Raw genomic sequence first — 113196 nt, forward strand, 5'->3', positions numbered from 1 at the left:
GAACGGATGTGCCACCCAGTGCCGAACCACCGAGTTCCCCAGCCCCTGCCCCCGACCGACACGCCGGTCCCGACAGCCGCCGCGCCGACCAAGCAGGACGGGCGCAAGCGCCGCTGGCACGAGCACAAGATCGCCCGGCGCGAGGAACTGGTCGACGGCACGATCAAGGCGATCCGGTCCCGCGGGCGCGACGTCGGGATGGACGAGATCGCCGCCGAGATCGGCGTGTCCAAGACGGTTCTCTACCGGTACTTCACCGACAAGAACGACCTGACCACGGCGACGATGCTCCGGTACGTGGAGACGATCCTCGCTCCGCGCATCTACGCGGCGGTGGCGGAGGATCTCGACGAGTACGACCTGACCCGGGTCGCGATCGCCACGTACGTCGAGACCGTCGCCTCGGATCCCGAGGTGTACCTGTACGTGATGACCAACAGCGCCGCGGCCGGGCGCGATGTCGTGGCGAACTCGGAGCGGATGATCGCCGAACTCGTCGCGACGGTGATCGGCGAGCGGCTCCGGAATCTGGAGATGGACTCGGGCGGTTCCGTGCCGTGGGCGTACGCGATCGTGGGCGCGATCCAGCTCGCCACCCACTGGTGGATCTCCAACAAGTCGATGTCGGCGGAGGACCTGACCGACTACCTCACCATGATGACCTGGGGCGGGATCTCCGGGATCGCCGCCGTCGGCGGCTCGCCGGCCCGGTTCAAGAGCCGGCCGCACCCGCTGCTCCCGGAGGCCGGCACGCCGTGACCAGATTTATGTAACTGGCGTTTACATGTAAAGTCGCGGGCATGTCCGACCCACACGACGACGAACCCGACGGCTACCGCGGCCCCGCCGAGGTCACCGTCGGCGAGCAGCACGCCACCACGGAGGTGCAGCTGGCCGGAGCGTTCGACCCCATCAGCGGCCGCTACCGCTGGCGCGGCCGGATCCGCGGCCTCGCGGCAGCCCTGCCGCCGGGCACCGACCTCTCCCCCGGCACCGACCTCCACCTGACCGTGCCCGGGCCCGGCGGCCCCGCGCCGGCGACCGTCCGGATCAGCGAGACGGACCTGTGGGGCAGCCACATGGTCGACGGCGTCTCGGCCCCGCCCTATCCCACCCGCCCCGACGACACCGAGCTCGAACCCGGCTGATCCGGTCGCCGGATGTGGCACCCTCGGCATCATGACCGTCAAGAGCACCGACCCGTGGCAGACGCCGGCCGTCGAGGTGCTGCGCGCCCACGCCGGGACCAGGGTCGCCGAGATCGACACCAACGGCACCCCGGGCTTCTCCGGCGACAAGGCCACCGGCGAACTGCTCATCGAGGAACGCGGCGCGGTGCTCTCGCGGCTACAGGAGATGCTCTTCGCCAACGGGCGCTCGGGCGACCGCCGGTCGATCCTGCTGATCCTGCAGGGCATGGACACGGCCGGCAAGGGCGGCATGGTCCGCAACGTGATCGGCCACGTGGATCCGCAGGGCGTCGACCACACCTCGTTCGGCGTGCCCACCCCCGACGAGAGGCGCCACCACTACCTGTGGCGCATCAACAAGGCACTGCCGCGGGCCGGGCAGCTCGGCGTGTTCGACCGCTCACACTACGAAGACGTCCTCATCGTACGGGTCCACAACCTCGTACCGGAGAGCGTGTGGAGCGCCCGGTACGACGAGATCAACCAGTTCGAGCGTGAGCTCGTCGACAACGGGACCACGCTGATCAAGGTCGCGATGTTCGTCTCGCTCGAGGAGCAGAAGCGGCGCCTGGCAGAACGGCTCGAGCGGCGGGACAAGCACTGGAAGTACAACCCGGGCGACGTCTCCGAACGCAAGCTGTGGCCGGCCTACCAGGAGGCGTACCAGGCGATGCTCGACAGAACGTCGACGGATCACGCCCCCTGGTACGTCGTGCCCTGCGACCGCAAGTGGTACAGCCGCATCGCCGTCATGGAACTGCTCATCGACGCGTTCGAAGGCCTCGACCTGGACTGGCCGCTCGCCGGGTTCGACGTGGAACTCGAGAAGCGGCGCCTGGCCGAGGCGTGAGGCGGCGGCGGGACCGGACCGTCAGAACAGGTGCGGCGTCTCGCGATGCAGACGGTGGTCGTGATGGACGGTCGTGCCGATCATCGCGATCGCCGACGCGACCGCGACGACGCATACTATGCCGGCGACAAGCGCCCACCCGCCGTTGCCGGAACCCGCGGCGTAGAGGAAGGCCGCAAGACTCACGATCGAGAGCAACGCGAGCATGTACCCGGTCCATGCGACGAACAGATTGAGCTTCATGACCGCTCTCCTTCCTCAGAGCGCCGTTGTCCCTGGTGGAGCCGACAGTACCCCCACAGTGACACAGGTCACAAGTGGGCTGCCGTCGTCGCCGCGGAGGTTTGACGGGCGCCGTACGGGGCATGTCACAACCGTGCAGCCCGCAGCGGTGCCGAACGAGGAGTGGAACAGGCAGGTCCGGCACGAGACCCCCGTGCAGCGGCTGGACCGGAACTGGTCGAGCCTGCTGCAGGAGCTGCGCGTAGTGCAGACCGGCGTCCAGCTCCTCACAGGCTTCCTGCTCACCCTGCCGTTCCAGAGCCGGTTCGACGCACTCACCGACTTCCAGCGCGGCGTCTACCTCGTCACCGTGCTCGCGTCGATCGCGGCCACCATCCTCCTCGTCGCTCCCGTGGGCATGCACCGCCTGCTCTTCCGGCAGCGCCGGCTCCCCGAGCTGGTGAACACCGCGCACCGCTTCGCCATGGCGGGCCTGCTCCTGCTGGGCGTCGCGATGACCGGCGTCGTCGTGCTCGTCGTCGGACTGGTGGTCAATACCGCCGCCGGCATCGCCGCGGGCGTCGTCACGGTCGTGCTGTTCCTGACCCTGTGGGTCGCCTACCCCTGGCGCTACCGGCGGCGGTGACCGGGCTCAGCCGGGCAGCGTCTCGCCACCGATCGGTGCGAGCACCTCACCGCTGTAGTACGACGACATCGTCTCGGAGGCGAAGAAGACGTACGAGGGCGCGATCTCGTCGGGCTGCGCGGCCCGGCCGAACGGGGCCTGCTGCCCGAACGTCGCGACCTTCTCCGCATCCATGGTGGCGGGGATCAGCGGCGTCCATACCGGCCCCGGCGCCACGCAGTTGATGCGGATTCCCCGATCCTGGAAGGACTGCGCCAGCGAGTACGTCAGCGCGAGCACCGCGCCCTTCGTCGCCGAATAGTCGATCAGCGACTTGTTGCCCCGCAGACCGTTGATGGACGCGGTGTTGATCACCGCGGAGCCGCGGGGCAGGTGAGCGAGCGCCGCCTTCGTCACGTGGAAGTAGCTGTCGATGTTCACCGCGAACGTCCGCCGCCACTGGGCGTCGTCGAGCTCGGTGAGGTCGTCCACCGGCTCCTGGTACGCGACGTTGTTCACCAGCAGATCCAGGCCGCCGAGCGCCGCGGCCGCGTCGGCGACCACCGCGCGACAGTGCTCCGCGGCGGCGAGATCGCCCGGGAGCAGATGGCATGCACGGCCTGCACGCCGCACCAGTTCCGCGGTGTGCTCGGCGTCGTCGTGCTCCTCCAGGTAGGCGATCGCGACGTCGGCTCCCTCCTTCGCGAAGGCCACCGCCACCGCGCGCCCGATGCCGGAGTCGCCGCCGGTGATCAGGGCCTTGCGTCCGGCGAGCAGGTCACGGCCCCGGTAGTCCCGCATCTCGTCGCGGGGCCGCTCGGCCATGTCGGCCGTCGCACCGGGATAGTCGATCGTGTGGGGCGGGCGCTCGACGTCCTCGCCCCCGGGCGCCGTGTTCTCGTTGTCGCTGTTGTCACCGTTCATGCCCGGGCGGATACCCGCGCGAACCCGTCCCACACCCGCGCGCCGCAGGGCGTTTCGCACGAATCGGGTGCGGGTATCCGCGCACATGCCTGCGAATTCGCCGACCGTCGTGATGCAGTCCTCCGCCCTTCCGCGGGCCCGGGGCCCTGTCTCCCGAGAGGTGATCGAGCGGCTCGCGCGTCCGGCCGATACCGCGATCTGGCCGATCGAGGTGGCCGGGATCGACCCCTACGGCGAGGACGCCCAGCTGGCCCTGACGGTGCTGTACGAACTGTCCTACCGCGGGTTCGACGGAGTCGACGCGGGCTGGGAATGGGCGCCGGGCCCGCTGACCGTCCGGGCCGGCCTCGAGGGGTTGTTCCTGGACCGGCTGCACGCCGACGTGCCCTCGGGCAACGATCCCCAGCGGGTGCTCGACGACCTGTGCCGCGAACCCGAGGACGCGTGGGGCGTGTCCCACCACATCTGCGAACGCGGCACCTGGGAGCAGGTGAGCGAGTTCTTCGTGCACCGGTCCGTCTACCACCTCAAGGAGGCCGACCCGCACTCGTTCGCCATCCCCCGGCTCACGGGCCGGGCGAAAGCGGCGCTCGTCGCGGTGGAGTTCGACGAGTTCGGCGGCGGCCGGGCCGACCGCATGCACTCGACCCTCTACTTCGACCTGCTCGCCGCGGCCGGACTCGACCCGGGATACCTGGCGTATCTGGACCGGGTGCCGGCGGAGACGCTCGCGACGGTGAACTTCATGTCCCTGTGCGGGCTGCACCGCGCACACACCCCGAAGCTCGTGGGGTTGTTCGCCTCCGCGGAGATCACCTCCTCCCCGATGGCGCGCCGCATGGCACGCGGCCTCGAACGCCTCGGCGCGCCGAGCGCCTGCATCCACTTCTACACCGAGCACATCGAGGCGGACGCGGTGCACGAGCAGGTGCTGCGCTACGACGTGGTGGGCGATCTGGTGGAACGGGATCCGCGCTGCGCGGGCGACATCGCGTTCGGCGCGGAGGCGATGGAATACCTCGAGGGCCGGCTCGCCGCCTACGTGCTCGAGCGGTGGAACGACGACGAGTCGTCCCTGCTCGGCGCCGGAGCCGTCTGAGCGTCCCTCCGGCCGATCGCCGCCCGGCATCCGAGTCCTCGGGTGCCGGGCGGCCGCCGTTCAGTCCTGCCGGTCGGGCTCCTCCTCCTCGATCAGGTGGACGGCCGCTTCCTCGGCGGAGGCCGCGCCCCCGTCGATCCCTACGTCCGTGCCGAACAGCTCGGAATCCACGTCCTCCGCGGTGCCCTCGTCCGGCGCGACGAGGCGTCCCGCGCGCGCCCGGCCCGCCTCGGCGACGGAGCTGCGGAACTCGTTCTCCCCCTCGTCGTCCTCGCGTTCGGGCTCCTCCTCGCGGAGCCGTTCGTCCAAGGTCTCGTGGCGTTCGAGGCCGACGGGCCGTTCCATCGGTGAGAATCCCTCGTCGAGGACGTCGTCGACACCGCGGTCGATCAGGGAATCCTCCGGCTGCAACTGGTCCTCGTCGTCGACGCTGTACTCGCCGGGGACGCTGTCCCCGGGGTTCTCCGAAGTAGGCATGCACCCGACAATGCCACCGGCGCCGTCCGCGCGCCACGGATCGACGCGAAGTGCACATCCTTCCCACCACGAGCGGTTCGCGAGGTTTCGGCACATCCGATGCGGGTATCCCCTGTGCACGGCCCGGATCCGACCGGCAACGGGCACCGACAGCGAGGTGACACTCATGATCATTCTGGGTTTGATTCTGCTCGTGGTGGGTTTCCTCACCAACATCTCTATCCTGTGGACGCTCGGGATCATTCTCCTGGTGGTAGGCGCAATCCTGGCGATCCTCGGAGCGACGGGCCGGGCTGTCGGCGGCCGGAAGTACTGGTATTGACGCATGACGCGTGACGACGCGTAAACGCGTTGCGGGGCGGGCGGTTCCTCTCGGGAACCGCCCGCCCCGCGTTGTCCACCGGCGTCGTGCGCACCCGGCACGACCGGCACCCCGCCGGAACCGGCGGGTCTCAGCGTGGATCGCGCCGGGACCGGCGGTGACTGGTGTCGCACAGCGGGTACCGCTCGCTGCGCCGGCACCGGCAGATCGCGACGACGAACCGGTCCGATTCCACCTCGTCGCCGTCCTCGGTCACGATGCGCACCGGGCCCTCGACCAGGACGGGACCGCCGCGGACCAGGCGGACGACCCTGGGCTCCGCCCCCGCGGGACCCTCCACCCGCAGTCCCGGGCACAGGCCGGGCACAGCGACGCCCCCGGAAGACGTGTCCCGGGGGCTGCCGTCCGTGGCTACTTCACGGGCAGTGTGTTCGATCGGCACGGATCACCACCACTTCCTCGGTGTCGACGCCCGCGGGCAGTTCGTAACGCGCCCGCAGATACCCGGCGCGGCTGCGCATCACGGGCCCGAACGGGATCCGGCGACGCGCCACGACGGAGGCCTTGAGACCGCCGTCGCGCAACCGGACGAGCGTCTCGTCCACCCCGGAGAACTCCGAATGCACGACGAGAGCGAAACCGCCGGGAGACAACAGGTTCGGCAGGCTCCGGCACAGGGGGTCCAGCACCGCCCGCCCGTCGGCACCGGCATCCCAGCGGGCGTCACCGTCCCCGGCTGCGTGCGGTACGTAGGGCGGATTGGACAGCACCACGTCGAACGGTCCGTGCCGGTCGGCTTCGTCCAGTCCGCCGCGCAGGACCCGGATGGGAAGCTGCCGCGACCGCGCGTTTATACGCGCCGCGAGGACCGCCCGGGGAGCGATGTCCAGTGCCGTCACGGACCCGGCACCGGACATGGCCGCCGACACGGCGATGAACCCTGTGCCGGTGCAGAAGTCGAGCACCTTGGCGCCGGGGGGTGCCGCCGCACGATCGAGTGCGCCGGCGAGCAGATGCGAATCCTCCTGCGGGCGGTACACACCGGGCAGTCGCCACACCCTCCTGGGCGCCGGCACGTTACCGGACCCCGGCTGCGACGGCACGACCCCCGTGGGTGGACCGGGCGAGGGACACGTTGGACTCCGGGCGAGACGTCGTTGTCATACGTGGGAGTACCCCTCCAAGCGGCCGCCCGAAACGTGGTGCGGGCGGAAGGCGGTGACGGCGGTGCGCCGCGATGCGGGAGCCGCGGCGCCGTCCGGACGGTTGCGGAACAACGAGGGCCCGGCACGGTCGGGCTCCCGGCGCGCGCCGGCCGGCGCCGCCCCGGTCGGAGCCAGCGAACCGAGCATGAACGACAGTCCCGCCGCCACGGCGAGTCCGGCCCCGATGCCCGTGACGGCGGAAGCGGAGAGCACACCCACGCCGACGGCGGCGATCACGCAGATGCCCGCGGCGATTGCGGCGACTCCGCCTTCCACCTCGCGCAGCGCCCGCGGCACGAGGGAAGGGTTGTACACCTGCCGGATCGGTGTTCCCACTGGCGTTCCCATGACTTCTGATACCCCGTCGGCGAATCGCTCAACCCCGAAACGTGTGAATCTCCGCGTTCGGCAAGGGCACCGGGAATTCAGCTGCGCATCAGCACGTCCGAGATCGCCCCGTTCAGCCGCCGCCGAACCCTGCCGCCCACGCCGTGGTCGCGCAGGGCCGCCCGGGCCGCGTTCCACCCGCACATCCCGTGGACGCCACCGCCGGGATGGGTGGACGAGCCGGCCAGGTACACACCCTCGACCGGCGTGCGGGGACCACCGAAGCCGGGCAACGGCCGGAACACGAGCTGCTGATGGATCTGGGCGGTGCCGCCGTTGACCGCCCCCCCGACGAGGTTCGCGTTGGCGGCCTCGAGGTCGCGCGGGCGTTGCACGCTGCGGTGCACGACCGAGCTCAGCACCCCCGGCGCGTGCGCCTCGAGTTCGGCGTCGACGCGCCGGGCGAGTTCCTCCGCGGAGGCGTCGTCGGCGACACCGCGCGGCAGATGCGTGTACGCCCAGGCGCTTTCCGTTCCCTCCGGCGAGCGGGCGGGATCTGTGGTGGTCATCTGGCCGAAGATGATGAAGGGATGCTCCGGGACGCGGCCGGTCGCGAGGTCGGCCGACCAGTGCACGAGACCGTCGGCGTCGGCGCCGAGGTGGACGGTCCCGGCCGTCGCGAGCGCCGGCGAGCGCCACGGAATCGGCCGGTCGAACGCGTAGTTCACCTTCACCACGGGCGTGTCCCACTCGAAGCGCCGCAGGTCGTCGCGGACCGCGGCGGGCACGGCGTCCGCGGGCAGGAGCGAACCGAACAGTGCCGGCGCGGACACGTCGGCCAGTACCGCGCGCCGTACCCGGAACCGTTCCCCCTGCTCGGTGCGGACCTCGGTCGCCACACCGCCGCCGACCTCGATGCCGGTGACCTTCCGGCCGCACAGGATCCGGGCCCCGCTGCGTTCGCCGCGCCGCGCCAGGGCCGCCGCGAGCTCCCCGGCGCCGCCCTCGGGCACCGGATAGCCGACGTCCTGGGCGAGCATGGTCAGGACGTATCCCATGATTCCGCTGCCCGCCGAGTCCACGGGGGTGTCGGCGTGCATGGCGTTGCCCAGCAGCAGCAGCCGCGCGTGCTCACCGCCGAACAGTTCCTGGGCCATCCGGCGGGCGGGCAGCGCCAGCATCCGCATGAAGCGCAGTGCGTCCGCGGTGCCGAGCCGGCGGATCAGCCCCGCCGGGCCGCGCACCGGTGGGAACGGCTCGAAAAGGGTGCTCAGGAAGGGCTCACGGATGCCCTTCCACTGCTCGGCCAGGCGGATCCAGGTGGTCCCGTCGCCGGGGTGGCGCCGTTCGAGTTCCGCCGCGGTCTCGGTGACGTCCGGGTAGACCACCGCGGCGTCCTCGTCGTCCGGCCCGGCGGCGTGCCCGTACACCCGCGGCGCCCGCCGCAGCCGCAGCCCGTGCGACGCGAGGTCGAGCGCGCGGAACGCCGGGGACGCCGCCGCGAGGGGGTAGAAGGCGCTGAACAGGTCCATACGGAAGCCCGGATGCAGTTCCGCCGTGCGGACGGCGCCGCCGATCTCGTGCTGCTCCTCGAGCACCAGGACGTCCCAGCCGGCGTCGGCGAGCACGGCCGCCGCGGTCAGGCCGTTCTGGCCGGCGCCGACGACGACGGCGTCGACGGTCTCGGTGCTCACTCTCCGACGCCCTTCGGCTCCGTGGCGTGTTCGGCCATGAGCATGAGCCGGCGCAGGCACTCGACGTTGCGCGGCAGCACCAGCCGGGCCTGGATCGCACCGGGTACGAACTGAGCCGGGCCGGCGGCGGCCTTCTCGGCCATCTCGATCCGGCACCCCCCGGGCCGCTCGTGCAGGCGCATGGTGATCTCGGCCTGCCCGGCCGGCCACGCCCGCGCACGCAGCTTCAGCTCCCTGCCGGGGATCGATTCCACCACCTCGGTATGGTCGTTCAGCAGGGCGGGCCACACCCCCACCGAGTGGTGGATGCGGCTGCCCACCGCCGGCCACGCGTCGTCCACGGCCCGGATGCGGGAGGCGCCCACCACCCAGCCCGCGTACGACCAGCCGTCGGCGAGGACATCCCACACCTGTTGCGGCGTCGCCGTGGTGTCGCGCTGCGCTGTTTCGCTCATCCCGATACCCTCTCTCGTCGCTCCGCCGCGAGTGGTCACGGCGGCACGCGGCGCCCGACGGTCCCGCGGCCGAGGAGGACGCTCATCGTCTCGAGCGGCCCGCGACTGCGCAGGACCGGGCTGTCGGTGCCGGCCTCGGCCTGCATACCCGCGATGGCCTCGCGCCACACCTGGGGGCCCGGAACGGTCGGTGCCCAGTCCAGGTCTCGGCGGGCCCGGTCGCAGTCGAGCATCGGGGTGTTGTAGGCCAGGTCGATCCATCCGCCGGCGATCGGTTGCAGGTGGACCTGCCAGGTCGCCTCGACGACGGCCCGCAGCACCTGCCGCGGTACGGGGATCGCACGGGCCCCGAACGCCCCGGCGATGTCGCCCGCACGCAGCGGTTCGGGGGTCGCGAGGTTGAACACGCCCGGCACCCGCCGCTCCAGGGCGGCATCGAGCGCGGCGGCCACGTCGTCGGCGTGCACGGCGGGGATCGCAGTTCCGGGGTCCACGGGCAGCAACGGCAGGTGACGGAGCACGACGTCGGGCACGTATCCCGGCACCGCGTAGCGGCGCAGCGCGCTGCCGCCCGCGTACTGGCCGATGAAGCCCGGCCGGAAACGGGTGACGATCGGCGCCGCGGCCGCGCCCGCGATCCGCTCGTCGAGCAGCCGCTCCGCCGCGACCTTGTCGACGCTGTACGCGCACGATTCGATGCCGGTCGCGGGCCACGACTCGTCGACCGCCCGGCCGTAGGCCCCGGCCGCGTACACCGCGGCGGAGGACATGTGCACCAGGTGTCCGACGCCGGCGGCGAGGGTCGCCCCGATCACGGCGGCGGTGCCGTCCACTCCGGTCCGGCGCAGATAGTCCCGCCGGTGCGAGGGCTGGAAACCCCAGGCCAGGTGCACGACGGCGTCGGCCCCTTCGAGGAGGGGGCGCAGCCCGGTCTCGGCGCCGGGTGCGGCGAGGTCGACGCTGTGCCAGGTCACGCCGTCGTAGGGATCGGTGGGCGGTGGCACGCGCCGGGCGACGGCCACGATCTCCGGCGGCTCCGATCGCCGGGCGAGGCGCCGCAGCAGGGCGGTGCCGACGTTGCCGCTGGCGCCGGTGATCACGATGCGCTGTCTCATGATCGCAGGAGATACCCCGCCGATCTGCGTCGTACACCCGTCTGGCAGGTTTCACCCGGTCGGGGCGGGGTATGCCCGTGGGCATGACGGACTCGCAGATGGAGATCCTGTATTCCGGGACGGAGTCGGCGGCGTGGCTGGACGGTCCCGCCGAGGTGCTGCGGAAGCAGGTCGGGCGGCTGGCGGACAGCCCGATCGGGGCCGTGCTGCACGGCGCTCCCGTGGGCCACCCGCTGCACCCGGCGCTGGTGGCCGTCCCCATCGGGGCGTGGACCGCGGCCGGCGTCTTCGACGCCCTGCGACAACCCGAGACCGCGCGGCGGCTGATCGGGCTCGGTCTGCTGGCGACGCCGCCGACGGTTCTGGCCGGCTGGGTCGACTGGGTGCACACCGACACCGTGCAGCGCCGGGTGGGGTTGATCCACGCGGCCGTCAACGGCGCCGGAGCAGCCCTCATGGCCCTGTCCTACCGCCAGCGCCGCCGCAGTTCCGGTCCCGGCGCGGTGACGCGTAGCGCCGCCGGCGCGGTGACGCGTAGCGCCGCCGGCGCGGTGACGCTGAGCGCCGCCGGCACCGTACTGATCGGGCTGGGCGGCCTGCTGGGCGGGCACCTCGCGTACTCGCTCGGCGCCAATGTGCGCCCGCCCGAGGTGCCGAACGCCCCCGTCTACGATCCCGTCCTCGCCGACTCCCCCGGCGATACGGCCTGAGCGAGGCCGCACCGCAACGCGAACCGCGCGTCCGCCACCGCGGGCGCCGTCTCCTCCCCATTTCGAAGGACATGCATGAACCCCGCTCCCCGAGACGGCAACGACGACAGCGCGCCCTCCGCCTTCGTCTTCGCACCCACTCCCCTGCTCACCGTCACCATCGAGTCGTCGCCGTCGGATGTCCCGGAACTGCACGTCCACGCCGGCGGGCAGGGCTTCTGGATCGCCCGCATGGCGGTCACACTCGGCCTGAAGGTGCGGCTGTGCGGCACCTTCGGCGGCGAGACCGGCCCCGTCGTCAGCGATCTCATCGCACGGGAAGGCGTATCGGTGCGATCGGTGTTCACCGCCGGCCAGAACGGCTCGTACGTGCACGACCGCCGCGGGGGTGAGCGTGAGGAGATCGTGGAGGTTCCGCCGCCGACGCTCAACCGGCACGAGGCCGACGACCTGTTCGGCGCGGCGCTGGCCGAGGGCCTCGAGGCGGACGTGGCGCTGCTCGGTGGCCCGCATTCCGACCGGGCGGTGCCGCACGACGTCTACACCCGGCTGGCGGCCGACCTGACCGCCCTGGGTGTTCCCGTCGTCGCCGACCTGTCCGGCCCCACCATGACCGCGGCGCTCGAGGGCGGTCTCGCCGTGCTCAAGGTCAGTCACGAGGATCTCCTCGAGGACGGCAGGGCGAAGTCCGACGACATCGACGACCTCACCGCGGCCATGAAGGAACTCGTCTCGCAGGGCGCCCGCAACGTGGTGCTGTCTCGCGCCGGCGACCCCGCCCTCGCCCTCGTCGACGGCGAGCTGTGGGAAGTCGTCGCGCCGCCGCTGAACATCGCCGACCACCGCGGCGCCGGCGACTCCATGACCGCCGGGATGGGCGCCGCGCTGGCCGCCGGAGCCACGATGGTCGAAGCCCTGCAGCTCGGTGCCGCGGCGGGCGCCGTCAACGTCACGCGGCACGGGTTGGCCACGGGGCAGCGAGAACTCGTCGACAAGGTCGCCGAGAGCGTCGAGGTCCGGCCGTTCGCGAAGGGGAAGAGCGGGAGGTAGGAACGTGAGAGCGCTGATCGTCAACGACGACGGGGTGGACAGCCACGGCATCTCGGTGCTCGCCCGGGTGGCGGTGGACGCCGGTCTCGACGTGGTGGTGGCCGCCCCCCATGCCGAGCGCAGCGGCGCCAGCGCGTCGCTCAGCGCACTCGAGGAGGACGGCCGGCTCGTCGTCGCGCCGCGGGCGTTCCCGGACCTGCCGGACACGACGGTGCTCGCCGTCGAGGCGTCGCCGGCCTTGATCGCCTTCGTCTCGATGTACGGGGCGTTCGGCCCCAAACCCGACATCGTCCTGTCGGGAATCAACCACGGCCCCAACACCGGCCACGCGATCCTGCACTCCGGCACGGTCGGCGCGGCGCTCACCGGAGCCAACCACGGCAGCCTGGCCCTGGCGGTCTCGCTGTCCGGTTCGGTCCACGAGCACTGGGAGGGTGCCGAGGTCGTCGCCCGGCACGCCCTGCAGTGGGTGCTGACGCAGGGCACGCCCGGCACGGTGCTCAACGTCAACGTGCCCGACATCCCGCTGAGCGAACTGCGCGGCCTGCGCACGGCACCGCTCGCGGCGTTCGGCGCCGTGCAGGCCGACATCGGCGAAACCGACCAGGACCCGGACGACGGGGAGCGCCAGTACGTCACCGTGACCTTCAGCGACATCCGGGCCGACGAGGCCGAGGACACCGACGCGGGCCTGCTCGCCCAGGGCTGGGCGACCGCGACGGCGTTGCGCTCCCCATTCGAGGCCGCCGACGTCGACACCGCGGATCTGCCGCGTACCGCGGCCGACCTGGTGTGACGCCGGCGGCACCGGTCAGGGCTCGAGCTGGATCTTGATCGCGCCCTCCTGCTTGCGCTGGAAGATCTCGTACGCGTGCGGGGCGTCCGACAGCGGCAACCGGTGCGTGGCGAAGGTGTCCACTCCGAGCGGATCGTCGTCGGTGAGCAGCGGCATGATCTGCGGCACCCAGTGGTTGACGTTCGCCTGACCCATCCGCAGCCGGATCTGCTTGTCGAACAGGGTCATCATCGGCATCGGGTCGGTCATGCCGCCGTACACGCCGCTGAGCGAGAGGGTGCCGCCCCGGCGCACCACGTCGATCGCGGTGTAGAGGGCGTGCAGCCGGTCGATACCGACGTGGGTCATCAGCGGCGCGGACAACGCGGACGGCAGCAGCCCCGTCGCGGTCTGCAGGGCGGTGGCGACGGGTGACCCGTGCGCTTCCATGCCGACCGCGTCGATCACCGAGTCGGTGCCGCGGCCGCCGGTGCGGTCGCGGATCATCTCGCCCAGCGAGTTCCCGGCCTCCTTCAGGTCGATGGTCTCGATGCCGCGGGTGGCGGCGCGCGCGAGCCGCTCGGGCACCATGTCGACACCGATCACCCGGTGGCCGCGGTGCACGGCGATCCGTCCGGCCATCTCGCCGATGGGCCCGAGGCCGAGCACCGTCACCGAACCCCCGTCGGGCACATGCGCGTACTCCACGGCCTGCCAGGCGGTGGGCAGCACGTCGGACAGGTAGACGAACCGCGAGTCCGGCGGCCCCTCCGGAACCGAAATGTGGGTCGAATCCGCATGCGGCACACGCAGATACTGCGCCTGGCCACCGGGCACGCTCCCGTACAGCTTCGAATACCCGAACAGCGCCGCGCCGGTGCCCTGCTCGGTGACCTGGGTGGTCTCGCACTGGGAGAACAGGCCGTCCCCGCACATGAAACAACTGCCGCACGAGATCTGGAACGGAATGACCACGCGGTCGCCGGGTTTGATCGAGGTGACCTCGGAACCGACCTCCTCCACGATCCCCATGGGCTCGTGGCCGAGGATCTCCCCCGGCGACATGAACGGTCCGAGCACTTCGTACAGGTGCAGATCCGAACCGCAGATGTTGGTGGTGGTGACGCGGATGATCGCATCGGTGGGCTGCTCGATCCTCGGGTCGGGGACCGTATCGACACTCACCTTCCGCTTGCCCTGCCATGTCACTGCTTTCATCGCCGATCCTCCCGCCCGGTGGTCCGGGCACCTCTCGTCGTGGACTGCGCGGCGCACTGCCGGACCGGCACCATGACGCACTGCCGGACCGGCACCATGACGCACTGCCGGCTCTGCACGGCCTACCCCGCACGACGGGGCGCAAACCTCGACCGGCCCGGCGCAGGACCGGTGACCAGCGCGGGTTTCCCGGGCGCGGCACGGGGCATCCCTCACAGGTGACCTCACTGTGGCTCTCCCGCCCCGACACCGCCCGCACCGACGACACGCCGTGGCCCGAGGGCCCGGCCCGCTTCGACACCGTGGTGGTCGGCGCCGGCCTCACCGGCATGGCCACCGCCCTCCTGCTCGCGCGCGCCGGCCACCGCGTGGCCGTCCTCGAGGCCCGCACGGTCGGCGCCGTCACCACCGGCAACACCACCGGCAAGATCAGCCTGCTGCAGGGCAGCACCCTCTCCAGCATCGCCCGAGGCCATTCCCGCGACGTCCTGCGAAACTACGTGGCCGGCAACCTCGAGGCGCAACGGTGGGTGGTGCAGCTGTGCCGGGAGCGGGGCCTGCCGATCGAATCCGCGGCCGCCTTCACCTACAGCGCCGGCGAGGAGGGCGTGGCCACGGTGCGCGCCGAGCACGAGGCCTGCCGCGCGGCCGGTCTCGACGCCCGCATGACGACGGAGACGGAACTGCCGTACCCCGTGGCCGCGGCGGTGACGCTGCCGGATCAGGCGCAGATCGATCCGATGCCGTTGCTGCACGAACTGGCCCGCGAACTGCGGGAGCGCGACGGCGCCCTGTTCACCGGCTGCCGGGTCCGGAAGGTCCGCTCGGACCGGAACGGATGCGTCGCGGTCACCGATCACGGCGAGGTGCGGGCCGGGCACATCGTGCTGGCGACGGGGACGCCGATCCTCGACCGCGGCGGGTTCTTCGCCCGGCTCGAGCCCCAGCGGTCGTACGCGGCCGCGTTCGAGGTACCGGGCGACATTCCGAGCGGGATGTATCTGTCGGTGGATTCGCCGACGCGCTCGCTGCGCACGGCCTACGGGGGGCGGTACTTCCTCGTCGGCGGCAACGGCCACACCGTCGGGCGGGCACACGACCATCGGGGCGCCGCGGACGATCTCGTGGCGTGGACGGGCCGTCACTTCCCGGGTGCGAAGACCGTGGCGCGCTGGTCGGCGCAGGACTATGCGACGCTCGATCACCTGCCGTACGTGGGCCCGCTGCTTCCCGGCAACGATCGGCTGCTCGTGGGCACCGGCTACGGCAAGTGGGGCATGACGAACGCGGTGGCGGCGGCGCGGTTGCTGTCGGCCCGCATTCTCGGCGAGACGGCTCCGGAATGGGAGTCGGCGTTCCAGGCCTGGAGTCCCACACAGCTTTTCGATCTTCCGGCAGCAACCCGGCTCAATGCCGCGGTCGCGGTGGAGATGACGCGCGGATGGGTGCGGCCCGAGTTGTCCGGCGACGGCGCGTCCCCGCCGGAGGGCCGCGGCACGGTACGCCGGGAGAAGCTCCGCCCGGTCGGGGTGTGCACCGTCGACGGCACCACGCACCGGGTGTCCGCAGTGTGTCCCCACCTCGGTGGCGTGCTGCGATGGAACGACGCGGAAGCCTCCTGGGACTGCCCGCTGCACGGCTCCCGCTTCGCCGCGGACGGGCGCCTGCTCGAAGGCCCCGCCACCCGGGATCTGGCACCGGAGTGACGTTTCCCGATTGCCGGCCTCGGGTACGCGATCGAGGAACCTTCCCACGACGAAAGGACGACTTCGCGATGAGCGCTTCAGGGAACGGCCGGCTGGCGGGACGCACGGTCGCCGTCCTCGCCACGAACGGCGTCGAGGAGGTCGAGCTGGTGGAGCCGCGCCGGGCAGTCGAGGAGGCGGGCGGCACGGTGCGCCTGCTGTCGCTCGAACCCGGCGAGATCCAGGCCATGAAGTCCGACGTGCACGCGGCCGGCCGGCACCCGGTCGACCAGGTGGTGTCGGAAGCGTCGGTGTCGGACTTCGACGCGCTGATCCTGCCCGGCGGTACCACGAACCCCGATCATCTGCGCCAGGATCCCGCCGCCGTGGCGTTCGTGCGGGACTTCGTCGAGTCGGGCCGGCCCGTCGGGGTGATCTGTCACGGCCCCTGGACACTGGTCGAGGCCGACGTGGTCCGGGGTCGGACGCTGACGTCCTACCCCAGCGTCCGCACGGACATCCGCAACGCGGCCGGGAACGTGGTCGACGAGGAAGTGGTCGTCGACGGGAACCTGGTGTCGAGCCGCAATCCGAGGGATCTGCCCGCCTTCTGCGCCACCCTCGTCGAAGTGTTCGCGAACGCCGAGCAACACGCCGGCTAGATCACCTCACCTCACGCGATCCCGCAGCGGTAGGGCCCGTCACCGGAGGCATAATCGTTGCATGAGGGAACCGATCGTGGACGCCGGCGACACGCCGGTGGACGACGCCTTCGAACGGGTCTTCGCGAGCGGGAAGCCGCAGCGGGTCGGGAGTTTCCGCTACCTGATCGACGACGACAGGTGGGAATGGTCGGACGAAGTGGCGCGGATGCACGGGTACGCCCCGGGGACCGTACGGCCGACCACCGACCTGCTGCTCAAGCACAAGCATCCCGAGGACAAGGCCCACGTCGCGGCCATGCTGGGCGCCCTGCAGCGCAACGGCGAGCCGTTCAGCAGCCGGCACCGCATCATCGACACGCACGGCACGGTCCGGCCCGTCGTCGTGATCGGCGACCGCCTGCTCGACGAGCGAGGGCGGGTGATCGGCACGGCCGGGTTCTACCTGGACCTGTCCGACGCGTACGACGACGAGGTCCGGCACAGCGTCGACGAGGCGGTCTCGGCGCTCGCGCACCACCGTGCGGTCATCGAACAGGCCAAGGGCATGCTCATGGCGGTCTACGGGATTCCGGCGGACCGCGCCTTCGAGATCCTCGCCTGGCGGTCCCAGGAGTCGAATGTCAAGCTCCGCACGCTCGCCGAGCAACTCGTCCGGGACGTCACCACCGGACTCGACGCACCGGCAACGCTTCGCACCGCCTTCGACCATCTGCTCATGACCGCGCACGAGCGGATCCCGTCGCCGCGGCAGCCCGCGGGTCCGGTCACGGACTCGGCTGGGGAAGCTCGCACTCCACCTTCGGATTGACTCCGGCGTAGTTGAGGGGCCCCGCGATCACCGTCACCGCGACGGTGGCGAAGTCGGCGCAGCTCTGCTCGGCTTCCGTGAAGTACCCCCGCTGCCCGGCGGCGATCGCACCGATCACCAGCCACACCAGCACAACGAACGTCAGGATACGCATCGCTCCTCCTCCGGGGCGAAGACCCGGGAGCCGAACGGCCCCCGGGTCGTGGACGAACGACGGCGCGACCGCCTGCGCGGCCGGTCACCGATTCACTGCTGATGCGGATTCACTGCTGATGCGAGCGCTGGCGCGCCTCGTCGACCTCGGCGTCGGCGCGTGCCTTCTCCGCCTCGGCTTCCTTCTTCGCGGCCTCGCGCTGGCTGTCGGCCTTGTCCTGCTGGGCCCGTCCCTCGCGGGTGAGTTCGTCGCTGCCGACGACGGCGCCGGTCGCCTCCTTGGCCTTTCCCTTGACGTCTTCGACGACGCCCTTGACGCCTTCGCTCGGACCGCTCGTGTTCTCTGCCATGCGACTCTCCCTCAGTCGGCGTTCCTCACTTGCGAACCATGGGTACCCCGCCGGCACCCCGGCAAATCGTGCAGGACTGCGCCACCTACATCAGAATCCCCACGATCACCACGAGAAAGAGGACGACGATCAGCACGATCGCACCGATCGTCAGAATCCCCGTGGGCGGGAATCGGTTCCGCGTCCGCGGCTCGGGGCCGGCAGACCGGAGACGGAGCCCGAGCCGGTGTCGGGCCCGGTGCCACACCCCCGCCGGGCTCGACGTCGCGCAGATCTGGCGCGCTGGTACCTGATCGTCGCCGGCCCGGCGGATCCGGCCGGCGACGACGGTGTGCGCCGTTTGACGTAACCGAGGGTGGGGCACCCGATCCGGAGGACAGATATCGGAGAGGAGGACCGTGATGACCACGTGCGACACCTGTGGCAACGACTACGACAAGACCTTCACCGTCACCCGCGGCGACGTCTCGGGCACGTTCGACAGTTTCGAGTGTGCCGCACAGGCGATGGCCCCGCAGTGCGCCCACTGCGGTTGCCGCATTCTCGGGCACGGGGTCGAGGCCGACGGCACCATGTATTGCTGCGCGCACTGCGCCCGGCAATCGGGTCAGGCAGCGCTCACCGACCGCGCCGACCGGGCGTAGGGAGGTGCTGTGACGCAGGATGTGGAGAAGCGATGGCGGGACCCGCGCGCCGCCCGCGCAGCGGTGCGGTACGCGGCCGTGATCGTCGCCGCCGCCCTGCTGCTGATGGCGGCGGTCGTGATCTGGGCCGCCGCGAGCGGTGACCGATGCGCCGACGAGGAATTCCTCGTGTGCACCGACCCTGCGCGGCTCGTCCTGGCCGTCGGCCCCACGGCGATCCTGCTCCTCGGGGCCGTCGGTGCATTCGTGCAGACCTACCGGGTGTGGCGCTCGGGCGGGACGTGGCCGATCTGGCACGGCACGGGCTGGGGGCTGATGGTTCTGACCCTGGTGTACGGGTCGATCTCGTCCGGCGTCCTCGTCGGGGGCTGAACCGCTCAGACGACGACCGGACGGGATTTCGAGGGCGACCCGCCCGGGGGTTTCGGGGCGACCCGCCCGGGGGTTTCGGGGCGACCCGCCCGGGCTATCCCTGCGTCCCGGGGCGCGGTGCCCCGCGCACCCCGATGGAGGAACGATGATCCGATCCAGCCCGTATCCCAGGGTGCAGCGCACCCGGATCCAGGGTTACGCCTTCGCGATCGGCATCGTGTTCCTCCTCATCGGGGTGCTCGGATTCGTGCCCGGACTGACCAGCGGGTACGGCTCGATGGCCCTCGCGGGGCAGGAGTCGAATGCGCATCTGCTGGGCCTGTTCCGGGTCTCGATCGCCCACAACGTGCTGCACCTCGCCTACGGGGCGGCGGGGATCCTCGCCGCCCGGGGGATCCGCGCGTCGCGGATCTACCTGATCGCGGGCGGCGCCGGGTACCTCGCGTTGTCGGCCTTCGGCATGGTCCTCGGCCACGACAGCCACGCCAACGTGGTGCCGGTCAACGCGGCCGACAACTGGCTGCACCTGGTGCTGGGTGTGCTGCTGCTCGTCCTGGCGGTCGATCCCCGCGGCAACCGCCCGCCGAAGCTGCCGAAGCCGGTGTGACCCGCGCCCCGACGGGGGGTTCGCTTCGGGAGAGCCGGGTCAGGCCGGAACCCGCAGGGCGTGGATCGCACTCTCGAGCGAGGCGTGCGCGTGGACGGGGTCGCCGAGCACCCGCAACAGCCGGTGTACCGGCCGTCCGCCCACGAGGGCCCACCGGGAACTTCGGCGCCGGGCCAAGGTGTCGAGCTCGTCGAACACGGTCAGGCCCGCCGACCCGAAGAACTCCACGTCGGAAAGATCGAGCACCAGGCGCGACGACGGGTGCATCTGGCCGCCGGCGTAGCTGCGCAACGCCGAGGCGTTGCGCATGTCGAGCTCGCCCGCCACGGCGACCCGGACGAGGCCGGAACTGATTCTCTCCGTGGAGAAATCGGCCCCGGCGGACGTATGGAAGGAGACCGGTGAGCGATCCGATCGGGTGACCCACAGCGACGTGACTTTGCGCTGAGAAACGACAGACATGAGCTTCCCATCGTGGAAAGAGGATGGAAGCGTCGACAGAGCGGGGACCGCACCGACACCGGTCACCGCGGATGTGCGGCGCCTCCGAGTCAGGCTGTGTGCTCAACCTCACCCATACCCTACGGCAGCCCCTGCGGCACCGCAAAGGGCGGATCGACCTGACGCGGCGCCGCCCCGGCGGCGCGCGTTTCCGCATGATTGAGAACCCCGCGCCGCGGGTAGTCTCGCCAGGAACACCCGCTCGCCCGGGCCCCCACCTGCCGCAACGGAGAAACGACACACATGGCGAACACGGCATCGATCGACTCGGCCCTCGAACGCACCCACCCCGTAGTGGAGTTGCGGGTACGGGCGGAACCAGGCCAGCTCCCCGTCCTGCGCGCGGTCGCTGCCGCCATCGCTCTGCAGCAGGGCTTCGACCTCGACGCGGTGGCCGACGTCAAGCTCGCGATCGACGAGGCGGGCACCCGGCTGATCACCCGGGCCCCGCAGGGCGCAACGTTGTCGTGCCGGTTCCAGGCCATGCCGCCGGCACTGCGGATCAGCGCGTCCGCTCCGACGGTGGACGGCGGACTGACGGCGGACTCGCGGACCTTCGGCTGGCATGTGCTCAACGCACTCGCCGACTCGGTCGAGGTGAACGTGGACGAATCCGACGAGGGCTCCGTCACCACGATCGACGTGTCCCTGACCGACAGCAGCGCTGTTCTGTGACGGGGACCGGCGCCCAACGGCGCAGCGGCCGAGCCGCCGACGAATACGCCGACGTCATCCCCCTCTTCGAGGAAATGGTGACGTTCGACGAGGACGATCCCGCGCGCGGAGTCTTGCGGGACAGCCTGGTCGAACGATGCCTGCCCCTCGCGGAACACATCGCCCGCCGGTTCGACGGCCGCGGCGAGGCATTCGACGACCTCCTGCAGGTCGCCCGCCTCGGCCTGGTCAACGCCGTGGACCGTTTCGACCCCGAGCGGGGCTCGGACTTCGTGTCCTTCGCGGTTCCGACCATCATGGGCGAGGTGCGCCGGCACTTCCGCGACGCCGGTTGGGCGGTGCGGGTGCCGCGCCGGATGAAGGAGATGCATCTGGCGCTGAGCAAGGCGACCGGGGAACTGTCACAGCGCCTGGGCCGCGCCCCCACGGCTGCCGAACTCGCCGCCGAGCTGGGCCTCGATCCGGAGGAGGTGGCGGAGGGCCTCGTCGCCGGCAACGCGTACCAGGCGGTCTCTGTCGACCGTCCGGCCCCGGCCGGGGACGACGGCGTCACCCTGGCGGACACTCTCGGCGACTACGACGCCGCGCTCGCGCACGTGGAGAACCACGAGGCACTGCGCCCGTTGCTGGCTGCGCTGCCGGAACGTGAGCGCACGGTCGTGCTGCTGCGGTTCTTCGGGAACATGACCCAGACCCAGATCGCCGAACGTGTCGGCGTGTCCCAGATGCACGTGTCCCGGCTGCTGACGAAAACCCTCGCCCAGCTGCGCGAACAACTGGGCGAGGGTTTCTAGGACCCGCAGGCCCCGGGCGTCGTCATTCCTTCCCGGGCCAGGTGCCGGTGACGCGGCGGAAGCCCACCGCGCTCGCGCGGTTCGCCGCCGCGCTCACCGCACCGAAGATCGCTCCCTGCACGGCGGCGGAGACCAGCACCTCCCGCCACCCGAAGCGGCTGTCCATGGCCTCCGGCGGATCGTCCTGGCCGGCGCCGAGCGCCCACACCTTCCGGAACACCATGCCGGCGGCAACGCCCGCCAGGGAACTCACCACGAGGCTCACGGGCCGGTACAACGCCTTCTTCACATTTCCTCCACGTCTCGAGATACGTGGCGGGAGTACCCGGCCGCCGCGGTCTCACACCTGCCCGCCCGGCTCAGATGGTGGCGGCGTCGATCACGAACCGATAGCGCACGTCGCTCGCGACGACGCGGTCGTACGCCTCGTTGATCCGGTCGGCCGAGACGACCTCGATCTCCGCGCCGATGCCGTGCTCGGCGCAGAAGTCGAGCATCTCCTGCGTCTGCGGGATGCCGCCGACCATGGAACCGGCGAGGCTGCGCCGGTTCTGCGCGAGCGAGAACGCCCGGACCGTGAGAGGGTGTTCGGGCAGGCCCAGCTCGACGAGGGTGCCGTTGCGGGCGAGCAGCGACAGGTAGGCATCCAGGTCGAGGTTCACCGAAACGGTGTTGACGATCAGGTCGAACGTGCCCCGCAGATCCTTGAAGGTCTGCGGATCGGTCGTTACGCGGTAGTCGACGGCACCGAAGCGCAGCCCGTCCTCCCGCTTGGCCGGCGAGTGCCCCAGCACGGTCACCTCGGCACCCATCGCCGCGGCGATCTTCACGCCGACGTGGCCGAGCCCGCCCATCCCGATCACGGCGACCTTCCTGCCCGGTCCGGCGCCCCAGTGCCGGAGCGGGGAGAACAGGGTGATGCCCGCGCAGAGCAGCGGCGCCGCGGCGTCGAGCGCAAGACCGTCGGGGATCTTCAGGACGAAGTGCTCGGTGACGACGATGTGGGTGGAGTAGCCGCCCTGGGTCACCTCGCCGTCGCGGCCGACGGCGTTGTAGGTGCCGGTGACCCGGCTGGTGCAGTACTGCTCGTCGCCGCTGGTGCAGGCCTCACACGCGAGGCACGAGTCGACGAAGCAGCCGACGCCGACGCGATCGCCGACGGCATGCCTGGTCACCTCGGCGCCGACGGCGCTCACCACCCCGACGATCTCGTGCCCGGGAACGACGGGGTAGCGGGTGCCGCCCCACTCGTTGCGGGCGGTGTGGATGTCGGAATGGCAGATCCCGGCGTACCTGATCTCGATGAGCACGTCGAGCGGACCGAGCTCACGCCGCTCGATGGTGGTCTTGACGAGGGGAATGTCCGCCGCGGTGGCGGCGTACGCGGCAACGGTAGTCATGCAGACATGCCTACCGGCCGGCGACACGACGCGCACCCGCGGGGGCTGTCCGCGGGTGCGCGTCGACGGGCGCGGCCTGCCGGTCTACTGCCCGGCCGCGCGTCGCCGCAGACGACGTGCGGCGGCGACGAGGTTGCGCAGCGACGGCTCGAGCTGCCAGTAGTGCCGGGTCTTGAGCCCGCCGTCCGGATTCGCCCACAAGCGGTCGAGTTCGACGGATTCCGCTGCGGTGCTGAGCAGTTCGTCGAGTTCGTCGATGTCGGGGATGCGCGCCGATCGGCTCTCGTAGACGCCGGGGCCGACACCGTGCGTGAGGGCCTTGTCCTTGATGGCCTCGAGCACCCAGCGGATCGAGCGGGTCGCGACGATCGCCGTGACGTCCGCGTCGAGCCGTTCGATCGCGTCGACCACCGACGCCTGACCGGAGTAGGTCAGGTGCGTGTGGATCTGCGTCTCGGGCTTGGCGCCCCCGGTCGCGAGCCGGAACGCGTCGACCGCCCAGTCCAGGTACTCGGCCCGGCCGTCCTGCCGCAACGGCAGCAGTTCCCGGATGGCGGGCTCGTCGACCTGGATGATGGCGATGCCCGCCCGCTCGAGGTCGGCGATCTCGTCGCGGATGGCGAGCGCCAACTGGTCGGCCGTCTCGTGCAGGGGCTGGTCCTGACGCACATACGACCGCGCCAGCATCGTGACCGGGCCCGTGAGCATGCCCTTGACCGGCTTGTCGGTCAGCGACTGCGCGAACGCGATCCACTCCACCGTCATCGGCTTCGGCCGCACGATGTCGCCGTAGAGGATCGGCGGGCGCGTGCACCGCGACCCGTACGCCTGCACCCAGCCGAAGTGCGTCGTGGCGAAGCCCTCGAGCAGCTCGGCGAAGTACTGGATCATGTCGTTGCGCTCGTGCTCACCGTGGACGAGCACGTCGAGGCCGATGTCCTCCTGCAGCCGGACGGTGGACTCGATCTCCTCCTGGATGCGCTTGACGTAGTCGTCCCACGACATGCGGCCCTCGCCCAGCTCGTAGCGGGCCTTGCGGATCTCGTCCGTCTGCGGGAACGACCCCAGCGTGGTCGCCGGCACCGGCGGCAGCTTCAGCCGCTCCTGCTGCGCGGCGCGCCGCTCCTCGTACGGGACGCGGCGCCGGTGCTCGGGCCGCAGGGCGTTGACGCGGGCGCGGATCGCGTGCTTCTGCTTGAAGTGCACCGACGTCGGCGGCTTGCGCCACCGCTCCTCCGCGCCGGTGGTCAGCGCCTTGGCGAGCGAGACCACCTCGCCCACCTTCTGCTTGGCGAAGGCCAGCCGGTCCGCCACGTCGCCGGGGATGTCGTACTCGGCGAGCACGTCGTAGGGCACGTGCAGCAGCGAGCACGACGTGGAGACCACCAGGTCGGGCGTCACGGCCGCGAGGCTGCTCAGGTACTCGAGCGTGCGGTGCCGGTCGGCCTTCCACACGTTGCGGCCGTCGACGACCCCCGCGTAGATGCGCTTGCGCTTGAGGCCCGGCACCGCGGCCAGCTCCTCCGCGCTCATCCGGCCGTTGACCAGGTCGAGACCGATGGCCTCGACCTTGGTGGCGGCCAGGATGGGCAACGCCTCGCCGAGGTGACCGTAGGGGCCGGTGACGAGGAGGCGCGGACGCAGCGGCGCGTGGGAGAGCGTGTCGTAGGCGCGCGCGAAGGCCGCGAGCTCCTCCGGGGTGCGGTCCTCGGTGAAGGAGGGCTCGTCGAGCTGCACGCACCAGGCGCCGGCGCGCGCGAGCTCCGCGAACAGCTTCTCGTACTCGGGCAGCAGCCGGTCGAGCAGCTCGAGGGTGGAGAACCCGTCCTGCTCCGACGTCTGCGAGACCTTGGACAGCAGCAGCAGCGACACCGGACCGAGTACGACCGGGCGCAGGTCGATACCGCGGGCCTTGGCGCGCTCGAACTCGTCGAGCACCGCCGCCGAGTTCAGCGCGAAGGTGGTGTTCTCGTCGAGCTCGGGCTGCCGGTAGTGGTAGTTGCTGCCGAACCAGCGGACCAGCTCGAGCGGCGGGAAGTCCTCGCGGCCCCGGCACAGCGTGAAGTAGAAGTCGAGCGGGTCGAGCTCGCCGACGAGCGGGCGGAACCGCTCGGGGATCGCACCGAACAGCAGCGCGTTGTCGAGCACGTGATCGTAGTAGGAGAACGTGTTACCGGGCACCTGGGTGAGCCCGGTGGCGGCGAGCTCGCTCCAGGTGGACTCCTGGATCTCGCGGGCCACCGCGACGAGCTCGTCGCGGGTCCCGGTGCCGTGCCAGTAGGCCTCGAGGGCACGCTTGAGTTCACGACGGGGTCCGATGCGCGGATACCCGAGGATGCTCGAGCCGTATCCGTCTGCAGTGCTGGCCATTCGGGGTCGACCTTTCCCTCGATGCACCTCGCGCCCGTGTCCCGACAGTCAGCGCGACGGCTGTGCTGTCGGCACACGGGCGCCGAGGTGCGGTGTGGTGCTACCTACCTAGCTGACTTTCTTGGCGGCACGACCGTTGTCGGCATATTCGTAGAAGCCGGCGCCCGACTTCTTGCCGACGAGGCCGGCCTCGACCATACGCAGCAGGAGCGGCGGAGCCGAGTACAGCGGCTCCTTGAACTCCCCGTACATCGAGTCGGCGATCGACTTGACCGTGTCCAGGCCCACCAGATCGGTGAGCGCGAGCGGACCCATCGGGTGGGCACACCCGAGGACCATCGCCTTGTCGATGTCCTCCTTGGTGGCAAAGCCGGACTCGACCATCCGGATAGCCGACAGCAGGTAGGGCACGAGAAGCGCGTTGGCGATGAAGCCGGCCCGGTCGGAGGACCGGACGACCTGCTTGCCGAGCACCTCGGAGGCGAAGGCCTCCGCGCGCTGGGAGACCGCGGGGCCGGTCTTGAGCGTGGTGACCAGCTCGACCAGCGGCAGCACCGGAACCGGATTGAAGAAGTGCATGCCGATGACCCGCTCGGGCCGGGTGGTGGCGATGCCCAGCTTCATGATCGGGATCGACGAGGTGTTGGACGCCAGCACCGCGTTCGGATCCGTGACGATCTTGTCGAGTTCCGCGAAGATCTCGGCCTTGACCTTCTCGTCCTCGACGACCGCCTCCACGACGAGCTGGCGATCGGCGAAGTCGCCGAGGTCGGAGGTGAAGCGCAGCCGCCAGGCGGCCTGCTCACGCTCCCGTTCGGTGATCTTGCCGCTGCTGACACCGCGGTCGAGGGACCGGAGGATGCGGGCACGCCCGGCAGCCGCGAGTTCGCGGGTCTGCTCGTACACAAGTACGTCGACATGAGCGCGTGCGCACACCTCGGCGATACCTGCGCCCATGATCCCGGCGCCGATCACGCCGACGCGCTGAATCTTTTCGCTGGTCACGTCAGCTCCTACTCGTCATGTGGGGGGGTCGTGAAAGGGGTTCTGACAGGGGGTGGATACGGCGGCGGCGGGACCTGGTCGTCCGAGATCCCGCCGCGCACCTACATCCGGTTGCCGGTTCCTAGTGGAACTGGCCCTCCTCGGTGGAGCCCTTGAGGGCTGCCGTGGAGGTGTTCGGGTCGACGGTGGTGGCGATGGCGTCGAAGTAGCCGGCGCCGACCTCACGCTGGTGCTTGACGGCGGTGAAGCCACGCTCCGCGGCAGCCTTGAACTCGCGCTCCTGCAGGTCGACGAATGCGGTCATCCCCTGGCGGGCGTAGCCGTGGGCCAGGTCGAACATGCCGTAGTTGAGCGAGTGGAAGCCGGCGAGGGTGATGAACTGGAACTTGAAGCCCATCGCGCCGAGCTCCTTCTGGAACTTCGCGATGGTCGCGTCGTCCAGGTGCGCCTTCCAGTTGAAGGACGGCGAGCAGTTGTAGGCGAGCAGCTGGTCCGGGAACTCGCTGCGGACGGCCTCGGCGAACTTCTTGGCGACCTCGAGGTCCGGCACGCCGGTCTCCATCCAGATCAGATCGGAGTACGGCGCGTAGGCCTTGGCACGCGCGATGCAGGGCTCGATGCCGTTCTTGACGCCGTAGAAGCCCTCGGCGGTACGGGTGCCGTCGAGGAACTCACGGTCACGCTCGTCGACGTCGGAGGTCAGCAGCGTCGCCGCCTCGGCGTCGGTGCGGGCGATGACGACCGTCGGGACGTCGGCGACGTCGGCCGCGAGGCGAGCCGAGGTCAGGGTGCGGATGTGCTGCTGGGTCGGGATGAGCACCTTGCCACCGAGGTGACCGCACTTCTTCTCCGACGCGAGCTGGTCCTCCCAGTGCGAGCCGGCGACACCGGCCGCGATCATGGCCTTCTGCAGCTCGTAGACGTTGAGCGCGCCACCGAAGCCGGCCTCACCGTCGGCGACGATCGGGGCGAGCCAGTTGTCGACCGAGGTGTCGCCCTCGATCTTGGCGATCTCGTCGGCGCGCAGCAGCGCGTTGTTGATGCGGCGGACGACCTGCGGCACCGAGTTCGCCGGGTACAGCGACTGGTCCGGGTAGGTGTGGCCGGACAGGTTCGCGTCACCGGCGACCTGCCAGCCGGACAGGTAGATGGCCTTGAGGCCGGCGCGGACCTGCTGCACGGCCTGGTTGCCGGTGAGGGCGCCCAGCGAGTTGATGTAGTCCTCGTTGTTCACGAGGTCCCACAGAATCTCCGAGCCGCGGCGGGCGAGGGTGGCTTCCTCGACGACGGTGCCCTGCAGCTTGACGACCTGCTCGGCCGTGTAGTTGCGGGTGATCCCCTTCCAGCGCGGGTTGGTGTCCCAATCCTTCTGGATTTCCTCAGCGGTCCTCGGGGTGCCGGTGGTCGACATCTAAGCTCCACTCTCTAGATCGGATCCGCGCCGGACGCTCTGCAGTACGTGCGTACTACTTCACATCCTTCGCGAACCTTTCGGATGTACCACTCGACAATGACACACCCGGAAAGTGCCGTCTACCTGTTGCTAGTGCCAATCTTCGCTAGTTTTTCCCCAGGCTTTGCAAAGGTTGTAAACCTTTGGCGCGTCCAACGAACCCGACCCGGACCCCGATAGCTACCCGCCGGTAGCAATCACCTCGGCATTGTCCCGCGGCGGGCGCGCCGCCCGGCAGCCGACGCCACTGCCCCGCACCCGCGGCCCACCAGCGACGGAGCCGCGGATCACCACGAAGATTGTGACGAGTTTCACACCCGGAGGTCCGGCAAATCGGGAAGTCGCCCCGGTCGAATCGGGGGTCGGCCAGGATCGCTCGACTACCATGTGCGCGTTGACCAGTCGGGGCCGGTCACGCCGCTCGGGCGTGCCCACTCCCCACTCGCACACGAGTCGAGGAGGGCGCCATCCTTTCCGCCACGTCGAAGCCGGTGATCGAGGCCACCCTCCCGGTCGTCGGCGCCCACATCGGCCAGATCTCCGAACTGTTCTACGAAAAGCTCTTCGCGGCCGCGCCGTCGCTGCGGACCGACCTGTTCAACCGCACCAACCAGGAGAACCGGGAGCAGCAGAAGGCGCTCGCGAGCTCGGTCGCCGCCTTCGCGACGCTGCTCGTCACCGAGGACGCCGCCGACATCGACGCGATCATGGCCCGGATCGCCGCCAAGCACGCCTCGCTCGGCGTCCAGGCCCCCCACTACGACGTGGTCCGGCACCAGCTGTTCGCCGCGATCGGCGAGGTGCTCGGCGACGCGGTCACCCCCGACGTCGCCGCGGCCTGGCGCGAGGTCTACACGCTGATGGCCAACTCGCTCATCGAGCAGGAGTCGGCACTCTACGACAAGGCCGGTGTCCGGCCCGGCCAGATCTGGCGCGTCGTCGTGGTCACCGACGTCCAGTTCGACGGCGCGGAGGTCGCGACCCTGACCCTGCGCTCCCTCGACGGCAGCCCGCTTCCGGATTTCCTTCCCGGACAGTACATCTCCGTCGCGACCACCCTGGGAGACGGCACCCGGCAGATCCGCCAGTACACCCTCGTGCGCAGCCACGTCCCGGGGGAGTGGGCCGTCACCGTCAAGCGGGTCCCGGGCGGGATCGTCTCCCAGCTCCTCGTCGGCGGCGTCGGCATCGGCACCGAACTCGTCGTCTCGCATCCGTTCGGCAGCCTCGTCGTCGAGGACGCCGACGCTCCCCTGGTGCTGATCTCCGCCGGCATCGGCGTCACCCCGACGCTCGCGGCGCTGCAGCACCTGGCGGCGCACCGCTCCGAGCGCGAGGTCCTGGTCGTGCACGTCGACCGGTCCAGCTACGACCATGCGCGGCGCGCCGAGACGCAGGCCCTGGTCGACCGTCTGCCGCGGGCCCGCATGCTGACCCGCTACTCCGAGTTCGAAGAGCTCCGCGAGGACGGCCACACCCCGCTCGACGGCGTCGAGCTGCCGAAGGATCCGCAGGTGTACGTGTGCGGCCCCGTCCCGTTCATGCGGTCGATCCGGCAGACGTTGCTCGGAGCGGGAGTCTCGCCCGACGCCGTCCACTACGAGGCCTTCGCGCCGGGGTCCTGGCTGGGACTCGAGTAGAGCGCTAACGTTGCGAACCTGTCGTTGCGAAGCTGTGTAGACGCTCGTACGCTGGGCTGATGCCAAAGACGTTCGTCGGCGCCCGCCTGCGCCAGCTGCGCACCGAGCGGGGACTCAGCCAAGCGGCGCTGGCCAAGACCCTGGAGATCTCGGCCAGCTACCTCAACCAGATCGAGCACGATGTGCGGCCGCTCACCGTACCGGTCCTGCTGCGCATCAGCGAGGTCTTCGGTGTCGACACCACGTTCTTCTCGTCCCAGGACGACACCCGGCTCATCGCCGAGATGCGGGAGGTGGCCCTCGATCAGGAGATGGGCATCGACGCCGACGCCCAGGAGATCGCCGCGATGGTGTCGGCGCACCCCGGGCTGGCGCGGGCCATGGTCAACATGCACCGGCGGTTCCGCAACACCACCGCCCAGCTCGCCGCCGCCACCGAGGACCGCTACAGCGACGGCAGCGGCAGCGGCACCATCACCATGCCGCACGAAGAGGTCCGCGACTACTTCTACCAGCGGCAGAACTACCTGCACGACCTCGACACCGCCGCCGAGGAACTCGCCACCCGGATCCGCTTCCACCGCGGCGACATCTCCGGCGGCATCATCAAGCGCATGGAGACGGTGCACGACGTACAGCTCGTCCGTCGCGTCGACCTCGGCGAGAACGTCCTGCACCGGTTCGACCCCGCCACGCGCGTCCTCGAGATCTCCGCGCGGCTGTCGGGCGGCCAGCAGGTCTTCAAGCTCGCCACCGAGCTCGCCTACCTCGAGTGCGGGGAGCTGATCGAGAAGCTGGTCGCCGAGGGCGCGTTCACCAGCGAGGCCTCCCTCGCCCTGGCCCGCCACGGCCTCGCCAACTACTTCGCCGCGGCGATCATGCTGCCCTACGCGCAGTTCCACGAGATGGCCGAGGACTTCCGATACGACGTCGAGCGGCTCTCCGCCTTCTACGCCGTCAGCTACGAGACCATCGCCCACCGGATGTCGACCCTGCAGCGGCCGAAGCTGCGCGGCGTGCCGTTCTCGTTCGTGCGCGTCGACCGGGCGGGCAACATGTCCAAGCGCCAGTCCGCCACCGGCTTCCACTTCTCCACCAGCGGCGGTACCTGTCCCCTGTGGAACGTGTACGAGACCTTCGCGTACCCGGGCAAGATCATGACCCAGCTCGCGCAGATGCCCGACGGGCGTCGCTACCTGTGGGTCGCCCGCACGGTCGAGCGCCGCGCCGCCCGCTACGGCCAGCCGTCGAAGACGTTCGCGATCGGCCTCGGCTGCGAGCTGCGCCACGCGCACCGCCTCGTCTACGCCGACGGCCTCGACCTCGACGACAGCAACCCCGGTACCCCCATCGGCTCCGGCTGCCGTGTGTGCGAGCGGCTGAACTGCCCCCAGCGCGCGTTCCCGCCCCTCGGGAAGGAGCTCGTCATCAACGAGCACCAGAGCTCGGTGTCCCCCTACCTCATCAAGTGACACCCGCGCGACGGCCGGACAGCCGCGCGCCCGACCCCGCTGATTGCCAGGATGGTCGTGAGACGGCGCGGCAGTGCGTCATCGATTTTCTCCACAACCGGACGATCGCTCCCCAGATCCGGTCCGGAGCGCGGAGTTCACGTCGAAGGGCCCCTCCGTCGGGGCACCGTGTTCGCCATGACCGACCACACCCGATCATGCGGCGCGACGCTGTCCGCTCCGGGCTCACCGAGGACGAGATCCGCCGAGCACTGCGCACCGGCGCCCTCGAGCGTCTCGACGCAGGCGTCCACCTGCCCAGGGAGATCGCAGCCGACCTCGACGACGCCGGCCGGCGCCTGGTGCGCGTACGCGCGGCCGCCGCCAAGCTCGGCCCCGCGGCCGTGATGAGCCACACCTCCGCCGCCGTCGTGCACGGGTTCGCTCTGTGGCGTCCGGACCTCACGCTGGTCCACGTCAGTCGGAATCGACCCTCCGGCGGCCGTCGCACCTCCCAACTACACGGGCACGCAACATCTTTCGCACCAAGCGATGTGGAGATCGTGGACGGGATACGGGTGACCTCGGCGGCGCGGACGATCGTCGACACGGCACGCCGCCTGGATGCCGACCGTGCAGTGGTGCTGAGCGACTCTGCACTGAGGCTGCGGCCTGCGGCCCACGCCGCACTCCCGGCCGCCTTGACAGCAGCCGACACGCGAACCGGAATTGCGGCGGCTCGACGAATGTGCGCATTCCTGGACGGACGAGGCGAGAGCCCGGGCGAGTCGATCAGCCGCCTCCGCATTCGGGCGGCAGGTCTGCCCGGCCCGGTCCTGCAATTCGAGATATGGACAGCCGGTGGCGCATTCGTCGCGCGCACCGACTTCTTCCGGGAGGAGTTCGGCGTCGTCGGCGAGTTCGACGGCATGGGCAAGTGCCGGTCTGCGGACCCCGGCGCAAGCGCCGAGACGGTGCGTCGCGAGAAGCTTCGTGAAGACGCGATCCGGGCACAGGGATACGAAGTGGTGCGCTGGACGTGGTCGGAACTCTTCCACTTCGACGACGTTCGTGCGCGAATCGACGCCGCAGCTCGTCGTCGCTGGCGGTAGGTCGTCCGGAAACCCGCACGGCGGCAGGACAGCCGCGCGATGAAAGGAGCGCGCCGCTGTCCTGCGGAGGCGCGGATACATCCGGACCTCGGCGTGTGCGCGTTCGGAAATCGAGCCGTAACACGGGTCACGAACTCGTCACCGCAGGACATTCCCATGCAACACCGGCCGCCTACTCTTCGGTCCACGGATACAGCGCTGTATACGCAGCCCGGATACACCGGGCCCCGTCCGGCTCCCACCTTCGAAGAAGGGCACCTCCATGCCAGTTGCCACGTCCAAGTTCGCCAAGCGCGCCGTCGCCGCGCCGGCCGCGCTGGCCGCCGTCGGCCTCGTGCTCAGCGCCTGCGGCAGCAAGGCCACCGACAGTACCGACGCTGCCGGGTCCGCCTCGTGCGTCGACACCTCCGGCGACACGATCAAGGTCGGTTCGCTGAACTCGCTGTCCGGCACCATGGCAATCTCCGAGGTCACGGTGCGTGACTCGATCGCACTGGCCGTCGAGGAGATCAATGCGAACGGCGGCGTTCTCGGCAAGCAGATCCGGATCGTGGCCGAGGACGGCGCGTCGGAGCCGACGGTGTTCGCCGAGAAGGCCGAGAAGCTGATCAGCTCCGACTGTGTGGCCGCGGTGTTCGGTGGGTGGACGTCGTCGAGCCGCAAGGCGATGCTGCCGGTGTTCGAGGACAACAACGCGCTGCTGTACTACCCCGTGCAGTACGAGGGCCTCGAGTCGTCGCCGAACATCTTCTACACCGGCGCGACCACCAACCAGCAGATCGTGCCGGCGCTGGACTACCTGAAGGAGAAGGGCGTCAAGTCCCTCTACCTCGTCGGCAGCGACTACGTCTTCCCGCAGACCGCGAACCGCATCATCCGCGCGTACGCCGAGGCCAACGGCATCGAGATCAAGGGTGAGGACTACACCCCGCTCGGGTCCACCGACTTCTCCACGATCGTCAACAAGGTCCGCACCGCCGACGCGGACGCGGTGTTCAACACCCTCAACGGCGACTCGAACGTCGCCTTCTTCCGCGAGTACTCCAACGTCGGCCTCACCGCCGCCGACATGCCGGTGATCTCGGTGTCGATCGCCGAGGAGGAAGTGGTCGGAATCGGCGCGCAGAACATCACCGGCCAGCTCACCGCCTGGAACTACTACCAGACCGTGGACGGCCCCGAGAACACGGCGTTCGTCGACGCGTACAAGGCGAAGTACGGTGCGAACAAACCCACCTCCGACCCGATGGAGGCCGCGTACGCGTCGGTGTACCTGTGGAAGAACACCGTCGAGAAGGCGGACTCGTTCGCCGTCGCCGACGTGCAGGCCGCGGCCGACGGCGTCTCGTTCGACGCACCGGAGGGCACCGTCACGATCGACGGGGACAACCACCACATCACCAAGACGGCTCGCATCGGCGAGATCCGGGGCGACGGACTGATCTACACGGTGTGGGAGTCGAACGGGGCGATCGAGCCGGACCCGTACCTCGAGAGCTACGACTGGGCCGCCGGCCTGTCCGGCAGCTGACCACCGTGACCGGGAAGCCGACGAGAAGGGAGGCGACATGGATGTCGTTGTAGGACAGTTGTTCACGGGCCTGAGCATCGGTTCGATCCTGCTGCTGGCGGCGCTGGGCCTGTCGCTGACGTTCGGGCAGATGGGCGTGATCAACATGGCCCACGGCGAGTTCATCATGGCCGGCTCCTACACCGCGTACGTGGTGCAGCAGGTGGTCTCGGCCGCCGGGGTGTCCCTGCTGGTGTCGCTGCTCGTCGGTTTCCTGGTCGGCGGCGTGATGGGGGTGCTGCTCGAGGTCACCCTCATCCGCCGCATGTACCACCGCCCGCTCGACACCCTGCTGGTGACCTTCGGCGTGGGCCTGCTGCTGCAACAGGCCGCCCGCGACATCTTCGGCGCACCCGCCGTCAACGTGGTTGCGCCGCAGTGGCTCTCCGGTGGCGTGGAGATCCTCGGGGCGGTGGTGCCCAGGACCCGGCTGTTCATCCTCGCGCTGGCCGTGGTGTGTGTGGTGATCCTGATCGCGGCGATGAAGTTCACCCCGATGGGCCGGCGCATCCGGGCCGTCGTGCAGAACCGCGATCTCGCCGAGACCGTGGGCATCTCGTCGCGGCGCACCGACATCACCACCTTCTTCCTCGGCTCCGGCCTGGCCGGCCTGGCCGGAGTGGCGCTGACCCTGATCGGCTCCACGAGTCCCACCATCGGCCAGTCCTACCTGATCGACGCGTTCCTGGTGGTCGTCATCGGCGGCCTCGGACGGATCGAGGGCGCCGTCATCGCGGCCGTCGCGCTCGGCCTGCTCAACTCGTTCATCGAATACTCCACCACCGCATCGATCGCGAAGGTGATCGTCTTCGTGCTCATCGTGATCTTCCTGCAGGTCCGGCCGCAGGGCCTGTTCGCGGTCAAGACAAGGAGCCTGGTCTGATGCCTGCCCCGACACGTCTGCCGGCGCTCACCCGACCCGGACCGGCCCGCACGTGGGCCGGGTTCGCCCTCGCCGCACTCGTTCTGTTCGCCCTCGCCCCCGCCGTGCTGTCGGACTTCCGCCTGAACCTGCTCGCGAAGTTCCTGTGCTTCGCGATCGTCGCCGTCGGCATCGGTCTCGCGTGGGGCCGCGGCGGCATGCTCACCCTCGGCCAGGGCGTCTTCTTCGGCCTCGGCGCCTACCTCATGGCGATGCACCTGAAGATCGCCGACGCCGGGCTGCGCGGCGACACCGTCCCGGACTTCATGCAGATCGCCGGCATCCGCGAATTGCCCGGCTACTGGGCGCCGTTCGCCTCTCCGCTGGTGACGATCGTCGCGATCCTGGTGCTGCCCGCCCTGGTGGCGGTGCTGCTCGGGCTCGGCGTGTTCAAACGCCGCGTCAAGGGCGCCTACTTCGCGATCCTGTCCCAGGCCCTGACCGCCGCCTTCGCGATCCTGCTGATCGGCCAGCAGTCGATCGGAGGATCGAACGGGCTCAACCGCTTCCGCAGCTTCTTCGGCCTGTCCCTCGCCGACCCGGCCAACAAGCGGATGCTGTTCTTCGTCGCCGCGGGCGTCCTGCTATCCGTCGTCGCGCTCACCCGGCAGCTGATGTTCTCCCGCTACGGGGAGCTGCTCGTGGCCGTGCGCGACCAGGAGGAGCGGGTCCGCTTCCTCGGCTACGACCCCGCCAACGTCAAGGTCGTCGCCTACGCCGCGGCGGCCTTCTTCGCCGGCATCGCCGGGGCGCTGTTCGTGCCCATCGTCGGCATCATCTCCCCCGCCGATGTCGGCATCGTCCCCTCCATCGCATTCCTCATCGGCGTCGCCATCGGCGGACGCACGACCCTGCTCGGCCCGGTCCTCGGCGCCATCGGCGTCGCGTGGGCCCAGACCGCCCTGTCGGAGAACTTCCCCTCCGCGTGGACCTACGCCCAGGGCCTGCTGTTCATCGTCGTCATCGGGTTCTTCCCCGCCGGCCTGGCCGGCCTGGCGACGTTGCGCCGGCGACGCACCCGCACCGGCCCGGCGCAGCCGATTCCCGAACCGACCACGACGATGGAGCCGGTGAGATGACCGAACCCCACTACGGCGGCAACGCCGGCATGTCCAGTGAGTACCTCGAGATCCGCGACCTGCGGGTCAGCTTCGACGGCTTCACCGCCGTCGACGGGGTGGACCTGACCCTGCTGCAGGGCGACCTGCGCTTCCTCATCGGCCCCAACGGCGCCGGCAAGACCACCCTCGTCGACGCCGTCACCGGCCTGGTGCCGGCCACCGGGTCGGTCACCAAGTCCGGCATCGAACTGCTCGGCAAGAAGGTGCACAAGATCGCCCGCCTCGGTGTGGGCCGCACCTTCCAGACCGCGTCGGTGTTCGAACAACTCACCGTGCTGCAGAACCTCGACATCGCCGCCGGCTCCGGCCGCTCCCCGTGGTCGCTGCTGCGCCGCCGCACGACGGTGCTGCCGCAGATCGAGGAAGCCCTCGAGACGATCGGCCTGACCGACCTGCGCGACGTGCCCGCCGGCATCCTCGCGCACGGGCAGAAGCAGTGGCTCGAGATCGGCATGCTGCTCGTGCAGAACTCCGACGTGCTGCTGCTCGACGAGCCGGTCGCCGGGATGAGCCACGACGAACGCGATGAGACCGGCCAGCTGCTGCGCCGGATCGGGGCGCAGCGCACCGTCGTCGTCGTCGAACACGACATGGACTTCATGCGCGCCTTCGCCACCTCCGTCACCGTCCTGGCCCGGGGCCGGGTCATCGCCGACGGCACCGTCGAAGAGGTGCAGAACAACCCCCAGGTCCAGGAGGTCTACCTGGGCACCGCGACCGCCGCGCAGGAGGCCTGACATGCTCGAGCTCGTCGACGTGCGCACCGGCTACGGCCGCACCGAGATCATCCACGGGGCCACACTCACCGTCCCCGCCGACGGGGTCGTCGCCGTCATGGGCCACAACGGGGCCGGCAAGACCACCCTGCTGCGCGCCGCGGTCGGCCTGCTGCCCACCACCTTCGGCCGGATCGTGTTCGACGGCGAGGACGTCACCGCGCTGCGGCCGTCCGCGCGCGTCGCCCGCGGCCTGGCCTACGTCCCCCAGGGACAACAATCCTTCGGCCAGCTCACCTGCGCCGAGAACCTGCAGGTCGTCGCCGACGGGCGCAGACGCGGCAAGCAGCTCGTCGCCGAGATGCTCGACCTGTTCCCCGCCCTCGTGCCGCTGCTGGACCGACGCGCCGGCCTGCTCTCCGGCGGCCAGCGCCAGCAGCTGGCGATCGCCCGCGCCCTGATCACCGAGCCCCGCATGCTCATCCTCGACGAACCCACCGAGGGCATCCAACCGTCGGTCGTCGCCGAGATCGAGAACACCGTCGTCGAACTCAGCCGGCGCGGCGACCTCGGGGTGCTGCTCGTCGAGCAGCACATCGGCTTCGCCCTGCACGCCGCCCAGCGGTACTACGTCCTCGAATCCGGTCGCATCACCGCCACCGGCGACGGCGGCACGGATGCCGCCGGCACCGTCCGCGCGGCCATGGCGATCTGATGAGCACCGGTGGCACGCGGCGCGACCGGGTCTACCGGGCGCTGCGTTCGGACCTGATGACGGGCGTCCTGCCGCCGGACGCACGGCTCGGCGAGGAACGCCTCGCCGAGCAGTACGGGGTCTCCCGCACGCCGGTGCGGGAGGCGCTGGCGCGGCTGGTGTCCGACGGGCTGGTCGAGCGGCGCGAGCAGGGCCTGTTCCCCTACCGGCCGCGCTTCGACGACCTCGCCGATCTGTACGAGCTGCGGACCACGTTGGAGCTGCGCGGGATCCGTCGCGCGCTGGCCGATCCGTCGATCCGGCACGATCCCCACGTGCTCGGCGCCGAGCTCGACCGGTGGTATGCGCTGCGCCGTGACCTGCCCGAGCCGGATGCGGGCTTCGTCGGCCTCGACGAACAGTTCCACCTGGCGTTGCTGGCCTCCGCCGGCAACCCGGCCCTGTGCGACGCGCTGGCCACCGTGAACGCGAAGGTGCGGCCCGTGCGCATGTTCGACTACCTGACGCACGACCGGATCACGGCGACCGTCGACGAGCACATCTGCGTGGCGGAGTCGGTGCTCGCGGGCCGTCTCGAGGACGCCCACGCCCAGCTCCTCGCCCACATCGACACGTCCCGGGCGGTGGTGGTGCAGCGCGCCGAGCAGGCCCGGACGATGGCCCGATTGGCGCGCGCCGTGCGAGACTGACCGGCATGTCACCTCGCATCCGGCCCGGACGGTTCAGGGAGCTCGGCCCTCTCAACTGGGCGGCCTGGCGCGTGCTCTCGACGGTGGCCGGCACGAAGGACGCGCACCTGTTCAGCACCCTGGGCCGCACCGGTGGCCTGTTCCGCGGCTGGCTGTACTACTCCGGGAAGCTCATGCCGTTCGGGCGGTTGCCCCGGTTCGAATCCGAACTGGTCATCCTCCGCGTGGCGCACCTGCGCGAGTGCGGCTACGAGCTGGACCACCACACCCGGCTCGGCCGCCGCGCCGGGATCACGCCGGAGATCCTGCAGCGCATCCTCGACGGGCCCGGGGCCCCCGGCTGGAGCCCGCGGCACCGGGCGATGCTCGCGGCCGTCGACGAGCTGGTCACCACCAGGGACCTCGCCGACGGGACGTGGAAGGCGCTGGCCGCTCACCTCGACGACCGGCGAATGGTCGAATTCTGCCTGCTGGTAGCGCAATACGACGGACTTGCCACCACCATCGGCGTGCTGCGCATCGAGCGGGACTTCTGAGAGTTCTTCCTAACCGCCGCTTTACCGCGGGCAATCTCGGCGAAACACGACGTCCATAGCGTATACAGCTATGTCGACACGTACGGATACAGCCACGGCGCAACCGCTCCGGACGCGGGTGTACCGGGAACTGCGCACCGAGCTGATGAACGGCTCGATCCCGGTCGGTGAGCGGCTGACCGAGCCGAAACTGTCCGCGCGCTTCGGCATCTCCCGCACCCCGGTCCGGGAAGCCCTCGCGATGCTGTGCGCGGACGGCCTGCTGCGCCGCGAGGAGTACGGATTCTCGCCGGTGCCGCCGAGCATCCCCCGCATCCGCGACCTCTACGAGCTGCGGATCACCCTGGAACTGCAGGGCATTGCGCGGGCGATCGACAATCCCGATGTGCGGCACGACCGCGCCGCCCTCACCGCCGAACGCGAACGGTGGTTGCGCCTGTCCGCCGACCCGCCGCAGCAGGAACCGGGCTTCGTGGTGCTCGACGAGGAGTTCCACGTCGCACTGCTCGCCGCATCGGGCAACGCGGAACTGGCGGGCTCGCTCGAGTCGGTCAACTCCCGGATCCGGCACGTGCGGATGTACGACTTCATGGTCAACAGCCGGATCGAGACGTCGATCGCCGAGCACCTCGCCATCGTCGACGCCGTGCTCGGCGACGAGCTCGAGCGTGCCCACCGGTTGCTGCACCGGCACATCGGTGAATCCCTCGCGGTGGTGCTCGACCGGGTGACCCGCGCCGTCACCGCGATGTCGTTCGCGCGCTGACATCCGGTTCCGCCCCCATACCTTCCTCTTCCCCGTCACCGAAGGAGCCTGTCGTGACGTTCGCTTTCGACACCCTGCTCGTCGCCAACCGTGGCGAGATCGCCTGCCGGATCATGCGTTCTGCGCACACACTGGGGCTGAAGACCGTCGCCGTGTACTCGGATGCGGACGCGTCCGCCGCCCACGTCGAAATGGCGGACATGGCCGTGCGCCTCGGTCCCGCCCCGGCCGCGGAGTCGTACCTGCGGGCGGATCTGGTGATCGAGGCCGCCCTCGCGACCGGTGCCGGCGCGGTCCACCCCGGGTACGGGTTCCTCTCGGAGAACGCGGAATTCGCGGCCGCCTGCGAGGCGGCCGGCATCGCGTTCATCGGGCCCACGCCCGAGCAGCTGCGGGTCTTCGGCGACAAGCACACCGCTCGCGAGGCGGCGCGCGCCGTCGGCGTCCCGCTCGTCGAGGGCAGCGGCCTGCTCGCGTCCGTCGACGCCGCCGTCGCCGCGGCCGAAACCGTCGGATACCCCGTGATGCTCAAGGCCGTCGGCGGCGGGGGCGGCATCGGCATGCAGGCCTGTCACACCCCCGACGAGCTGCGGGACGCGTACGAGCGGGTGCAGCGCCTCGCGTCCGCGAACTTCTCCTCGTCGGGCGTGTTCCTCGAACGGTTCGTCGCCCACGCCCGCCACATCGAGGTGCAGGTGTTCGGCGACGGCTGCGGCCGCACGATCAGCCTCGGCACGCGCGACTGCTCGCTGCAGCGTCGCAACCAGAAGGTCGTCGAGGAGGCGCCCGCCCCGAACCTGCCCGACGCGGTCGTCGAGGAACTGCTCGCGGCGTCGCGCCGGCTCGCCTCGTCGGTGAGCTACCGCTCCGCCGGGACCGTCGAATTCGTCTACGACGTCGAACGCGGCGAGGCGTCGTTCCTCGAGATGAACACCCGCCTGCAGGTCGAGCACCCGGTCACCGAGGAGGTCACCGGTGTGGACCTGGTCGAGTGGATGCTGCGGCTGGGCCGGGGCGAGACCGAGATGCTCGACGCGCTGCCCGACGGCGGACCGCGGATCACCGGTCACGCCGTGGAGGCGCGCGTGTACGCGGAGGACCCGGGGCACGACTACCGGCCCAGCGCCGGACTGCTCACCGCCGTGGAGTTCCCGGCCCACACCCGCGTCGAGACGTGGGTGGACACCGGCACGGAGGTGAGCTCGTTCTACGATCCGATGCTCGCCAAGATCATCGTGCGCGGCGAGTCCCGGCGCACCGCGTTCGCGGCGCTCGCCGAGGCGCTCGACGACACCCACCTGTACGGCGTGCAGACGAACCTGCCGCAGCTGCGGCGCATCTGCACCGCCGAGCCGGTGCTCGAGGCCGCACACACCACCGCGACGCTGCGGGACGTGCGGGCGACGGGCCACCGCATCGACGTGCTGCGCGCGGGCACCATGACCACGGTGCAGGACTTCCCCGGCCGGATCGGCCTGTGGGAGGTCGGCATTCCGCCGTCGGGCCCGATGGACGACCTGTCGATGCGCGCGGCCAACGGCGCCGTCGGCAACCCGGAGGGGGCACCGGCGCTGGAATGCACGCTGCAGGGCCCGCGCCTGAAGTTCTCCGACCCGACGCTCGTGTGCGTCACCGGCGCCCCGGTCGTCGCCACCGTTGACGGGGTGCCCGTGCCGATGTGGGAGCCCGTGGAGGTGCCGGCCGGCGGCGTGCTCGACGTCGGCGCCCCGGCCGAGCAGGGCCTGCGCACCTACGTCGCGGTGCGGGGCGGGCTCGACGCCCCGCTCTACCACGGCAGCGCCGCGACGTTCACCCTCGGCGGCTTCGGCGGCGTCACCGGTAGAGCCGTGGCCACGGGTGATGTGCTCGGCGTGGCGGAGTCGCCCGCCCCTGCCGGCCCGGCACCCGTACCCGTGGACCGTCGCCCGGAGTTCACCCACACGTGGCATCTCGCCGTCACCGAGGGTCCGCAGCCCGCCCCGGCCTACTTCACCGAGGACGACCTGGCCCAGTTCTACGACACCACGTGGACGGTGCAGTCCCACGCGAACCGCACCGGCATCCGCCTGGACGGCCCCAAGCCCACCTGGTCGCGGACGGACGGCGGCGAGGCCGGGCTGCACCCGTCGAACCTGCACGACAACCCCTACTCGGTGGGCGCACTCAACGTCTCCGGCGACACCCCGATCCTGCTCGGTCCGGACGGCCCGAGCCTGGGCGGGTTCGCGTGCCCGCTCACGGTCGTCTCCGGTCACCGCTGGAAGATGGGGCAGATCCGGCCCGGGGATTCGGTGCGGTTCGTTCCCGTGACCGACGAGGCGGCGGTCGAGCTGCGCGGCGCGGCGGCCCGCGCCCGCGACGTCCCGCCCGTGGCGCGGCCCGCCGCGCTCGACGGCGGCCGGCTGGCCGGTACCCCGGCGTTCCTGGACCGTCCCGAGGTGGTGTACCTGCGCGGCGGCGACGACAACATCCTCGTCGAGTACGGCGACATGGTGCTCGACCTGGGGTTGCGGATGCGGGTGCACGCCCTGTCCGAGGCGCTCGCGGCCGTGCGCCTGCCGGGGATCCTCGACGTCACGCCGGGGGTGCGGTCGCTGCACGTGCACTTCGACCCGGAGGTGCTGCCCCAGCACCGGCTGCTCGGGACCCTGCAGGACCTCGAGACGGAACTGCCGGCCACCCACGATCTGGTGGTGCCCAGCCGCACCGTCCGGCTGCCGCTCTCGTTCGACGACCCGTCGATCTCCGAGGCGATCTCCCGCTACCACAGCGGTGTGCGCGACTCGGCGCCGTGGCTGCCGTCGAACACCGAGTTCATCCGGCGCATCAACGGACTCGACTCGGTCGAGCAGGTCCGCGACACGGTGTTCGACGCCGAGTACCTCGTCCTCGGCCTCGGCGACGTGTATCTCGGTGCGCCCCTGGCTGTTCCGCTCGATCCCCGGCACCGGCTCGTGACGACGAAGTACAACCCGGCGCGTACGTGGACCCCGTCGGACGCCGTGGGCATCGGCGGGAAGTACCTGTGCGTCTACGGCATGGAGTCCCCCGGCGGCTACCAGCTGATCGGGCGGACGGTGCCGATCTGGTCGGGGTACCGGCAGGCCGGCCCGTTCGAGGACGGCAAGCCGTGGCTGTTCCGCTTCTTCGACCGGATCGTGTGGGAACCGGTGAGCCCCGAGCAACTGCTCGAGTACCGCGCCGCGTCCCTGGCGGGCCGGTTCGACGCCGAGGTCTCCGAGGGCACGTTCGCCCTCGCCGACCACCTGCGGTTCCTGGCGGAGAACGCCGAGTCCATCGACGCGTTCCACGAGCGTCAGTCCGCGGCGTTCGAAACCGAGAAGCAGGCGTGGCACGCGGCCGGTGAGTTCGACCGCACCGAGCCGGCGCCGATCGAGGTGGTCGAGCCCGTCGACCCGCTCGCCGGGATGCCGGCGGGATCGGTCGTCGTCGAGGCCCCCATGGTCGGCAACGTGTGGCGGGTCGAGGTGGCAGAGGGCGAACGGGTCGCCGCCGACGACACCGCCGTCATCCTCGAGGCCATGAAGCTGGAAATGCCCGTGCCGGCAGCCGTCGAGGGGACCGTCCTGAAGGTCCTCGTCGGGCCGGGCGCGAAAGTCGCCCCCGGCACCCCCCTTCTCGTGATCGGAGCAGCATGAGCATCGTTGTGGAAAATGGACTTTCGGCTGCGCCGTCGTCGAGCAGGGCCCGGGCGGAGGCGACGCTGCGCCGCCTCGGCGAGGTGGACCGGCCCGAGGTGTGGATCGCGCTGCGGCCGGCCGCGGATGTGCTCGCCGACGCCGACGCCGTGGACGCGCGCGTCGCGGCGGGCGAGGACCTGCCGCTCGCGGGTCTGCTCGTGGCGGTGAAGGACAACGTGGACGTCGCCGGACTACCCACCACGGCCGGCTGCCCCGAGTTCGCCTACACCCCCACGGACACCGCGTCGGGCGTCGCGCGCCTCGTCGCTGCCGGTGCGGTGATCCTGGGCAAGACCAACCTCGACCAGTTCGCCACCGGACTCGTCGGCACCCGCAGCCCGTACGGGGCGGTGCGCTGTTCCTGGGATCCCGAACGCGTATCGGGCGGATCGAGTTCGGGCTCGGCGACCGCGGTCGCGCTGGGCATCGCGGACATCGGGATCGGCACGGACACCGCGGGATCCGGCCGGGTCCCGGCCGCGCTGCAGGGACTGGTGGGCATCAAGGCCACGCTCGGCGTGATCCCGGCCCACGGCGTGGTGCCGGCGTGCGTGGACTACGACTGCCTCACCGTGTTCGCCACGTCGCTCGACCTGGCCGTGACGGCGGCGAAGGTGATGGCCGGGCCGGAACCGCGCGACCCGCGCTCCCGGAGGTGGCCGTCGGACGTGCCGTTCGCCGCGCCGTCCACGCCGCGTGTGGCGGTGCCGCGCGCGGAGGACCTCGTCGAGTTGTGCGACGAGTATCGAGAGGCGTTCGCGCGCACCGTCGCCGCAGGGCGTGCGGCGGGACTCGACGTGACCGAGGTCGACGTCTCGCCGCTGCTGGACGCGGCGACACTGCTCTACGACGGTGCCGTCGTCGCGCAGCGGTACGCGGCCGTCGGAGAGTTCCTGGCGACGAACCCCGCCGGGGCGGATCCGACGGTCGCGGCGATCGTCGCGGCCGCGGAGCGCCCCGCGGCGCACGAACTGGTGGCCGATCTCGACACCCTGACCCAGGCCAAGGCGTTCGCGGCGGACCTCCTCGACGGATTCGCCGGGCTGCTGCTGCCCACCACCACCGAGCATCCCACGATCGCGGCGGTACAGTCCGACCCGATCGGGATCAACCGGCGGATGGGCACATTCACGAACTTCTGCAATCTGCTCGACATGGCCGCGGTCGCGGTACCGGGTGCCTCGACCGCCGAGGGCCATCCCTTCGGGGTGATGGTCGTGGTGCCGGCCTTCGCCGACCAGGTCGCCGTGGACCTCGCGGCGCGGTTGACGGGCGTCGCCGCGCCGGGATTCGCCTCCGGCGGGGTCGAGCTGGCGGTGTTCGGGGCGCACCTGCGCGACCAGCCGTTGCACTTCCAGCTCGAGGAGATCGGTGCCCGGTTCGTCGAGGAGGTCCACACGTCCGACGCGTACCGCCTGACGGCGCTGAACACCACTCCCCCGAAGCCCGGTCTCGTCCGCCACGGCGCCGGCCGGGGCGCGCCGATCGCCGGCGAGGTGTTCCGGGTCTCGGAGGCCGGCCTGGGCCGGTTCCTGGCCGCGCTGCCCGCGCCGATGACGCTGACCAGCGTCGAACTCTCGGACGGGCGGTGGGTCGTCGGATTCGGTTGCACGCACGACGCCGCGGCGGACGCCGTCGACATCACCGAGTTCGGCGGCTGGGTGGCCTACCGGACTCGCTGAATTCCCGCGCTGAACCGGAATCCGCTCAGGCTGTGTCGTGGGCGGATTCCGGTTCAGCGCGTGGATCTTCGAGCGACGGCCCGGGCGAACCTCCGGGCGACGACCTCGAACCGATCCAGGTCGGCCCATGTCCACCGCACAACCTCGAAGCCGAGGTCACGCAGAGCGTCCTCGCGGTGCTTCTCGGCGACGAGGTCGCGGCGGTCCGCGTACTTCCCGGCACCGTCGAATTCGCCGACGACGCCCTGCGATTCCCAGAAGAAGTCGACGCGGTATCGGCGCCCGTCCCGAGCCACGACCTCGTGTTGCAGGGCAGGTACCGGCAGGCCGAATCGCGCCATGCGCAGGCGCGACACCGACTCCCCGACACTCTCGCTCCGTCCGTCGAGCAGGTCCACGACGGCGGCGGCCCGGGACACCCCGGTGCGGTGACGGGCCGCGGCGAGAACTGCGGGCAACCGGTCGCGGGCGGACGCATCGGCACGCAGTCCGGAGTCCCCGGCGACGACCGCCTCCTCGAGTGGCAGCGACCGGCCGAGGTCGACGATGGTGCGCGCCACCGAGGTGACGCGGACACCGTCGAGCGTGACGACATCGCCGTCGCACCAGTCGGTTGCATGGACGTGGAGGTACGTGACCCTGCGCCCACTCGCGGACGTCCGCGAGACGTGTACGCGGCGCAGATCCGCGTTCCACACGTCCAGGCCCAGCAGGACGGCGGCGGACACGTGGCTGAGCGCATCCCCCGGGCGGAGACCCGAGCCGACGTGCCGTGCCAGGATCCGGTGCCGGCCGGTGTCGTCGAGCGGGCCGTCTTCCGCCCGCCGCAGATACACGCCCCGTTTCAGCGCGACGAGGTCGCCTGTCCGCAGCGCGGCGCGGAGCCGGTCGTCGGTGACACCCTGCGCCAGCAGATCCCGTCTGGTCAGGGCTGTGGGATCGGTCATGGACCGAGCGTGGCGCATGCGCCGCGCCGAGCCGGCGCAGATCGGGACGCACCGGCACATCTGGGGATGAAGCGGCCGCCTGTGGACAACCTGGATCCGCTCGCGGAGCCGGAATCTGCCCATGCTGTGTCGTGGGCGGATTCCGGTTCGCCGCGTGGATTACCGGCTCAGCGCCGTGGCCACCGGCGTGCTCGGGCGTCCGCTGAGTCGCTGCAGGTCGCCGCTGTCGGTGTCGAGGGCGCCGACGGCGATGCCCGCGTCGGAGTCCGCGAGGACAGCGGCCATCGGAGCGGGCACCCCGGCGCTCTCGAGGACCTTCGTGTACTCGTCCCGGGGCAGGTCCTTGTAGGCGACGGGCGCGCCGACGATCCCGGACAGGACGTCGGCGAGTTCCACGTAGGTGAGGCGCTCGTCGCCGCCGAGTTCGTAGATCCGGCCGGCCTGGTCGTCGGCGAGCAGCACGGCGGCGGCGGCCTCCGCGTAGTCCTTGCGGGCGGCACCGGCGACGCGGCCGGTGCCGGCGGCGCCGAACAGGGCGCCGGTCGCCTTCGCCGTGTCGACAGCGGCGGCATAGTTCTCCCAGTACCAGCCGTTGCGCAGCAGCACGACGTCCAGGCCGGAGGCGGCGAGCAGGTCCTCGGTGGTCTTGTGCTCGGCGGCCAGGGCCAGGGGGCTGCGCTGCGCGTCGAGGACGCTGGTGTAGGCCACGAGGCCGGCCCCTGCGGCCTTCGCGGCCTCGATGACGTTGGTGTGCTGCGCAATCCGCCGGCCGACCTCGCTTCCGGAGATCAGCAGGAGCTTGTCGACGCCGGCCAGAGCGGCGACGAGTGCGTCCCGGTCGCCATAGTCGGCGACGCGCACCTGCACGCCCCGGGCGGCGAGGTCGGCAGCCTTCGCGGCGTCGCGGACGATCGCGACGACGTCGGACGGCTCGGCACCGCGGTCGAGCAGAGCGGTGACGACGTGGTGGCCGAGGTGGCCGGTGGCACCGGTGACGGCGATGGTCATGAGATCTCCTCGAGAACGGAAGTCGGGAACACTGCCATCAAATCACTTACTAATCGTAAGTGCAACCCATCAAGTAAGTACGCCACGAAGTGTTCGCACATGTACGCTGGGGGGCGTGACGACGGATCCCGCACTCGAAGCGAACGTGTTCGCCCGCGCGTGCACGTCCCGGCAGGTCCTGCAGAACGCGACCGGCCGCTGGGGCGTGCTCGCCCTGGCCGCCCTGGGCGAGGGCCCGCACCGGTTCGGTGAACTGCGCCGCCACGTCGACGGGGTGAGCGAGCGCATGCTGTCCCAGACGCTGCAGCAGCTCGAGCGCGACGGCCTCGTCCACCGGCGGGTGGAAACGACCATTCCGCCCAAGGTCGAGTACAGCCTCACGCCGCTCGGCGCGCAGGTCGCCGAGCACCTGCGCGCCCTCATCGGGCTACTCGAGTCGAGCATGCCGGAAGTGCTTGCGGCACAAGCGGAGTACGACCGAACCCATCGGCCGTAGCAACGATCGTCAGCGCGGCGGCGGTTCGACCTCCACACCACCGTGCTCGTGCTCCGGGCCTGCTGCGGGATGGTCCGCGGGCAGTCGGCTGCGGAACCGGGCGGCCTCGCTCGTCGCCGGCTTCCGTGACGACGGATCGTCCGCGCTGCGATACGGACCGGGCTTCGGCCGCGGCTTGCCGCCGGGGAACGCGAGGCGCAGGATCGTCCGGTGCACGGTGCCCCACTGCCTGGACAGGGGCCCGGTGTTGTACGGCAGTCCGTACCGCTCGCAGATGTCCTTCACCTCGGGCGCCACCTCGGAGTACCGGGTGCTCGGCATGTCGGGGTAGAGGTGGTGTTCGACCTGGTAGCCGAGGTTCCCGCTGATCACGTGGAACAGCGGACTGCCCTCGATGTTGGCCGCACCGACCAGCTGGCGGACGTACCATCCGCCGCGGCTCTCGTTCTCGACCTCCTTCCGGCTGAAGGTGTACGTCTGGTCCGGGAAGTGGCCGCAGAAGATGATCGCGTGCGACCACACGTTGCGGATGATGTTGGCGGTGAAGTCCGCCGCCAGGGTGGCGAGGAACGTCTTCTCCACGCCCGGCAGGACCTTGTCGAGCACGTCGGCGACGAGGTCGGCCCGGCGGCCGGCCGCGCGGCCACCCCCGAGGCGGCCGAGTCCGCGCAGGCGGCGCCCGATCCGGGAGGTGGCCGGCTGCGGAATCCGTCCGCCCGACAGCAGCTGCACGGCGGCGAACGCGCCGGCGGAGACCAGAGGCCAGCCCACGTAGTCCTTGACGAATTGCCGCCGCGCCTTGCCTGCGATGCCCTTCAGTTCGCCGAGCACCTGCGCCGGGGTCTTCTCCCCCGCCCACAGCGCATCGAGATCGAGGTCGTGCAGCGCTACGCCCCACTCGAAGAACGCCATGAGCAGCACGTTGTAGAACGGCTGCGCAAGGTAGACCGGATGCCACTTCTGGTGCGGGTCGATCCGCATGATCTCGTACCCGAGATCCTTGTCCTTGCCGCGGATGTTGGTGAAGGTGTGGTGAATGTAGTTGTGCGAGTGTTTCCAGCCCGCCGCGGTCGACGCGGTGTCCCAGTCCCACACCGACGAGTGGATGTCCGGATCGTTCATCCAGTCCCACTGCCCGTGCATGACGTTGTGGCCGATCTCCATGTTCTCGAGGATCTTGGCCATGCCGAGGCATGCGGTGCCCGCGACCCACGCCGGCTTGGACGCCGAGCCGAGCAGCAGGGCACGGCCGGCGACGGCGAGCTGTCGCTGCGTCGCGATCACCGTCTTGATGTAGCGGCGGTCGCGCTCCCCCAGGTCGGCGTAGACCCGGTCGTGGATGGCGTCGAACTCCTTCGCCAATGCCTCGAGCGTTTCCTGGCTCAGATGCGCGAGCGGACTTTCGATCTCCGTCGTCATCTCGCGTTCCTTTCGTTCACAGCTCGATTTCGATGTCGCCTTCGGCGGTGTGGATGCATGTGCGGACCGCGGCGCCGACGGGTTCGGCGACCTCGTCCGTGCGCAGGTCCCGCACCCTGCCCGACCGCAGGGTGCCCACGCAGGTATGGCAGATTCCGATCCGGCATCCGTACGGAAGCTGCAGGCCGGCCTTCTCGCCCGCCACCAGGATCGGCGTGCCGCCGTCGCATTCGACGTCGGCCTCGCTGTCGAGGAAGTGAACCGTGCCGCCCTCACCCGACCCCGCATTCCCGCCGATGATCGGCTGGAAACGCTCCATGTGGAGTTTTTTCGGATCCCCGTGGTCGTTCCAGTGCTCGACGAACGCATCGAGCATCTCGCCGGGTCCGGAGCAGAACGCCTCCCGCTCCCGCCAGTCGGGGCACAGCTCGTCCAGATCGGCCGGCGTCATGCGGCCCTGCTCCGCGGTGAGCCGCAGCACCAGGCGGAACCCGGGACGACGCGCATCGAGGTCACGCAGCACGGACGCGAAGATGACCTCGTCGGCGGTACGGGCCGAGTGCACCAGGACGACGTCGTCGAGGGCGTCGCGGTGGTCCAGGCTGCGCAGCATGCTCATGATCGGCGTGATACCGCTACCGGCACTGACGAACAGCATCTTCCCCGGCAGCGGATCGGGCAGGGTGAACACACCCTCGACCTCGCCGAGCCGCACCACGTCGCCGGGCCGGATCCGGCGCACCAGGTGCGGCGAGACCACGCCGGACTCGACGACCTTCGGGGTGACGCTGATCAGCCCGTCCTCGGGGTCGGGATCGGAGGTCAGCGAATAGGCGCGCCAGTGGTAGACGCCGTCGATGATCACCCCCAGCCGCACGTACTGGCCGGGACGGTGCCCCCGCCACTCGTACGCGGGACGGATCAGCACGGACGCCGCACGGGAACCTTCGGGCACCACCCGCTCGACCCGGCCCCGCAGCTCCCTGGTGGTCCACAGGGGATTGATCATCTCGAGGTAGTCGTCGGGACGAAGGGGGGTGAACAGGTGGCGCACGGCACGCAACATCATCCTGCGAATCGGATGTACCTCGGGTCGCGCGCCGCGTTCCGCCATGGGGGGAAGGTACCCCGCGTCACGGGTATCGAATCAGGTTTCGTCTCCGAAGACGACGACAGCCCGCGGCGACGTTTCGGTCGCCACGGGCTGAGGCCGGTACATCCGAACGGGGATCTGCCCGTGCGGAGGATCTTCGACGCGCTGGGATCAGAAGTTGATCATGTGCCCTGCGAGGCCGTGGATGGCCTCCTGCAGCGCCTCGCTCAGCGTCGGGTGGGTGTGGACGTTGCGGGCCAGTTCGTTGACCGTCAGGTCCCACTTCTGCGCGAGGGTCAGCTCGGGCAGAAGTTCGGAGACGTCGGGGCCGATCAGGTGGCCGCCGAGCAGTTCCCCGTGCTTGTTGTCGGCGATCAGCTTGACGAAGCCGTTGGGGTCGCCGAGGCCGTGGGCCTTGCCGTTCGCGGTGAAGGGGAAGGTCGCGACCTTGACGTCGTAACCCTCGTCGCGCGCCTGCTCCTCGGTCAGGCCGAAGCTGGCGACCTGCGGCTGGCAGAACGTCGCGCGCGGCATCATCCGGTAGTCGTCGAAGGTGAGGGTCTCGGCGCCGCCGATGGTCTCGGCCGCGACCACGCCCATCGCCTCGGCGACGTGCGCCAGCATGAGCTTGGCGGTGACGTCACCGATGGCGTAGATGTGCGGCACGTTCGTGCGCATCACGTCGTCGATGGCGATGGCGCCGCGGTCGGTGAGGGCGACACCGGTGTTCTCGAGGCCGAAGCCCTCCACGCGCGGGGCGAACCCGACCGACTGCATGACCTTGTCGACGACGACGGACTCGACGTTGCCGGACTTGTTGTCCTTGATCGCGACGGTCACCTTGTTGCCGTCGTCGTCGATGGACTGCACCGCGGCACCGGTCATGATCTTCACGCCGAGCTTCTTGTACGCCTTCGCGATCTCCTTGGAGATGTCGGCGTCCTCGTTGGGCAGCGCACGGTCGAGGAACTCGACGATGGTGACGTCCACGCCGTAGTTGGCCAGCACGTAGCCGAACTCCATACCGATGGCGCCGGCACCGACGATGAGAATCGAGCCCGGCAGCTCACGGGTGAGGATCTGCTCCTCGTAGGTGACCACGTTCTTGCTCAGCTCGGTGCCGGGCAGCAGCTTGGTGACCGAACCGGTCGCGATGATCGCGTTGTCGAAGGTCACCGTCTCGGTCCCGCCCTTGTTGAGCTCGACGGAGATGGTGTTGGCATCGACGAAGGAACCCGCACCGTCGTATTCGGTGATCTTGTTCTTCTTCATCAGGAAGTGCACTCCCTTGACGCGGCCGTCCGCGACCTTGCGGCTGCGGTCCACGGCGGCGCCGAAGTCGAAGGACACGTCCCCGGACATGCCGAACGTCTTGGCCTCTTTCGTGAAGAGATGCGCCAGTTCGGCATTGCGGAGAAGCGCCTTGGAGGGAATGCAGCCCACGTTCAGGCAGACACCACCCCAGTACTTCTTCTCGATGATGGCGGTACTCAGTCCCAGCTGTGCCGCGCGGATAGCAGCGACGTACCCACCGGGACCGGCTCCGAGGACAACGACGTCATAGTGTGAGGTCACGAACAAACAGGGTAGACCTGCCGCTCCGGCGTGTCTGCGGATGGTCCGGTTACTTGCCGGTAGCCCCGACAAGAGGCACGAATCGGGCAGACGCACGGCGTCGAGCGGGTGATCGCGCGGCCGAGGGGACGCTGCCGCGGGCGGGGACGCTGCCGCGGGCGAGGGGGGCGCTGCCGCGACGAACATCGAGAGCCGCCCGCGACAACCGCCCCCTCGGGCGCAAGCACTTCCTCAGCGGCGGAAGCTCCGCATCCGCCGCACGTACCGCAGCACCTTCCGCACCGGCACCGGTCGCGGCCAGTCGACGGCACGGAACCACGCCTCGCTGCCGCCGTCGACCACCACGACGGAGCCCACGAGGAAGTCCGCGGCCGGCGAGAGCATGAACTCCACCCACTCGGCGATCCGGTCCGGATCACCGAACCCGCCGATCGGAACCGGAAAACTCCTGACCCGCTTACCTTCCGGGCTCGCGAGCTGAGTCTCGAGCAACGGCGTCGCCACCGCGCCCGGCGCGAGGACGTTCAGCCGGATCCCCGACCCCGCCCAGTCCGGGATCACCGCGTTCCGGCGTGCCCAGTGGGTGACGGCGATCTTCGACGCGGCGTAGGTGAACGGGGCGGCCGCCGGCCGGATCCGGCCCGCCCGCCGCACGCCCTTCTCCAGGTCGCCCGCGAGAAACGCCCGCACCGCCGACATCGGGACGGCCGGGGTGGTGGTCGTCGAATTCGACCCGAACACGACGACCTTGCTGTTGCCGGTCGCGGCGAGCGCCGGCCGCCACCCCTCGAGCAGCTCGATCACGCCCCGGACGTTGACCTGGGCGATGGCCTGTTCCATGCCGGGCACCGGACCGAGGCCCGCGGCGAGGACCGCACCGTCGAGCCGGTTCCCGGCCCGCTCGAGGGTCTGCCGCACCGCGTCGGAACGTCCCGCCGGGGTCGAGAGGTCGGCGACGACGTCGCCCTCCTTCAGGTCGATCCCGATCACCGTGTGACCGGCTGCCCGCAGCCGATCCGCGGCGGCCCGGCCCATCCCCGACGCCGCACCGGTCACCGCATACACACCCATCGTCACTCCCTCGTCGATCCGGTTCCGACCGGCACGCTACAGTCGCAACCGTCCCGAACCAAGCAGTTGCTCGACAGCGCCCGGGGCGGTTCGGGCACACCTTCCCTACGCGCGCGCCACCTGCGCGACGGCGGCACGCAGCACGGTCTCGTACCGGTCCAGTTCCCCGGGCTCGAGCACCTGCGGACTGGTCGTGACCGACAGCGTGACCACGTCGCCGATCCCGTGCACGCCGTGGGTCAGTCCCATGACGGGCGACAGGCCCGGGAACCCGGCGGTGAAGCGCACGACGGCGCCACCGAGCACCAGATCGCCCGCGCCGCGGTACACGCTCGACACGACCGTAGTGCCGGTGACGGTCCGCGGCACCGCGCCGAAGTCGGCGCGGGCGAGCCCGAACCGCAGCAGCGGGGCCGGGACGTGCGCGAGCGGACGATCCCGCAGATCCATGGCCGGATGCGTGATCCGTCGCCGCCGCTGCGCCAGGTCGTCCGCGATGGCCGCGGCGCGTTCACGGGGATCGCGCACGTGCGCGAACAGCCGGACGCCGGTGCTGCGGTAGGCATTGCGCGACAACCCGTTTCCGGCGAGGGAGACGGGCACCTCCGCGCCGAGCCGGTCGGCCGGGAAATCGCCGAGGAACTCGGCGAGCGCGGACCCGATCGCGGTCAGCGCACCGACGGTCACGGTCCCCACCGTGCGCAGGTCCGTCGCCGGGCACACGATCGTCCGCACGGCACGCCGCGGGCCGGGATCGGTGTTCACGGCGCTCGGCGGGCAGCCCGGGGTCGGCGGCGGGACGGCCGGATCGGCCAGTTCCCGTTCGGCGCGACCCGCGCGTGCCCCCGTCACCAGCAGCGAGCCCAGCTGGAGCGGCACCCGGGCCGCGGCCCGCAGCAGCATCACCGGCACCGCCGGCGCCTCCGGCCCGGCCGGGGCCCCGTCGCCGGCGGGGGCGGTGCCGGACAGCAACGCCCGGGCCAGGGCGGACGCGCGGGTCCCGTCCGCGAAGGCGTGCGAAACCTGCAGCACGACAACGGTTGCGGCCGCGGCGCAACGCGGTGCCCCCGTCACGCCGGGCACCAGGTGCAGCCGCCACGGCGAGGCCCGGATGTCGAGCCGGTCGGTGAGCAGCTCACCGAGGGCCTCCTGCACGCCCGGCCAGGAGGGATCCGGCAGCCGGTGCACGACGAACCGGTCGGCGCCGACGGGCCCGGTCGCCCAGTACGGATAGTCCAGATCGCCCGGCACCGCCACGGCGTGCAGCCGCAGCTCGGCGACGGCCGACGCCCGTCGCCGCAGCTCCGCTACCAGACGGTCGGGGTCGCCGGCCGGCCCCTCGAAGCAGAACAGCAGGAACTGGTCGCTGCGGACGCGGTCGTCGAGCCAGTCCCGCTGGGCGTCGGAGGGGTGGAGCTGCATGCCGCCAGTGTGGCGGGTGCGGCGTTTGCGTCGCGCGCCGCGGTCCCCACCGGGTCGCCCGGGGCCGGATGGGTAACAATTGCCCTCAACGCCTCTCCTGCCTGAAGGCAGGAGATTCCCAGCTCAGACCGCAACCGCAGCACCGACTCGAAGGAGGTGATCCGATTGACCGACGTCGTCGACACCGGTGTGGCCACGCTCCGCCACAGCCGGAACCACTCTGGCAGCGTTCCGGTCCCGGCATGCGATATAGCCGCAGCCCTGGCACCGGAAGATCCGTTCTGCGAGTTCGAGACGCTGCTTGGTTCTCGCGAAACACCTCGAACACGTCATGGTCGTGTACGCGGGCCGCACCATCACCACCTTCCGGCCGGCCCGCCTGCCCCGCCCGATCAACTCCCGTTTCGCCGACCCGATCGCCGCGTCCGCGGCCTGACGAGCCATCGTCGACCTCGCCAGAAACCGCGGCCGGAAATCCTCCACCGCAATCAACTCATGGTTGTCGACCACACGTTTCGCCCACACCCGCGCCTCGTGCCGGCTCCGGCGCGCGGCCTTCGTCACGATCTTCGCCGCGTGTGTGCGGGCGCGCCGGTAGCCCTTCGACGGCGGGTGGCCCTTCCCGCGGCGGCGCGCCGTCTTCCGTTGGGCTTTCGCCGGCTCCGCCGCGCAGCGTTTCCGATGCCCACCGTAGGACAGGTCGAATCTCTCGTCGGTGGTCGTCGCGGTCCGGGCCACACCCCAATCCACACCGATCCCGGAACCGCCCGGGGCTCCCGGTGCCGGTTCCACCTCGCGGGTCACCACGAACGAGGCGTATCAGTGCCCCGGCGAATCGCGGGTGATGTGCACACTCGACGGCTCCGACGGCAACTCCCGCGACCACACCACCGGGATGCTGACACCCTTGGCGAGCACCAACCGCCCGTCCCGGATCCGGAAGCCGCGCCGGGTGTACTCGAGCGACGGCGACGTCGTCTTCCGCGACTTGCCTCTGGGGCGGCCACGCCCTTGCACCGTGAAGGATGCCTCCAACGCTTGTGCGTAGGTTCGCAGCGTCTGCTGCTGCGCCACCTGGGAACCGTCCCGCAACCACGACGAGCGTTTCCGCGCTTCGGTCAACTGCGTGGCCTGCTTCCCGAGCGTAGGCCTGCCACCGGCCTTGTGTTGGTGCACCGCCTCGTTCCACAGGAATCGGCAACGATGCCACTCCTGCATCAGTGCATGTTCGGCGATACTGCCCGGCCGCAACCGGTAGTGGTAGCGCACCACCTCGACCCCCATACCGGGCACGCCAACCGGACCCACCGACAGGTTTCCCCGACACCCTCACACCCCTCGAGAGGAGGACGGCGCTTTCTCTCCCCCGTGCACGAGGGAGTATCCGCGCCGAACACCAGATGACCGACGACACGAACGACCCGTACCTCTGGCTCGAGGACGTCACCGGCGACGAGCAACTCGGGTGGGTGCGCGCGCACAACGACCGCACCGTCGACGAGTACACCCGCACCGAGGCGTTCGAGACGCTGCAGTCCCGGATCCGGGAGGTCCTCGACACCGACGCGCGCATTCCGTACGCGCGGCGTCGCGGCGAGTACCTGTACAACTACTGGCGCGACGCTCGGCACGTGCGCGGTCTGTGGCGGCGCACCACCATGGAGCAGTACCTGCGCGACGCCCCGGACTGGGACGTGCTGGTCGACCTCGATGCGGTCGCCGAGGCGGAGGGCGAGAACTGGGTGTGGTCGGGCGCGCAGGTGCTGCGGCCCGACCAGTCCCGGGCCCTGATCGGCCTGTCGCGCGGCGGCGCCGACGCCACCGTGATCCGCGAGTTCGATGTGGAGTCAAGGAAGTTCGTCGACGGGCCGGACAGTTTCACGGTGCCGGAGGCGAAGACCGACATCGGCTGGATCGATGCGGACACCGTGTACGTCGGCACCGATTTCGGCGACGGCTCGCTCACCGACTCCGGATATCCGCGCCTGGCCAAGCGCTGGCGCCGCGGTACCCCGCTGTCCGCGGCCGAAACGGTGTACGAGGGCGACAAGTCCGACGTCGCCGTCTCCGCCTGGTACGACCGCACCCCCGGCTTCGAGCGCAGTTTCGTCGAGCGCGCGATCGACTTCTACACGTCGCACCGTTTCGAGTTGCGGCCCGACGGGGAGCTCGTCCGGATCGAGGCCCCGGACGACGCGAAGGTCTCCGTGTACCGCGACCACCTGCTGATCAGGACCCGGTCGCCGTGGCTCGGACATCCGGCGGGCACCCTGCTGGCCGCGAACTACCCCGAGTTCCTGGCCGGGTCGCGCGAGATGACGGTGCTGTTCGCCCCGGACGCGCACACCTCGCTGGAACAGTACGCCTGGACGCGGAACCACCTGCTGGTGGTCGCGCTGCGCGACGTGCAGACCGAGGTGCGGATGCTCACCCCGGGAGCGGACGGGTGGACCGATCGGCCCCTCGAGGACGTGCCGGCCGCGACCTCCACCTCCGTGATCGACGTCGACCCGCTCGAGAGCGATGAATTCTTCCTCAACTCCAGCGGTTTCACCGTGCCCGCGACGCTGCTGTCCGGCACGGTCGGCAGCCCGCTGGAGCCGATCAAGCAGGCCCCGGCGTTCTTCGACGCCGAGAACGTGACCGTCACACAGTATTTCGCCACCTCGGACGACGGAACCCAGGTTCCGTACTTCGTGGTGGGCCGCAACACCTCGTCCCCGGCGCCGACCCTGCTGTACGGCTACGGCGGATTCGAGAACTCGATGGTGCCGGCGTACAGCGGCGGCGTGGGCCTGGCGTGGCTCGAACGCGGGTACACCTACGTGATCGCCAACATCCGCGGCGGCGGAGAGTACGGGCCGCAGTGGCACACCCAGGCGCTGAAGGAGAACCGGCCCCGGGTGTTCGAGGACTTCGCCGCGGTGGCGCGGGATCTGGTCGCGCGCGGCATCACCACCGCCGACCGGCTCGGCATCCAGGGTGGCAGCAACGGCGGTCTGCTCATGGGCGTGATGCTCACCCGCTACCCCGAACTGTTCGGGACGATCGTGTGCCAGGTGCCGCTGCTGGACATGAAGCGGTATCACCTGCTGCTCGCCGGGGCGTCGTGGATGGCCGAGTACGGCGACCCCGACGACCCCGACGAGTGGGCCTTCCTGCGCGAGTACTCGCCGTACCAGAACACCGATCCGGACGCGGCGTACCCGCCGATCCTGATCACCACCTCGACCCGGGACGACCGGGTGCATCCCGGTCACGCCCGGAAGATGGTGGCCCGGCTCGAGGAACAGGGGCACGAGGTCTGGTACTACGAGAACATCGAGGGCGGGCACGGCGGTGCCGCGGACAACGCCCAGGCCGCGTTCAAGGCGGCACTGACGTTCACGTTCCTCGAGCGCATGCTGTCCCGGTAGGAGGCCGCGCTCACCGGTCCTTCAACCAGGCGGCGATGCGGTCGACGGTGTCCGCGTTGTCGCGGATCCACCCGTTGTGCCCCAGCGGCCGGGACTGGTGCCACGTCGTCACGTCCGCGGCGGGCATCTTCTCGAGCAGGTGCCGGGCGGCGGGGACGGGCGTCATGTCGTCGCCCTCGACGGTGACCGACAGGACCGGCAGGCTCAGCTCGGCCAGCCGCTGCTCGTAGTCGACGTCGGCGCCGCGGGGCTCGAAACGTCCGCTGCGGGCCAGGCGCGCCCAGTCCGAGATGAGCAGCCGGGACTGGCGGCCGAAACCGGCGACGTCGAGCCGATCGCCGGGCCAGAACCCGGCCACGCTCGCGGTGATCGACATCGCCGCGGACCCGAGGAGCAGACCCGGCCCGCGGATGCCCGCGTGGTGACGGTAGTAGGGGGTGCCCGCGGCGACGAGGATCAGCCCGCCGAGGCGTCCGGGATTGCGGGAGGCATAGAGCACCCCGAGCTGACCGCCCATCGAATGCCCCAGGAGGTACGGGGTGGAGTCGAGGAACCGTTCGTGCACCACCTCGAACATCGCCGGCAGGTCGACGGCCACCAGTTCCTGGTAGCCGTAGTCGCTGTCGGGTCCGGGACGGGGGCGGCTGTCGCCCTGCCCGGGCAGCTCGCAGAGCGCGGCGTCGAACCCGTGCCCGGTGAGCGCCTCGGCGACGGGCTCGTAGTAGCCCGCCGGGATGCCGAGGCCGGGCAGGATCACCACCACGGGCCGTGGCGCGTCGATGCGGGCCGGGTGTTCCGGACCGGGAAACAGGCGGACCGGCGTCGTCGTGCCGCCCGGCAGCTGGATCGGTACGGTCTCCACCGGCTCAGCCTAGGCGGTTCCGGTGTCCGGGTCAGCCGGTTCGGCGACCGGCGCGACGCCGAGCCCCGCGGCGTCGAGGGCGGACTCCGTGAGGCTGCGGCCGAGCGCGATCATCTCGGCCGCACGGTGGAAGTCGAGGCTGCGTCCCGACTTGCGAGGGACGCGGATGAGCACGTCCGGCGGGTACCCGGCGAGCTGATACCGGGCGAGGGCCGACTGCATCAGGTCGAGCGAACGGTTCATCACCTCGAAGCGGCTGAGCTTCGGGACCGGTACCGGATCGTCGACGACCTCGGTCTCCTCGGGCGCCACGTCCTCCACGGCATCGCTGCGTGCCACCTGCCCGCTGCCGAAGCGACCGACCACCGAGCGGACGACGTCGCGCTCGAGCAGTTGCGCGGCGCTGCGGCGGAAGCGGCCGATCCACTCGTCGACCGGTCGCGGCTCTGCACTCGCGTGGGCCGGGGCGCCGCCCTCGACGTCGCGCTCCTCCGCCCCGAGGCTGACACCGATGGTGACGTCGGCACCGGCGGCGAGGATCGGGGCGAGTGGCAGCGGATCGAGGATTCCGCCGTCCGCGAGCACCCGCCCGTTGAGCACGTACGGGGTGATCACGCCGGGGATCGCGATGGAGGCGCGGATCGCCACGTCGACGGGGCCGCGCTGGAACCACACGGACCGGCCGGCGGCCAGGTCCGTCGCGACCGCCGTATACGGGATCCGCAGCCCCTCGATGGGGGTGTCGCCGAGGATCTCGCGCACCTTGTCGAGGATCTTCTCGGCGTGGATGGCGCCCGGCGCGGACAGTGACACGTCGAGCAGGCGCAGCACGTCGAGCTGGGTCAACGACGTCGCCCAGCGGGTGTAGTCGTCGAGCTTGCCCGCCGCGTACAGCCCGCCGACGAGCGCGCCCATGGACGAGCCCGCCACCCCGGTGATGTCGAAGCCGCGTTCCTCGAGCACCTCGATCACGCCGATGTGGGCGTAGCCGCGGGCACCCCCGCTGCCCAGGGCGAGCGCCACACGCGTCGGTCCGGCCATGCACAGATCCTACGGAGCACACGGCGCGCGAACCCCGAGACGAAAGATCAGGGTAGGGATCGGGGCGTCACCCGATGTGGAGCCGGCCCGCCGGTCGGCACGCTGAAAGGCATGACATCCACCACGAGCAGTTCCCACTCCGTTCCCGAAAGATCCCGCCGTGGAAGGGGTTTGCTGCGCACCTCCGTCACCGCGGCCGTGTGCGCGGCGGCCGCGTCGGTGTTGCTGGGCGCCGGGACCGCGGTGTTGCTGGGCGCCGGGACCGCGGCGGCGGCCCAGCCGGCTCCGAACGTGGTCGGAATGAGCGAACACAGCGCCCGGGCCGCGCTCGAGGCGCAGGGCGTGCCGTACGTCGTGGTCAACCGCGCCGGCACGGCATCCGGCGACTGCCACGTCACCGAACAGCGCGACAGGGGCTACCGCACCGAGATCGACATGCGGTACAACCACGACAAGGACGAGTTCGAGCGCGTCGAGACGCAGGTCTGGCGGGGCGTGGGCCTGGCGGTGGTCTGCATCTGACGAGTTCTCGCGCCGCGCCGGCGATCCGGCGTCTCGAGGCGGGCCGGGATTCCGGCCCGCCTCGTCGGCTTGTCGGTTCACCCTCCCGGCCGGTGGGGGCTAGTCTCCTGGCATGGTCCGTCTGCTCGCGTCCGCGGTCGTCGCACTGCTCGCCAACGCTCTGGCGCTGCTCGTCGGTGCCTGGGTCCTGCCCGGCATGACGCTCGACGGCGTCGCCTTCGTCATCGCCGTCGTCCTGTTCACCGTGGCCGCGATGCTCGTCGACCCCCTGCTGCGTCAGCTGGCGGTGACCAAGACCCCTGCGCTCCTGGGCAGCAGCGCGCTCATCTCGACGCTGGTGGCGCTGATCGTCACCTCGCTCGTCAGCGACGGCCTGCAGATCCGGGGCGCGGCGACCTGGATCCTCGCGACGGTGATCGTGTGGGCCGTCGCGCTGATCGCCCGGATGCTGCTGCCCCTGGTGATCTTCAAGAAGACGCTCGCCAAGCGCCGCTGAGGACGAACCCCGAGACGAAAGATCAGGGTAGGAATCGGGGCGTCACCCGATGTGGCCGGCAGGCCCGCGGCGGCACGCTTGTCGCATGACATTCGAGAACAGCACCCCCGGTCCCCGTCCCTTCGCCCGTTCCCGCTCGCAGCGCATGCTCGGTGGCGTGTGCGGCGGTCTCGCCGAATACTTCGGCATCGACGTCAACCTCGTCCGCGCCGGTGTGGTGGTCGCCGCGTTCGTCACCGGAGGCGGTGCGGCGCTGGTCTACCTGGCGCTGTGGATGCTGCTGCCCGAGTGAGAGGGACGAGCTCACCGCTCTCCCCCGCGGCGTGCGCCCGCTCCGCCGGCCGGAACGGGCGCACGCCGCGCGCAACGACGGTCAGCCGTCCCGGCCGAGCCGGTCGGCGTTCGCGAGGATCACGGCACGCAGTGCCCGCTCGGGTTCGTTGAGGACCGAACGCCGCGACAGCAGCACGAACTCGACCTCCCCCGCGTCGGGCAGTCGTCCCGCGCGCACGGGAACGAGCCCCGCCGGCGGCAGCCGGGCAGCGTGGAGCACGACGCCGAGCCCGGCGAGGACGGCTGCGCGCAGGCCGTTGAGGCTGTCGGTGGTGCAGGTGATGCGCGCCCCGAGTCCGGCGCGCCGGAGCGTGTCGAGGGCGATCTCGCGGGTCAACGCCGGCGGCGGATACGTCACCAGCGGGATCGGCCCGTCGGGCTCGACCACGAAGTCCGGTGCGGCGTGGAACACCAGCCGGTCCCGGAAGATCAGCTCCCCGTGTCGCTCCCCCGGCCGGCGCTTGCCGAAGACCAGGTCGAGGTCCCCGTCGTCGAGGCGCCGATGCAGGTCCTCGCTCAGCGCGACGGTGAGCTCGAAATCCACCCGCGGATGACTGCGCCGGAACTCCGCGAGGATGGCGGGCAGTTCGTGCAGCACCAGGTCCTCCGAGGCCCCGAAGCGCAGCCGCCCGCTGATCGGCGACTCCGAGAAGTACCGCCGGGCCGCGTCGTGCCGATCGAGGATGTCCCGGGCGAAGCCCAGCATGGCTGCGCCGTCGGCGGTGAGATCGACCGCGTGCGTGTCCCGCAGGAACAGCCGGCGGCCGGCGGCCTGCTCGAGCTTGCCGACGTGCTGACTGACCGTGGACTGGCGCAGGCCGAGCCGTCGCGCTGCGAGCGTGAAGCTGCGGGCGCGTTCCACGGCCAGGAAGCTGCGCAGGTGGACGGGATCGAACACCACGGTATTCAATCACGATTTGTGATGACAGTAATCGCGGTGATCGGTTTCCTGGATGGGCGTGCGGTGGCCTAGCGTCGACTCATGTTCTCCAGGATCCCCGTGCTCGGACGCCTCGACCCCTTCCTCGTCGGCATCCTCGCCACCGTCGCGATCGCGGCGCTGCTGCCGGCCGAGGGCACGGCCCTGACCGCCGTCACGTGGGCCTCGAAGATCGCCATCGGCCTGCTGTTCTTCCTCTACGGAGCTCGCCTGTCCACGCACGAGGCCCTCGAAGGCCTCAAGCACTGGCGCCTGCACCTGACGATCCTCGCCACCACGTTCGCGGTGTTCCCGCTGCTCGGTCTGGCGACGAAGGTCCTCGTGCCGGCGGTCCTGACCGAGCCGTTGTATCTCGGCGTCCTCTACCTGTGCCTGCTGCCCTCGACGGTGCAGTCGTCGATCGCGCTGGTCTCGGTGGCCCGGGGCAACATCCCGGGGGCGGTCGTCTCCGCCAGCGCGTCGAGCCTGCTCGGCATCTTCGTCACGCCGCTGCTCGTCGCGCTGACGATGACCACGCAGGGCGTGACGTTCAGCGCCTCTGCGGTGCTCGACATCGTGCTCATGCTGCTGGTTCCGTTCCTCGCGGGCCAGCTCGTGCGCCGCTGGATCGGCGGGTGGGTCAAGGCCCACGGCAGGCCGCTGAAGATCGTCGACCGCGGTTCGATCCTGCTCGTCGTGTACGTCGCGTTCAGCCGCGGCATGAACGAGGGCATCTGGTCGAGCCTGTCGCCCGCGCGGCTGCTCGCCCTCGTGGGCGTGTGCGTCGTGCTGCTCGCGCTGGTCCTGGCGATCACGTGGTTCGGCGCACCGCGCCTGGGCTTCTCCTACGAGGACCGCGCGACGATCCTGTTCTGCGGCTCGACGAAGTCGCTCGCCACGGGCCTGCCGATGGCGACGGTGCTGTTCCCGGGCCAGCCGATCGGGCTGATCGTCCTGCCGCTCATGTTGTTCCACCAGATCCAGCTGCTGGTGTGTGCCGCGATCGCGGCGCGGCTGGCGAAGCGTGCGGTCGCCGCGGCCGTGGCGGTGTGAACCGGCCGAACACCTCACGACCGCAGCCACAGCGGCAGGAGATCCTGCGGCTGCGGCTGCGATTCGACTCCGGTCTCGGGCCCGGGACTAGTCCGTGCTGCCGGAGCCGAGGTCGGCGATCAGTTCGAGGATGGGCGTGATGAGGTCGAGCAGGCTGCCGATCATGATCTTCTCCGTCCAGGTGGTGGGTGGCTGCTAGTCGTCGCCGGCGCTCAGCGAGTCCAGGACCTCCAGCAGATCGAAATTCTCGAGTACCCAACCGATGATGTCCGCGAGAGACCCCATGGCGACTCCTCCTTGATTTCGTCGGTGTCACGGATGCGCGGCCTGGAACTGCGACCGCGACGCCATTGTTACAACATGTCACGAGTCGAGAACGCAGAAATCGGAAAAATCACCCCTCGATGGGAACGGGCCGGTCACACCGGAAACCCCGGACAGCACTCGGCCGCAGCGACGACGTGTGCCGCTGCGGCCGAGTGCTGTGGATCGAGGCAGCTCGAGAAGGGAAACCCTCCGACTCCCTCTCGGGCCGACGATCAGCTCACGGCCTGCTGGGTGGTCTCACCGGCCTCCGCGCTGCCCGTGCCGAGGATGTCGGCGAAGTCACCGAAGGTCTCCAGCAGGAGGTTGAGAATGTCCTGAACGGATCCGAGCATTGTCCGACTCCTTTGTCTCGTGTTTCTCGACCGGCCGGAATTTCCGGCCCGCCGCTTCTGCACGCGACCGGATCGTTCCCGATCACAATTCCGAGTGTGGCACGGGCCCCGCGAATTGTGCGCTGCGAGCCGGCGAATTCAGGGCGTGAGACAATTCACACCCCGGAAATGCGGCCTTGTTCTCGATGCATTTCCGCGGCATTTATGCAGGTGCAGAGCGGAAAATTCCGGAACGCGAAGATTTCCGCATTGTGAGTGCGGAAAAACGGAATGTTTAACGAAAAGAATTGCGTCCCCGGCCGCCCGGGAAGCGCCGCGCGGCCGCCCCGAACTGCACTTCAGCACTCGGCGCGGCGGAACATTTCCCCGATTTCCCGGCGGCGGCAGGCATTCCTGCACCCGTCGGAACTTCGCGCACGCCGGGGCCTGCGCTCCCCGCCGCTCGGCCCGGGCCGAGCCCTCGACGCCACGAGGCCCGGCCCCACCGAAGTGGAACCGGGCCTCGAAGACGGTCGGGCGTGGATCAGAAGTCCATGCCACCCATGCCGCCGGTCGGGTCGCCGGCGGGAGCGGCGGCCTTCTCCGGCTTGTCGGCGACGACAGCCTCGGTGGTCAGGAACAGGGCCGCGATGGACGCCGCGTTCTGCAGCGCCGAGCGGGTGACCTTGACCGGGTCGTTGATGCCGGCAGCCAGCAGGTCCTCGTACTCGCCGGTGGCAGCGTTGAGGCCGTGGCCGGCGGGCAGGTTGCGGACCTTCTCGGCGACGACGCCGGGCTCGAGGCCGGCGTTGAAGGCGATCTGCTTCAGCGGGGCCTCGAGGGCAACCTTGACGATGTTGGCACCGGTGGCCTCGTCACCCTCGAGCTTCAGGTCGTCCAGAACCGGCGCGGCCTGCAGCAGCGCGACGCCACCACCGGCGACGATGCCCTCCTCGACCGCAGCCTTGGCGTTGCGGACGGCATCCTCGATGCGGTGCTTGCGCTCCTTGAGCTCGACCTCGGTGGCGGCACCGGCCTTGATGACCGCAACGCCGCCGGCCAGCTTGGCCAGACGCTCCTGCAGCTTCTCGCGGTCGTAGTCCGAGTCCGACGCCTCGATCTCGGCGCGGATCTGGTTCACGCGACCGGCGATGGCGTCGGCGTCGCCGGCACCGTCGACGATGGTGGTCTCGTCCTTGGTGACGACGACCTTGCGCGCACGGCCGAGCAGCTCGAGACCGGCGGTCTCGAGGGAGAGACCGACCTCTTCGCTGATGACCTCGCCACCGGTGAGGATGGCGATATCGGCGAGCTGGGCCTTGCGGCGGTCACCGAAGCCGGGGGCCTTGATGGCGACCGACTTGAAGGTGCCACGGATCTTGTTGACGACCAGGGTGGACAGAGCCTCACCCTCGACGTCCTCGGCGATGATCGCCAGCGGCTTGCCGGACTGGATGACCTTCTCCAGCAGCGGCAGCAGGTCCTTGACGGTCGAGATCTTGCCCGACACGAGCAGGATGTAGGCGTCCTCGAGCACGGCCTCCTGACGCTCGGCGTCGGTGGCGAAGTACAGCGAGATGTAGCCCTTGTCGAAGCGCATGCCCTCGGTCAGCTCGAGCTGCAGGCCGAAGGTGTTGGACTCCTCGACGGTGATGACGCCTTCCTTGCCCACCTTGTCGATGGCCTCGGCGATCAGCTCACCGATCGCGGGGTCGCCCGCGGAGATGCCGGCGGTGGCGCCGATCTGCTCCTTGGTCTCGACCTCCTTGGCGGTGTCGAGCAGCTTGGCAGTGACGGCCTCGACGGCCTTCTCGATGCCGCGCTTGAGGCCGAGGGGGTTCGCACCGGCGGCGACGTTGCGCAGACCCTCGCGCACCAGCGCCTGGGCGAGCACGGTGGCGGTGGTGGTGCCGTCACCCGCGACGTCGTCCGTCTTCTTGGCAACTTCCTTGACCAGCTCGGCGCCGATCTTCTCGTACGGGTCCTCGAGCTCGATCTCCTTGGCGATGGACACACCATCGTTGGTGATCGTGGGGGCGCCCCACTTCTTCTCGAGCACGACGTTGCGACCCTTGGGCCCCAACGTCACCTTGACAGCGTCGGCGAGGCTGTTCAGGCCCCGCTCGAGGCCGCGACGGGCCTCTTCGTCGAACGCGATGATCTTGGCCATTGCGAAGTGATCCTCCGGATATGGGGGTGACACGCAGGGCGACCGCTCGTCGGGTCGCCCCATGTACGCCTTCGGCCGGAAGCAGTGCCCGCGACGGACGACCAGGGGTGTCGATATTCCCGGCCTCACCGTCCCGACCTGGCACTCACGTGTTGCGAGTGCCAAGAGCATTCTTAGCACTCGAGGGTGGCGAGTGCAAGGTCTGGAGCACCCGCCACCCCCGTCGCGCAAGACCGCTGCGGTGTGTTCTCAGCGACGCGTGGAACCGACGCCGACGGCGCACCACTGACCGGTGGCCGTGTTGACGGCGAACGACTGCGGGCCGACGCAGGTCACCCCGGTCGGATCGGCCGTCGCCCCCGACCCCCAGCCCGCGACCGACACCGTCGTCACCGGGCCCTGCGCCGAGGAATGGCTCAGTCCGCCGCCGAGGGCGTACGCGTAGGAGCGGCCACCGTTCTGGGCGCCGCTCAGGGCGGTCCCGAACCCCGTCGCGTGGGCCTCGGCCGCGCCGGCCGTCTGCGCCGCCGACACCGCGGTGCCGCTCTCGGAGGCGAAGGAGTGGGCCGTGCCGCCCTCGGCGGCCGTCGCGCCGCAGCTGGCGGCGTCGGAGACCAGGATCTCGTTGGCCGACGGCGGCGACACGCACGTCACCGGCGCCGCCGTCGCGGTACCCACGCCGAGCAGGGCGGCCGACGCGACGCCGAGAGCGGCGACGACACCGGCCCGGAGGAGGCGGCGGGGGACTAAGACGGCACGGATGGATCGGATGGACAACAAGGTCTCCTCTGCGCTGGGCCGGGACTCGCTGGGCTCGGATGCCCGGACGGGGGCGACTCCCCCGGCGGCGAGGGTACCGGTCACACCCGCCCGGGGCGAGACGGCGTCACAGCGTGTCGAGGAGCTCCGGCAGGGCGGCGACCGAATCGATCACCCGATCGGGACGCTCGACCGCGAGGTCGAGCACCGACTGCCGAAACTTGCCGGTGCGCACCAGGATTCCCGTCATGCCGAGGCGCTGGCCGGGGATGACCTCCGCGTGGAGATCGTCGCCCACCACGGCCATCCGGTCCGGTTCGGTGCCCATCAGCTCGGCCGCGGCGAGGAAGCCCCGCATCGACGGCTTGCCGACCGCGACGACGGTCTGCCCGGTGAGTTCCTCGAGACCGGGCAGGTACACGCCGGTGTCGATGCGCAGGCCGTCCGCGGACTGCCACGTGGAGCCGCGGTGCATCGCGACCACCGGCACCCCGTCGAGCATGAGCTCGGCGACGCGGCTGAGGGCGCGGTGGCTGAACTCCGGCCCGGCCCCGCCGAGCACGACCACCTCGGGATCGTCCTCGTCGCGCACGATGCCCTCGAGGTCCGCCTCCACGTCGCCGTGGTTGAGCACCCAGCAGCGCCGGTCCGGGTAGGTCTGGCGCAGGTACTCGGCGGTGAGGGACGCGGCCGTCACGATCTCGGCGGGCTCGACCGGCATGCCCAGCCCGGTGAGGCTCTCGGCGATCTGCGCGCAGGTCCGCGACGTGGTGTTGGTCAGGAAGGCCCGATGCACCCCGCGCTCGCGGAGCCCGGCAAGCACCTCGGCGGCGCCCGGCACGGGTTCCCACGACGTCACGATCACGCCCTCGATATCGAACAACACCCCGTCCACGCCGGCCATGGTGTGAGCCTATCGGGTCGCCGCACCCCCACCACGCACGGACCGAATGTCACACCACGTCGATTCGATCGACGCGATGTGACATTCGGCCGGAAGGGGTGAGCGGTTACAGCGTGCGCGCGAGGCGATCGGCGAGCAGACGGGCGAACGCCGCCGGGTCCTCGAGTTCGCCGCCCTCGGCGAGCAGCGCGGTGCCGTACAGCAACTCGGCGGTCTCGCCGAGCGTCGGGTCGTCGGCGTGCCGGGCGTGCGCGTCGCGCAGCGCCGTGACCAACGGGTGGTCCGGGTTGAGCTCGAGGATGCGCTTGGTGTGCGGGACGGGCTGGCCCGACGCCCGGTACATCCGTTCGAGGGCGGGCGACATCGCGAACGTGTCGCCGACGAGGCACGCGGGCGACGTGGTCAGCCGCGACGACAGCCGCACCTGCTTCACGTGCTCGTCGAGCGTCTCGCCGAGCCACGACAGCAGGTCGGCGTACTCCTTCTCCCGCTCCTCACGCTCGGCCTCGGCGGCCTTCTTCTCGTCCTCGGTACCGAGATCCACCTCGCCCTTGGCGATCGACTGGAACGGCTTGCCCTCGAACTCGGGCACGGACCCCACCCACATCTCGTCGACCGGGTCGGTGAGCAGCAGCACCTCGAAGCCCTTGGCGCGGAAGGCCTCCATGTGCGGGGAGCTCTCGATCTGCTGCCGGGACTCGCCGGTCATGTAGAAGATCTCGTCCTGGCCTTCCTTCATCCGCGAGACGTACTCGGCGAGCGTCGTCGTCGAGTCCTCGCTGTGCGTGGACTCGAAGGAGGACACGGCGAGCAGGGTGTCGCGGTTGTCGAAATCCGAGAGCAGACCCTCCTTGAGGACCCGGCCGAACTGCGACCAGAAGGTCCGGTACTTCTCCTTCTCGGTGGTCGCCATGTCCTGGATCGTGGACAGCACCTTCTTGGTGAGCCGCCGGCGGATCGCGCGGATCTGCCTGTCCTGCTGCAGGATCTCGCGCGAGACGTTGAGCGACAGGTCCTGGGCGTCGACCACGCCCTTGACGAACCGCAGGTACTCCGGGATCAGCTCCTCGCAGTCGTCCATGATGAACACGCGCTTGACGTAGAGGTGGATCCCGGTCTTGCGCTCGCGCATGAACAGGTCGAACGGCGCCTGCGACGGGATGAACAGCAGCGCCTGGTATTCGAATGTGCCCTCGGCCTTCATCGGGACGACCTCGAGCGGCTCGTCCCACGCGTGGCTGACGTGCTTGTAGAACTCGCTGTACTCCTCCGCGGAGACGTCGTCCTTCGAGCGCGCCCACAGCGCCTTCATCGAGTTCAGGGTCTCCGTCTCGCGGACCACTTCGGCGACGGACCCCTCCCCCTCGGCGGGCTTGGTGCGTTCGACCTGCATCCGGATCGGCCAGGCGATGAAATCCGAGTAGCGCTTGACGATCTCCTTGATCTTCCACTCGGCCGTGTAGTCGAACAGGTGATCCTCGGTGTCCTCCGGCTTGAGGTGCAGCGTCACCGACGTGCCCTGGGGTGCGCCCTCGACCGTCTCGATCGTGTAGGTCGACTCGCCGCTCGACTCCCACCGGGTGCCGTCGTGCTCGCCGGCCTTGCGGGTCAGCAGGGTCACCTTGTCGGCCACCATGAAGGTCGAGTAGAAGCCGACCCCGAACTGGCCGATGAGTTCCTCCGGCGCGGCCGACTCCTGCGCCTCGCGCAGCTTGCGCCGCAGTTCCGCGGTACCCGACTTCGCGAGGGTGCCGATCAGGTCGACCACCTCGTCCCGGGACATGCCGATGCCGTTGTCGCGGACGGTGAGGGTGCGCTGCTCCTTGTCGACCTCGATCTCGATGTGCAGATCCGAGGTGTCGACCTGCAGGTCCTTGTTGCGGAACGCCTCGAGCTTGAGCTTGTCCAGCGCGTCCGACGAGTTGGAGACGAGTTCCCGGAGGAAGGTGTCCTTGTTCGAATACACCGAATGGATCAGCAGATCCAGCAGCTGACGCGTCTCCGCCTGAAACTCGAGCTGTTCGATACCCGTGGTCATGGATGGTTCCCTTCGACAGCAGAACGTTCGACGAAATCGTACGACCGCGCCGCCCCGCTGTTCCAAGGGGCCGCCGGGGCGGGCCGCGGCCGGCCGCTCGGTCTCGGATCCGACACATCCGCCCGGACCGGTTGTCGCGGGGCGGTCCGCCGCAGTGTCATGGGATGGAGTCGCGGCGCCGGCGCGCCTCGCCGGTTTCGAGAGGAGGCCCCATGGCCACCGGAACGACCCCCTCCGCCCTCCCGGGCCCGCGGCCCGTGCGCGCCCCGCGCGGTCCCGGGCTGCGGTGCCGGGGCTGGCAACAGGAGGGCGCGTTGCGCCTGTTGATGAACAACCTCGATCCCGACGTCGCCGAACGGCCGGACGACCTGGTGGTCTACGGCGGCACCGGCCGGGCGGCCCGCAACTGGGCCGCATTCGACGCGATCGTGCGGACCCTCGAGACCCTCGGCGGCGACGAGACGCTGCTCGTGCAGTCCGGCAAGCCCGTCGGGGTGCTGCGCACCCACGAGTGGGCACCGCGCGTGCTGCTGGCCAACTCGAATCTGGTCGGCGACTGGGCGAACTGGGAGGAGTTCCGCCGCCTGGAGGCGCTGGGGCTGACGATGTACGGGCAGATGACCGCCGGATCCTGGATCTACATCGGCTCGCAGGGCATCCTGCAGGGCACCTACGAGACGTTCGGGGCCGTCGCCCGCAAGCGGTTCGGCGGCAGCCTCGCCGGCACCGTCACCCTGACCGCGGGCCTGGGCGGCATGGGCGGGGCGCAGCCCCTGGCGATCACGATGAACGAGGGCGTCGCGATCTGCGTCGAGGTCGACGAGGCCCGGGTCGACCGCCGGCTCGCGCAGGGTTTCCTCGACGCCAAGGCCGACAGCGTCGAGGCGGCGCTGGCCTCGGCGCTCGCGGCACGGGATGCGCGCGAGCCCCGCTCGATCGGGGTGGTCGGCAACGCCGCCGACGTCGTGCCGGCGCTGCTCGCGCTGCAGGCCCCCATCGACATCGTCACCGACCAGACCTCCGCCCACGACCCGCTGTCCTACCTGCCGCTCGGGGTGACGGTCGAGGAGTGGCACACCCTCGCGGCGAAGGACCCCGTGTGGTTCACCGAGCAGGCCCGCCGGTCGATGGCCCGGCACGTGAAGGCCATGGTCGGGTTCCTCGATCGCGGCGCCGAGGTGTTCGACTACGGCAACTCCATCCGCGACGAGGCCCGCAAGGGCGGCTTCGACCGGGCGTTCGCGTTCCCCGGCTTCGTACCCGCCTACATCCGTCCGCTGTTCGAGGAGGGCCGCGGGCCGTTCCGCTGGGTCGCGCTGTCGGGAGATCCCGCGGACATCGCGGCCACCGACCGTGCCGTCCTTGAGCTGTTCCCCGAGAACGAGCATCTCGCCCGATGGCTCACCCTGGCCGGGCGCGCGGTGCCGTTCCAGGGGCTGCCGGCCCGCATCTGCTGGCTCGGCTACGGCGAACGGGACCGGGCCGGGCTGAGGTTCAACGAGATGGTCGCCGCCGGAGAGGTCGCCGCTCCGATCGCCATCGGCCGCGACCACCTCGACGCCGGGTCGGTGGCCTCGCCGTACCGCGAGACCGAGGCGATGGCCGACGGTTCGGACGCGATCGCCGACTGGCCGCTGCTCAACGCCCTGGTCAACACGGCGTCCGGCGCGTCGTGGGTGTCGATCCACCACGGTGGCGGGGTCGGCATCGGCCGGTCGCTACACGCCGGGCAGGTGTGCATCGCCGACGGCACCGACCTCGCCGCGCGCAAGCTCGAGCGGGTGCTGACGAACGACCCCGGCACCGGCGTCCTCCGGCACGTCGACGCCGGCTACCCCCGTGCCGCCGAGGTCGCCGCGCGCCGCGGACTGCGCATCCCGATGCGGGAGGGCTGACGCCGTGTCGCCCGGGCGGAACTGGACACTGCTCGACAACATCGGCTGCCTCGTCACGAACGACCCGGAACTCGACCGGGGCCCGCTGGGGGTGCTCGTGGACGCCGCGGTGGTCGTCGGCGAGGGTCTGATCCGGTGGGTGGGGCCGCGCGACCGGGTCCCCGAGGGGGCCGCCGCGGACCGGCACGACCTGCAGGGCCGCGCCGTGCTGCCCGGATTCGTCGACAGTCATACGCATCTCGTGTTCGCCGGGGAGCGCGCCGAGGAATTCGCCGCCCGCATGGCCGGTGCCCCCTACACCGCCGGCGGCATCGCCACGACGATCGCGGCGACCCGCGCGGCGACCGATCGCGCGCTGGGGGCGACGGTGTCGCGGCTCGTCGCCGAGGGGTGGCAGTCCGGGACGACCACGGTCGAGTGCAAGTCCGGGTACGGCCAGTCCGTCGCCGACGAGCTGCGTTGCCTGCGGGTGGCCGAGGTGTTCACGCCGGAGACGACGCTGCTCGCCGCGCACGCCGTGCCGCCGGAGTTCGCGGGCCGCCCCGACGACTACGTCCGGCTGATGTGCGAGGAGATGGTCCCCGTGTGCGCGCCGCACGCGAAGTGGATCGACGTGTTCTGTGAGCGGGGCGCGTTCGACGCCGACCAGTGCCGGGCCGTGCTGCAGGCAGGGATGGCGCACGGCCTCACCCCGCGGGTGCACGGCAATCAGCTCGGTCCCGGGCCGGGCGTGCAGCTGGCGGTGGAGGTCGGTGCGGCATCGGTGGACCACGTCACCTACACCACGGCGGCGGACGTGGCGGCGCTCGCCGGCTCGGGCACGGTGGCGACGCTGCTGCCGGGCGCCGACTTCTGCACGCGCAACCGGTATCCGGACGCGCGGGCACTGCTGGACGCGGATGTCACCGTCGCGCTGGCCACCGACTGCAACCCCGGCACCTCTTACACCACGAGCATGCCGTTCTGCATCGCGCTGGCGGTGCGCGAGATGCACATGAGCCCGGAGGAGGCGGTCCACGCGGCGACCGCCGGGGGCGCCGCGGCGTTGCGCCGGGACGACGTCGGCGTCGTCCGGGAGGGCGCACGGGCAGATCTGATCGCGTTGGACGCGCCGTCGTACCTGCACCTGGCGTACCGGCCGGGAGTGCAGCTGGTCCGGGAGGTCTGGCAGGAAGGACTGCGGATGTGAGGATTCCGGTCGACGTGCCGCCTGCGCCGTGGACAGGCCGCGACGACGGCCCCGGTCCCGAGCACCTGCGCTGGCACGACGTGGTGGCGCCGCTGCCCGCGGACGCCGCGCGGGCGCAGGTCCTGATCGGATTCCGCAGCGACGAGGGCGTGCGCCGCAACCAGGGGCGGCCCGGCGCGGCGGACGGGCCGGTCGCGTTGCGGCACGCCCTGGCGTCGCTGGCGCTGCCGGCGCCGGCGACGATCCACGACGCCGGCGACGTCGCGGTGCGCGGCGGCGCCCTCGAGGACGGGCAGCGCCGCCTCGGCGCGGCGGTCACCGCGCTGCTCGACGCGGGGCATGCGGTGGTGGTGCTCGGCGGCGGGCACGAGGTGGCCTTCGGCAGCTACCTGGGCTGGGCCGGGTCCGCGGCCGCGCGGGCCGGGACCCGCTGGGGCGTGCTGAACCTGGACGCGCACTTCGACCTGCGGGCGGCGCCCGTCGCCACGTCGGGCACCCCGTTCCGGCAGATGGCCGAACGCGAACGCGAACAGGGCAGGTCGCTGCGCTACGCGGTGGTGGGCATCGCGCAGCCGAGCAACACGGCCGCGCTGTTCGCCGCCGCGGACGAGTTCGGGGTGCGGTACCTGCTGGACGACGAGTGCCGCGCGACGAACCTGCCCGTCGTGGAGACGTTCGTCGAGGAGTTCGTCCGCGCGGTGGACGCGGTGCACCTGACGATCGACCTCGATGTGCTGCCCGGCTGGGTGGCGCCCGGGGTGAGCGCCCCGGCGGCCTGCGGCGTCGCGTTCGAGGTGGTGCAGCACGTGTGCGACGTCGTGGCGCGCAGCGGCAGGCTCGCGCTCGTCGACGTCGCCGAGCTGGCGCCGGCCGTCGACGTCGACGGGCGCACGGCCCGGGCGGCGGCCCGGCTGATCCACCGGATCGTCACGGGGCGGCCGGCGGGCGACCACCCCCGGTTCGCGGGCACCGAGCCCGGCGACGGTCCATGATGGAGGTGATGGGGTACCTCGAGATCGGGAGTGCGTCATGGCGATTCGTCGGGTGGTCGTCGTCGGGGCGGGCTTCGTCGGGTTGTCGGCGGCCTGGTTCCTGCAGGAGCGCGGCGTCGAGGTCACGGTGCTCGACCGCACCGGGGTGGCCGCCGATGCGTCGTGGGGCAATGCGGGCTGGCTGGCCCCCGCGCTGACCCTGCCACTGCCGGAGCCGGCGGTGCTGCGGTACGGGATCCGTTCGATGCTCACGCCGTCGTCCCCGGTGTACGTGCCGCCCGCGGTCGACCTGCGGTTGTGGCGGTTCCTGGCGGGATTCGCGCGGCACTGCACCGCCCGCCGGTGGCGCGCGGCGATGGCGGTGTTCGCCGAGGTGAACCGGATGGCGCTGGGCGCCTACGACGATCTGGCCCGCGGCGGTGTCGTCGAACAGACCCGCCCGGCGGATCCGTTCCTGGCAGCGTTCGCGTCCGAGGACGACCGTCGCGTGCTCGTCGAGGAGTTCCGGCAGGTGGTCGCGGCGGGCGGCGAGGTGGATTTCGACCTGCTCGACGGGGACACGATCCGCACCCTGGAGCCGCTGCTCGGCGACGGGGTGCGGGCCGGGATCCGGCTGCGGGGGCAGCGGTTCGTCGACCCGCCGCGGTTCGTCGCCGCGCTGGCGGAGTCGGTACGCGACCGTGGCGGTGAGATCGTCACCGGGTTCGAGGTGCAGGCGGTCCGGGACGGCCCGCGGGACGTGCGCGTGGTGGGCACCGGCGGCGGGGACCGGGCGGCGGATGCGGTGGTGCTGGCCACCGGGGCCCGGCTGAACGACCTGGCCCGGCCGTTCGGGGTCCGGATGCCGGTGCAGGCCGGTCGCGGCTACAGCTTCAGCGTGCGCCCGGCGCACCTGCCGAAGAACCCGATCTACTTCCCGGCCCAGCGGGTCGCGTGCACGCCGCTGCACGATCGGTTCCGCATCGCCGGGATGATGGAGTTCCGCCGGCCCGACGCCCCGCTCGACCCGCGGCGGATCCAGGCCATCGTCGACGCGGCGCGGCCGCTGCTGACCGGCGTCGACTGGGCCGCCCGGGCGGAGGAGTGGGTGGGCTCGCGTCCCTGCACCCCGGACGGTCTGCCGCTGGTCGGCGGCACCCGCTCCGCGCGCGTGTTCGTCGCCGGCGGTCACGGCATGTGGGGCGTGGCGCTGGGCCCGCTGACCGGCCGCCTGCTGGCCGGCGCGATGACCGGTGCGCGGGCGGCGGTGCCGCGGCAGTTCGACCCGCTCCGCTGACGATCAGTCCAGGGCCCCGATCGCGGATTCCGCCGCGGCGACGAGTTCTCCGCTCGCGGCGAGCCGGGCCGCGGCGTCGATCTCCGGGGCGAGATGCCGGTCCGGGCCGGGCCCGGCCACGTGCCGGCGGAGCGCGGCGACCACCGCGCCGGTGCCGGGGGCCGGGGTGAGCGGGGCGCGCAGGTCCAGTGCGCGTGCCGCGGTGAGTGCCTCGATGGCCAGGACACGGGTCAGCGCGGCGAGGCCGCGGCGCAGCTTGCGGGCGGCGGACCAGCCCATCGAGACGTGGTCCTCCTGCATGGCCGACGACGGGATCGAGTCGACGGCGGCGGGCACGGCGAGGCGCTTGAGGTCGGCGACGAGCGCGGCCTGGGTGTACTGGGCGATCATGTGCCCGCTGTCGACGCCGGGATCGTGGGCGAGGAACGGCGGCAGGCCGTGGCTGCGGGCCACGTCGAGCAGCCGGTCGGTGCGGCGCTCGCTGATGTTCGCGACGTCGGCGACGACGACGGCGAGGAAGTCGAGGACGTACGCCAGCGGGGCGCCGTGGAAGTTGCCGTTCGACTCGATCCGGCCGTCGCGGGTGACGACCGGGTTGTCGATCGCGGCCGCGAGTTCGCGTCCGGCGACCTGCTCGGCGTGGGTCAGGGTGTCGCGCGCGGCGCCCGCGACCTGCGGGGCACACCGCAGCGAGTAGGCATCCTGCACCACCGGGCAGTCCGGGGTCCGGTGGCTGGCCACGACGGCGGAGCCGGCGAGGAGCCGGGTCATGTTGGCGGCGGCCACGGCCTGGCCGGGGTGCGGCCGCAGGGCGTGCAGGTCGGCGGCGAAGACCCGGTCGGTGCCGAGCAGGGCCTCGACGCTCATCGCGGCCGTGACGTCGGCGAGCCGCAGCAGGGCGCGCAGGTCGTGGCAGGCAAGGACCAGCATGCCCAGCATCCCGTCGGTGCCGTTGATGAGGGCGAGCCCTTCCTTCTCGGCGAGCACGACGGGCGCGAGGCCCGCCGCGGCGAGAGCCTGCGCGGCCGGCACGAGCGTGCCGGCGGCGTCGCGGGTCTCGCCCTCGCCGGTGAGGACGAGGGCCACGTGGGCGAGCGGCGCGAGATCCCCGGAACAGCCGAGGCTGCCGTGCTCGGGCACCACCGGCGTGATTCCCGCGCTCAGCATCGCGGCGTAGGCCGTGGCGGTCCCGGGGCGGACCCCGGTGTGCCCGGTGGCGAAGGTGGACAGGCGCAGCAGCATCATCGCGCGGACCACCTCCCGTTCCACCTCGGGACCGGTCCCGGCGGCGTGAGAGCGGATCACGCTGCGCTGCAGATCGATTCGCGATTCCGGGGGAATGTGGCGGGTGGCGAGCGCCCCGAACCCGGTGGTGATGCCGTACGCGGGCCGGGGGTCGCGGGCGAGCGCGTCGACCACGGCACGGGCCGCGCCGATGAGGGCGAGCGCGTCCGCGGAGAGCCGGACCGGCGCGCCGGACCGCGCCACCCGCAGGACCTCGTCCGTCGAGACGGGACCGACCCCGACGACGACCTCCTCGGCCACGGCCACCTCCCGATCGATACGCGCTATCCGGATTGTGTCCCCGGCACCGGCCGGCGCGCCGCCGAATCAGGGTCGAGAAGGCCGGCTTCGCGCCGGATCGTGGTGACCGCATCGTCGGGACCGGCCACAGCCGTGTCGATCGTCAGGTGGGCACGGTCCCACGCCTCCGGTTCACGAGGCCGGCCCCAGCGTGTCCGCCACCCGGCCGAACCACTCGAGCACGGCCCGTTCGTAGACGATGCCGAAGTCCAGGGTCGCCGACGAGTACGGGTCCGCGCAGTGCTCGGCGGCGGCGCGCTCGTAGTCGGCGAGCCGGCGTTCGTGGGCGGCGCGGTGGACGGCGAGCATCTCGGCCAGCCTGCCGGGCGGCAGGTGCCTGCCGAACGCGACGGTGAGCAGCAGCGGGTAGCGGATGTTCTCCGGTCCGGGTTCGCGTTCGATCCACTCGGCGAATGCGGCGCGGCCGGAGGCGGTGAGCGCGAAGGGCTTGCGGTCGCGCGGGCCCACCTCGCCCGCCTCGACGAGACCGGCCCGTTCCATGGCGGCGAGTTCGCGATACACCTGACTGGTCGTGATCGACCAGAATTTCCCGATCCGCTCCTGCGCGGTCACCACCAGATCCCACCCGGTCTTCGGACCCTCGTGCAGGAATCCCAGCAGCGACGCCGCGGTGGCGTTGAGCGGACGAGCCGCGGGGGCATCGAGCGGACGGTCGACCATGGCGGACACCTTTCCCGGGGGCTTGACATTCCACTGTGGCATATCCACCATAGTGGTATCGACATTCCACTGTGGAACCTCAGTGGTCTCGACCCTCCGCAGGAGGCAGCGATGGAATACGTCAACGGTGTCCGGATCTCCGACCCCGAACGCGAGCGGCTCGTCGACGAGCTGGGCCGGCATCTCACCGCCGGCCGGCTCACGATCGGCGAGTTCGACCAGCGGGTCGGCGAGGTGTACCGGTCCGTCACCACCGACGAGGCGCACCGGGTACTGAGCGACCTTCCGGCGGCACCCCCGGCCTCACCCGCACCCCCGCCCGCCCCGGCCCGCACCGCGGACCGCCGGCTCCCCCTGCATCAGCGGATCGAGTGGGGAGCCTGGGCCGCAGCCGGGACGATCAACCTCGTGATCTGGGCGATCGTGTCGATCGCCGTCGGCGCGGCCGTGTACCCGTGGCCGGTCTGGGTGATCGGGCCGTGGGGCCTGGTACTGCTCGGCCGGACCCTCGCCGGACGGGAAGGCGCCGGCCACCGGGCACACCCCGGCCGCGGCTCGTCGCGGGCCCTCCCCGCCGGCGGGTGGTGCACATCCGGGTGGCGGGCGTCACAGACTCGGCTATGATCGACGGGCAGTATTTGTAACTCACGGTTACGCGAAGAATCAGGGAGGCCCCGTGTCGAAGACCCTCGAAGCCACCGTCGAGATCGCCGCATCGCCACAGCAGGTGTGGCATGTGATCTCCGACCTGAAGCGGATGGGCGAGTGGAGCCCGCAGTGCCGGAAGATGGCCGTGCTGGGCGGACCCGTCGGAGTCGGGACCAAGACGATCAATGTCAACCGCAAGGGCCTGCTCGTGTGGCCCACCACCGCCAAGGTGCTCGCCTTCGAGCCGGGGCGCCTGCTCCGCTTCCGGGTCAACGAGAACCGCACCGTCTGGTCGTTCACCCTCGAGCCCACCGACACCGGCACCCGGGTGATCCAGCGACGGGAGGCGCCCACCGGGACCAGCAAGGTCTCGCAGTTCCTCATCGACAAGGTCCTCGGCGGTGCGACCGCCTTCGACGACGACATGGTGGTCGGCATGAACGCCACCCTCGCGCGCATCAGGAACGAGGCCGAGGGCGCGGCCCTCGCACGGTGACCCTCCTCGCGTAGGCTGTGTTAGCCCGCGGGCCGCACGCCCGCGGGTCACACCGCGCGACACTAAGAGGAGCCGTGGCCCGAAAGCCCACACCCCCCGGAACCCCACCGCCCACCAGCGTCGAGCACGTTCTCGAACTGGTCCGCAAGACGATTCCACCGCTCCACCCGGCAGGCATCCCCTTCGTCGCCGCCCCGCTCGCCGTCGCGGCGCTCGGCCGCAACCGCAAGTGGGTCCGTCGCGCCGGCCTCGTCTCGGCCGCCGCCACCGCAGGATTCTTCCGCCACCCCCACCGGGTGCCGCCCAACCGGGTCGGCGTCGTCGTGGCCCCGGCGGACGGCGAGGTGGCCCTCGTCGACACCGCGGTGCCGCCCGCCGAACTCGAGATGGGCACCGAGCCGCGGCCGCGGGTGAGCATCTTCCTGTCCGTGCTCGACGTGCACGTCCAGCGCAGCCCCGTCGGCGGCACCGTCACCAAGGTCGTGCACCGCCCCGGGCAGTTCCTCTCGGCCGACCTCGCCGATGCCAGCGAGGTCAACGAACGCAACAGCATGCTCCTCGAGACCCGCGACGGCGCCGACGTGGCCGTCGTCCAGATCGCCGGGCTGCTCGCCCGCCGCATCGTGTGCGACGCGAAGGCGGGCGACACGCTGCCGATCGGCGACACCTACGGCCTGATCCGCTTCGGTTCCCGTGTCGACACCTACCTGCCCCCGGGCAGCACCCTCCTCGTCGAACGCGGGCAGAAGACGATCGGCGCCGAGACCGTCATCGCCCAGCTGCCGTGAGCCCGTCCGCCGCCTCCCCGGCAGCCCCGGAACGCAAACGCCGCGGTCGCCCGCAGGCCGTGCGGCTGCTGCCGAGTGTCATCACGATCCTCGCGCTCTCCGCCGGCCTGTCCGCGGTGAAGTTCGCCCTCGACGGCCAGCTGGGCACCGCCCTCGGCATGATCGGCGCGGCAGCGGTGCTGGACTCCCTCGACGGGCGCATCGCCCGCCTGCTGGACGCCACGACCAAGATCGGCGCCGAGCTCGACTCGCTGTCCGACGCGGTGGCGTTCGGCGTGGCCCCGGCCCTCGTGCTGTACGTGACGCTGCTGGACGGCAGCCCGTTCGGCTGGATCATCTCCCTGCTGTACGCGGTCAGCATCGTCCTGCGCCTCGCCCGGTTCAACACCCTGCTCGAGGACGACACGGTGCCCGCGTACGCCCGCGAGTACTTCGTCGGCGTGCCGTCCCCCGCCGGCGCCCTCGTCGCCCTGGCGCCGGTCGCCGCGCACATCCAGTGGGGTGAGGGCTGGTGGGACTCCTACCCCGTCGTGGCCGCCTGGACGCTGCTCACCGCCGCCCTCGTCGTCAGTCAGATACCGACCCTGGCGATGAAGTCGGTGTCCGTGCCGCCCCGCTACGCGGTGATCCTCCTGGTACTCGTGGCGGTCGCGGCGGCCGCGCTGGTCACCTACCCGTACGTGCTCATGCTCGTCCTCATCGGCCTGTACCTGGCGCACATCCCGTTCGCGATCCGCTCCAAGCGCTGGGTGGCGGCGCGGCCGGAGACATGGAACATCAAGCCGTCCGAGCGGCGCGCCCTGCGCGCCGAGCACCGCGCCCTGAGGCCACGGCGGGTCGCGATCCGGCGCGCCCCGCAGCCCCGGCAGTCCGCCGCGCGACTCGGTCTGCGCCGCCCCCGCGGACGCTGACGACGCTCTAGGCTCGGCGGGGTGAGCAGCCCCGAACTCGCGTTGACCGTCCGCCTCAACACCTCCGCGGCCGATGCGCGCCGCGGCGTCGTCCGCGTGCACCCGGAGGTGCTCACCGCGCTGGGCCTGCGCGAATGGGACGCGATCGCGCTGATCGGGGGGCGCCGCACCGCGGCCGTCGCCGGCCTCGCCCCCGCCGGCACGCCGACCGGCACGATCCTGCTCGACGACGTGACGCTCTCCAACGTGGGGCTGCGCGAGGACGCCACCGTCCTCGTCGGCCCGGTCGTCGTCCACGGCGCCCGCACGGTCGCGGTCACCGGATCGGCACTCGCCACCCACACGATCGACGACGTCACCCTGCGCCAGGCACTGCTGGGCAAGGTCCTCACCGTCGGCGACGCGGTGTCGCTGCTGCCCCGCGATCTCGGACCGGGCACGAGCACCGCCCCCACCACGCGCACCCTGTCCCGCACGTTCGGGATCGCCTGGACCACGGAACTGCTCACCGTCACCGCCGTCGACCCCGCCGCACCGGTGAGCGTGCAACCGAACACCGCGGTGAGCTGGGGCACCACCCCGGCCGGGCGGGCCGTCGCCGGCCCCCGCCCGGCCGCCGCCCCGTCGGCCCGGCCCGCGATCCCCGCACCGCCGCCACCACCGGTGGAGGACCTGGTCGGCGTGCAGACCCAGGCCGGCAGGCTCACCGAGTGGCTGAAGCTGGCCCTCGACGAGCCCGAACTGCTGCGCACCCTCGGCGCCTCCCCCCACCTCGGAGTGCTGATCACCGGGCCCGCCGGCGTCGGCAAGGCCACCCTCGCCCGCGCAGTCCTCGCCGGCCGTCGCGTCGTCGAGCTCGACGGGCCGAGCGTGGGCGCCACTGCCGCCGACGATCGGCTGCGCCGCGTGACCACCGCCGTCGCCGACCTGGCCCCCGGCGGGGTCCTGCTCGTCACCGACATCGACGCCCTGCTGCCCGCCGACCCCGAACCGGTGTCGGCGCTGATCCTCGACCAGCTGCGCCGCGCCGTCGACACCGTCGGGGTCGCGCTCGTCGCGACCACGGCGCACCCCACCGAGGTGGACTCGCGGGTCCGCTCCCCCGAGATCTGCGACCGGGAACTGGCCCTGCCCCTGCCCGACGGCGCCACCCGTCGCGCCCTGCTCGACGTGCTGCTGCGCCGGGTGCCCACCGACACCCTCTCGCTCGACGCCGTCGCCGCCCGCGCGCCCGGCTTCGTCGTCGCCGACCTGGCCGCCCTGTGCCGGGAGGCGGCGCTGCGGGCGGCGGCGCGGGCGAGCCGCGACGACACCGAGCCGAGGCTCACTCAGGATGACCTGCTCGGTGCGCTCGAGGTGATCCGCCCGCTGTCGCGATCGGGCACCGAGGAGCTGGCCATCGGCAGCGTCACCCTCGACGACGTCGGCGACATGGTCGACACCAAACAGTCGCTCACGGAGGCGGTGCTGTGGCCGTTGCACCACCCCGACTCGTTCGCCCGCCTCGGCGTCGAGCCGCCGCGCGGTGTACTGCTCTACGGGCCACCGGGTTGCGGCAAGACCTTCCTGGTGCGCGCGCTGGCCAGCTCGGGACAGCTGAGCGTGCACGCCGTCAAGGGCGCCGAGCTGATGGACAAATGGGTGGGCGCCTCGGAGAAGGCTGTGCGGGAGCTGTTCCAGCGGGCCCGCAACTCCGCACCGGCGCTGGTGTTCCTCGACGAGATCGACGCGCTCGCCCCGCGCCGCGGGCAGAGCTCCGACTCCGGCGTCACCGACCGGGTGGTGGCCGCCCTGCTCACCGAACTCGACGGGGTCGAACCGCTGCGCGACGTCGTGGTGCTCGGCGCCACCAACCGGCCCGACCTGATCGATCCGGCCCTGCTGCGCCCCGGCCGGCTCGAGCGGCTGGTGTTCGTGCCGCCGCCGGACGCCGAGGCGCGCGCCGCGATCCTGCGCACCGCGGGCAAGTCGGTGCCGCTGGCCGACGACGTGGACCTCGGCGCCCTCGCCGCGGACCTCGACGGCTACTCCGCGGCGGACTGCTCGGCGCTCCTGAGGGAGGCCGCGCTCGCGGCGATGCGCCGCAGCGTCGACGCCGCGGCCGTCACCGCCGACGACGTCGCGGCGGCGCGGAAGGCGGTGCGCCCGTCGCTGGAGGCCGCGCAGGTCGAACACCTGCGGGCCTACGCCGAGGGGCGCTGACGATGCCGGCGGCGACAGTGCGGTTGGACGAGCCGGTCGCGGGTCTCGCGGCATTGTGCGCGGGCGCCCTCGCCGGCTTCGCCGTAGCGGTGGACGGGGTGGCGCTCCCCGCCGCGACGGGCAGCGCCACCGGGCCGATCGTGTTCGCGGTGGCGGCGGTGCTGGCGGTCGCGGGCCTGCAACGCTCGGGGTCGCGCCGTACGGCGTGGTTGCTGGCGGCCGGCTGCACGGTGGTGCTGGGGACGGTGCGGTTCGCGGTACCTGCCGCCGACCCCGACACCCTCACCGTGCTGCCCCTGATCAGTGCGGGAGCCGCCGGGATCCTGCTCGGGGCGGCGGTCGCCGCGGCGTGGGGCGAACCGATCGGGCAGTGGGCGGTGGTCGTCGGGGCGTGGGCGGTGTTCCTGCTCGCCGGCCCGATGGGGACGTCCCTGCAGTCGTCGGCGCTGCCGTCGCCGCTGCAGTGGCCGCTCGCCGTCGCAGCCGGGGCCGTGGTGCTCGCCGCATTCGTCGCGGGGGCCGGGGCCCGGGTGCAGCAGCCGGAGGCGCGGCTGCCGATCGTCGCGGTCGGGGCGACGGCGGCGCTGACCGTCGGCATGCACGTGCTCGCCGGCTGGGTGGGCGAGCAGGCCACCTCGGCTGCGGCGTGGATGTGGCTGGCCGCCGCGGCCGTGCTCGCCGCGACGGTGCTCGGTGCGGAGGCCGTCGGCCGTTTCCTGCCCTTCGCAGACGGCCGGTTCCCCGTCGCCGCGATCGGGGCGACGGCCGCGGCGTACCCGCTGGTCGACGACCTGGCCGGGAGGGAGGTGTCCGCGTGGGTGCCCGCGGCCGGGGTGCTGGCGGTCGCGGCGGGAGCCGCGCTCGCGTGGCGGGTCCCGCGGGTCGAGCTGGGCCTGGGGGTGGCCCTGGTCGTCACGCTGACCGCGGCGCTGTGGCCCGACACCGCGGCGGACGGCCCGCAGTTGCTGGTGCGCGTGGCGCTGGTCGCCGCGGGCACCGGCCTGGCGCTGGGGGCGGCGCTGCCGGGTGCGGCACCGATCGCCGCGATGGGCCTGGTGCTGCCGGTCGCGGCCGCCACGGTGGCCACGGTCTGGGCGCTACCCGCCGACCCGCGGCTGCTCACCGGTGCGCTGGCGGCGACGGGCGCGGTATGCGCGTGGCGCTGCCGGAGCTGACGTGGCCGGTCTCACTCGGCCCGGACGAGACCGAGGGCGTGCAGGTGCTCGAACACCAGCATCGAACCCGGCGCGACCTCGGGCAGGGCAGCGTACTCGGCGACGGTGAACCAGCCGAGTTCGGCGATCTCCGCCGCCGGGCGCGGTTCCCCGGCCAGCTCGGCCGTGAAGCAGGTCATGTGCAGGCGAGTGCCGACCGGATGGCCGAAGGCCTCGGCCTCGAAGATCCCGACCTCGGCGACGGTGCCGTCGACGAGGCCGACGCCGAGTTCCTCGCGGATCTCCCGGTGCAGGGCCTGCTCGGGGGTCTCGCCGGGATCGATCTTGCCGCCCGCCATGTAGAAGGCGGTCTTGCCGGCGGAACGGGTCTGCAACAGGCGTCCGTCGCGGACGTACGCGAGCGCGGCGGTACGGATCGGTCCGGTCTCGGGCATGGGGGCACTCTACGATGGGAATCGGACATCGGAGCGTCGGCGGCCGATTCGCAACCGTGCGAATGCTGCCGGTAAGCTGACACCGAATCCGATTTGTCCATTTGCAGAGCAGCACGTGCATCGGGATTTCCCGGGTCCGCGCGGCTCGGGCATCGCCCCCTGTGGGTGCTGCACAACACTTGCAAGCCTGTTACACCCCGCCGCCAGGCCCGACCCCGACGGAGTGCCTTTGCTCGCCATACTCATCGCCCACGCGGTCGCCGCTCTCGTTGCGCCGCCTCTGGTCAGAGTCATGGGGAGAAATGCGTTCCTACCGCTGGCGCTCGTGCCACTGGCGAGCCTCGGCTGGGTGATCGGCAACTGGGGCACGGAACGCACGCTGCACATCGCGTGGGCGCCGGGCCTGTCGATGAACATCGACATGCGCTTCGACTCCCTCGCGGCGATCATGTCGGCGCTGGTGCTGGGCATCGGCGCGCTCATCCTGCTCTACTGCGCCCGGTACTTCACCGACGACGAGCCCCGCCTGGGGATCTTCGCCGCCGAGATGGTCGCCTTCGCCGGCGCCATGTTCGGCCTGGTGACCAGCGACAACATGCTGGTCCTCTACACGTTCTGGGAACTGACCACCGTGCTGTCGTTCCTGCTGGTCGGCCACTACGCGGAGCGGGCGTCGAGCCGCCGCGCCGCCACCCAGGCCCTGCTCGTCACCACCGCGGGTGGCCTCGCGATGCTCGTCGGCATCATCGTGCTCGGGCAGCTGGTGGGCAGCTACAACCTCTCCGACGTGATCGCGGCCGCCCCGAGCGGCTGGCTGGCCGGGGTGGGCGTCGCCCTGGTGCTGGTCGGCGCCCTGTCGAAGTCCGCGGTGGTGCCGCTGCACTTCTGGCTGCCCGGCGCGATGGCAGCCCCGACCCCCGTCTCCGCGTACCTGCACGCCGCCGCGATGGTGAAGGCGGGCATCTATCTGGTGGCGCGGCTGGCTCCGGCGTTCGCCGATGCGGCGCCGTGGCGGCCCATCGTCGTCACCCTCGGCCTGGCGTCGATGCTGCTCGCCGGCTGGCGCGCGTTCCGGGCCTTCGACCTGAAGCTGATCCTGGCGTTCGGCACCGTCAGCCAGCTCGGTTTCCTCATCGCCCTGGTGGGGATCGGCAGCCGGGAGGCGGCGCTGGCCGGCATGGCCATGGTCGTGGCCCATGCGATGTTCAAGGCCTGCCTGTTCATGGTGGTCGGCATCGTCGACCACGGCGCCGGCACCCGCGACATCCGCAAGCTCGCGCACCTCGGGAAGCGGGCGCCGTTCCTCGCGGCCGTCGCGGCCGTCGCCGCGATGAGCATGGGCGGCCTGCCCGTGTTCATCGGGTTCGTCGGCAAGGAGGCCGCCCTCGAGGCCGTGCAGGTGACGACCCTGCTGAGCCCGTGGGCCCGGATCGCGGTACTCACCGCGATCGTCGCCGGGTCGATCCTCACCCTGGCGTACAGCATCCGGTTCGTGTGGGGCGCCTTCGGACGCAAGCAGCTCAAGCGCCCGAGTCCGGCCGTGCAGAACTTCCACGCCGCCGGCCCGCTGCTGCTGTTCTCCCCGACCGTCCTGGCCTTCGGCGGGTTGGCCGCCGGACTCGCGGCGCCGTGGCTCGACACGCTGCTGTCCCCCTACGCGGACACGCTGCCCAGCACCCTGGACAAGCCCTACCACCTCGCGCTGTGGCACGGCGTCGGCCTCCCCCTCGTGCTGACCGCCGTCGTCGTGGCCGGTGGCACCGCGCTGTACTTCGCCCACCGCGCGATCTCCCGCGTGAAGTTCGAGCGTCAGCTGTTCGGCAACGCCGACCGCATGTACGACGCGACGCTGCGCTTCATGGACACCGTGTCGATACGGCTGACCGGTTCCACCCAGCGGGGCTCGCTGCCGCTGACCCAGGGCATCATCCTGGTCACCCTGGTGGTGCTGCCCACCACGCTGCTGCTGGTGTTCGGCCCCGAGCGGGACATGGCGGTGCGGTGGTGGGACTCGTCCGTCCAGTTCGCGGCGGCGGCCATCATCATGTGCGGCGCCCTGGCCGCGACGGTGATGCGCAACCGCCTCGCCGGCGTGCTGCTCGTGGGCCTGACCGGCTACGGGTGCGGATTCCTGTTCGCCCTGCAGGGCGCCCCGGACCTCGCGCTCACGCAGTTCCTCGTCGAAACGCTGACCCTCGTCATCTTCGTGCTGGTGCTGCGCAAGCTCCCCGCCGAGTCCCGTCCCGAACACGTGGTGGGCCGGAAGCTGCCGCGTGCCCTGCTCGGCATCGCCGTCGGCGTCGCGGTCACGACGATCGGGGTGTTCGCCACGAACGCCCGCACCGCCGACCCGATCGCGCTGCTGCTGCCGGAGGCGGCCTACGAACTCGGCAACGGCAAGAACGTGGTCAACGTGCTGCTCGTCGACATCCGGGCGTGGGACACCCTCGGGGAGATCTCCGTGCTGCTCGTCGCGGCGACGGGCGTGGCGAGCCTGGTGTTCCGCACCCGCCGCTTCGGTTCGGCGCCGCGCGTCTCGGACGCCCCCGCGGCGCAGCTCGACGCGATGTCGTCGAGCACCGAGACGACGTGGCTGCGCGGCGGGGACCTCATCGACCCGCGGCACCGCTCGCTGGTCCTCGAGGTCACGACCCGCCTGGTGTTCCCGACGATGATGGTGCTGTCGGTCTACTTCTTCTTCGCCGGGCACAACGCGCCCGGCGGCGGCTTCGCCGGCGGCCTGATCGCGGGGCTTGCGCTGGTGCTGCGGTATCTGGCCGGTGGCCGTTACGAGCTCGGCGAGGCGGTGCCCATCGACGCGGGCAAGATCCTCGGCCTGGGTCTGACGTTCTCGGCGGGGACCGCCCTGGTCTCCCTGTTCCTCGGTGCGCCGCCGCTGTCGTCGGCGACCGTCGAGATGACTCTGCCGCTGCTCGGCGACATCAAGCTCGTCACCGCACTGTTCTTCGACCTGGGGGTGTATCTGATCGTCGTCGGCCTGGTACTCGACGTGCTCCGCAGTCTCGGCGCGCGTCTCGATGCGGAGATCGTGGGTGAGAAGCGATGAGCGCGAATCTGACCATGCTCGCTCTGGTCGGGGTGCTGGTCGCCTCCGGGGTGTACCTGCTGCTCGAGCGCAGCATCATCAAGATGCTGCTGGGGTTGCTGCTGATCGGCAACGGCATCAACCTGCTGATCCTCACCCTCGCCGGGCCGGCCGGCGGCCCGCCCGTGGTCGGTGCCCGCAACGACCTGCACGAGAACATGGCCGACCCGCTGGCACAGGCGATGATCCTCACGGCGATCGTCATCACCATGGGCGTGGCCGGCTTCGTGCTGGCGCTCACGTACCGGTCGTTCACGCTCAGTGCCCGCGACGAGGTCGAGAACGACCCCGAGGACACCAAGGTGTCGCAGCGGCGCTCGCCCGCCGAGGCCCCCGACCGCGACCGTTCGGACGATCCGCTCACCGGCCTGCCGAGCCGCAGCGGCGACGCGTTCGACGCGGCCGGCAACCCGATCCCCCTGGAGGAACTCGTCAACCTGGAGGACCTCGAATCCTACGAGGACCTGCACGACGGCGACTTCGACGACGAGACGGATTCGGCCTACAGCGACGGTGAGACGGCCCGCGGGGACGACGCACCGTCCCGGGGAGGAAGGACCCGATGATCCTGTCCGCGACGGCGCTGACCCCGCTGCCCGTCCTCATCCCGATGCTGGCGGCGGCCGCGACGCTGATCCTCGGGCGCCGGCCCCGCGCTCAGCGGGCCGTGACCCTCGTTGCGCTCGTCGCCGTGCTGGTGGTCTCGGGCCTGCTGCTGTACCTCGCCGACCGGGACGGCATCGCGGTCGTGCAGGTCGGCGGATGGGACTCCCCCATCGGGATCTCCCTGGTGGTCGACCGGCTCGCGGCGCTGATGCTGGTGGTGTCGGCGATCGTGCTGCTCGCCGTCATGCTGTACGCGGTCGGACAGGGCATCCACGACGGCAACGACCAGCAGCCCGTGTCGATCTTCCTGCCGACGTACCTGGCACTGACCGCGGGCGTGTGCAACGCATTCCTCGCCGGCGACCTGTTCAACCTCTTCGTCGGGTTCGAGGTGCTGCTCGCGGCGTCGTTCGTGCTGCTCACCCTGGGGGCGAGCGCGGACCGGGTCCGCGCCGGCGTCTCCTACGTGATGGTCTCGATGGTCTCGTCGCTGATCTTCCTGGCCGGCATGGGGTTCGCGTACGCCGCCACCGGCACCCTGAACCTGGCGCAGATGGCGGTGCGGATGGACGACGTGCCGGAGGGCACCCGCGCCGCGATCTTCGGCGTGCTCCTCGTCGCGTTCGGCATCAAGGCGGCGGTGTTCCCGCTGTCGACGTGGCTGCCGGACTCGTACCCCACCGCCCCGGCGCCGGTCACCGCCGTGTTCGCCGGCCTGCTCACGAAGGTCGGCGTCTATGCCATCATCCGGGCGCACACGCTGCTGTTCCCGGGCGGCGAGCTCGACAACGTGCTCCTGGTGGCCGGCCTGCTGACGATGGTGATCGGCATCCTCGGCGCCATCGCCCAGAACGACATCAAGCGCCTGCTGTCGTTCACCCTCGTCAGCCACATCGGCTACATGGTGTTCGGGATCGCCCTCTCGACGCAGGCGGGGTTGTCCGGCGCCGTGTACTACGTCGCCCATCACATCCTGGTCCAGACGACGCTGTTCCTCGTGGTCGGCCTGATCGAGCGGCAGGCCGGCTCGGCGTCGCTGCGGCGGCTCGGCGGACTCGCCCTCGCCAGCCCGGTCCTCGCGATCGCGTTCCTCGTCCCGGCGCTGAACCTCGGGGGCATCCCCCCGTTCTCCGGGTTCATCGGGAAGGTGGCCCTGCTGCAGGCCGGCGCCGCCGACGGATCCGTCCTGGCGTGGGTGCTGGTTGCGGGCGGCACCGTCACGAGCCTCCTCACCCTGTACGTCGTCGCCCGGGTGTGGACCAAGGCCTTCTGGCGGGCCCGCGCCGACGCCCCCGAGGGCGGCCTCGCCGACGCCGCCCCGTCCGCGCTGATCGACGAATCCGGGATGGAGGTCGCCTTCTCGGACCGGGCCGACGTCGGGCGCATGCCCCCGGCAATGCTGGTTCCGACGATCGGTCTCGTCGTCGTCGGCCTGGCCCTGACCGTGTTCGCCGGCCCGCTCGTCGACATCAGCGACCGTGCCGCCGAGAACCTGCGGGATCGGTCCGTCTACATCGAAGCCGTGCTGGGAGGTCAGCCGTGACGAGCCGGTCGAATCTGCTCCGCCTGTTCGTCCTGGGCTGGATGACGCTGGTGTGGGTGCTGTTGTGGGGCACCTTCAGCGCCGCGAACCTGCTCGGCGGGATCGCCGTCGCGGTGATCGTCACAGTGATGCTGCCGCTGCCGCGGGTGCCCGTCGAGGGCCGCCTGCACGTGCTGTCCGCCGTGCGCCTGGCCGCCGTGATCTTCGTGGATACGATGAAGTCCACGGTCTCGGTCGGGTGGCTCGCGATCCGGCCGGCGCCGCCGCCGGTGACCGGTGTGCTGCGGTGCCGGCTCACCATCAAGTCCGACCTGGTGCTCACTCTGTGGGCGGACATCATGAACAACATCCCCGGCACGATGGTCCTCGAGATCGACCAGGCCCGCCGGATCGTCCACGTCCACGTCCTGGACGTGGGCACCGACCGGAAGGTCGCGGACTTCTACCGCTCCGCGCGGCGCATCGAACGCCTGCTGATCTCGACGTTCGAACGCAACAACGAATGGCAGCCCAGCCCCTGGGTCGTCCGGGAGGAGGCGTGATGACGGTGATACTGGCGCTCTCGGGCGCTCTGCTGGTGGTCGCGGCCGCGCTCATCACCTACCGGGTGCTGGCCGGCCCCACCTCGCTGGACCGGCTGATCGCCCTCGACGCACTGCTGGCCATCGCGATGTGCGGGCTCGCCGCGTGGGCGGTGCACAGCCGGGATACGACGATCGTGCCGGCCGTCGTCGCTCTGGCCCTCGTCGGATTCATCGGCTCGGTGTCGGTGGCACGATTCCGGGTGCGTGACGACCAGTGACCACCGTGCTGGAACTCGTCGGCCACGTCCTCATCCTGATCGGCTCGGTCATCTCCCTCACCGCAGCGGTCGGCATCGTGCGCTTCCGCGACACCCTCTCGCGCATGCATCCGGCAACGAAACCGCAGGTGGTCGGCCTGCTGTTCGTGCTCGGCGGCGCGATGCTCATCCTGCGGGGCAACGTCGACATCTGGATGCTGGCGCTGGCGGGCATGTTCATGGTGCTGACCGCTCCCGTCATCGCCCACCGGGTGGGCCGGCTCGCCTACCGGGAGCAGCTCGGCCGCGACGGTCTGCTCAGCGGCGACGAGCAGTCGCCGGACGGGAGCTGACCGCATCCGGCCGGCGATCGCCGTCGGCCGCATGGAACGTGACGTGGAAGGCCACCGCCACCACCACCAGCGAACCGAGCAGGAGGGGCCCGGCGAGCGGAGCGTGCTCCGCCATGAGACCCGGCAGGTACCGGTAGGCCGCCAGCTGCGCGGCCAGCACCGCCGTGCCGCCCGCGACGAGGCGGATGCGGAACCAGCCCCAGCCGCGGTCCGGGTCGCGCAGCGCGGCCTCGAGCGTCAGGCACAGCACCGCGCCGGAGACGAGGTCCACGCCGTAGTGGTAGCCGAAGCCCAGCGTGGCGGCGAGGGTGCAGCCGAGCCACCCGGTGCCGAGCAGCCGCAGCCAACCGGGGCCGCCCCGGGTGTGCAGGAACAGCGCCAGCGCCCACGCGGTGTGCAGGCTCGGCATGCAGTTGCGCGGGGTGACCGCGTCGAACGGGATCGGCTGCGGGTCGGGATTCCACGGCACCGCAGCCGGCCAGAAGGTCCCCACCTGCCAGCCCGCGCCGTGGTCGCCGAACGCGAAGATCGGGCCCACCACCGGGAACAGCATGTAGACCAGCGGCCCCACCAGGCCGATGAGCAGGAAGGTGCGCACCAGGTGGTGTGCGGGCCAGGGGCGGCCGCCGCCGACGTTGCGGAGCTGGTACACGGCGACGACGATCGCCGCGACGGGCAGCTCGATGTACACCCAGTGCAGCACCGCGTACACGCCGGGCCCGAGCCATTCGAGAGCCCGGCCCGCCAGCCACGACGGATTGCCCAGGGCGTGGTCGGCGAGCTGGACGTACTCGTCGAGCACGTCCGGCCGGGTCCGTGCGGTCAGTTCGAGCCACGTGTCGCCGATCTTGACCGAGAGCACCAGCAGCACCCCGAGCGCGATGCCGCGCAGCGCACCGCGGCGCGGGCCGCCCTGCAACGCGACCGCGGCGTATCCGGCCAGCAGCACGAGCACGATCGTCGGCCCGTTCCCCACCGTCAGGGGGCCGCCGGTGAGGTACCGCTCGGCCGCGAACGCCCCGTCGAGCAGCACCGCGGCACCGACCGCCACGTACCGCAGGCGCGCGGTCAGGCCCACCATCGCCAGCGCGAGACCGGCCCACGGCACGGACGCCGACTTCGGGATCGCGACGACGTCGCCGACGAGTCCGGGGAGCGGCCCGGGGAACCCGCTGTACCGCGCGACCGCCTCGGCCACGAGGACACCCAGGATCGCGCCGGTCAGAGCGAGGGGAACGAACAGTTGCGGCACATGCGCCGGCTGCGCCTTCGGGCGCTCCACCCCTCGGATCGACACCGATACATGGTAAACAGCGTGTGAACTGTGCGGGAACGCGGCCGATCGTTCAGGCGCGCAGTTCCTCCACCAGCGAGTCCACCACCGCGACGAGGTCGCCGCCGGTCTGCTCCGCGATCCGGCGCTGCCGCTGGTAGGAGGCTCCCCGCACGGGGATCTGCGCCACCTGGGCGAGTTCGTCCGCACAGCCGAGCCGCGCCGCCGTGGGAGTGAGCTGCTCGAGCAGATCGTTCAGGTCGTCGGTGACGAGGCGCTCGTGGCACACCGGGTCGAGGATCACCTCGGCCTCGAGGCCGTAGCGGGCGGCGCGCCACTTGTTCTCCTTGACGTGCCACGGCTGCAGGGTGGGCAGCTGCTCGCCCCGCTCGAGTCGCTCGTCGTAGTACACGACGAGCGAGTGCACGAGGGCGACGAGGGCGGCCAGCTCGGCCTTGTTGGTGATGCCGTCGAAGACCCGGACCTCGATGGTGCCCCACCGCGGCGACGGGCGGATGTCCCAGTGCATGCCGCCCGGCTTCGTGATGACCCCGGACTTGAGCTGGTCCTCGATGAAGCTCTCGTACTGGGCCCAGCTCTCGAAGTGGTACGGCAGTCCGGCCGTCGGCAGCTGCTGGAACATCAGGGCACGGTTGCTCGCGTAGCCGGTGTCCACGCCCGCCCAGATCGGTGAGGAGGCCGACAGCGCCAGCATGTGCGGGTACTTCACCAGCAACGCGTTGAGGATCGGGATGACCTTCTCCGCGGACGAGACACCGACGTGGACGTGCACGCCCCAGATGAGCATCTGCCGGCCCCACCAGCGGGTGCGCTCGATCATCTCGTCGTAGTCCGGGGACCGGGTGACGACCTGGTCGGTCCACTGTCCGAACGGATGGGTGCCGGCGCAGATCAGATCCACCCCCGCGGGATCGGCGGCGGTGCGCAGCAGGTCGAGGGATTCGGCCAGGTCGTCGACGGCCTCGGCGACGGTGTCGTGCACGTCGGTGACGAGTTCGACGGTGTTGCGGAGGAACTCCTTGGTGAGCCGCGGGGTCTGCCCGGCGCGCTGCTCGACCGCGTCGAAGACGACTGCGGCGGTGTTCGACAGGTCGCGCGTCTTCTTGTCCACCAGCGCGATCTCCCACTCGACGCCGAGAGTCGGGCGGGGTGAACCGGGAAACGGTACAGGCACGAATCGATCCAACCACAGGGCCCCGGCGACCGTCGCCGGTCGCCGGGGCCCTGCAAGTAGAGTTTCGGGAGGTGGCCGTCAGGAGACGACGCCGCAGGCGAGACGCTCGCCGCCGGCGGTTTCCTGGTGGACGACGACGGACGTGCCGTCCCCGCCCTGCAGGTCGTCGAGGGTGAACGCCTCGGTGGTGACGGTCAGCGATCCGGAGCCGCCCTCGCGCACCACGACCGCACCGAGGTCACCGCTCTCGGGGATGCTGGTGTTGCCGCCGGCCTGCAGGTGCCCGCCCGCGGACAGGAAGTTGCCGGGCTCGCCGCCGGTCGGGGCGGTGGAGTTGGTCTCGCACTTGCCGACCTCGTGGACGTGGACGCCGCGGTAGCCGACCGGCATGCCCTCGAGCTCGACGGTCGCCTCGACGCCTCCGTCGACCTCGGTGAAGGTGACCGTGCCGGCGGCCGCACCGGCCGGGGTCCGCAGCTCGGCGGAGTGCTCCGCGCCGCCGGTGCCGCCCGCCGCGCCCGTCGTGGCCTCCCCCGGGACAGCGCTGCCGCCGTGGGCCTCGTCGGCGCCCTCCGGCGCCGCGGAACCCGTCCACACCGGCGGGGTGGTGCCGGGGGTGTCGCTCGGCTCCTCGCTGTTCGAGCACGCGCTCAGGCCCACCGCAGCGATCGCGACGATCGGGGCCAGGGCACGCCAGGACATGCGACGGGTGGAACTCGAGGCCATCAAACCGCTCCTTCGAAGTGGCGAAAAGTCACCTGATCATAGCCGGGGGGCGGAAGCCCTCACGGCGAGGTGACGATGACGATGACGCCCGGCGACGAGTCCTGGATCCCGGCGAAGCGCGGCTGGGCCGTCACCCCCAGTGCCTCGGCCACCGCCTCCGCGGTCTGCCGCTCCCCCGGGCCCGTGCCGTAGTACACGGACGTGGTTTCGATCACGCCGTCGCTGTAGTTGCCCGTCTCCGCAACGGTGAATCCCTCGTCCTCGAGCAGGCCGGCCGTCTGGGCGGCCAGGCCCGAGACGTTGCTGTTGTTGAGCACCCGCACGGGGGCGGCGGCCCCCGCCGACGTGGTGGCGGAGACCGTCGTCGTGGCCGACGGAGCCGCACCGGGGGCGGTCGTCCTCGCCGACGTCGCGGCGAGCGGCGCCGACGTCGCGGACGTGGTCGCCGGCGCGGCCGCGGGCTCGGTCGTCGGCTCGGGAGCCGGGCTCTCGGAATCGGAGCCTCCGAGCGAGGCGAGACCGAGGCCGGCGAACAGGATGGCGAGAGAGATCAGCACCATCGCGAGCGCTCGCAGCGGCGGACCCGACGATTCCGAGGTTGTGCTCACGCTCTCGACCTTAGTTGCCGCGCCCGCCGGATCACCGTCGTACTCGTACTACTTGGTGATCTCGAAGCCGAGCCGGCGCGCGGCGCGGGCCTTCTGCCGGCTGGCCCGCAGCCGGCGCAACCGCTTGACGAGCATGGGGTCGGCCGCCAGCGCCTCCGGCCGGTCCACCAGCGCGTTGAGGACCTGGTAGTAGCGGGTCGCGGACAGACCGAAGAGTTCCTTGATCGCCTCTTCCTTGGCACCGGCGTACTTCCACCACTGCCGCTCGAAGGCGAGGATGTCGCGCTCCCGGCGAGAGAGACCGTCCGTGCCGGCCTCGTCCGGGCCGGCCGCGGGGTGGTTGTTCTCGGCGTGGTTGTTCTCGGCGTGGTTGCTCCGGTCGGAAACCTGCTCGGATTCGTTACCGATTTGCGCTGCTGCGCCGTCCATCTCACTCCTCGACTGCCTCGAATCACGCCGAGGTCCGATCGGACCCGGGTGTTTCCGAGGGCAATTCAACCACGGTGGTACGACAGGTACCGGCTCAACGGACAGGCGAGTCCTGCCCACTATCCTCTTGCACCATGGCAATACTTCCGATCCGGATCGTCGGTGACCCCGTCCTGCATCACCCGACGAAACCGGTCACCCAGTCGCCGGCCGAACTGGCCCAGCTGATCGCCGACATGTACGAGACGATGGATGCGGCGAACGGCGTCGGTCTCGCCGCCAACCAGGTCGGTGTCGACCTGCGGCTGTTCGTCTACGACTGCCCCGACCTGGACGAGGCCGGCAACGTGGTCCGCCGCCGCGGCGAGGTGATCAACCCGGTGCTCGAGACGTCGGAGATCCCGGAGACGATGCCCGACCCCGACGACGACGTCGAGGGGTGCCTGTCGGTCCCCGGCGAGCAGTTCCCCACCGGGCGCGCCGAGTGGGCGAAGGTCACCGGCACCGACGCCGAGGGCAACCCGATCGAGATCGAGGGCCACGGCTTCTTCGCCCGGATGCTGCAGCACGAGGTCGGCCACCTCGACGGCTACCTGTACGTCGACAAGCTCATCGGACGCAACGCCCGCGCCGCCAAGAAGACGATCAAGCGGGCGGGGTGGGGCGTGCCCGGCCTCAGCTGGGTGCCCGGGACGGTCGAGGACCCGTTCGGCCACGACGACGACGAGGACTGACGCGCCGGTGACGACCGAGCAGTCCGTACCCGTCGGCACCCGGGTGGTGCTGCGCTACCGGCTGCCCGCCGGCTACAGCCACCCGATGACCGACGTGATCGGCGAGCTGGTCTCCCTCGAACCGGCCGTGGTGGTGCGCACCGCCGGCGGCCGCCTCGTGCAGGTCGCGCCCGAGGCCGTGGTCGCGCTCAAGGCCCTCGGTGCCCGGCCGATCCGCACCGGTGAGATCCGCGCCCTCGAGAACGCCGCGGCTGCCGCCTGGCCCGGGCTGGAACAGGGCTGGATCGACGGCTGGCTCCTGCGGGCCGGCGCCGGCTTCACCGGCCGCGCGAATTCCGCCACCCCGCTCGGCGACCCGGGCACGGTCGCCGACCCCCTCGATCCGGACGCGCACGCCCGGATGCGCGAGTGGTTCGCGGTCCGCGGCCTGCCGCTGCGGCTCCTGCTGCCGGACCGGCTCGCCCGGCTCCCGCACGGGTGGGCACCGAGCGACGAGGTGCAGGTGCTGGCCGCCGACCTCGACAACGTGCCGCTGCCCGGCGTCGCCACCCCCGTGACCGTGAGCGCCGGCCCGGACCCCGGGTGGCTGTCGCTGTACCGCTACCGCGGCGCGCCGATGCCTGCCGATGGCCGGGCGGTCGTCGAGTCCGTCCTGGGCGGCGTCCTGGGCTTCGGCCGCATCGGCGGCGACACGGAGACCCTGGCGATCGCCCGGGCCGCGGTCACCGACGCCCCCGACGGCCGCCGCTGGGTAGGCCTGACCGCGGTCGAGGTGGCCGCCGCGCACCGCCGGAACGGCCTCGGCACGCTCGTGTGCGGGGCCCTGCTGCAGTGGGGTCGCGACCACGGCGCCACCCACGCATACCTGCAGGTCGCGGCGGGGAACACCGCCGCTCGGGGCCTGTACCGGGCGCTCGGATTCGTCGAGCACCACCGCTACCGGTACGCCACGGAACCTGTCGGTCCGCTCGCCTAGAGTGGGGACGTGCGTCTTGCTACCTGGAACGTGAACTCCGTCCGTGCCCGTACCGACCGGATCCTCGACTGGCTGCAGCGGACGGGCACCGATGTGCTCGCCATGCAGGAGACCAAGTGCAAGGACGAGCAGTTCCCGTACGAGCGGTTCGAAGAACTCGGCTACCGGGTGGCGCACGTGGGGCTCTCCCAGTGGAACGGCGTCGCCATCGCCTCCCGCATCGGTCTCGACGACGTGCAGGTCGGGTTCGAGGACCAGCCCGGGTTCACCAAGGACCCGGACGCCGACCCGGCTCAGGAGGCCCGGGCGATCGGCGCGACGTGCGGCGGCGTGCGGGTGTGGAGCCTGTACGTGCCCAACGGCCGTGAGCTGGCCGATCCCCACTACGTCTACAAGCTCGAGTGGCTGGCGAAGCTGCGGGCCGACGCACAGGCCTGGCTCGCCGCCGACCCGCAGAAGCAGATCGCGCTCGTCGGTGACTGGAACATCGCTCCCACCGACGAGGACGTGTGGGATCCGGCGTTCTTCGAGGGTCGGACGCACACGTCGGAGCCGGAGCGGGAGGCGTTCCGCGCCTTCCTCGACGGCGGCTTCACCGACGTGGTGCGCCCGCACGCCCCGGGCCCGGGTGTGTACACCTACTGGGACTACACCCAGCTGCGCTTCCCGAAGCGCCAGGGCATGCGCATCGACTTCGTCCTCGGCTCCCCCGCGCTCGCGGCGCGGGTCTCCGGCGCGGAGATCGACCGCAACGAGCGCAAGGGCAAGGGCGCGAGCGACCACGCGCCCGTCGTCGTCGACCTCGCCGACTGAGGCGACCCGGCCGCGGCGGGGCGGAATCCGCGCGTCAGCGACGGCCGGCGGTCGGCTCGAGCGGCAGGACGACGTCCCGGTACTCGGGGTGGGCGGTGAGGAACCGTTGCACGTAGGTGCACACGGGCCGGACCCGCCAGCCACGCTGACGCGCGAGATCCAGGGAGTGGCCCACGAGCACCCCCGCGAGCCCACGGTGCCCGAAGTCCTCGACGATGACGGTGTGCAGGAAATCGACGACGGGATGGTTGCGCCCGGGCACGCCCGAGGGACGATCCGTGTCGAAATACCCGAGGATCCCGACAAGATCCCCGTTGAGGCGTAGCTCGAAGCGGTTCTGATCCTTGTTGTCGGTCACCTCGGTACGCGGCGAGTTGACGAGCATGATCCCCTCCGTGGTGCCGTAACCGAACTGTGACCTACGCCACTATAGAGCATGCAGGGTGTATCCGCCGAGACGTAGGCGGCAAATATCTGTCCTGCCCCCGACACGGTGCTGCCCTGCCACCCCCCGCGCGGTGCCGTCCTGCCCCCGGCACGGTGCTGCGCTATGGTGGCACCGCACATCGCAACCACACGGGAGCTCGCACCAGCGGGCTGAGAGGACGGCTCGGGGCCGTCGACCGTAGAACCTGACCGGGTAATTCCGGCGTAGGGAGATCATCTCGTGAGCACAGCTGTATCCGGCTCGTCCGCGTCCGGCGCGGGCGCCGTCACCACCGGCCCCATCGAGGGCAGCACCAAGCACTACGTCGCCGTGCCCGGGGAACCGGGGATGTCGGTCCCGGTACGCCGGGTCCACCTGACCACCGGCGAGCACCACGACCTGTACGACACGTCCGGGCCGTACACCGAGTCCGACGTCGTGGTCGACCTGGCCGCGGGCCTGCCGGCACTGCGGGCCGGGTGGCCGCGGCACCCGGGCACGCAGCTCGCCGCCGCCCGCGCGGGCGTCGTCACCCCGGAGATGCGCTATTGCGCCGCCCGCGAGGGCGTACCCGCCGAGACGGTCCGCGCCGAGGTCGCCGCCGGCCGGGCCGTGATCCCGGCGAACCACCGCCACCCCGAGCTCGAGCCGATGGTCATCGGCAAGGCGTTCGGGGTGAAGGTCAACGCGAACATCGGCAACAGCGCGGTGACCTCCTCGATCGCCGAGGAGGTCGACAAGATGGTGTGGGCGACCCGGTGGGGGGCCGACACCGTCATGGACCTGTCCACCGGCCCGCGCATCCACGAGACCCGCGAGTGGATCCTGCGCAACTCGCCGGTGCCCGTCGGCACGGTGCCGATCTACCAGGCCGTCGAGCAGGCCGGTGGGGATCCGGCCGCGCTGACCTGGGAGATGTACCGCGACACCGTGATCGAACAGTGCGAGCAGGGCGTCGACTACATGACCGTCCACGCCGGGGTGCTGCTGCGGCACATCCCGCTCACCGCGCACCGGGTGACCGGCATCGTCTCGCGCGGCGGCGCCATCATGGCCGCATGGTGCCTGGCGCACCATCGGGAGTCGTTCCTGTACACACACTTCGCCGAGCTGTGCGAGATCCTGCAGCGCTACGACGTGACGATCTCCCTCGGCGACGGCCTGCGTCCCGGCTCCGTCGCCGACGCCAACGACGCCGCCCAGTTCGCCGAGCTGCGCACGCTCGGGGAACTCACCCGCGTCGCGAAGTCGCACGGCGTCCAGGTGCTGATCGAGGGTCCCGGACACGTGCCGATGCACCTGATCGAGGAGAACGTGCGGCTCGAGGAGGAGCTGTGCGAGGAGGCCCCCTTCTACACCCTCGGGCCGCTCACCACCGACATCGCTCCCGCCTACGACCACATCACCTCGGCGATCGGCGCCGCGATGATCGCCCGGGCCGGCACCGCGATGCTCTGCTACGTCACGCCGAAGGAGCACCTGGGCCTGCCCGATCGGGACGACGTCAAGACCGGGGTGATCGCGTACAGGATCGCCGCCCACGCGGCAGACCTCGCCAAGGGCCACCCGCGCGCCCGGGAACGCGACGACGCGCTCTCCCGCGCCCGGTTCGAATTCCGGTGGCACGACCAGTTCGCGTTGTCCCTCGACCCGGACACCGCCCGCGCGTTCCACGACGAGACGCTGCCGGCGGAGCCGGCCAAGAAGGCCCACTTCTGCTCGATGTGCGGCCCGAAGTTCTGCTCGATGCGGATCTCCGCGGACGTGCGGGCCGGGCTGGCCGGCAAGGCCGCCGAATTCGCCGGCGCGGGCGGCCAGGTCTACGTCCCGATCGAATCGGTAGGGTCGCAGCCGTGAAGCTGCTGCCCCTGGCCCCGAAGGGCCGAACCCCGGTCCGAGCCCTCACCATCGCCGGAACCGACTCGGGTGGCGGGGCCGGCATCCAGGCCGACTCGCGCACCATGGCGATGTGCGGCGTGCACGCCTGCGTCGCCGTCGCGGCCGTGACCGTGCAGAACTCCGTGGGCGTCAGCGGCTTTCACGAGATCCCGCCCGAGACGGTGGCCGCGCAGGTGCGGTGCGTGGTGGAGGACATCGGGGTCTCGGGCGCCAAGACCGGCATGCTCGCCTCCACCGGGATCATCGAGGCGGTCGCCGCGGTGTGCGCGGAGGTCGGCATCGGCCGCGATCGGCCGGTGCCGCTCGTGGTCGACCCGGTGTGCGCGTCGATGCACGGCGATCCCCTGCTGCACGCGGAGGCTCTCGACGCGGTGCGGCACACCCTGATACCGCAGGCCACGGTGGTCACGCCGAACCTCGACGAGGTGCGGCTGATCACCGGCATCGAGGTCGTCGACGACGCCTCCGCGCGACGCGCCGCCGAGGCGCTGCACGGCCTCGGCGCGCAGTGGGCGATCGTCAAGGGCGGGCACCTGCGCACCTCCGACGTCAGCACCGACCTGCTGTTCGACGGGGACCGGTTCCTCGAGTTCACCAGCCCCCGCATCGACACCGGCAACGATCACGGCGGCGGCGACACGCTCGCCGCGGCGATCGCGTCGGCCCTCGCCCACGGGTGGTCGGTGCCCGAGGCCGTGGAGTTCGGCAAGGAGTGGGTCACCCGGTGCCTGGAGTGGTCGTACGACCTCGGCGCCGGGCACGGCCCGGTCAACCCCCTGTGGCGACTGCAGTCCTGATCCGCCAGATCCCGAGTTCGGGCGGTACACCCTTGGGGGCCGACGCGAACAGCCTGCGCCGGTGCGGGCGCACCTCGAGGCCGAGCGTGTCGACGGCACCGGCCGGCAGTGCGTCGAGCGTCGCGGAGGACACCACCACGTGCCCGTTCCCGGCGAGCTCCATCATGCGGGCCGCGACGGTGACGTCGACTCCCAGCCAGTCGCTGCCGATCCGCCGGGGCCGACCGGTGTGCGCGCCGACCCGGATCCGCGGCCGGTAGCCGTCCGCGGTCACCGCCGTCAGGGCGGCGCGGGCCGCGAAGATCGCGTCCAGCGCCCGTTCCGGCCGGTCGAACACCACCATCAGACCGTCGCCGAGCCGCTTGACGACGGTGCCGCCGCGGTCCGTGAACGCCGGCTCCAGCGCCCGGGCGACGCGCCGCAGCAGGTCGAGGGTGGCGACGTCGCCCGCGGCGAGGGACCACGTCGAGAACCCCACGAGGTCGGTGAAGACCACGGTGACCTCCCGGTCGCCGCGGCCGGCGCCGGCGCGTTCGAGCAGCGCCTGCCAGGCCTGCAGCACGCCGAATCCGAGTTCGTGCACCGCGCTCGGGTCGTCGACGTCGCGCCACCGTCCGGCCAGCCGGGCGACGGCCTGCGGCCCGCTGGTCCCGGCGGTGGACAGCGGATCGCCGAACCCGGGATCGCCGGGGAGCGCGCGCCGCAGCCGCCGGGCCAGCCGGACCAGCTCGGGCCGCCGGTCCACGGCCGAGAACCGGTCCGCGAGGCGACGACCGAAGCCCGGGGCCGGCGTCTCATCCATCGGAGCGGACCTCGGCGCGCTGCGGCCCGACGGGAACCCCGTCCGGTCCCGCGACGGTCCGCGCATACGTGCCCACCCCGTACCCGACGGCCGACGCGGCGACGGCGAGCGCGGCCCGGTCGATGTTGGCGAGCGTGTCCTGCGGGCTGTGGTAGTTCGGGTCGAACGGCGCGTCGCCGGTGCCGCCCCACTTGCCCGCCTGCTCCGGGGTCTTGCGGTCGTCGGCACCGGAGAACACGCCCCCGGAGGGGATGCCCGCGTCGACGAACGGCCCGTAGTCGGAGCGGCCGTCGAAGTCGGTGCCGTCCGCGGCGACGCCCCGCGACGTCAGGTAGCCCAGGAAAGTGCGCTCGATGCCGGCCGAGCCTTCCGGTCCCGGTCCGGCGCCCACCGCGTCGGAGTCGTCGCCGTCGTAGACGAGGTAGCCCGGATTCGGCGACCCGAGCATGTCGAAGTTCAGGTACAGGGCGATGTCCTCGCGGGCGGCGTCGTCCAGGGAGGCCACATAGTCGGTGGAGCCGACCAGCCCGACCTCCTCGGCACCCCAGAACGCGAACCGCACCGCGTTGGTGACACCCGGGTCGCTGCCGAGCTGCAGGGCCGTCTCGAGCACCGCGGCGACGCCGGTGCCGTTGTCGTTGATGCCCGGTCCCTCCGGGACGCTGTCGAGGTGGGCGCCGACGACGACCACGTCGTCGGTCGAGCCCGTGGCGGTCTGCGCGAGCACGTTGCGCGAGCGCACGCTGTCCACGCGGGTGTCGAGGACGAGGGTCACCGTGGTGGGTGCGGCGGCGAGCGCGCGGCCGTCGGCGCCGCTGATCCCCGCGGCGGGCACGAGGTCGTTGCCCTCCTCGCCGAGGGTGGCGCCGGCGAGCGCACCGTCCTCGTTGTTGGCGACGAGGAGCGCCGCCGCACCGCGTTCGGCCGCGACCTGCTGCTTGACGAAGAACGGGCACACCCCGCGCGTGACGAGCACGACGGCGCCGGAGACGTCGAGCCCGTCGTAGTCGGAGGCCTCGCACCCGGGCGTGTCGTCGGCGGGCACCGGCACGAGCCGGGCGGTGAGTCCGTCCGGGCCGGTGGACGGCGAGAACTCGAGGGCCCGGACCGGCACCGGCGCGCCGGCGACGGTCAGGGTCTCGGTCTCGACGTCGAAACTGCGGACGTCGAACTCCGGGGTCTGCACGTCGAATCCCGCGTCGCGCAACCGGCCGGCGACGTAGTCGACGCTCGCGTCGTAGCCGGCGGTGCCCACGGCGCGGTTGCCGTCGTGCTCGGTGGCGATGCGTTCGAGTTCCGTGAGGTGGCCGACCACCGCGTCGATTCCCACGGCCCCCGCCAGCACGGCCGGGTCCACCGGCGCCGGCGCCGGCGGCTCCTCCGAGCATGCCGCCACCAGCAGCACGATCGCCGCGACGGCGCCCCCGGCCCGTACCCGCGCTCCCCGGTTCATCCGCCGAGAATACTCACGCGTCGCGCCGATTCACCACGACCAGCGCGGCCGCGAACACCACGGCGACGAACACCGCGAAGTACACCAGCGAACCCCACGGCCCCCAGTGGAAGTCGATGCCCTGCTCGCTGCCGAGGAAGTGGTTGGCATTGGCGAACGGCAGGAAGGGCTGCACCTGCCGGCCGAACGAACCGAACAGCGCGAACAGCGACTCGATCAGCAGCGGCCACAGCAGCAGCAGCGCGATGGTGCCGGCGGACTGGCGCAACAGCGCCCCCACCGCGACGGCGAGCACCGCGCACAGCAGCGCGTAGATCGCGACGCCGTAGATCGACCGCCACGCATCGTCGCCCTCGAGCACCAGGTCCCGCCCGGCCTCCGGGCCGGCGAGGGCCTTGGCGAGATAGAACGAGGCGAGGGCCAGCACGCCGGTCAGTACCGCGCCGAACACCCCGATCAGCAGCGCCTTGACGACGAGGACGGCGCTGCGGTTCGGCATGGCCTGGAACGTGGTACGGATGACCCCGAACCGGTACTCGCTGGTCACCGACAGCGCCGCGAGGATCATCAGCACGAGCACGCCGAAGCCGGCGACGCCGCTGACCGCGACGTCGACGGTCGGGTAGAACCGGCCGACCTCCTCGTCGACGGACATGCTCGCCTTGGACGCGGCGCCGAGGATCGCCGCGAGGCCGAGGCCCAGCGCGACGATCACGACGGTGCACCACCACGGCGACTGGGTGGAGGTCAGTTTGATCCGTTCCGCCTTGACGGTGTCCACGACCACGCTCGTCGTGCCGGCGTTGTCCACGGCCACGCTCATCGCAGCTCCCCCTTCATCGGCTGCACAGCCGGGCCCCCGGCCACGGCTCCCTGGTACTGCACGTCGTCTCCGGTCAGTTTCATGAACGCCTCCTCGAGCGACGCGTTCTGGCCCGCCAGTTCGTGCAGCACCACCGAGTGCGCAGCTGCGACCTCACCCACCTGCGCGGTGGTGACGCCGCTGACGATCAGCGCGCCCTCGTCGTCCCGGACGGTGTGGCCCTGCCCGGTCAGTGCCGTCCGCAGCGTGTCGAGCTGTGGGCTGCGCACCCGCACCGTCGCCTCCGACGCCCGCTCGACGAACTCCGCGACGGACGTGTCCGCGATGAGCCGGCCCCGGCCGATCACCAGCAGGTGGTCGGCGGTCTGCGCCATCTCCGACAGCAGGTGGCTCGACACGAGGACGGTGCGGCCCTCCGTTGCGAGGGCCTGCATGAACCGCCGGATCCACACGATGCCCTCGGGGTCGAGGCCGTTGACGGGCTCGTCGAACAGCAGCACCTTCGGGTCGCCGAGCAGGGCACCGGCCAGTCCGAGCCGCTGCGACATGCCGAGCGAGAAACCGCCCGCGCGCTTGTCGGCCACCTCGGTCAGGCCGACGAGCGCGAGCACCTCCTCGACCCGAGAGTTCGGCAGGCCGTTGGACGCGGCGAGCCAGCGCAGGTGTGCCCGCGCCGACCGGTTCGGGTGTACCCAGCGCGCGTCGAGCAGCGCACCGACGGTCCGCAGCGGCCGCTTCAGCTGCCGGTAGGGGACGCCGTCGATCAGCGCGGTCCCGGCGGTGGGCCGGTCGAGGCCGAGAATCATCCGCATCGTCGTGGATTTCCCGGCGCCGTTGGGGCCGAGGAATCCGGTGACGATCCCCGGCCGGACCGTGAACGTCACGTCGTCGACGGCGACGGTGGAACCGAAGGTCTTCGTCAGTCCGGTCACTTCGATCATGACCCACAGCCTGCCCGATTCGGGCGGATCGCGCCGCGCGGGGTCGCCCTACGGTCCTGCAGGCGTCTCGATCAGTGGCTGTCGTTGCATGCGACGACGAGGACCTCGGCGTCCACCGGGCCGGTGCTGCGGAGCCGATGATCGAGGGAGGCGTCGAAATAGGCGCAGTCGCCGGAGTCCAGGGTGACGATCGTCCCCCCGTGGTCGAGTTCGATCGATCCGGAGACGACGAACACGAACTCCTGGCCGCTGTGCTCGGGGTGCGGGTCGTCGGCGAAGTCGCGTCCGGGCCGGACGACGAACGGGGACATCGCTTTCCCCAGCATTCCCGCGGCGACGGGGTGGTAGCGGTCCGCCCCGGCCCGGGCGGGGGCGCGCTCGATCGTCATCCGCGAACGCGACGCGTCGTCCGCGAACAGCTGCCCGACGTCGACGTCGAGGGCGCGGGCGATCCTCATCGCCACCGCGATCGACGGTGTGCTGCGCTCGCGCTCGATCTTGGACAGGTAGCTCTTGGTCAACCCGGTCTGCGCCGCGAGGGCCTCGAGCGTGAGCCCCCGCTCCTTGCGTAACGCTCGCACCAGCGCGGTCACGGCCCCGTCCTTCCGTCGTCACCCCTCACACGGCGAGTCTACAAAGTGTCCTGTCGAGGGCTCTCCCGACGAAAGTAGCTGTACATGACACAAAGTGTCCTATAGTCTCCCTCGTGTCCACCGCAGTCGAGATCGAGGAGGCCGATCGATGTCCGGGACGTTCACCGCTACGAAAGCGGAGTTGATGCACCAGGCCCAGGCCCGCATGCGGACCCACCTTGCGGAGTCCGGCTGGACGACGCGCCAGAAGCTCGCCCTGACCTGCCGAATCCTGTTCGACGCCGGGCACGACTCCGGCCTGGCGGGCCAGATCACCGCCCGCGCCGAAGAACCGGGGACCTACTACACCCAGCAGCTGGGCCTCGGGTTCGACGAGATCACCGAGGACAACCTGCTGTTGGTCGACGAGGATCTCCAGGTTCTCGACGGCTCCGGGATGGCCAATCCCGCCAACCGGTTCCACAGCTGGATCTACCGCGCGCGCCCCGACGTGCAGTGCATCGTCCACACCCATCCGTTCCATGTCGCCGCACTGTCCATGCTCGAAGTCCCGCTCGTGGTGTCCCAGATGGACATCGCGCCGCTCTACGACGACTGTGCCTTCCTCCCCGCCTGGCCCGGCGTGCCGGTCGGCAACGAGGAAGGCGAGATCATCACGGCCGCGCTCGGCTCGAAGAAGGCGATCCTCCTGGCCCACCACGGCCACGTCGTCGCCGGGGCCGGCATCGAGGAGGCGTGCTCGCTCGCCGTGCTGATCGAACGCGGCGCCGAGCTGCAACTCGCCGCCATGGCGGCCGGCACGATCGCCGAACTTCCGGACCGGCTCGCGCGGGAGGCGCACGACTGGACCCTCACCCCGAAACGCAGCCAGGCCAACTTCGCCTACTACGCGCGTCGCGCCCTGGCCCGGCACCCGGACGCGATCGCCGGCTGAGCGCCCACCGGCCCCCGGCCCCCGGCGAGGTTGCTCGCCCCCGCTTTCACGAGACGAAAAGGATTCTCTGCCTTGACCACACTGGAAGGCATCATCGCCTACCCGATCACCCCGTTCACCTCCGGCGCCGATGCGACGGTCGACACCGGCGCGCTCACCGCGCTCGTCGACCGTCTCGTCGGGGACGGTGTGCACGCCGTCGCCCCACTCGGCAGTACCGGCGAGAGCGCCTATCTCACCGAGAAGGAGTTCGACACCGTTCTCGACACCACGATCGCCGCCGTCGCCGGCCGCGTCCCCGTCGTCGTCGGAGTGTCCGACCTGACGACGGCGAACACCGTCCGCCGGGCCCGTCGCGCGCAGACGGCGGGCGCCTCGGCCGTCATGGTGCTCCCCGTGTCGTACTGGAAGCTCACCGATCGCGAGATCGCCTGCCACTACGCCGCCGTCGGTGCGGCGATCGACATTCCCGTCATGGCGTACAACAACCCCGCCACCAGCGGCATCGACATGAGCCCGGAACTGCTGGTGTCGATGTTCGACACCATCGACAACCTCACCATGGTCAAGGAGTCCACCGGCGATCTGTCCCGGATGCAGCGCATCGCCGAGCTCAGCGAGGGCCGCCTGCCGTTCTACAACGGCAGCAACCCGCTCGTGCTCGAGGCGCTGAGGGCCGGGGCGTCCGGCTGGTGCACCGCCGCGCCGTGCCTGCGGCCCGAGCCGTGTCTCGCGCTGTACACGGCCGTCGAGGACGGCGACCTCGCCCGCGCTCAGGCCCTGTACGCCGAACTGCGGCCCCTGCTCGAGTTCATCGTCGCCGGCGGCCTCCCCACCACGATCAAGGCGGGCCTCGGCATCCTCGGCTCGGACGTCGGGGATCCCCGAGCGCCGCTGCTGCCCCTCGAACCCGAGGGAAGAGCCACCCTCGCACGGCTGCTCTCCGCCGCCTGACGGCGCGTGTGGTGCCGCGGCCCGTGCGGCACCACACGCACGTCGAGCGACCACCCGGTCACCGTTCCCTCGGGTCGCCCTACGGTTCGAGCGGCGAGGAGGCCTGCGCCCAGAACCGCTTCGGGATGCGGCCCGCGTGCCGGGCCCGGAAGCCCGCCTCGACGGCGTGCCGCATCGCCGACGCCATGAGCGCCGGGTCCTTCGCCCGCGTCACCGCGGTCGCCAGCAGCACCGCGTCGCACCCGAGTTCCATCGCGAGCGCGGCGTCCGAGGCGGTGCCGATGCCGGCGTCGAGGATCACCGGCACCCCGGCGGCCTCGACGATCATCTCGATGTGGTGCGGGTTGGCGATGCCCAGTCCGGTCCCGATCGGCGAGCCGAGCGGCATCACGGCGGCGCAGCCGACGTCCTCGAGCCGTCGCGCCAGCACCGGATCGTCCGTGGTGTAGGGCAGCACGACGAACCCGTCGTCGACGAGCTGCTCGGCGGCGGAGACGAGTTCGATCGCGTCGGGCAGCAGGGTGCGTTCGTCGGCGATGACCTCGAGCTTGACCCAGTCCGTCCCGAGGGCCTCGCGCCCGAGTCGGGCGGTGAGCACCGCCTCGGCGGCGCCGCGGCAGCCGGCGGTGTTGGGCAGCGGCGCGATGCCGAGGCGGCGCAGCAGATCGAGCACGCCGGTCCCGGACGCCGCGTCCACGCGGCGCATCGCCACGGTGGTCAGCTCGGTGCCGGAGGCGACGAGCGCCTCCTCGAGCACCGCGAGGTTGGCGGCCCCACCGGTGCCGGTGATGAGCCGCGACGAGAAGGTCCGCCCGGCGATCGTCAGCGGCGGCAGGTCGTGGCCGGGGTCGCGGCCGGTGTTGTGCTCAGCCACCCTGCACCGCCGTGAGAACCTCGATCTGCCAGCCCTTTTCGACGCGTTCGGACCAGCGCCCCCGCGGGAACACGGCACCGTCCACGGCGACGGCGACGCCCTTGTCGGGCAGACCGAGTTCACTGAGCAGTTCGGCCATCGTCGGCGCCTGCGCGAACCAGCGCTCCTCCCCGTTGACCGTGACACCCACCGTCGGCGCACCGTTCATGACCTTTTCCCCTTCGAGAATCGTTGTGGATCAGCATGTTTCGAGACAGCGAGGGGTTCGTCCGCGAGCTCCGCGACCACCGCGTCCGCGGTGACCGGGGTCAGCAGCACCCCGTTGCGGCCATGCCCGGTCGCGGCGATCACCCGTTCGGACAGCCGGCCGATGAGCGGCAGATTGTCCGGGCTCATGGGCCGCAGCCCGGCGCTCGCCTCGTGCAGTTCGTACTCGCCGATCGCCGGGAACAGCGCCTCGGCGTCGGCGATCAGGTCCCGCACCCCCGCGACGGTGACCTGCGTGTCGTCGGCCTCGTACTGGGTCGCGCCCACGACGAGGCCGTCCGCGCGCGGCACCAGGTATGCCGGCCGGCCGTGCACACTGCCGCGGACCGTCCGGTGCGGGGCGGGCGCCGCACCCGGGCGGGTCCGCAACCGCAGGATCTCCCCCTTGACCGGCCGCACCGGCAAGCCCGGCCACAGGCGGGCCGACGCCGCGCCCGCCGCGAGCACCACCCGGTCGGCGTCCAGGTCCGCGACGTCGCGCACCGGCACATCGACGAAGGCCACACCGGCCTCGGCGACGGCCCGCCGCAGCGCATCGACGAGGATCCGGTTGTCCACGGCCAGCTCGTCCGGGGCCAGCAGGCCCAGGCGGATGCGCGGCCCCAGCGACGGCTCGAGCTCGCGCACCTCGGCGCGACCGAGCACGCGCATCTCGTGCCCCTGAGCCGAGACCCACTCGGCGATCGTGCGCAGATCGGCCGCGTCGGCCGCGTCCAGCGCGACGGTCAGCGACGCGTCGGCGGTGAACAGGTCCAGTCCGGTCTCCCGCAACAGCTCGGCGCCGAACTCCGGCCAGCGGGCCAGCGACGCCGCGCCCAGTTCGAGGACGTGTTCCTCCCCCGGCCAGCCCTCCGACAACGGTGCCAGCATCCCGCCGGCCACCCACGACGCCCCCGCCCCCGGGGACGGGTCGTGCACGGTCACGGTCCAGCCGGCACGGGCCGCGCGCCACGCGATCGACAGCCCGATCACGCCTCCGCCGACGACGGATACGGTTCCCACAGTTCGTCCACCTCACTCCCTGCGCCGGCATGATCCGGTTCAGGTGCTGACGGTCGGGGCCGGCAGGCCCCCTCTCAGCCCCGCGATCCCCGGGACTCCCGTGTCGATTCGTTCAGTGCAGAGACTACCGTCTTCGCCGTGACTACCTACCGCGGCAACCATCCCGCCCCCCGGGAACGCCTCGCGCAGGCCCGGCTCTACCTGTGCACCGACGCCCGTCGCGACACCGGAGACCTGGCCCGATTCGCGGAGGAGGCCCTCGCGGGCGGAGTCGACATCGTCCAGCTCCGCGACAAGGGTTCGGCGGGCGAGAAGAAGTTCGGCCCGCTCGAGGCCCGCGAGGAACTCGCGGCACTCGAGGTGCTGGCGGCGGCGTGCCGCCGGCACGGTGCGCTGCTGGCCGTCAACGACCGTGCCGACATCGCGCTCGCCGCGGGCGCCGACATCCTGCACCTGGGTCAGGGCGACCTGCCGGTGCGGTACGCCCGGCAGATCCTCGGCGAGGAGATCGTGATCGGCCGGTCCACCGGCAGCCGCGCGCAGGCGAGCCTGTCCGACATCGAGGAGGGCGTCGACTACTTCGCCCACGGGCCGGTGTGGTCCACCCCCACCAAGCCGGGGCGCACCCCGGCGGGACTCGAGGTACTGCGGGAGGTGGCCCGGTCGCAGCCGCAGCGGCCGTGGTTCGCGATCGGCGGCATCGACGCCGAGCGGCTGCCCGAGGTGCTCGCCGCCGGCGCCACCCGCATCGCGGTGGTCCGGGCCATCACCGCGGCACCGAATCCGCGGGCCGCGGCGGCGGCGCTGAAAGCCGCGCTGCCCGGCTGACCGTCCGCTGGAGCCGGCCCGCCGGCCGGCAGTCCGCTGGAGCCGGCCCGCCGGCCGGCAGTCCGCTAGAGCCAGCCCAGGACCGTCGACGGCGACAGGGTCGGCACGTCCCCGGGCAGCCGGGCGCGCAGTCCCCGGTCGGCCGTCACCACCACGGTGAGCACCTGGTCCAGCACGGCCGACGTGCCCGTCGCCAGGGAGGCCAGCTCGTCGTCCCCGCTGCCGACGGCGGTGTGCACCGGGGTCCGGTCGTCGTGGATCACCGCCGCGCGGGCCTGCCCCTCGAGGACCGCTTCGATGCGGCTCACCCAGCCGAAGCACCCGTCGGGCAGCTCGACGGTGCGGGGCAACGCCTCCGCCAGCTCCGCGAGCAGTCGTGCGGTGGCGCCCGGGCGGTCACGCCACCAGCCTGTCGGCCGCGACCCGAGGACGTTGGCGGTGTCGAGCAGCATCCGCACCGCACGGGTCCGCAGGTCCGGCCAGGCCGCCGCGAACCCGGTGTGCAGCGGCATGGTCTCGACGTCGGCCTCCGGCACCCAGCGCAGTTCGGTGCTCTCCCCGTTGAGGGTCGTCTCCATCGGGCTCGGGGTGTCCGCGACGACCGTCGTGTACGTCCACCCCCCGGCCACCCCGGAGGTGACCCGCTCGGTGCGCACGCTCAGCGCCGCCGGGTCGATCCCGGTCTCCTCGTTCGCTTCCCGCACGGCCGCGGCGACGGGACTCTCGTCGCTGTCGCGGGCGCCGCCGGGTAGCGCCCACGTGCCGCCCTGATGGCTCCACGCCGCGCGGTGCTGCAGCAACACGGCCGGCGTGCCGTCGGGCAGCGGCGCGCGCAGCAGCAGTCCGGCCGCGCCGAATCTGCCCCACCGGCGATCACCGTCGGGTCCCACGGCCCAGCCGTCCCCGTCACCTCGCATCGCGTCCGCCTCCCTGCCGCCCGACCGCCGACCGCGAGCCGGGCGTCCACCGTCCTCGGACGGCAACAACATCCCGTTACTGCTTATATGCTCGCCACACACAGTGCCACATCGGAAGGGGTGCTCTCGTGGACGTGCGCGTGACCCCCACGCTCGGTGCGGTGGGGAGTCGCCTCCAGCGTAACGACGTGCCGGCCGCCGCGACCGCCCACGCCGGCCCCTCCGACGAGGTGCGCGACCTGCTGCGCTCCACCCCCGCCAAGCTCGTCACCCTCGGTGTGCTGCTCGCCGTGCTCCTCCTCGTCTCCGGGGTCGCGGCGGGCCAGACGGTCACCGGCCGCAAGGCCACCCACGATCGGTTGCTCGCCACCACCGAACCGCTCGCCGATGCCGCACAGAACCTCTACAGCGCACTGTCGGTCGCGGACGCGGCGGCCGCCACCGGCTTCATCTCCGGCGGCATCGAGCCGAAGGAGGTCCGCGACCGCTACGCCCAGGCCGTCGGCGAGGCGTCCGCCCAGCTCGTCGCCGCCGCCGGCGGGATTCCCACCGGCGACCGTGCGGGCACCCGGCTGCTGTCCGGCATCGCCGAACGCCTCACCGTGTACACGGGCCTGGTCGAGACGGCGCGGGCGAACAACCGCGTCGGCAACCCGGTGGGTGCCGCCTATCTCGGCGAGGCGTCGAACCTGATGCAGTCGGCGCTGCTGCCGATGGCGCAGGAGCTGTACACGCAGAGCGTCTCGGCGGTCTCGTCGACGCAGCGCGCGTCGGTGCAGCCACCGTGGACGTCGATCGGTCTGCTGCTGGTGACGGTCGTCGCGCTCACCGCGGTGCACGTCATCATCTCCCGGATCAGCCGTCGCACCCTCAATCCCGGTCTGCTGCTGTCGATCGCGGCGACGGGAATCCTGCTGTGCTGGTTGCTCGTGGCCGGACTGATCTCGTCGAGCGCGACCGAGCGGGCGATCGTGCACGGGGCCGAACCGCTCGGGGTGTTCACCGACAGCCGCATCCTCGCGCAGCAGGCACGCACCGCGGAGACCCTGCAGCTCGTGCGCCGCGACGCCACCGGCGAGTACGACGCGACGTTCGACCAGAGCATGTCCCGGCTCGGCGAGCTGCTCGCCGGGTATGCGTCCGGCGAGGAGGTGGAGATCGTCACCGATCCCGCCGTGCGTGCCGCCGAGGCACGCACCGCATGGCTGGCGTCGCACAACCGCATGCAGGCCGCGCTCGACCGCGGGGACTTCCCGGCCGCCGCGATCCTCGCGACCGGTCCCGGTCCCGACGAGGCCGTCGCCCAGTTCGCCACCCTCGACCGCGCCCTCGAACGCGGCATCGACCTCGCCCGCGCCGAACTGCGCGGCAACGAGGACCGCGCCGCGCAGACCCTGTCCGCGCTCGCCCCCGCCACGACGGCGTTGACGGGGCTGGCGCTGCTCGGCATCGTCGTCGGGCTGTGGCCGCGCCTGCGGGAGTACCGGTGAACGTGCGTCGTCTCGTCGCCGCGACGGTCGTCGCCGTCGCCGCATTCACGGGCGGCTGCGCGACCTCACCGCCGGAGATCCTCGCCGACCCGGACCCGTCCTACACCGAGCCGCCCCTGCCGGAACGCGCCACCGTCGCGCCCAGTGCGGCGCCCGTCCTCCCGGAACCGGACTGCGGCGACCCCACCGCCGGCCTGCGTCCCGACGGCGCGACGACCGGACCGACCCTCGACGCGATCCGGGCGCGCGGCCGGCTCGTCGTCGGGCTCGACACCGGCAGCAACCTGATGAGCTTCCGAGATCCGGCGACCGGGCGGATCACCGGATTCGACGTGGACGTCGCGCGGGAGATCGCGCGGGACCTGCTCGGCAGCCCGGACCTGCTCGACTTCCGGATCCTCAGTTCCGCGGACCGCGAGCAGGCCCTGCAGGACTCCACCGTCGACATCGTCGCCAAGACGATGACGATCACGTGTGCCCGCCGCGAACGGGTCGACTTCTCCACCGTCTACTTCCGGGCCCAGCAGCGCGTCCTGGTGGTCAAGGGGTCCGACGTCCGCGACGTCGCCGACCTGGCGGGCCGGCGGGTGTGTGTCGTGCAGGGAACCACGTCGCTCGACCGCCTCCGGCGGCTGCAGCCGTCCGCGGCGATCCTCACCGTCCCGACGTGGGCGGACTGCCTCGTGGTACTGCAGCAGCGTCAGGTGGACGCGGTGAGCACCGACGACACGATCCTCGCCGGCCTCGCCTCGCAGGATCCGTACCTCGAGCTGGTCGGGACGTCGATCGGCAGCGAGCCGTACGGCATCGGCATCGCCAAGGGCCGCGAGGACCTGGTGCGGTTCGTCAACGGCACCCTCGAGCGGATCCGTCGCGACGGGACGTGGACGCAGCTCTACAACCGCTGGCTCCTCGTCCTCGGACCCGCCCCGGCGCCGCCGACCCCGACGTACGTGGACTGAGAGGCCGCATGTCCGACACCGAACACGACCCGGGCGCGGCGACGCAGCGCAGCGCCTCGCCGGACGGCGGGCCCGCCACCGAGCGCAGCGCCGCGCCGGAGACGGGACCCGCGACGCAGCGCAGCGCCCCGCCGGAAACCGCACCCGCCGCCCAGCGCGGCGCCCCCTCCCGGGGCAGCGTCCCGTCGCAGCGGTCGTCGCGGCGGTCCCGGCCGCGCGTGCCCTCGCGGCGGCGCCTCGCCGGGCTCGTGGACATCCCGGTCCCCGCACCCGTCGACCCGGCCTCCGTCGTGCTCCCGGATCCGCACGTGGCCGAGGGCAAGCGGTTCTGCTGGAAGTGCGGCAAGCCGGTCGGCCGCAGCACGCCGAACGGGCCGGGCCCCACCTCCGGGCGCTGCCCCTCGTGCGGCACCCCGTTCGAGTTCGTCCCGATGCTGCCGCCCGGCGCCATCGTCGGCGGGCAGTACGAGGTGCAGGGCTGCCTCGCGCACGGCGGGCTGGGCTGGATCTACCTCGCCGTCGACCGGAACGTCAGCGACCGGTGGGTCGTGCTCAAGGGCCTGCTGCACTCGGGCGACGCCGAGGCGCAGGCCGTCGCCGTCGCCGAGAAGCAGTTCCTCGCCGAGGTGACGCACCCGAGCATCGTGAAGATCTTCAACTTCATCGAGCACCCGCGCCCGGACGGCACCCCGATGGGCTACATCGTCATGGAATACGTGGGCGGGCATTCGCTGCGCGAGGTGCTCGACAGCTGTCCCGAGCCGGCCCGGATGCCCGTCGAACAGGCCATCGCGTACGTCCTCGAGATCATGCCGGCGCTGAGCTACCTGCACTCGATCGGACTCGTCTACAACGACCTCAAGCCCGAGAACATCATGGTCACCGAGGAGCAGCTCAAGCTCATCGACCTCGGGGCCGTCACCGGCGTCGAGGACTACGGCTACCTGTACGGCACGCCCGGCTACCAGGCCCCGGAGATCGTGCGCACGGGCCCGACCGTCGCCACCGACATCTACACCGTCGGCCGGACCCTGGCCGTGCTCACCCTCGACATGCCGTGGCAGCAGGGCCGCCTGGCCGACGGCCTGCCCACCCCCGAGAAGGCACCGCTGCTGGCGGAGTACGAGTCGTACCACCGGCTGCTGCTGCGGGCGACCGACGCCGATCCGCAGCAGCGGTTCCGGTCGGCCGACGAGATGGCGAGCCAGCTGACGGGGGTCCTGCGGGAGATCCTGTCGCAGCAGACCGGCGAGGAGCATCCCGGCCTGTCGTCGGT

115 protein-coding genes and 2 riboswitches (1 of these 117 only partly in view) are annotated in these 113196 nt (G+C 71.3%); of the genes, 63 read left to right on the forward strand and 52 right to left on the reverse strand.

All coding sequences use genetic code 11. The features are described 5' to 3' along the window. Positions 1–18: 18 nt before the first annotated feature. The 3 genes from KZJ41_RS20805 to KZJ41_RS20815 are packed head-to-tail and all read left to right on the forward strand — an operon-like array spanning position 19 to position 2040. Positions 19–759 (forward strand): TetR/AcrR family transcriptional regulator, encoded by a 741-nt coding sequence (locus KZJ41_RS20805; protein WP_006946502.1) that lies wholly within the window; start codon positions 19–21, stop codon positions 757–759. Positions 760–800: 41 nt separating this feature from the next. Continuing rightward, on the forward strand, positions 801–1148 hold the full coding sequence (locus tag KZJ41_RS20810) for a DUF4873 domain-containing protein (RefSeq protein ID WP_029545207.1): 348 nt from the start codon (positions 801–803) through the stop codon (positions 1146–1148). 31 nt (positions 1149–1179) lie between these two features. Beyond that, a complete protein-coding gene (locus tag KZJ41_RS20815; RefSeq protein WP_006946498.1) occupies positions 1180–2040 on the forward strand; it encodes a PPK2 family polyphosphate kinase in 861 nt (286 codons plus the stop codon). Positions 2041–2061: 21 nt separating this feature from the next. Here KZJ41_RS20815 and KZJ41_RS20820 read toward each other — a convergent pair whose 3' ends face one another. Beyond that, positions 2062–2283 carry a hypothetical protein gene (locus tag KZJ41_RS20820; RefSeq protein ID WP_006946496.1) on the reverse strand — a complete coding sequence of 74 codons (222 nt, stop codon included), beginning with the start codon at positions 2281–2283 and terminating at the stop codon, positions 2062–2064. Between the two features lie 133 nt (positions 2284–2416). Between KZJ41_RS20820 and KZJ41_RS20825 the strand changes: the two genes are divergently transcribed. Continuing rightward, positions 2417–2908, forward strand: a complete 492-nt coding sequence (locus KZJ41_RS20825) for a DUF6328 family protein (protein WP_029545210.1) — start codon at positions 2417–2419, stop codon at positions 2906–2908. Between the two features lie 6 nt (positions 2909–2914). Here the strand turns inward: KZJ41_RS20825 and KZJ41_RS20830 are convergent, their stop codons facing one another. After that, positions 2915–3811 (reverse strand): SDR family oxidoreductase, encoded by an 897-nt coding sequence (locus KZJ41_RS20830; protein ID WP_072635788.1) that lies wholly within the window; start codon positions 3809–3811, stop codon positions 2915–2917. Between the two features lie 85 nt (positions 3812–3896). On the opposite strand from KZJ41_RS20830, the gene KZJ41_RS20835 reads away from it, so the two are divergent. After that, a complete protein-coding gene (locus KZJ41_RS20835; protein WP_251549507.1) occupies positions 3897–4910 on the forward strand; it encodes an iron-containing redox enzyme family protein in 1014 nt (337 codons plus the stop codon). A gap of 60 nt (positions 4911–4970) precedes the next feature. Here the strand turns inward: KZJ41_RS20835 and KZJ41_RS20840 are convergent, their stop codons facing one another. Continuing rightward, positions 4971–5387 (reverse strand): DUF5709 domain-containing protein, encoded by a 417-nt coding sequence (locus KZJ41_RS20840; protein ID WP_029545216.1) that lies wholly within the window; start codon positions 5385–5387, stop codon positions 4971–4973. A 166-nt stretch (positions 5388–5553) separates the two neighbouring features. Here KZJ41_RS20840 and KZJ41_RS20845 point away from each other — a divergent pair, with 166 nt between their 5' ends. Next, positions 5554–5709: a DUF6131 family protein gene (locus KZJ41_RS20845; RefSeq protein WP_003937495.1), complete on the forward strand. Its 156-nt coding sequence runs from the start codon at positions 5554–5556 to the stop codon at positions 5707–5709. Positions 5710–5839: 130 nt separating this feature from the next. Here KZJ41_RS20845 and KZJ41_RS20850 read toward each other — a convergent pair whose 3' ends face one another. From KZJ41_RS20850 to KZJ41_RS20875, 6 genes are all read right to left on the reverse strand, one after another. After that, positions 5840–6049 (reverse strand): CDGSH iron-sulfur domain-containing protein, encoded by a 210-nt coding sequence (locus tag KZJ41_RS20850; protein WP_006946490.1) that lies wholly within the window; start codon positions 6047–6049, stop codon positions 5840–5842. 76 nt (positions 6050–6125) lie between these two features. Beyond that, entirely contained in the window at positions 6126–6767 is a 642-nt protein-coding gene (locus KZJ41_RS20855) for a HemK2/MTQ2 family protein methyltransferase (protein WP_072635791.1), read from the reverse strand. A gap of 102 nt (positions 6768–6869) precedes the next feature. Next, positions 6870–7250 carry a hypothetical protein gene (locus KZJ41_RS20860; RefSeq protein ID WP_006946487.1) on the reverse strand — a complete coding sequence of 127 codons (381 nt, stop codon included), beginning with the start codon at positions 7248–7250 and terminating at the stop codon, positions 6870–6872. An 89-nt stretch (positions 7251–7339) separates the two neighbouring features. Then, positions 7340–8935, reverse strand: coding sequence for an NAD(P)/FAD-dependent oxidoreductase (locus tag KZJ41_RS20865; RefSeq protein ID WP_029545221.1), 1596 nt, complete (start codon positions 8933–8935; stop codon positions 7340–7342). Then, a complete protein-coding gene (locus KZJ41_RS20870) occupies positions 8932–9390 on the reverse strand; it encodes an SRPBCC family protein (protein ID WP_006946482.1) in 459 nt (152 codons plus the stop codon). The genes KZJ41_RS20865 and KZJ41_RS20870 overlap by 4 nt, the downstream gene beginning before the upstream one ends. A gap of 35 nt (positions 9391–9425) precedes the next feature. Further along, positions 9426–10505, reverse strand: a complete 1080-nt coding sequence (locus tag KZJ41_RS20875; RefSeq protein ID WP_168579925.1) for an NAD-dependent epimerase/dehydratase family protein — start codon at positions 10503–10505, stop codon at positions 9426–9428. A 71-nt stretch (positions 10506–10576) separates the two neighbouring features. Here KZJ41_RS20875 and KZJ41_RS20880 point away from each other — a divergent pair, with 71 nt between their 5' ends. The 3 genes from KZJ41_RS20880 (at position 10577) to surE (ending at position 13061) form a co-directional block, all read left to right on the forward strand. Beyond that, on the forward strand, positions 10577–11215 hold the full coding sequence (locus tag KZJ41_RS20880; RefSeq protein ID WP_152104020.1) for a DUF2231 domain-containing protein: 639 nt from the start codon (positions 10577–10579) through the stop codon (positions 11213–11215). Between the two features lie 75 nt (positions 11216–11290). Then, positions 11291–12265 carry a PfkB family carbohydrate kinase gene (locus tag KZJ41_RS20885; RefSeq protein ID WP_168579926.1) on the forward strand — a complete coding sequence of 325 codons (975 nt, stop codon included), beginning with the start codon at positions 11291–11293 and terminating at the stop codon, positions 12263–12265. A 4-nt stretch (positions 12266–12269) separates the two neighbouring features. Then, positions 12270–13061 (forward strand): 5'/3'-nucleotidase SurE, encoded by a 792-nt coding sequence (surE, locus tag KZJ41_RS20890; protein ID WP_006946475.1) that lies wholly within the window; start codon positions 12270–12272, stop codon positions 13059–13061. A 15-nt stretch (positions 13062–13076) separates the two neighbouring features. Here the strand turns inward: surE and KZJ41_RS20895 are convergent, their stop codons facing one another. Then, positions 13077–14258 carry a zinc-dependent alcohol dehydrogenase gene (locus KZJ41_RS20895; protein WP_251549509.1) on the reverse strand — a complete coding sequence of 394 codons (1182 nt, stop codon included), beginning with the start codon at positions 14256–14258 and terminating at the stop codon, positions 13077–13079. Positions 14259–14476: 218 nt separating this feature from the next. Here KZJ41_RS20895 and KZJ41_RS20900 point away from each other — a divergent pair, with 218 nt between their 5' ends. The 3 genes from KZJ41_RS20900 to KZJ41_RS20910 all read left to right on the forward strand — a co-directional run bounded on the left by KZJ41_RS20900 (position 14477) and on the right by KZJ41_RS20910 (position 17416). Beyond that, the gene (locus KZJ41_RS20900) at positions 14477–15964 is read left to right on the forward strand and encodes an FAD-dependent oxidoreductase (protein WP_251549511.1); all 1488 of its coding nucleotides are present in this window, start codon (positions 14477–14479) and stop codon (positions 15962–15964) included. A gap of 68 nt (positions 15965–16032) precedes the next feature. After that, positions 16033–16605, forward strand: coding sequence for a type 1 glutamine amidotransferase domain-containing protein (locus KZJ41_RS20905; RefSeq protein WP_029545230.1), 573 nt, complete (start codon positions 16033–16035; stop codon positions 16603–16605). 61 nt (positions 16606–16666) lie between these two features. Further along, positions 16667–17416, forward strand: coding sequence for a PAS and ANTAR domain-containing protein (locus tag KZJ41_RS20910; protein ID WP_251549513.1), 750 nt, complete (start codon positions 16667–16669; stop codon positions 17414–17416). Here KZJ41_RS20910 and KZJ41_RS20915 read toward each other — a convergent pair. Together KZJ41_RS20915 and KZJ41_RS20920 are read right to left on the reverse strand one after the other, a co-directional pair. Beyond that, the gene (locus tag KZJ41_RS20915) at positions 17373–17570 is read right to left on the reverse strand and encodes a hypothetical protein (protein ID WP_029545235.1); all 198 of its coding nucleotides are present in this window, start codon (positions 17568–17570) and stop codon (positions 17373–17375) included. The genes KZJ41_RS20910 and KZJ41_RS20915 overlap by 44 nt on opposite strands. A 109-nt stretch (positions 17571–17679) precedes the next feature. Then, a complete protein-coding gene (locus tag KZJ41_RS20920) occupies positions 17680–17919 on the reverse strand; it encodes a CsbD family protein (protein WP_006946464.1) in 240 nt (79 codons plus the stop codon). A 401-nt stretch (positions 17920–18320) separates the two neighbouring features. Between KZJ41_RS20920 and KZJ41_RS20925 the strand changes: the two genes are divergently transcribed. The 3 genes from KZJ41_RS20925 to KZJ41_RS20935 all read left to right on the forward strand — a co-directional run bounded on the left by KZJ41_RS20925 (position 18321) and on the right by KZJ41_RS20935 (position 19542). Beyond that, positions 18321–18563: a hypothetical protein gene (locus KZJ41_RS20925; RefSeq protein WP_029545239.1), complete on the forward strand. Its 243-nt coding sequence runs from the start codon at positions 18321–18323 to the stop codon at positions 18561–18563. A 9-nt stretch (positions 18564–18572) separates the two neighbouring features. Continuing rightward, entirely contained in the window at positions 18573–18935 is a 363-nt protein-coding gene (locus KZJ41_RS20930) for a hypothetical protein (protein ID WP_006946456.1), read from the forward strand. 145 nt (positions 18936–19080) lie between these two features. Then, positions 19081–19542, forward strand: coding sequence for a DUF4383 domain-containing protein (locus KZJ41_RS20935; protein WP_072635801.1), 462 nt, complete (start codon positions 19081–19083; stop codon positions 19540–19542). Between the two features lie 39 nt (positions 19543–19581). On the opposite strand, the gene KZJ41_RS20940 is transcribed toward KZJ41_RS20935, so the two are convergent. After that, a complete protein-coding gene (locus KZJ41_RS20940) occupies positions 19582–20004 on the reverse strand; it encodes an STAS domain-containing protein (RefSeq protein WP_251549515.1) in 423 nt (140 codons plus the stop codon). Between the two features lie 282 nt (positions 20005–20286). Between KZJ41_RS20940 and KZJ41_RS20945 the strand changes: the two genes are divergently transcribed. Further along, positions 20287–20718: an ATP-binding protein gene (locus KZJ41_RS20945; protein WP_029545248.1), complete on the forward strand. Its 432-nt coding sequence runs from the start codon at positions 20287–20289 to the stop codon at positions 20716–20718. Then, positions 20715–21512 carry a SigB/SigF/SigG family RNA polymerase sigma factor gene (locus tag KZJ41_RS20950; protein ID WP_043803315.1) on the forward strand — a complete coding sequence of 266 codons (798 nt, stop codon included), beginning with the start codon at positions 20715–20717 and terminating at the stop codon, positions 21510–21512. The genes KZJ41_RS20945 and KZJ41_RS20950 overlap by 4 nt, the downstream gene beginning before the upstream one ends. Before the next feature lie 22 nt (positions 21513–21534). Here KZJ41_RS20950 and KZJ41_RS20955 read toward each other — a convergent pair whose 3' ends face one another. The 5 genes from KZJ41_RS20955 to aceA form a co-directional block, all read right to left on the reverse strand. Next, positions 21535–21801, reverse strand: a complete 267-nt coding sequence (locus KZJ41_RS20955) for a DUF4235 domain-containing protein (RefSeq protein WP_006946450.1) — start codon at positions 21799–21801, stop codon at positions 21535–21537. Positions 21802–21871: 70 nt separating this feature from the next. Beyond that, the gene (locus KZJ41_RS20960) at positions 21872–22912 is read right to left on the reverse strand and encodes an NAD(P)-dependent alcohol dehydrogenase (protein WP_251549517.1); all 1041 of its coding nucleotides are present in this window, start codon (positions 22910–22912) and stop codon (positions 21872–21874) included. An 84-nt stretch (positions 22913–22996) separates the two neighbouring features. Beyond that, positions 22997–25282 (reverse strand): 5-methyltetrahydropteroyltriglutamate--homocysteine S-methyltransferase, encoded by a 2286-nt coding sequence (gene metE, locus KZJ41_RS20965; RefSeq protein WP_006932986.1) that lies wholly within the window; start codon positions 25280–25282, stop codon positions 22997–22999. A 108-nt stretch (positions 25283–25390) separates the two neighbouring features. Next, positions 25391–26287 carry a 3-hydroxybutyryl-CoA dehydrogenase gene (locus tag KZJ41_RS20970; protein ID WP_006932984.1) on the reverse strand — a complete coding sequence of 299 codons (897 nt, stop codon included), beginning with the start codon at positions 26285–26287 and terminating at the stop codon, positions 25391–25393. Positions 26288–26408: 121 nt separating this feature from the next. Beyond that, positions 26409–27698: an isocitrate lyase gene (gene aceA, locus KZJ41_RS20975; RefSeq protein ID WP_006932982.1), complete on the reverse strand. Its 1290-nt coding sequence runs from the start codon at positions 27696–27698 to the stop codon at positions 26409–26411. Positions 27699–28231: 533 nt separating this feature from the next. On the opposite strand from aceA, the gene KZJ41_RS20980 reads away from it, so the two are divergent. The 13 genes from KZJ41_RS20980 (at position 28232) to atzF (ending at position 44361) form a co-directional block, all read left to right on the forward strand. Then, positions 28232–29380, forward strand: coding sequence for a globin domain-containing protein (locus KZJ41_RS20980; protein ID WP_029545254.1), 1149 nt, complete (start codon positions 28232–28234; stop codon positions 29378–29380). 59 nt (positions 29381–29439) lie between these two features. Then, a complete protein-coding gene (gene ramB / locus KZJ41_RS20985) occupies positions 29440–30852 on the forward strand; it encodes an acetate metabolism transcriptional regulator RamB (protein ID WP_006932979.1) in 1413 nt (470 codons plus the stop codon). A 197-nt stretch (positions 30853–31049) separates the two neighbouring features. After that, a complete protein-coding gene (locus KZJ41_RS20990) occupies positions 31050–31943 on the forward strand; it encodes a hypothetical protein (protein WP_251549518.1) in 894 nt (297 codons plus the stop codon). Positions 31944–32205: 262 nt separating this feature from the next. Next, complete coding sequence (gene urtA / locus KZJ41_RS20995) at positions 32206–33474, forward strand: urea ABC transporter substrate-binding protein (protein WP_006932975.1); 1269 nt, start codon at positions 32206–32208, stop codon at positions 33472–33474. A 37-nt stretch (positions 33475–33511) separates the two neighbouring features. Then, complete coding sequence (urtB, locus tag KZJ41_RS21000) at positions 33512–34396, forward strand: urea ABC transporter permease subunit UrtB (RefSeq protein WP_006932965.1); 885 nt, start codon at positions 33512–33514, stop codon at positions 34394–34396. Then, positions 34396–35514 carry an urea ABC transporter permease subunit UrtC gene (gene urtC, locus KZJ41_RS21005; RefSeq protein WP_051446196.1) on the forward strand — a complete coding sequence of 373 codons (1119 nt, stop codon included), beginning with the start codon at positions 34396–34398 and terminating at the stop codon, positions 35512–35514. The genes urtB and urtC overlap by 1 nt, the downstream gene beginning before the upstream one ends. Beyond that, the gene (urtD, locus tag KZJ41_RS21010; protein ID WP_251549520.1) at positions 35511–36293 is read left to right on the forward strand and encodes an urea ABC transporter ATP-binding protein UrtD; all 783 of its coding nucleotides are present in this window, start codon (positions 35511–35513) and stop codon (positions 36291–36293) included. Before urtC ends, urtD begins: the two co-directional genes overlap by 4 nt. 1 nt (position 36294) lies before the next feature. Then, the gene (gene urtE / locus KZJ41_RS21015) at positions 36295–36987 is read left to right on the forward strand and encodes an urea ABC transporter ATP-binding subunit UrtE (RefSeq protein ID WP_006932959.1); all 693 of its coding nucleotides are present in this window, start codon (positions 36295–36297) and stop codon (positions 36985–36987) included. Beyond that, positions 36987–37676, forward strand: a complete 690-nt coding sequence (locus KZJ41_RS21020; protein WP_006932958.1) for a GntR family transcriptional regulator — start codon at positions 36987–36989, stop codon at positions 37674–37676. The genes urtE and KZJ41_RS21020 overlap by 1 nt, the downstream gene beginning before the upstream one ends. Positions 37677–37681: 5 nt before the next feature. Next, complete coding sequence (locus tag KZJ41_RS21025) at positions 37682–38212, forward strand: carboxymuconolactone decarboxylase family protein (protein WP_251549522.1); 531 nt, start codon at positions 37682–37684, stop codon at positions 38210–38212. A 70-nt stretch (positions 38213–38282) separates the two neighbouring features. Next, the gene (locus tag KZJ41_RS21030; protein WP_029545262.1) at positions 38283–38978 is read left to right on the forward strand and encodes a GntR family transcriptional regulator; all 696 of its coding nucleotides are present in this window, start codon (positions 38283–38285) and stop codon (positions 38976–38978) included. A gap of 53 nt (positions 38979–39031) precedes the next feature. Further along, positions 39032–42637: an urea carboxylase gene (gene uca / locus KZJ41_RS21035; protein ID WP_251549525.1), complete on the forward strand. Its 3606-nt coding sequence runs from the start codon at positions 39032–39034 to the stop codon at positions 42635–42637. Then, positions 42634–44361 (forward strand): allophanate hydrolase, encoded by a 1728-nt coding sequence (gene atzF / locus KZJ41_RS21040; protein WP_251549527.1) that lies wholly within the window; start codon positions 42634–42636, stop codon positions 44359–44361. Before uca ends, atzF begins: the two co-directional genes overlap by 4 nt. Positions 44362–44414: 53 nt before the next feature. Here atzF and KZJ41_RS21045 read toward each other — a convergent pair whose 3' ends face one another. Together KZJ41_RS21045 and KZJ41_RS21050 are read right to left on the reverse strand one after the other, a co-directional pair. Further along, on the reverse strand, positions 44415–45308 hold the full coding sequence (locus tag KZJ41_RS21045; protein WP_251549529.1) for a hypothetical protein: 894 nt from the start codon (positions 45306–45308) through the stop codon (positions 44415–44417). A 159-nt stretch (positions 45309–45467) separates the two neighbouring features. Further along, positions 45468–46316, reverse strand: a complete 849-nt coding sequence (locus tag KZJ41_RS21050; RefSeq protein ID WP_065922278.1) for an SDR family oxidoreductase — start codon at positions 46314–46316, stop codon at positions 45468–45470. Positions 46317–46431: 115 nt separating this feature from the next. Between KZJ41_RS21050 and KZJ41_RS21055 the strand changes: the two genes are divergently transcribed. After that, complete coding sequence (locus KZJ41_RS21055) at positions 46432–46812, forward strand: helix-turn-helix domain-containing protein (RefSeq protein WP_006932945.1); 381 nt, start codon at positions 46432–46434, stop codon at positions 46810–46812. A 9-nt stretch (positions 46813–46821) separates the two neighbouring features. Here KZJ41_RS21055 and KZJ41_RS21060 read toward each other — a convergent pair whose 3' ends face one another. The 7 genes from KZJ41_RS21060 to KZJ41_RS21090 form a co-directional block, all read right to left on the reverse strand. Beyond that, positions 46822–48231 (reverse strand): acyl-CoA desaturase, encoded by a 1410-nt coding sequence (locus KZJ41_RS21060; protein ID WP_251549531.1) that lies wholly within the window; start codon positions 48229–48231, stop codon positions 46822–46824. A 16-nt stretch (positions 48232–48247) separates the two neighbouring features. Further along, complete coding sequence (locus KZJ41_RS21065) at positions 48248–49345, reverse strand: ferredoxin reductase (RefSeq protein ID WP_065922277.1); 1098 nt, start codon at positions 49343–49345, stop codon at positions 48248–48250. A 150-nt stretch (positions 49346–49495) separates the two neighbouring features. After that, complete coding sequence (gene lpdA, locus KZJ41_RS21070) at positions 49496–50899, reverse strand: dihydrolipoyl dehydrogenase (protein WP_029545277.1); 1404 nt, start codon at positions 50897–50899, stop codon at positions 49496–49498. Positions 50900–51130: 231 nt separating this feature from the next. Continuing rightward, positions 51131–51970 (reverse strand): SDR family oxidoreductase, encoded by an 840-nt coding sequence (locus tag KZJ41_RS21075; protein WP_102800209.1) that lies wholly within the window; start codon positions 51968–51970, stop codon positions 51131–51133. 105 nt (positions 51971–52075) lie between these two features. Beyond that, the gene (locus tag KZJ41_RS21080) at positions 52076–53392 is read right to left on the reverse strand and encodes a wax ester/triacylglycerol synthase family O-acyltransferase (protein ID WP_251549533.1); all 1317 of its coding nucleotides are present in this window, start codon (positions 53390–53392) and stop codon (positions 52076–52078) included. 123 nt (positions 53393–53515) lie between these two features. Further along, entirely contained in the window at positions 53516–54199 is a 684-nt protein-coding gene (locus KZJ41_RS21085) for a transposase (RefSeq protein WP_306430603.1), read from the reverse strand. A gap of 12 nt (positions 54200–54211) precedes the next feature. Next, the gene (locus KZJ41_RS21090; RefSeq protein ID WP_251549535.1) at positions 54212–54676 is read right to left on the reverse strand and encodes a hypothetical protein; all 465 of its coding nucleotides are present in this window, start codon (positions 54674–54676) and stop codon (positions 54212–54214) included. A 116-nt stretch (positions 54677–54792) separates the two neighbouring features. On the opposite strand from KZJ41_RS21090, the gene KZJ41_RS21095 reads away from it, so the two are divergent. Next, entirely contained in the window at positions 54793–56808 is a 2016-nt protein-coding gene (locus KZJ41_RS21095; protein WP_251549537.1) for a prolyl oligopeptidase family protein, read from the forward strand. Positions 56809–56818: 10 nt separating this feature from the next. Here the strand turns inward: KZJ41_RS21095 and KZJ41_RS21100 are convergent, their stop codons facing one another. Further along, positions 56819–57670 carry an alpha/beta fold hydrolase gene (locus tag KZJ41_RS21100; RefSeq protein ID WP_050035660.1) on the reverse strand — a complete coding sequence of 284 codons (852 nt, stop codon included), beginning with the start codon at positions 57668–57670 and terminating at the stop codon, positions 56819–56821. Positions 57671–57679: 9 nt separating this feature from the next. After that, complete coding sequence (locus KZJ41_RS21105) at positions 57680–58711, reverse strand: patatin-like phospholipase family protein (RefSeq protein WP_029545286.1); 1032 nt, start codon at positions 58709–58711, stop codon at positions 57680–57682. 174 nt (positions 58712–58885) lie between these two features. Between KZJ41_RS21105 and KZJ41_RS21110 the strand changes: the two genes are divergently transcribed. The 3 genes from KZJ41_RS21110 (at position 58886) to KZJ41_RS21120 (ending at position 60021) form a co-directional block, all read left to right on the forward strand. After that, complete coding sequence (locus KZJ41_RS21110; protein WP_306430620.1) at positions 58886–59233, forward strand: PASTA domain-containing protein; 348 nt, start codon at positions 58886–58888, stop codon at positions 59231–59233. 112 nt (positions 59234–59345) lie between these two features. Then, on the forward strand, positions 59346–59729 hold the full coding sequence (locus KZJ41_RS21115; protein ID WP_029545290.1) for a phage holin family protein: 384 nt from the start codon (positions 59346–59348) through the stop codon (positions 59727–59729). Positions 59730–59814: 85 nt separating this feature from the next. After that, positions 59815–60021 carry a PspC domain-containing protein gene (locus KZJ41_RS21120; protein WP_029545293.1) on the forward strand — a complete coding sequence of 69 codons (207 nt, stop codon included), beginning with the start codon at positions 59815–59817 and terminating at the stop codon, positions 60019–60021. An 81-nt stretch (positions 60022–60102) separates the two neighbouring features. Here the strand turns inward: KZJ41_RS21120 and KZJ41_RS21125 are convergent, their stop codons facing one another. Further along, positions 60103–60960, reverse strand: a complete 858-nt coding sequence (locus KZJ41_RS21125) for a LysR family transcriptional regulator (protein ID WP_029545295.1) — start codon at positions 60958–60960, stop codon at positions 60103–60105. Positions 60961–61044: 84 nt separating this feature from the next. Here KZJ41_RS21125 and KZJ41_RS21130 point away from each other — a divergent pair, with 84 nt between their 5' ends. Next, positions 61045–62034: a bile acid:sodium symporter family protein gene (locus KZJ41_RS21130; RefSeq protein ID WP_251549539.1), complete on the forward strand. Its 990-nt coding sequence runs from the start codon at positions 61045–61047 to the stop codon at positions 62032–62034. 1182 nt (positions 62035–63216) lie between these two features. Here the strand turns inward: KZJ41_RS21130 and groL are convergent. The 4 genes from groL to htpG all read right to left on the reverse strand — a co-directional run bounded on the left by groL (position 63217) and on the right by htpG (position 68543). Next, positions 63217–64842: a chaperonin GroEL gene (gene groL / locus KZJ41_RS21135; protein ID WP_006932397.1), complete on the reverse strand. Its 1626-nt coding sequence runs from the start codon at positions 64840–64842 to the stop codon at positions 63217–63219. Between the two features lie 249 nt (positions 64843–65091). Further along, a complete protein-coding gene (locus tag KZJ41_RS21140) occupies positions 65092–65619 on the reverse strand; it encodes a DUF6764 family protein (protein WP_065923411.1) in 528 nt (175 codons plus the stop codon). Positions 65620–65728: 109 nt separating this feature from the next. Next, on the reverse strand, positions 65729–66505 hold the full coding sequence (locus tag KZJ41_RS21145) for an HAD-IIA family hydrolase (RefSeq protein ID WP_006932403.1): 777 nt from the start codon (positions 66503–66505) through the stop codon (positions 65729–65731). A 106-nt stretch (positions 66506–66611) separates the two neighbouring features. Continuing rightward, complete coding sequence (gene htpG, locus KZJ41_RS21150; RefSeq protein WP_006932404.1) at positions 66612–68543, reverse strand: molecular chaperone HtpG; 1932 nt, start codon at positions 68541–68543, stop codon at positions 66612–66614. Between the two features lie 212 nt (positions 68544–68755). On the opposite strand from htpG, the gene hutU reads away from it, so the two are divergent. The 4 genes from hutU to KZJ41_RS21170 are packed head-to-tail and all read left to right on the forward strand — an operon-like array spanning position 68756 to position 73895. Continuing rightward, a complete protein-coding gene (hutU, locus tag KZJ41_RS21155) occupies positions 68756–70438 on the forward strand; it encodes a urocanate hydratase (RefSeq protein ID WP_029545300.1) in 1683 nt (560 codons plus the stop codon). 4 nt (positions 70439–70442) lie between these two features. After that, the gene (gene hutI, locus KZJ41_RS21160; RefSeq protein WP_065922273.1) at positions 70443–71627 is read left to right on the forward strand and encodes an imidazolonepropionase; all 1185 of its coding nucleotides are present in this window, start codon (positions 70443–70445) and stop codon (positions 71625–71627) included. Continuing rightward, on the forward strand, positions 71624–72619 hold the full coding sequence (gene hutG / locus KZJ41_RS21165) for a formimidoylglutamase (RefSeq protein WP_065922272.1): 996 nt from the start codon (positions 71624–71626) through the stop codon (positions 72617–72619). The genes hutI and hutG overlap by 4 nt, the downstream gene beginning before the upstream one ends. Positions 72620–72656: 37 nt before the next feature. After that, on the forward strand, positions 72657–73895 hold the full coding sequence (locus KZJ41_RS21170) for an FAD-binding oxidoreductase (RefSeq protein ID WP_029545308.1): 1239 nt from the start codon (positions 72657–72659) through the stop codon (positions 73893–73895). Between the two features lie 3 nt (positions 73896–73898). On the opposite strand, the gene hutH is transcribed toward KZJ41_RS21170, so the two are convergent. Both hutH and KZJ41_RS21180 read right to left on the reverse strand, forming a co-directional pair. Next, positions 73899–75446 carry a histidine ammonia-lyase gene (gene hutH / locus KZJ41_RS21175; protein WP_231772591.1) on the reverse strand — a complete coding sequence of 516 codons (1548 nt, stop codon included), beginning with the start codon at positions 75444–75446 and terminating at the stop codon, positions 73899–73901. A 165-nt stretch (positions 75447–75611) separates the two neighbouring features. Continuing rightward, the gene (locus KZJ41_RS21180) at positions 75612–76160 is read right to left on the reverse strand and encodes a PadR family transcriptional regulator (RefSeq protein ID WP_029545315.1); all 549 of its coding nucleotides are present in this window, start codon (positions 76158–76160) and stop codon (positions 75612–75614) included. A 111-nt stretch (positions 76161–76271) separates the two neighbouring features. Here KZJ41_RS21180 and KZJ41_RS21185 point away from each other — a divergent pair, with 111 nt between their 5' ends. From KZJ41_RS21185 to KZJ41_RS21210, 6 genes are all read left to right on the forward strand, one after another. Beyond that, a complete protein-coding gene (locus KZJ41_RS21185) occupies positions 76272–76784 on the forward strand; it encodes a DUF1707 domain-containing protein (RefSeq protein ID WP_029545317.1) in 513 nt (170 codons plus the stop codon). Between the two features lie 52 nt (positions 76785–76836). After that, on the forward strand, positions 76837–77304 hold the full coding sequence (locus tag KZJ41_RS21190; protein ID WP_006932414.1) for an SRPBCC family protein: 468 nt from the start codon (positions 76837–76839) through the stop codon (positions 77302–77304). Between the two features lie 74 nt (positions 77305–77378). Beyond that, entirely contained in the window at positions 77379–78092 is a 714-nt protein-coding gene (locus tag KZJ41_RS21195; protein ID WP_006932415.1) for a phosphatidylserine decarboxylase, read from the forward strand. Beyond that, positions 78089–79003 carry a phosphatidylcholine/phosphatidylserine synthase gene (locus KZJ41_RS21200; protein ID WP_006932417.1) on the forward strand — a complete coding sequence of 305 codons (915 nt, stop codon included), beginning with the start codon at positions 78089–78091 and terminating at the stop codon, positions 79001–79003. The genes KZJ41_RS21195 and KZJ41_RS21200 overlap by 4 nt, the downstream gene beginning before the upstream one ends. A gap of 21 nt (positions 79004–79024) precedes the next feature. Continuing rightward, complete coding sequence (locus KZJ41_RS21205; RefSeq protein WP_006932419.1) at positions 79025–81205, forward strand: AAA family ATPase; 2181 nt, start codon at positions 79025–79027, stop codon at positions 81203–81205. A gap of 2 nt (positions 81206–81207) precedes the next feature. Beyond that, a complete protein-coding gene (locus KZJ41_RS21210) occupies positions 81208–82380 on the forward strand; it encodes a hypothetical protein (RefSeq protein ID WP_231772590.1) in 1173 nt (390 codons plus the stop codon). A gap of 11 nt (positions 82381–82391) precedes the next feature. Here KZJ41_RS21210 and KZJ41_RS21215 read toward each other — a convergent pair whose 3' ends face one another. Beyond that, positions 82392–82814, reverse strand: a complete 423-nt coding sequence (locus KZJ41_RS21215) for an NUDIX domain-containing protein (protein ID WP_006932425.1) — start codon at positions 82812–82814, stop codon at positions 82392–82394. 229 nt (positions 82815–83043) lie between these two features. Between KZJ41_RS21215 and KZJ41_RS21220 the strand changes: the two genes are divergently transcribed. From KZJ41_RS21220 to mnhG, 6 genes are read left to right on the forward strand one after another with little or no spacing between them, the layout of a single operon-like run. Next, positions 83044–85881 carry a Na+/H+ antiporter subunit A gene (locus KZJ41_RS21220; protein WP_029545324.1) on the forward strand — a complete coding sequence of 946 codons (2838 nt, stop codon included), beginning with the start codon at positions 83044–83046 and terminating at the stop codon, positions 85879–85881. Beyond that, the gene (locus tag KZJ41_RS21225; protein WP_006932433.1) at positions 85878–86486 is read left to right on the forward strand and encodes a Na(+)/H(+) antiporter subunit C; all 609 of its coding nucleotides are present in this window, start codon (positions 85878–85880) and stop codon (positions 86484–86486) included. The genes KZJ41_RS21220 and KZJ41_RS21225 overlap by 4 nt, the downstream gene beginning before the upstream one ends. Continuing rightward, on the forward strand, positions 86483–88069 hold the full coding sequence (locus KZJ41_RS21230) for a Na+/H+ antiporter subunit D (protein WP_006932434.1): 1587 nt from the start codon (positions 86483–86485) through the stop codon (positions 88067–88069). The genes KZJ41_RS21225 and KZJ41_RS21230 overlap by 4 nt, the downstream gene beginning before the upstream one ends. Positions 88070–88110: 41 nt before the next feature. After that, positions 88111–88611, forward strand: coding sequence for a Na+/H+ antiporter subunit E (locus tag KZJ41_RS21235; protein ID WP_044475672.1), 501 nt, complete (start codon positions 88111–88113; stop codon positions 88609–88611). Next, positions 88611–88871, forward strand: coding sequence for a monovalent cation/H+ antiporter complex subunit F (locus KZJ41_RS21240; RefSeq protein ID WP_006932436.1), 261 nt, complete (start codon positions 88611–88613; stop codon positions 88869–88871). The genes KZJ41_RS21235 and KZJ41_RS21240 overlap by 1 nt, the downstream gene beginning before the upstream one ends. After that, positions 88868–89203 carry a monovalent cation/H(+) antiporter subunit G gene (gene mnhG, locus KZJ41_RS21245; protein WP_006932437.1) on the forward strand — a complete coding sequence of 112 codons (336 nt, stop codon included), beginning with the start codon at positions 88868–88870 and terminating at the stop codon, positions 89201–89203. Before KZJ41_RS21240 ends, mnhG begins: the two co-directional genes overlap by 4 nt. On the opposite strand, the gene KZJ41_RS21250 is transcribed toward mnhG, so the two are convergent. From KZJ41_RS21250 to KZJ41_RS21270, 5 genes are all read right to left on the reverse strand, one after another. Beyond that, on the reverse strand, positions 89169–90485 hold the full coding sequence (locus KZJ41_RS21250; RefSeq protein WP_029545326.1) for a phosphatase PAP2 family protein: 1317 nt from the start codon (positions 90483–90485) through the stop codon (positions 89169–89171). The two genes, mnhG and KZJ41_RS21250, sit on opposite strands and share 35 nt — an antisense overlap. 64 nt (positions 90486–90549) lie before the next feature. Beyond that, entirely contained in the window at positions 90550–91671 is a 1122-nt protein-coding gene (locus KZJ41_RS21255; RefSeq protein ID WP_006932439.1) for a glutamate--cysteine ligase, read from the reverse strand. Between the two features lie 78 nt (positions 91672–91749). Beyond that, positions 91750–92397, reverse strand: coding sequence for a superoxide dismutase family protein (locus KZJ41_RS21260; RefSeq protein WP_029545328.1), 648 nt, complete (start codon positions 92395–92397; stop codon positions 91750–91752). 59 nt (positions 92398–92456) lie between these two features. Further along, a complete protein-coding gene (locus KZJ41_RS21265; protein WP_065922268.1) occupies positions 92457–93005 on the reverse strand; it encodes a LytR C-terminal domain-containing protein in 549 nt (182 codons plus the stop codon). A gap of 48 nt (positions 93006–93053) precedes the next feature. Further along, positions 93054–93434, reverse strand: a complete 381-nt coding sequence (locus tag KZJ41_RS21270) for a DUF3263 domain-containing protein (protein ID WP_006938240.1) — start codon at positions 93432–93434, stop codon at positions 93054–93056. A 134-nt stretch (positions 93435–93568) separates the two neighbouring features. Here KZJ41_RS21270 and KZJ41_RS21275 point away from each other — a divergent pair, with 134 nt between their 5' ends. The 3 genes from KZJ41_RS21275 to KZJ41_RS21285 are packed head-to-tail and all read left to right on the forward strand — an operon-like array spanning position 93569 to position 95957. Next, positions 93569–94168: a peptide deformylase gene (locus tag KZJ41_RS21275; RefSeq protein WP_006938238.1), complete on the forward strand. Its 600-nt coding sequence runs from the start codon at positions 93569–93571 to the stop codon at positions 94166–94168. A 7-nt stretch (positions 94169–94175) separates the two neighbouring features. After that, the gene (locus KZJ41_RS21280) at positions 94176–95144 is read left to right on the forward strand and encodes a GNAT family N-acetyltransferase (protein ID WP_065922267.1); all 969 of its coding nucleotides are present in this window, start codon (positions 94176–94178) and stop codon (positions 95142–95144) included. Positions 95145–95153: 9 nt separating this feature from the next. After that, complete coding sequence (locus KZJ41_RS21285; RefSeq protein WP_029545336.1) at positions 95154–95957, forward strand: exodeoxyribonuclease III; 804 nt, start codon at positions 95154–95156, stop codon at positions 95955–95957. A 34-nt stretch (positions 95958–95991) separates the two neighbouring features. Here KZJ41_RS21285 and KZJ41_RS21290 read toward each other — a convergent pair whose 3' ends face one another. Next, positions 95992–96342: a GNAT family N-acetyltransferase gene (locus KZJ41_RS21290; protein WP_029545338.1), complete on the reverse strand. Its 351-nt coding sequence runs from the start codon at positions 96340–96342 to the stop codon at positions 95992–95994. A 181-nt stretch (positions 96343–96523) separates the two neighbouring features. Beyond that, positions 96524–96633, forward strand: a riboswitch (TPP riboswitch). Between KZJ41_RS21290 and thiC the strand changes: the two genes are divergently transcribed. Beyond that, positions 96625–98241, forward strand: coding sequence for a phosphomethylpyrimidine synthase ThiC (gene thiC, locus KZJ41_RS21295; RefSeq protein ID WP_006938227.1), 1617 nt, complete (start codon positions 96625–96627; stop codon positions 98239–98241). Its footprint overlaps the riboswitch before it by 9 nt. Further along, positions 98238–99080 (forward strand): bifunctional hydroxymethylpyrimidine kinase/phosphomethylpyrimidine kinase, encoded by an 843-nt coding sequence (gene thiD, locus KZJ41_RS21300; RefSeq protein WP_006938226.1) that lies wholly within the window; start codon positions 98238–98240, stop codon positions 99078–99080. Before thiC ends, thiD begins: the two co-directional genes overlap by 4 nt. Here thiD and KZJ41_RS21305 read toward each other — a convergent pair. The 5 genes from KZJ41_RS21305 to KZJ41_RS21325 all read right to left on the reverse strand — a co-directional run bounded on the left by KZJ41_RS21305 (position 99052) and on the right by KZJ41_RS21325 (position 103692). Then, positions 99052–99882, reverse strand: coding sequence for an adenylate/guanylate cyclase domain-containing protein (locus KZJ41_RS21305; protein WP_251549542.1), 831 nt, complete (start codon positions 99880–99882; stop codon positions 99052–99054). The two genes, thiD and KZJ41_RS21305, sit on opposite strands and share 29 nt — an antisense overlap. Continuing rightward, positions 99875–101335, reverse strand: coding sequence for a M28 family peptidase (locus KZJ41_RS21310; protein ID WP_198163392.1), 1461 nt, complete (start codon positions 101333–101335; stop codon positions 99875–99877). Before KZJ41_RS21310 ends, KZJ41_RS21305 begins: the two co-directional genes overlap by 8 nt. 13 nt (positions 101336–101348) lie before the next feature. Beyond that, positions 101349–102158, reverse strand: a complete 810-nt coding sequence (locus KZJ41_RS21315) for an ABC transporter permease (RefSeq protein WP_050035671.1) — start codon at positions 102156–102158, stop codon at positions 101349–101351. Continuing rightward, complete coding sequence (locus KZJ41_RS21320; protein WP_006938220.1) at positions 102155–103099, reverse strand: ABC transporter ATP-binding protein; 945 nt, start codon at positions 103097–103099, stop codon at positions 102155–102157. The genes KZJ41_RS21315 and KZJ41_RS21320 overlap by 4 nt, the downstream gene beginning before the upstream one ends. Positions 103100–103170: 71 nt before the next feature. Continuing rightward, entirely contained in the window at positions 103171–103692 is a 522-nt protein-coding gene (locus KZJ41_RS21325; RefSeq protein WP_050035672.1) for a helix-turn-helix domain-containing protein, read from the reverse strand. A 148-nt stretch (positions 103693–103840) separates the two neighbouring features. On the opposite strand from KZJ41_RS21325, the gene KZJ41_RS21330 reads away from it, so the two are divergent. Together KZJ41_RS21330 and KZJ41_RS21335 are read left to right on the forward strand one after the other, a co-directional pair. Continuing rightward, complete coding sequence (locus KZJ41_RS21330) at positions 103841–104626, forward strand: aldolase (RefSeq protein ID WP_006938218.1); 786 nt, start codon at positions 103841–103843, stop codon at positions 104624–104626. Positions 104627–104698: 72 nt separating this feature from the next. Next, positions 104699–105580 (forward strand): dihydrodipicolinate synthase family protein, encoded by an 882-nt coding sequence (locus KZJ41_RS21335; RefSeq protein WP_006938217.1) that lies wholly within the window; start codon positions 104699–104701, stop codon positions 105578–105580. A gap of 79 nt (positions 105581–105659) precedes the next feature. Here the strand turns inward: KZJ41_RS21335 and KZJ41_RS21340 are convergent, their stop codons facing one another. The 3 genes from KZJ41_RS21340 to thiO all read right to left on the reverse strand — a co-directional run bounded on the left by KZJ41_RS21340 (position 105660) and on the right by thiO (position 107723). Next, positions 105660–106454 carry a thiazole synthase gene (locus tag KZJ41_RS21340; protein ID WP_006938216.1) on the reverse strand — a complete coding sequence of 265 codons (795 nt, stop codon included), beginning with the start codon at positions 106452–106454 and terminating at the stop codon, positions 105660–105662. Next, positions 106447–106662, reverse strand: a complete 216-nt coding sequence (gene thiS, locus KZJ41_RS21345) for a sulfur carrier protein ThiS (protein ID WP_029545344.1) — start codon at positions 106660–106662, stop codon at positions 106447–106449. Before thiS ends, KZJ41_RS21340 begins: the two co-directional genes overlap by 8 nt. Then, entirely contained in the window at positions 106659–107723 is a 1065-nt protein-coding gene (gene thiO, locus KZJ41_RS21350) for a glycine oxidase ThiO (RefSeq protein ID WP_006938214.1), read from the reverse strand. The genes thiS and thiO overlap by 4 nt, the downstream gene beginning before the upstream one ends. After that, positions 107723–107835, reverse strand: a riboswitch (TPP riboswitch). It overlaps the preceding gene by 1 nt. A 26-nt stretch (positions 107836–107861) precedes the next feature. Here thiO and thiE point away from each other — a divergent pair. Then, a complete protein-coding gene (gene thiE / locus KZJ41_RS21355) occupies positions 107862–108551 on the forward strand; it encodes a thiamine phosphate synthase (RefSeq protein WP_006938213.1) in 690 nt (229 codons plus the stop codon). A gap of 65 nt (positions 108552–108616) precedes the next feature. Here the strand turns inward: thiE and KZJ41_RS21360 are convergent, their stop codons facing one another. Further along, a complete protein-coding gene (locus tag KZJ41_RS21360; RefSeq protein ID WP_006938212.1) occupies positions 108617–109468 on the reverse strand; it encodes an NUDIX hydrolase in 852 nt (283 codons plus the stop codon). A 128-nt stretch (positions 109469–109596) separates the two neighbouring features. On the opposite strand from KZJ41_RS21360, the gene KZJ41_RS21365 reads away from it, so the two are divergent. The 3 genes in view from KZJ41_RS21365 to KZJ41_RS21375 are tightly spaced (at most 8 nt apart) and all read left to right on the forward strand, a layout consistent with a single transcriptional unit that may run on beyond the window. Then, positions 109597–110958 (forward strand): hypothetical protein, encoded by a 1362-nt coding sequence (locus KZJ41_RS21365; RefSeq protein WP_006938198.1) that lies wholly within the window; start codon positions 109597–109599, stop codon positions 110956–110958. Continuing rightward, positions 110955–111920, forward strand: coding sequence for a glutamate ABC transporter substrate-binding protein (locus KZJ41_RS21370; protein WP_161995224.1), 966 nt, complete (start codon positions 110955–110957; stop codon positions 111918–111920). Before KZJ41_RS21365 ends, KZJ41_RS21370 begins: the two co-directional genes overlap by 4 nt. A gap of 8 nt (positions 111921–111928) precedes the next feature. Then, a protein-coding gene (locus KZJ41_RS21375) for a serine/threonine-protein kinase (RefSeq protein WP_251549544.1) crosses the window boundary here: on the forward strand, positions 111929–113196 show its 5' portion. Its footprint extends 1060 nt past the window's final position; the window shows 1268 of its 2328 coding nt (coding positions 1–1268); its start codon is at positions 111929–111931; its stop codon lies off the right edge, out of view.

Source organism: Rhodococcus sp. 11-3, assembly GCF_023704055.1.
In the GTDB taxonomy this organism is placed as follows: Bacteria; Actinomycetota; Actinomycetes; order Mycobacteriales; family Mycobacteriaceae; genus Rhodococcus; species Rhodococcus aetherivorans.

Coding starts and splice junctions, on each gene's coding strand:
- KZJ41_RS21025 (WP_251549522.1), top strand. CDS start 37,682: ATGTCACCTCGCATCCGGCCCGGACGGTTCAGGGAGCTCGGCCCTCTC.
- KZJ41_RS21170 (WP_029545308.1), top strand. CDS start 72,657: ATGGCGATTCGTCGGGTGGTCGTCGTCGGGGCGGGCTTCGTCGGGTTG.
- KZJ41_RS21185 (WP_029545317.1), top strand. CDS start 76,272: ATGGAATACGTCAACGGTGTCCGGATCTCCGACCCCGAACGCGAGCGG.
- KZJ41_RS21050 (WP_065922278.1), bottom strand. CDS start 46,316: ATGACCATCGCCGTCACCGGTGCCACCGGCCACCTCGGCCACCACGTC.
- urtC (WP_051446196.1), top strand. CDS start 34,396: ATGCCTGCCCCGACACGTCTGCCGGCGCTCACCCGACCCGGACCGGCC.
- KZJ41_RS21090 (WP_251549535.1), bottom strand. CDS start 54,676: ATGGGGGTCGAGGTGGTGCGCTACCACTACCGGTTGCGGCCGGGCAGT.
- KZJ41_RS21330 (WP_006938218.1), top strand. CDS start 103,841: ATGTCCGGGACGTTCACCGCTACGAAAGCGGAGTTGATGCACCAGGCC.
- KZJ41_RS20840 (WP_029545216.1), bottom strand. CDS start 5,387: ATGCCTACTTCGGAGAACCCCGGGGACAGCGTCCCCGGCGAGTACAGC.
- KZJ41_RS21105 (WP_029545286.1), bottom strand. CDS start 58,711: ATGGCCGGACCGACGCGTGTGGCGCTCGCCCTGGGCAGCGGGGGTGCC.
- KZJ41_RS21310 (WP_198163392.1), bottom strand. CDS start 101,335: ATGAACCGGGGAGCGCGGGTACGGGCCGGGGGCGCCGTCGCGGCGATC.
- KZJ41_RS20820 (WP_006946496.1), bottom strand. CDS start 2,283: ATGAAGCTCAATCTGTTCGTCGCATGGACCGGGTACATGCTCGCGTTG.
- aceA (WP_006932982.1), bottom strand. CDS start 27,698: ATGTCGACCACCGGCACCCCGAGGACCGCTGAGGAAATCCAGAAGGAT.
- KZJ41_RS21130 (WP_251549539.1), top strand. CDS start 61,045: ATGTTCTCCAGGATCCCCGTGCTCGGACGCCTCGACCCCTTCCTCGTC.
- KZJ41_RS20905 (WP_029545230.1), top strand. CDS start 16,033: ATGAGCGCTTCAGGGAACGGCCGGCTGGCGGGACGCACGGTCGCCGTC.
- KZJ41_RS20810 (WP_029545207.1), top strand. CDS start 801: ATGTCCGACCCACACGACGACGAACCCGACGGCTACCGCGGCCCCGCC.
- KZJ41_RS20885 (WP_168579926.1), top strand. CDS start 11,291: ATGAACCCCGCTCCCCGAGACGGCAACGACGACAGCGCGCCCTCCGCC.
- KZJ41_RS21360 (WP_006938212.1), bottom strand. CDS start 109,468: ATGCGAGGTGACGGGGACGGCTGGGCCGTGGGACCCGACGGTGATCGC.
- urtE (WP_006932959.1), top strand. CDS start 36,295: ATGCTCGAGCTCGTCGACGTGCGCACCGGCTACGGCCGCACCGAGATC.
- KZJ41_RS21270 (WP_006938240.1), bottom strand. CDS start 93,434: ATGGACGGCGCAGCAGCGCAAATCGGTAACGAATCCGAGCAGGTTTCC.
- KZJ41_RS20910 (WP_251549513.1), top strand. CDS start 16,667: ATGAGGGAACCGATCGTGGACGCCGGCGACACGCCGGTGGACGACGCC.
- thiS (WP_029545344.1), bottom strand. CDS start 106,662: ATGAACGGTGCGCCGACGGTGGGTGTCACGGTCAACGGGGAGGAGCGC.
- KZJ41_RS20940 (WP_251549515.1), bottom strand. CDS start 20,004: ATGTCTGTCGTTTCTCAGCGCAAAGTCACGTCGCTGTGGGTCACCCGA.
- groL (WP_006932397.1), bottom strand. CDS start 64,842: ATGGCCAAGATCATCGCGTTCGACGAAGAGGCCCGTCGCGGCCTCGAG.
- KZJ41_RS21095 (WP_251549537.1), top strand. CDS start 54,793: ATGACCGACGACACGAACGACCCGTACCTCTGGCTCGAGGACGTCACC.
- atzF (WP_251549527.1), top strand. CDS start 42,634: ATGAGCATCGTTGTGGAAAATGGACTTTCGGCTGCGCCGTCGTCGAGC.
- hutU (WP_029545300.1), top strand. CDS start 68,756: ATGGCCACCGGAACGACCCCCTCCGCCCTCCCGGGCCCGCGGCCCGTG.
- htpG (WP_006932404.1), bottom strand. CDS start 68,543: ATGACCACGGGTATCGAACAGCTCGAGTTTCAGGCGGAGACGCGTCAG.
- KZJ41_RS20815 (WP_006946498.1), top strand. CDS start 1,180: ATGACCGTCAAGAGCACCGACCCGTGGCAGACGCCGGCCGTCGAGGTG.
- urtB (WP_006932965.1), top strand. CDS start 33,512: ATGGATGTCGTTGTAGGACAGTTGTTCACGGGCCTGAGCATCGGTTCG.
- KZJ41_RS20925 (WP_029545239.1), top strand. CDS start 18,321: ATGACCACGTGCGACACCTGTGGCAACGACTACGACAAGACCTTCACC.
- KZJ41_RS20895 (WP_251549509.1), bottom strand. CDS start 14,258: ATGAAAGCAGTGACATGGCAGGGCAAGCGGAAGGTGAGTGTCGATACG.
- KZJ41_RS21045 (WP_251549529.1), bottom strand. CDS start 45,308: ATGACCGATCCCACAGCCCTGACCAGACGGGATCTGCTGGCGCAGGGT.
- metE (WP_006932986.1), bottom strand. CDS start 25,282: ATGGCCAGCACTGCAGACGGATACGGCTCGAGCATCCTCGGGTATCCG.
- KZJ41_RS20990 (WP_251549518.1), top strand. CDS start 31,050: ATGCGGCGCGACGCTGTCCGCTCCGGGCTCACCGAGGACGAGATCCGC.
- KZJ41_RS20915 (WP_029545235.1), bottom strand. CDS start 17,570: ATGCGTATCCTGACGTTCGTTGTGCTGGTGTGGCTGGTGATCGGTGCG.
- urtD (WP_251549520.1), top strand. CDS start 35,511: ATGACCGAACCCCACTACGGCGGCAACGCCGGCATGTCCAGTGAGTAC.
- KZJ41_RS21210 (WP_231772590.1), top strand. CDS start 81,208: ATGCCGGCGGCGACAGTGCGGTTGGACGAGCCGGTCGCGGGTCTCGCG.
- KZJ41_RS20960 (WP_251549517.1), bottom strand. CDS start 22,912: ATGACTACCGTTGCCGCGTACGCCGCCACCGCGGCGGACATTCCCCTC.
- KZJ41_RS21060 (WP_251549531.1), bottom strand. CDS start 48,231: ATGACGACGGAGATCGAAAGTCCGCTCGCGCATCTGAGCCAGGAAACG.
- KZJ41_RS21230 (WP_006932434.1), top strand. CDS start 86,483: ATGATCCTGTCCGCGACGGCGCTGACCCCGCTGCCCGTCCTCATCCCG.
- KZJ41_RS21260 (WP_029545328.1), bottom strand. CDS start 92,397: ATGGCCTCGAGTTCCACCCGTCGCATGTCCTGGCGTGCCCTGGCCCCG.
- KZJ41_RS20875 (WP_168579925.1), bottom strand. CDS start 10,505: ATGAGACAGCGCATCGTGATCACCGGCGCCAGCGGCAACGTCGGCACC.
- KZJ41_RS21305 (WP_251549542.1), bottom strand. CDS start 99,882: ATGGATGAGACGCCGGCCCCGGGCTTCGGTCGTCGCCTCGCGGACCGG.
- KZJ41_RS21215 (WP_006932425.1), bottom strand. CDS start 82,814: ATGCCCGAGACCGGACCGATCCGTACCGCCGCGCTCGCGTACGTCCGC.
- KZJ41_RS21315 (WP_050035671.1), bottom strand. CDS start 102,158: ATGAGCGTGGCCGTGGACAACGCCGGCACGACGAGCGTGGTCGTGGAC.
- KZJ41_RS21235 (WP_044475672.1), top strand. CDS start 88,111: ATGACGCTGGTGTGGGTGCTGTTGTGGGGCACCTTCAGCGCCGCGAAC.
- KZJ41_RS20880 (WP_152104020.1), top strand. CDS start 10,577: ATGCCCGTGGGCATGACGGACTCGCAGATGGAGATCCTGTATTCCGGG.
- KZJ41_RS20845 (WP_003937495.1), top strand. CDS start 5,554: ATGATCATTCTGGGTTTGATTCTGCTCGTGGTGGGTTTCCTCACCAAC.
- KZJ41_RS21240 (WP_006932436.1), top strand. CDS start 88,611: ATGACGGTGATACTGGCGCTCTCGGGCGCTCTGCTGGTGGTCGCGGCC.
- KZJ41_RS21120 (WP_029545293.1), top strand. CDS start 59,815: ATGACATTCGAGAACAGCACCCCCGGTCCCCGTCCCTTCGCCCGTTCC.
- KZJ41_RS20920 (WP_006946464.1), bottom strand. CDS start 17,919: ATGGCAGAGAACACGAGCGGTCCGAGCGAAGGCGTCAAGGGCGTCGTC.
- KZJ41_RS21065 (WP_065922277.1), bottom strand. CDS start 49,345: ATGGCGGAACGCGGCGCGCGACCCGAGGTACATCCGATTCGCAGGATG.
- urtA (WP_006932975.1), top strand. CDS start 32,206: ATGCCAGTTGCCACGTCCAAGTTCGCCAAGCGCGCCGTCGCCGCGCCG.
- KZJ41_RS21320 (WP_006938220.1), bottom strand. CDS start 103,099: ATGATCGAAGTGACCGGACTGACGAAGACCTTCGGTTCCACCGTCGCC.
- KZJ41_RS21020 (WP_006932958.1), top strand. CDS start 36,987: ATGAGCACCGGTGGCACGCGGCGCGACCGGGTCTACCGGGCGCTGCGT.
- ramB (WP_006932979.1), top strand. CDS start 29,440: ATGCCAAAGACGTTCGTCGGCGCCCGCCTGCGCCAGCTGCGCACCGAG.
- KZJ41_RS21180 (WP_029545315.1), bottom strand. CDS start 76,160: ATGGTCGACCGTCCGCTCGATGCCCCCGCGGCTCGTCCGCTCAACGCC.
- KZJ41_RS21075 (WP_102800209.1), bottom strand. CDS start 51,970: ATGGGTGTGTATGCGGTGACCGGTGCGGCGTCGGGGATGGGCCGGGCC.
- KZJ41_RS21115 (WP_029545290.1), top strand. CDS start 59,346: ATGGTCCGTCTGCTCGCGTCCGCGGTCGTCGCACTGCTCGCCAACGCT.
- KZJ41_RS20870 (WP_006946482.1), bottom strand. CDS start 9,390: ATGAGCGAAACAGCGCAGCGCGACACCACGGCGACGCCGCAACAGGTG.
- KZJ41_RS20830 (WP_072635788.1), bottom strand. CDS start 3,811: ATGAACGGTGACAACAGCGACAACGAGAACACGGCGCCCGGGGGCGAG.
- KZJ41_RS21030 (WP_029545262.1), top strand. CDS start 38,283: ATGTCGACACGTACGGATACAGCCACGGCGCAACCGCTCCGGACGCGG.
- KZJ41_RS20935 (WP_072635801.1), top strand. CDS start 19,081: ATGATCCGATCCAGCCCGTATCCCAGGGTGCAGCGCACCCGGATCCAG.
- KZJ41_RS21080 (WP_251549533.1), bottom strand. CDS start 53,392: ATGCAGCTCCACCCCTCCGACGCCCAGCGGGACTGGCTCGACGACCGC.
- KZJ41_RS21290 (WP_029545338.1), bottom strand. CDS start 96,342: ATGCTCGTCAACTCGCCGCGTACCGAGGTGACCGACAACAAGGATCAG.
- KZJ41_RS21145 (WP_006932403.1), bottom strand. CDS start 66,505: ATGGCCGGCGTGGACGGGGTGTTGTTCGATATCGAGGGCGTGATCGTG.
- KZJ41_RS20945 (WP_029545248.1), top strand. CDS start 20,287: ATGGCGAACACGGCATCGATCGACTCGGCCCTCGAACGCACCCACCCC.
- KZJ41_RS21275 (WP_006938238.1), top strand. CDS start 93,569: ATGGCAATACTTCCGATCCGGATCGTCGGTGACCCCGTCCTGCATCAC.
- KZJ41_RS20835 (WP_251549507.1), top strand. CDS start 3,897: ATGCCTGCGAATTCGCCGACCGTCGTGATGCAGTCCTCCGCCCTTCCG.
- KZJ41_RS21225 (WP_006932433.1), top strand. CDS start 85,878: ATGAGCGCGAATCTGACCATGCTCGCTCTGGTCGGGGTGCTGGTCGCC.